General features: G+C 66.6%; 114 protein-coding genes and 1 tRNA gene (2 of these 115 cut by a window edge). 65 read left to right on the plus strand and 50 right to left on the minus strand.

All coding sequences use genetic code 11. The annotated features are described in order from the left end of the window. From ABC347_RS06760 to ABC347_RS06775, 4 genes are all read left to right on the plus strand, one after another. Positions 1-330: the 3' end of a GMC family oxidoreductase gene (locus tag ABC347_RS06760; protein ID WP_413244968.1), read on the plus strand. It extends 1293 nt beyond the left edge of the window; 330 of the gene's 1623 nt are visible here — the last part of the coding sequence; the start codon falls outside the window, past its left edge; its stop codon occupies positions 328-330. A gap of 11 nt (positions 331-341) precedes the next feature. Next, positions 342-1088, plus strand: coding sequence for an SDR family NAD(P)-dependent oxidoreductase (locus ABC347_RS06765; RefSeq protein WP_413244969.1), 747 nt, complete (start codon positions 342-344; stop codon positions 1086-1088). 94 nt (positions 1089-1182) lie between these two features. Beyond that, entirely contained in the window at positions 1183-2586 is a 1404-nt protein-coding gene (locus ABC347_RS06770; protein WP_413244970.1) for an aromatic ring-hydroxylating oxygenase subunit alpha, read from the plus strand. 98 nt (positions 2587-2684) lie between these two features. Further along, the gene (locus tag ABC347_RS06775; RefSeq protein ID WP_413244971.1) at positions 2685-3503 is read left to right on the plus strand and encodes a hypothetical protein; all 819 of its coding nucleotides are present in this window, start codon (positions 2685-2687) and stop codon (positions 3501-3503) included. A 4-nt stretch (positions 3504-3507) separates the two neighbouring features. Here the strand turns inward: ABC347_RS06775 and ABC347_RS06780 are convergent, their stop codons facing one another. Then, positions 3508-3924 (minus strand): nuclear transport factor 2 family protein, encoded by a 417-nt coding sequence (locus ABC347_RS06780; protein WP_413244972.1) that lies wholly within the window; start codon positions 3922-3924, stop codon positions 3508-3510. Then, a complete protein-coding gene (locus ABC347_RS06785) occupies positions 3924-4454 on the minus strand; it encodes a VOC family protein (RefSeq protein ID WP_413244973.1) in 531 nt (176 codons plus the stop codon). The genes ABC347_RS06780 and ABC347_RS06785 overlap by 1 nt, the downstream gene beginning before the upstream one ends. 160 nt (positions 4455-4614) lie before the next feature. On the opposite strand from ABC347_RS06785, the gene ABC347_RS06790 reads away from it, so the two are divergent. The 12 genes from ABC347_RS06790 (at position 4615) to ABC347_RS06845 (ending at position 16565) form a co-directional block, all read left to right on the plus strand. After that, positions 4615-6945 carry a TonB-dependent receptor gene (locus tag ABC347_RS06790; protein WP_413244974.1) on the plus strand — a complete coding sequence of 777 codons (2331 nt, stop codon included), beginning with the start codon at positions 4615-4617 and terminating at the stop codon, positions 6943-6945. An 8-nt stretch (positions 6946-6953) separates the two neighbouring features. Then, positions 6954-7745 (plus strand): SDR family NAD(P)-dependent oxidoreductase, encoded by a 792-nt coding sequence (locus ABC347_RS06795; protein WP_413244975.1) that lies wholly within the window; start codon positions 6954-6956, stop codon positions 7743-7745. Beyond that, positions 7742-8806: a zinc-binding dehydrogenase gene (locus ABC347_RS06800; protein ID WP_413244976.1), complete on the plus strand. Its 1065-nt coding sequence runs from the start codon at positions 7742-7744 to the stop codon at positions 8804-8806. The genes ABC347_RS06795 and ABC347_RS06800 overlap by 4 nt, the downstream gene beginning before the upstream one ends. Further along, positions 8803-9381, plus strand: a complete 579-nt coding sequence (locus ABC347_RS06805) for a VOC family protein (RefSeq protein WP_413244977.1) — start codon at positions 8803-8805, stop codon at positions 9379-9381. Before ABC347_RS06800 ends, ABC347_RS06805 begins: the two co-directional genes overlap by 4 nt. A gap of 31 nt (positions 9382-9412) precedes the next feature. Next, positions 9413-10825, plus strand: coding sequence for an aromatic ring-hydroxylating oxygenase subunit alpha (locus tag ABC347_RS06810; protein ID WP_413244978.1), 1413 nt, complete (start codon positions 9413-9415; stop codon positions 10823-10825). Beyond that, the gene (locus ABC347_RS06815; RefSeq protein WP_413244979.1) at positions 10822-12033 is read left to right on the plus strand and encodes a cytochrome P450; all 1212 of its coding nucleotides are present in this window, start codon (positions 10822-10824) and stop codon (positions 12031-12033) included. Before ABC347_RS06810 ends, ABC347_RS06815 begins: the two co-directional genes overlap by 4 nt. Positions 12034-12038: 5 nt before the next feature. After that, positions 12039-12758 carry an alpha/beta fold hydrolase gene (locus tag ABC347_RS06820; RefSeq protein WP_413244980.1) on the plus strand — a complete coding sequence of 240 codons (720 nt, stop codon included), beginning with the start codon at positions 12039-12041 and terminating at the stop codon, positions 12756-12758. Then, a complete protein-coding gene (locus tag ABC347_RS06825; RefSeq protein ID WP_413244981.1) occupies positions 12755-13609 on the plus strand; it encodes a sugar phosphate isomerase/epimerase family protein in 855 nt (284 codons plus the stop codon). Before ABC347_RS06820 ends, ABC347_RS06825 begins: the two co-directional genes overlap by 4 nt. Continuing rightward, positions 13606-14481 carry a crotonase/enoyl-CoA hydratase family protein gene (locus ABC347_RS06830; RefSeq protein ID WP_413244982.1) on the plus strand — a complete coding sequence of 292 codons (876 nt, stop codon included), beginning with the start codon at positions 13606-13608 and terminating at the stop codon, positions 14479-14481. Before ABC347_RS06825 ends, ABC347_RS06830 begins: the two co-directional genes overlap by 4 nt. 90 nt (positions 14482-14571) lie before the next feature. Continuing rightward, entirely contained in the window at positions 14572-14934 is a 363-nt protein-coding gene (locus ABC347_RS06835) for a hypothetical protein (protein WP_413244983.1), read from the plus strand. Further along, positions 14931-16016: an alpha/beta fold hydrolase gene (locus tag ABC347_RS06840; protein WP_413244984.1), complete on the plus strand. Its 1086-nt coding sequence runs from the start codon at positions 14931-14933 to the stop codon at positions 16014-16016. The genes ABC347_RS06835 and ABC347_RS06840 overlap by 4 nt, the downstream gene beginning before the upstream one ends. Next, the gene (locus ABC347_RS06845; protein ID WP_413244985.1) at positions 16017-16565 is read left to right on the plus strand and encodes a GNAT family N-acetyltransferase; all 549 of its coding nucleotides are present in this window, start codon (positions 16017-16019) and stop codon (positions 16563-16565) included. Positions 16566-16568: 3 nt separating this feature from the next. On the opposite strand, the gene ABC347_RS06850 is transcribed toward ABC347_RS06845, so the two are convergent. After that, positions 16569-17378: an alpha/beta fold hydrolase gene (locus ABC347_RS06850; RefSeq protein ID WP_413244986.1), complete on the minus strand. Its 810-nt coding sequence runs from the start codon at positions 17376-17378 to the stop codon at positions 16569-16571. Between the two features lie 133 nt (positions 17379-17511). Between ABC347_RS06850 and ABC347_RS06855 the strand changes: the two genes are divergently transcribed. The 6 genes from ABC347_RS06855 to ABC347_RS06880 are packed head-to-tail and all read left to right on the plus strand — an operon-like array spanning position 17512 to position 22120. After that, positions 17512-18894 (plus strand): aromatic ring-hydroxylating oxygenase subunit alpha, encoded by a 1383-nt coding sequence (locus ABC347_RS06855; protein ID WP_413244987.1) that lies wholly within the window; start codon positions 17512-17514, stop codon positions 18892-18894. Further along, positions 18891-19379 (plus strand): VOC family protein, encoded by a 489-nt coding sequence (locus ABC347_RS06860; RefSeq protein WP_413244988.1) that lies wholly within the window; start codon positions 18891-18893, stop codon positions 19377-19379. Before ABC347_RS06855 ends, ABC347_RS06860 begins: the two co-directional genes overlap by 4 nt. Then, positions 19376-20230: an SMP-30/gluconolactonase/LRE family protein gene (locus ABC347_RS06865; protein WP_413244989.1), complete on the plus strand. Its 855-nt coding sequence runs from the start codon at positions 19376-19378 to the stop codon at positions 20228-20230. The genes ABC347_RS06860 and ABC347_RS06865 overlap by 4 nt, the downstream gene beginning before the upstream one ends. A 3-nt stretch (positions 20231-20233) precedes the next feature. After that, positions 20234-21064: an SDR family NAD(P)-dependent oxidoreductase gene (locus tag ABC347_RS06870; protein WP_413244990.1), complete on the plus strand. Its 831-nt coding sequence runs from the start codon at positions 20234-20236 to the stop codon at positions 21062-21064. After that, entirely contained in the window at positions 21061-21507 is a 447-nt protein-coding gene (locus ABC347_RS06875; protein ID WP_413244991.1) for a nuclear transport factor 2 family protein, read from the plus strand. The genes ABC347_RS06870 and ABC347_RS06875 overlap by 4 nt, the downstream gene beginning before the upstream one ends. A gap of 34 nt (positions 21508-21541) precedes the next feature. Then, positions 21542-22120, plus strand: coding sequence for a carboxymuconolactone decarboxylase family protein (locus tag ABC347_RS06880; RefSeq protein WP_413244992.1), 579 nt, complete (start codon positions 21542-21544; stop codon positions 22118-22120). Between the two features lie 69 nt (positions 22121-22189). On the opposite strand, the gene ABC347_RS06885 is transcribed toward ABC347_RS06880, so the two are convergent. After that, positions 22190-22714 (minus strand): VOC family protein, encoded by a 525-nt coding sequence (locus ABC347_RS06885; protein ID WP_413244993.1) that lies wholly within the window; start codon positions 22712-22714, stop codon positions 22190-22192. A gap of 119 nt (positions 22715-22833) precedes the next feature. Between ABC347_RS06885 and ABC347_RS06890 the strand changes: the two genes are divergently transcribed. From ABC347_RS06890 to ABC347_RS06900, 3 genes are read left to right on the plus strand one after another with little or no spacing between them, the layout of a single operon-like run. Beyond that, positions 22834-23649: a sugar phosphate isomerase/epimerase family protein gene (locus ABC347_RS06890; protein ID WP_413244994.1), complete on the plus strand. Its 816-nt coding sequence runs from the start codon at positions 22834-22836 to the stop codon at positions 23647-23649. A gap of 52 nt (positions 23650-23701) precedes the next feature. Next, on the plus strand, positions 23702-25045 hold the full coding sequence (locus ABC347_RS06895; RefSeq protein ID WP_413244995.1) for an aromatic ring-hydroxylating oxygenase subunit alpha: 1344 nt from the start codon (positions 23702-23704) through the stop codon (positions 25043-25045). Beyond that, positions 25042-25635, plus strand: coding sequence for a carboxymuconolactone decarboxylase family protein (locus ABC347_RS06900; protein ID WP_413244996.1), 594 nt, complete (start codon positions 25042-25044; stop codon positions 25633-25635). Before ABC347_RS06895 ends, ABC347_RS06900 begins: the two co-directional genes overlap by 4 nt. 25 nt (positions 25636-25660) lie before the next feature. Here ABC347_RS06900 and ABC347_RS06905 read toward each other — a convergent pair whose 3' ends face one another. The 3 genes from ABC347_RS06905 to ABC347_RS06915 are packed head-to-tail and all read right to left on the minus strand — an operon-like array spanning position 25661 to position 27961. After that, positions 25661-26371 carry a ribonuclease T2 gene (locus ABC347_RS06905; protein ID WP_413244997.1) on the minus strand — a complete coding sequence of 237 codons (711 nt, stop codon included), beginning with the start codon at positions 26369-26371 and terminating at the stop codon, positions 25661-25663. After that, positions 26368-27213, minus strand: a complete 846-nt coding sequence (gene nadC / locus ABC347_RS06910; protein ID WP_413244998.1) for a carboxylating nicotinate-nucleotide diphosphorylase — start codon at positions 27211-27213, stop codon at positions 26368-26370. The genes ABC347_RS06905 and nadC overlap by 4 nt, the downstream gene beginning before the upstream one ends. 31 nt (positions 27214-27244) lie before the next feature. Beyond that, complete coding sequence (locus ABC347_RS06915) at positions 27245-27961, minus strand: 2OG-Fe(II) oxygenase (protein WP_413244999.1); 717 nt, start codon at positions 27959-27961, stop codon at positions 27245-27247. A gap of 471 nt (positions 27962-28432) precedes the next feature. Between ABC347_RS06915 and ABC347_RS06920 the strand changes: the two genes are divergently transcribed. Further along, positions 28433-30742 (plus strand): M10 family metallopeptidase, encoded by a 2310-nt coding sequence (locus tag ABC347_RS06920; RefSeq protein WP_413245000.1) that lies wholly within the window; start codon positions 28433-28435, stop codon positions 30740-30742. A gap of 111 nt (positions 30743-30853) precedes the next feature. Here the strand turns inward: ABC347_RS06920 and nadA are convergent, their stop codons facing one another. Then, positions 30854-31852 carry a quinolinate synthase NadA gene (gene nadA, locus ABC347_RS06925; RefSeq protein ID WP_413245001.1) on the minus strand — a complete coding sequence of 333 codons (999 nt, stop codon included), beginning with the start codon at positions 31850-31852 and terminating at the stop codon, positions 30854-30856. A gap of 197 nt (positions 31853-32049) precedes the next feature. Between nadA and ABC347_RS06930 the strand changes: the two genes are divergently transcribed. Next, positions 32050-32307, plus strand: coding sequence for a nuclear transport factor 2 family protein (locus ABC347_RS06930; RefSeq protein ID WP_413245002.1), 258 nt, complete (start codon positions 32050-32052; stop codon positions 32305-32307). After that, the gene (locus ABC347_RS06935; protein WP_413245003.1) at positions 32307-32474 is read left to right on the plus strand and encodes a hypothetical protein; all 168 of its coding nucleotides are present in this window, start codon (positions 32307-32309) and stop codon (positions 32472-32474) included. The genes ABC347_RS06930 and ABC347_RS06935 overlap by 1 nt, the downstream gene beginning before the upstream one ends. On the opposite strand, the gene ABC347_RS06940 is transcribed toward ABC347_RS06935, so the two are convergent. The 15 genes from ABC347_RS06940 to ABC347_RS07010 form a co-directional block, all read right to left on the minus strand. After that, positions 32453-33142 (minus strand): DUF4230 domain-containing protein, encoded by a 690-nt coding sequence (locus ABC347_RS06940; protein ID WP_413245004.1) that lies wholly within the window; start codon positions 33140-33142, stop codon positions 32453-32455. The genes ABC347_RS06935 and ABC347_RS06940 overlap by 22 nt on opposite strands. Continuing rightward, positions 33139-33996, minus strand: coding sequence for an MBL fold metallo-hydrolase (locus ABC347_RS06945; RefSeq protein ID WP_413245005.1), 858 nt, complete (start codon positions 33994-33996; stop codon positions 33139-33141). The genes ABC347_RS06940 and ABC347_RS06945 overlap by 4 nt, the downstream gene beginning before the upstream one ends. 566 nt (positions 33997-34562) lie before the next feature. Beyond that, positions 34563-34895: a Grx4 family monothiol glutaredoxin gene (gene grxD, locus ABC347_RS06950; protein WP_413245006.1), complete on the minus strand. Its 333-nt coding sequence runs from the start codon at positions 34893-34895 to the stop codon at positions 34563-34565. A 5-nt stretch (positions 34896-34900) separates the two neighbouring features. After that, positions 34901-35140 (minus strand): BolA/IbaG family iron-sulfur metabolism protein, encoded by a 240-nt coding sequence (locus tag ABC347_RS06955; protein WP_413245007.1) that lies wholly within the window; start codon positions 35138-35140, stop codon positions 34901-34903. 3 nt (positions 35141-35143) lie between these two features. Then, complete coding sequence (locus ABC347_RS06960) at positions 35144-35467, minus strand: DUF1476 domain-containing protein (RefSeq protein WP_413245008.1); 324 nt, start codon at positions 35465-35467, stop codon at positions 35144-35146. Between the two features lie 68 nt (positions 35468-35535). Then, on the minus strand, positions 35536-36534 hold the full coding sequence (locus ABC347_RS06965) for an NADPH:quinone oxidoreductase family protein (protein ID WP_413245009.1): 999 nt from the start codon (positions 36532-36534) through the stop codon (positions 35536-35538). Positions 36535-36579: 45 nt separating this feature from the next. Continuing rightward, positions 36580-37158, minus strand: a complete 579-nt coding sequence (gene leuD / locus ABC347_RS06970) for a 3-isopropylmalate dehydratase small subunit (protein ID WP_413245010.1) — start codon at positions 37156-37158, stop codon at positions 36580-36582. Then, positions 37158-37970: an N-acyl homoserine lactonase family protein gene (locus tag ABC347_RS06975; protein ID WP_413245011.1), complete on the minus strand. Its 813-nt coding sequence runs from the start codon at positions 37968-37970 to the stop codon at positions 37158-37160. Before ABC347_RS06975 ends, leuD begins: the two co-directional genes overlap by 1 nt. Next, positions 37967-38098 carry a hypothetical protein gene (locus ABC347_RS06980; RefSeq protein ID WP_413245012.1) on the minus strand — a complete coding sequence of 44 codons (132 nt, stop codon included), beginning with the start codon at positions 38096-38098 and terminating at the stop codon, positions 37967-37969. Before ABC347_RS06980 ends, ABC347_RS06975 begins: the two co-directional genes overlap by 4 nt. A gap of 4 nt (positions 38099-38102) precedes the next feature. Next, on the minus strand, positions 38103-39539 hold the full coding sequence (gene leuC, locus ABC347_RS06985) for a 3-isopropylmalate dehydratase large subunit (protein ID WP_413245013.1): 1437 nt from the start codon (positions 39537-39539) through the stop codon (positions 38103-38105). A gap of 37 nt (positions 39540-39576) precedes the next feature. Continuing rightward, the gene (locus ABC347_RS06990) at positions 39577-40851 is read right to left on the minus strand and encodes a serine hydrolase domain-containing protein (RefSeq protein ID WP_413245014.1); all 1275 of its coding nucleotides are present in this window, start codon (positions 40849-40851) and stop codon (positions 39577-39579) included. Positions 40852-40971: 120 nt separating this feature from the next. Further along, positions 40972-41907, minus strand: coding sequence for a cupin-like domain-containing protein (locus tag ABC347_RS06995; RefSeq protein ID WP_413245015.1), 936 nt, complete (start codon positions 41905-41907; stop codon positions 40972-40974). A 98-nt stretch (positions 41908-42005) separates the two neighbouring features. Then, positions 42006-44783, minus strand: coding sequence for a TonB-dependent receptor domain-containing protein (locus ABC347_RS07000; protein WP_413245016.1), 2778 nt, complete (start codon positions 44781-44783; stop codon positions 42006-42008). Between the two features lie 75 nt (positions 44784-44858). Continuing rightward, positions 44859-46385 carry a hypothetical protein gene (locus tag ABC347_RS07005; protein WP_413245017.1) on the minus strand — a complete coding sequence of 509 codons (1527 nt, stop codon included), beginning with the start codon at positions 46383-46385 and terminating at the stop codon, positions 44859-44861. Positions 46386-46578: 193 nt separating this feature from the next. After that, positions 46579-47382, minus strand: a complete 804-nt coding sequence (locus ABC347_RS07010) for a PDZ domain-containing protein (protein ID WP_413245018.1) — start codon at positions 47380-47382, stop codon at positions 46579-46581. A gap of 130 nt (positions 47383-47512) precedes the next feature. Between ABC347_RS07010 and ABC347_RS07015 the strand changes: the two genes are divergently transcribed. The 4 genes from ABC347_RS07015 (at position 47513) to rsmA (ending at position 53083) form a co-directional block, all read left to right on the plus strand. Continuing rightward, positions 47513-49780 (plus strand): LPS-assembly protein LptD, encoded by a 2268-nt coding sequence (locus ABC347_RS07015; protein ID WP_413245019.1) that lies wholly within the window; start codon positions 47513-47515, stop codon positions 49778-49780. A gap of 124 nt (positions 49781-49904) precedes the next feature. Continuing rightward, positions 49905-51248 carry a peptidylprolyl isomerase gene (locus tag ABC347_RS07020; protein WP_413245020.1) on the plus strand — a complete coding sequence of 448 codons (1344 nt, stop codon included), beginning with the start codon at positions 49905-49907 and terminating at the stop codon, positions 51246-51248. Then, on the plus strand, positions 51226-52254 hold the full coding sequence (gene pdxA, locus ABC347_RS07025; RefSeq protein WP_413245021.1) for a 4-hydroxythreonine-4-phosphate dehydrogenase PdxA: 1029 nt from the start codon (positions 51226-51228) through the stop codon (positions 52252-52254). The genes ABC347_RS07020 and pdxA overlap by 23 nt, the downstream gene beginning before the upstream one ends. Position 52255: 1 nt before the next feature. Then, a complete protein-coding gene (gene rsmA / locus ABC347_RS07030) occupies positions 52256-53083 on the plus strand; it encodes a 16S rRNA (adenine(1518)-N(6)/adenine(1519)-N(6))-dimethyltransferase RsmA (RefSeq protein ID WP_413245022.1) in 828 nt (275 codons plus the stop codon). Between the two features lie 119 nt (positions 53084-53202). Here the strand turns inward: rsmA and ABC347_RS07035 are convergent, their stop codons facing one another. From ABC347_RS07035 to ABC347_RS07055, 5 genes are all read right to left on the minus strand, one after another. After that, on the minus strand, positions 53203-53730 hold the full coding sequence (locus ABC347_RS07035) for a hypothetical protein (RefSeq protein ID WP_413245023.1): 528 nt from the start codon (positions 53728-53730) through the stop codon (positions 53203-53205). A 32-nt stretch (positions 53731-53762) separates the two neighbouring features. Then, on the minus strand, positions 53763-54938 hold the full coding sequence (locus tag ABC347_RS07040) for an RsmB/NOP family class I SAM-dependent RNA methyltransferase (protein WP_413245024.1): 1176 nt from the start codon (positions 54936-54938) through the stop codon (positions 53763-53765). A gap of 3 nt (positions 54939-54941) precedes the next feature. Further along, positions 54942-56402, minus strand: coding sequence for an IMP dehydrogenase (gene guaB / locus ABC347_RS07045; protein WP_413245025.1), 1461 nt, complete (start codon positions 56400-56402; stop codon positions 54942-54944). 82 nt (positions 56403-56484) lie between these two features. Further along, positions 56485-57948, minus strand: a complete 1464-nt coding sequence (locus ABC347_RS07050; protein ID WP_413245026.1) for a M28 family peptidase — start codon at positions 57946-57948, stop codon at positions 56485-56487. Positions 57949-57957: 9 nt separating this feature from the next. Next, positions 57958-58788 (minus strand): HpcH/HpaI aldolase/citrate lyase family protein, encoded by an 831-nt coding sequence (locus ABC347_RS07055; protein WP_413245027.1) that lies wholly within the window; start codon positions 58786-58788, stop codon positions 57958-57960. 77 nt (positions 58789-58865) lie between these two features. On the opposite strand from ABC347_RS07055, the gene ABC347_RS07060 reads away from it, so the two are divergent. Both ABC347_RS07060 and ABC347_RS07065 read left to right on the plus strand, forming a co-directional pair. After that, complete coding sequence (locus tag ABC347_RS07060; RefSeq protein WP_413245028.1) at positions 58866-59852, plus strand: SPFH domain-containing protein; 987 nt, start codon at positions 58866-58868, stop codon at positions 59850-59852. Next, a complete protein-coding gene (locus tag ABC347_RS07065; protein ID WP_413245029.1) occupies positions 59849-60307 on the plus strand; it encodes an NfeD family protein in 459 nt (152 codons plus the stop codon). Before ABC347_RS07060 ends, ABC347_RS07065 begins: the two co-directional genes overlap by 4 nt. A gap of 59 nt (positions 60308-60366) precedes the next feature. Here the strand turns inward: ABC347_RS07065 and ABC347_RS07070 are convergent, their stop codons facing one another. Then, complete coding sequence (locus ABC347_RS07070) at positions 60367-61074, minus strand: SAM-dependent methyltransferase (protein WP_413245030.1); 708 nt, start codon at positions 61072-61074, stop codon at positions 60367-60369. 72 nt (positions 61075-61146) lie between these two features. After that, the gene (locus ABC347_RS07075; protein WP_413245031.1) at positions 61147-62745 is read right to left on the minus strand and encodes a phosphoenolpyruvate carboxykinase; all 1599 of its coding nucleotides are present in this window, start codon (positions 62743-62745) and stop codon (positions 61147-61149) included. Positions 62746-62945: 200 nt separating this feature from the next. On the opposite strand from ABC347_RS07075, the gene ABC347_RS07080 reads away from it, so the two are divergent. The 8 genes from ABC347_RS07080 to ABC347_RS07115 are packed head-to-tail and all read left to right on the plus strand — an operon-like array spanning position 62946 to position 68335. After that, positions 62946-63653 carry a response regulator transcription factor gene (locus tag ABC347_RS07080; protein WP_413245032.1) on the plus strand — a complete coding sequence of 236 codons (708 nt, stop codon included), beginning with the start codon at positions 62946-62948 and terminating at the stop codon, positions 63651-63653. Positions 63654-63655: 2 nt separating this feature from the next. After that, positions 63656-65209, plus strand: coding sequence for a sensor histidine kinase (locus ABC347_RS07085; RefSeq protein WP_413245033.1), 1554 nt, complete (start codon positions 63656-63658; stop codon positions 65207-65209). Next, entirely contained in the window at positions 65206-65661 is a 456-nt protein-coding gene (locus tag ABC347_RS07090; protein ID WP_413245034.1) for an HPr kinase/phosphorylase, read from the plus strand. Before ABC347_RS07085 ends, ABC347_RS07090 begins: the two co-directional genes overlap by 4 nt. After that, positions 65658-66602, plus strand: a complete 945-nt coding sequence (rapZ, locus tag ABC347_RS07095; protein ID WP_413245035.1) for an RNase adapter RapZ — start codon at positions 65658-65660, stop codon at positions 66600-66602. The genes ABC347_RS07090 and rapZ overlap by 4 nt, the downstream gene beginning before the upstream one ends. Continuing rightward, positions 66599-67006, plus strand: a complete 408-nt coding sequence (locus ABC347_RS07100) for a PTS sugar transporter subunit IIA (protein ID WP_413245036.1) — start codon at positions 66599-66601, stop codon at positions 67004-67006. The genes rapZ and ABC347_RS07100 overlap by 4 nt, the downstream gene beginning before the upstream one ends. Then, positions 67003-67278, plus strand: coding sequence for an HPr family phosphocarrier protein (locus tag ABC347_RS07105; RefSeq protein ID WP_413245037.1), 276 nt, complete (start codon positions 67003-67005; stop codon positions 67276-67278). The genes ABC347_RS07100 and ABC347_RS07105 overlap by 4 nt, the downstream gene beginning before the upstream one ends. 32 nt (positions 67279-67310) lie before the next feature. After that, positions 67311-68111 carry a TrmH family RNA methyltransferase gene (locus tag ABC347_RS07110; protein WP_413245038.1) on the plus strand — a complete coding sequence of 267 codons (801 nt, stop codon included), beginning with the start codon at positions 67311-67313 and terminating at the stop codon, positions 68109-68111. Between the two features lie 2 nt (positions 68112-68113). After that, a complete protein-coding gene (locus tag ABC347_RS07115; RefSeq protein WP_413245039.1) occupies positions 68114-68335 on the plus strand; it encodes a DUF5818 domain-containing protein in 222 nt (73 codons plus the stop codon). Here the strand turns inward: ABC347_RS07115 and ABC347_RS07120 are convergent. The 4 genes from ABC347_RS07120 to ABC347_RS07135 form a co-directional block, all read right to left on the minus strand. Next, entirely contained in the window at positions 68319-68678 is a 360-nt protein-coding gene (locus tag ABC347_RS07120) for a c-type cytochrome (RefSeq protein ID WP_413245040.1), read from the minus strand. The genes ABC347_RS07115 and ABC347_RS07120 overlap by 17 nt on opposite strands. Before the next feature lie 106 nt (positions 68679-68784). After that, the gene (locus tag ABC347_RS07125) at positions 68785-70134 is read right to left on the minus strand and encodes an SPOR domain-containing protein (RefSeq protein WP_413245041.1); all 1350 of its coding nucleotides are present in this window, start codon (positions 70132-70134) and stop codon (positions 68785-68787) included. Between the two features lie 19 nt (positions 70135-70153). Beyond that, positions 70154-70672 carry a hypothetical protein gene (locus ABC347_RS07130; RefSeq protein ID WP_413245042.1) on the minus strand — a complete coding sequence of 173 codons (519 nt, stop codon included), beginning with the start codon at positions 70670-70672 and terminating at the stop codon, positions 70154-70156. A gap of 11 nt (positions 70673-70683) precedes the next feature. Beyond that, positions 70684-71403: an AAA family ATPase gene (locus ABC347_RS07135; protein ID WP_413245043.1), complete on the minus strand. Its 720-nt coding sequence runs from the start codon at positions 71401-71403 to the stop codon at positions 70684-70686. Positions 71404-71618: 215 nt separating this feature from the next. Here ABC347_RS07135 and ABC347_RS07140 point away from each other — a divergent pair, with 215 nt between their 5' ends. Together ABC347_RS07140 and ABC347_RS07145 are read left to right on the plus strand one after the other, a co-directional pair. Next, a complete protein-coding gene (locus tag ABC347_RS07140) occupies positions 71619-72641 on the plus strand; it encodes an SPOR domain-containing protein (protein WP_413245044.1) in 1023 nt (340 codons plus the stop codon). A gap of 109 nt (positions 72642-72750) precedes the next feature. Then, entirely contained in the window at positions 72751-73032 is a 282-nt protein-coding gene (locus ABC347_RS07145; protein WP_413245045.1) for a hypothetical protein, read from the plus strand. Between the two features lie 18 nt (positions 73033-73050). On the opposite strand, the gene ABC347_RS07150 is transcribed toward ABC347_RS07145, so the two are convergent. After that, positions 73051-74454 (minus strand): NAD(P)H-dependent flavin oxidoreductase, encoded by a 1404-nt coding sequence (locus ABC347_RS07150; protein ID WP_413245046.1) that lies wholly within the window; start codon positions 74452-74454, stop codon positions 73051-73053. A gap of 45 nt (positions 74455-74499) precedes the next feature. Next, positions 74500-75618, minus strand: a complete 1119-nt coding sequence (locus ABC347_RS07155) for a glycosyltransferase family 4 protein (RefSeq protein WP_413245047.1) — start codon at positions 75616-75618, stop codon at positions 74500-74502. A gap of 112 nt (positions 75619-75730) precedes the next feature. Between ABC347_RS07155 and ABC347_RS07160 the strand changes: the two genes are divergently transcribed. Then, positions 75731-77620 (plus strand): M1 family metallopeptidase, encoded by a 1890-nt coding sequence (locus ABC347_RS07160; protein WP_413245048.1) that lies wholly within the window; start codon positions 75731-75733, stop codon positions 77618-77620. Positions 77621-77630: 10 nt separating this feature from the next. On the opposite strand, the gene ABC347_RS07165 is transcribed toward ABC347_RS07160, so the two are convergent. From ABC347_RS07165 to ABC347_RS07175, 3 genes are all read right to left on the minus strand, one after another. Then, complete coding sequence (locus ABC347_RS07165; protein ID WP_413245049.1) at positions 77631-78599, minus strand: magnesium and cobalt transport protein CorA; 969 nt, start codon at positions 78597-78599, stop codon at positions 77631-77633. Between the two features lie 83 nt (positions 78600-78682). Further along, positions 78683-78758: transfer RNA gene (locus tag ABC347_RS07170), tRNA-Ala, on the minus strand. A gap of 73 nt (positions 78759-78831) precedes the next feature. Then, complete coding sequence (locus ABC347_RS07175) at positions 78832-79149, minus strand: TIGR02300 family protein (RefSeq protein WP_413245050.1); 318 nt, start codon at positions 79147-79149, stop codon at positions 78832-78834. Positions 79150-79256: 107 nt separating this feature from the next. Here ABC347_RS07175 and aroA point away from each other — a divergent pair, with 107 nt between their 5' ends. The 6 genes from aroA to rplI all read left to right on the plus strand — a co-directional run bounded on the left by aroA (position 79257) and on the right by rplI (position 83677). Continuing rightward, on the plus strand, positions 79257-80591 hold the full coding sequence (gene aroA / locus ABC347_RS07180) for a 3-phosphoshikimate 1-carboxyvinyltransferase (RefSeq protein WP_413245051.1): 1335 nt from the start codon (positions 79257-79259) through the stop codon (positions 80589-80591). 5 nt (positions 80592-80596) lie between these two features. Next, positions 80597-81589 (plus strand): proline iminopeptidase-family hydrolase, encoded by a 993-nt coding sequence (locus ABC347_RS07185; protein WP_413245052.1) that lies wholly within the window; start codon positions 80597-80599, stop codon positions 81587-81589. Then, positions 81586-82233: a (d)CMP kinase gene (locus ABC347_RS07190; RefSeq protein ID WP_413245053.1), complete on the plus strand. Its 648-nt coding sequence runs from the start codon at positions 81586-81588 to the stop codon at positions 82231-82233. The genes ABC347_RS07185 and ABC347_RS07190 overlap by 4 nt, the downstream gene beginning before the upstream one ends. A 179-nt stretch (positions 82234-82412) precedes the next feature. Further along, a complete protein-coding gene (rpsF, locus tag ABC347_RS07195; RefSeq protein WP_413245054.1) occupies positions 82413-82835 on the plus strand; it encodes a 30S ribosomal protein S6 in 423 nt (140 codons plus the stop codon). Positions 82836-82849: 14 nt separating this feature from the next. Continuing rightward, positions 82850-83074 (plus strand): 30S ribosomal protein S18, encoded by a 225-nt coding sequence (gene rpsR, locus ABC347_RS07200; RefSeq protein WP_025292255.1) that lies wholly within the window; start codon positions 82850-82852, stop codon positions 83072-83074. 12 nt (positions 83075-83086) lie between these two features. After that, positions 83087-83677 (plus strand): 50S ribosomal protein L9, encoded by a 591-nt coding sequence (gene rplI, locus ABC347_RS07205; RefSeq protein WP_413245055.1) that lies wholly within the window; start codon positions 83087-83089, stop codon positions 83675-83677. Between the two features lie 353 nt (positions 83678-84030). On the opposite strand, the gene ABC347_RS07210 is transcribed toward rplI, so the two are convergent. Further along, positions 84031-84306, minus strand: coding sequence for a UvrB/UvrC motif-containing protein (locus ABC347_RS07210; RefSeq protein ID WP_413245056.1), 276 nt, complete (start codon positions 84304-84306; stop codon positions 84031-84033). Between the two features lie 74 nt (positions 84307-84380). On the opposite strand from ABC347_RS07210, the gene ABC347_RS07215 reads away from it, so the two are divergent. From ABC347_RS07215 to ABC347_RS07235, 5 genes are all read left to right on the plus strand, one after another. Further along, positions 84381-86552 (plus strand): primosomal protein N', encoded by a 2172-nt coding sequence (locus ABC347_RS07215; RefSeq protein ID WP_413245057.1) that lies wholly within the window; start codon positions 84381-84383, stop codon positions 86550-86552. A gap of 259 nt (positions 86553-86811) precedes the next feature. After that, entirely contained in the window at positions 86812-88374 is a 1563-nt protein-coding gene (locus ABC347_RS07220) for a tetratricopeptide repeat protein (RefSeq protein WP_413245058.1), read from the plus strand. 44 nt (positions 88375-88418) lie between these two features. Further along, positions 88419-89951: a peptide ABC transporter substrate-binding protein gene (locus ABC347_RS07225; RefSeq protein ID WP_413245059.1), complete on the plus strand. Its 1533-nt coding sequence runs from the start codon at positions 88419-88421 to the stop codon at positions 89949-89951. Further along, positions 89948-91402, plus strand: a complete 1455-nt coding sequence (locus tag ABC347_RS07230; RefSeq protein WP_413245060.1) for an ABC transporter substrate-binding protein — start codon at positions 89948-89950, stop codon at positions 91400-91402. Before ABC347_RS07225 ends, ABC347_RS07230 begins: the two co-directional genes overlap by 4 nt. A gap of 200 nt (positions 91403-91602) precedes the next feature. Next, the gene (locus tag ABC347_RS07235) at positions 91603-92037 is read left to right on the plus strand and encodes a DUF4112 domain-containing protein (RefSeq protein ID WP_413245061.1); all 435 of its coding nucleotides are present in this window, start codon (positions 91603-91605) and stop codon (positions 92035-92037) included. Positions 92038-92061: 24 nt separating this feature from the next. Here ABC347_RS07235 and ABC347_RS07240 read toward each other — a convergent pair whose 3' ends face one another. Next, positions 92062-94350 (minus strand): FdhF/YdeP family oxidoreductase, encoded by a 2289-nt coding sequence (locus tag ABC347_RS07240; RefSeq protein ID WP_413247015.1) that lies wholly within the window; start codon positions 94348-94350, stop codon positions 92062-92064. Positions 94351-94455: 105 nt separating this feature from the next. Here ABC347_RS07240 and ABC347_RS07245 point away from each other — a divergent pair, with 105 nt between their 5' ends. Beyond that, complete coding sequence (locus ABC347_RS07245) at positions 94456-95535, plus strand: catalase family protein (protein WP_413247016.1); 1080 nt, start codon at positions 94456-94458, stop codon at positions 95533-95535. Positions 95536-95552: 17 nt separating this feature from the next. Here the strand turns inward: ABC347_RS07245 and ABC347_RS07250 are convergent, their stop codons facing one another. Genes ABC347_RS07250 through ABC347_RS07260 form a run of 3 tightly spaced genes read right to left on the minus strand, consistent with a single transcriptional unit; the run spans position 95553 to position 100058 of the window. Then, positions 95553-96062 (minus strand): nuclear transport factor 2 family protein, encoded by a 510-nt coding sequence (locus tag ABC347_RS07250; RefSeq protein ID WP_413245062.1) that lies wholly within the window; start codon positions 96060-96062, stop codon positions 95553-95555. A 13-nt stretch (positions 96063-96075) separates the two neighbouring features. After that, entirely contained in the window at positions 96076-97548 is a 1473-nt protein-coding gene (locus ABC347_RS07255; protein ID WP_413245063.1) for a hypothetical protein, read from the minus strand. 11 nt (positions 97549-97559) lie between these two features. Beyond that, positions 97560-100058: a TonB-dependent receptor gene (locus tag ABC347_RS07260; RefSeq protein ID WP_413245064.1), complete on the minus strand. Its 2499-nt coding sequence runs from the start codon at positions 100056-100058 to the stop codon at positions 97560-97562. Between the two features lie 148 nt (positions 100059-100206). On the opposite strand from ABC347_RS07260, the gene ABC347_RS07265 reads away from it, so the two are divergent. Then, positions 100207-100638, plus strand: a complete 432-nt coding sequence (locus tag ABC347_RS07265; protein ID WP_413245065.1) for a nuclear transport factor 2 family protein — start codon at positions 100207-100209, stop codon at positions 100636-100638. Positions 100639-100660: 22 nt separating this feature from the next. Beyond that, the gene (locus tag ABC347_RS07270) at positions 100661-101416 is read left to right on the plus strand and encodes an SDR family NAD(P)-dependent oxidoreductase (RefSeq protein WP_413245066.1); all 756 of its coding nucleotides are present in this window, start codon (positions 100661-100663) and stop codon (positions 101414-101416) included. A 61-nt stretch (positions 101417-101477) separates the two neighbouring features. Here the strand turns inward: ABC347_RS07270 and ABC347_RS07275 are convergent, their stop codons facing one another. Beyond that, complete coding sequence (locus ABC347_RS07275; protein ID WP_413245067.1) at positions 101478-103955, minus strand: TonB-dependent receptor; 2478 nt, start codon at positions 103953-103955, stop codon at positions 101478-101480. A 141-nt stretch (positions 103956-104096) separates the two neighbouring features. Here ABC347_RS07275 and ABC347_RS07280 point away from each other — a divergent pair, with 141 nt between their 5' ends. Next, on the plus strand, positions 104097-104924 hold the full coding sequence (locus tag ABC347_RS07280; RefSeq protein ID WP_413245068.1) for an SDR family oxidoreductase: 828 nt from the start codon (positions 104097-104099) through the stop codon (positions 104922-104924). Continuing rightward, a complete protein-coding gene (locus ABC347_RS07285; protein ID WP_413245069.1) occupies positions 104921-106231 on the plus strand; it encodes an MFS transporter in 1311 nt (436 codons plus the stop codon). The genes ABC347_RS07280 and ABC347_RS07285 overlap by 4 nt, the downstream gene beginning before the upstream one ends. A gap of 118 nt (positions 106232-106349) precedes the next feature. On the opposite strand, the gene ABC347_RS07290 is transcribed toward ABC347_RS07285, so the two are convergent. Next, positions 106350-106835 (minus strand): nuclear transport factor 2 family protein, encoded by a 486-nt coding sequence (locus ABC347_RS07290; RefSeq protein ID WP_413245070.1) that lies wholly within the window; start codon positions 106833-106835, stop codon positions 106350-106352. Between the two features lie 95 nt (positions 106836-106930). On the opposite strand from ABC347_RS07290, the gene ABC347_RS07295 reads away from it, so the two are divergent. The 4 genes from ABC347_RS07295 to ABC347_RS07310 are packed head-to-tail and all read left to right on the plus strand — an operon-like array spanning position 106931 to position 109322. After that, on the plus strand, positions 106931-108145 hold the full coding sequence (locus tag ABC347_RS07295) for a cytochrome P450 (RefSeq protein WP_413245071.1): 1215 nt from the start codon (positions 106931-106933) through the stop codon (positions 108143-108145). A 16-nt stretch (positions 108146-108161) separates the two neighbouring features. Then, positions 108162-108356, plus strand: coding sequence for a ferredoxin (locus tag ABC347_RS07300; RefSeq protein ID WP_413245072.1), 195 nt, complete (start codon positions 108162-108164; stop codon positions 108354-108356). Position 108357: 1 nt separating this feature from the next. Beyond that, positions 108358-108681, plus strand: coding sequence for a 2Fe-2S iron-sulfur cluster-binding protein (locus ABC347_RS07305; protein WP_413245073.1), 324 nt, complete (start codon positions 108358-108360; stop codon positions 108679-108681). 17 nt (positions 108682-108698) lie between these two features. After that, the gene (locus tag ABC347_RS07310) at positions 108699-109322 is read left to right on the plus strand and encodes a TetR/AcrR family transcriptional regulator (RefSeq protein ID WP_413245074.1); all 624 of its coding nucleotides are present in this window, start codon (positions 108699-108701) and stop codon (positions 109320-109322) included. Here ABC347_RS07310 and ABC347_RS07315 read toward each other — a convergent pair. The 4 genes in view from ABC347_RS07315 to ABC347_RS07330 are tightly spaced (at most 4 nt apart) and all read right to left on the minus strand, a layout consistent with a single transcriptional unit that may run on beyond the window. Then, positions 109295-110632, minus strand: coding sequence for an MFS transporter (locus tag ABC347_RS07315; protein ID WP_413245075.1), 1338 nt, complete (start codon positions 110630-110632; stop codon positions 109295-109297). The two genes, ABC347_RS07310 and ABC347_RS07315, sit on opposite strands and share 28 nt — an antisense overlap. Further along, positions 110625-111161 (minus strand): nuclear transport factor 2 family protein, encoded by a 537-nt coding sequence (locus ABC347_RS07320; protein ID WP_413245076.1) that lies wholly within the window; start codon positions 111159-111161, stop codon positions 110625-110627. The genes ABC347_RS07315 and ABC347_RS07320 overlap by 8 nt, the downstream gene beginning before the upstream one ends. After that, entirely contained in the window at positions 111158-112054 is an 897-nt protein-coding gene (locus tag ABC347_RS07325) for an alpha/beta fold hydrolase (RefSeq protein ID WP_413245077.1), read from the minus strand. The genes ABC347_RS07320 and ABC347_RS07325 overlap by 4 nt, the downstream gene beginning before the upstream one ends. A 4-nt stretch (positions 112055-112058) precedes the next feature. Then, positions 112059-112716, minus strand: partial view of an acyl-CoA dehydrogenase family protein gene (locus ABC347_RS07330; protein ID WP_413245078.1) — the 3' portion only. It continues 521 nt past the right edge of the window; the window shows 658 of its 1179 coding nt (coding positions 522-1179); its start codon lies beyond the right edge, outside the window; its stop codon occupies positions 112059-112061.

The raw sequence follows: 112716 nt of genomic DNA on the forward strand, positions 1-112716 counted from the left end.
GATATGATCCGCTACATGCGCCGCTACATGGCCCAGCCCGCGATCGCTCCCTATGTCGAGGCGGAGGCCTTCCCCGGCGCCGAGCATGACAGCGACGAGGCGCTGTGGGAGCTATTCCGCCGCCTTTCGACCTGCGGCACCCATGCGGTGGCGACCTGCCGGATGGGATCGGACAATCGCGCGGTGCTCGATCCCGATCTGCGCGTGAACGGCGTCAGCGGGCTGCGCGTCATCGACTGTTCGGCGATGCCCGCGCCGGTATCGGGCAACACCAATGGCCCCGCGATGGCACTTGGCTGGGCCGCCGCCGATCGCATCCTGGCAAAGTGAAGGACATGGCAATGACGGGACGGGTCGAAGGCAAGGTCGCGCTGGTCACCGGCGCAGGATCCGAAGGCGGACTGGGCGATGCGATCGCGCGGCGGCTGGCCGAGGAAGGCGCTACCGTGTGGCTGACCGACATCGACGAGGCGGGCGTCACGGTTCGTGCCGGCGAGATCGGTCGTGGCGCGCGCGGGTTGCGCCAGGACGTGACCCAGGAAGCGGACTGGGACCGAGCACTGGGCGAAACCGGGCCGATCGACATCCTCGTCAACAATGCCGGCATCGCCATCCTGCGCATGATCGAGGATCTGCCGCCGGCGGACTATATCCGGCAGATGGATGTGAACATGACGAGCGGCTATCTCGGCATGCGGGCGGGCGTCGCCAACATGCGCGCGCACGGGCGCGGCGGATCGATCATCAACATGTCGTCGGTCGCGGGGCTGATCGGTATTCCCGGCGTGACGGCCTATGCAGCCAGCAAGGCCGGGCTGCGGCTGTTCGGCAAGGCGCTGGCGATGGAAACCGCCAAGGAGAAGATCCGCGTCAACTCAGTCCATCCCGGCATGATCATGACCGGCATGCAGAAAGTCGCGCTGAAGGACAATCCCGAGCAGTATGACATCCTGACTGCGGGCATCCCGATGGGCTATATGGGCGAGCCGATCGAGATCGCGAACATGGTGCTGTTCCTGGCATCGGAAGAAGCGCGCTACATCACTGGCGCCGAATTCGTTGTCGATGGCGGAATGACCGCACAATAGCCGACAAGGCTGTTATAAGCGCGAGGTCCCAACCGCCCTTCCCGCCCGGTAGACTGGCGCGGCAGGGCCAGTAAGAGCGGAACCAGGAGCGGATATGGCAGAGCGTGATCCCACCATCGATGCAGCCGGCGCGGCGCGCTGCCCCGGCGCCACCTGGACCGACATTCTGGCGTTGGATGCTCGGCCGGTGCCTGCCTTTCTGGAACAGGAGAATTACGAATATCGCGGATCGGATCCGATCCCCGCGATGATCTACACCAGCCCGGAATTCCAGGCGCTGGAAAATGAGAAGATGTGGCCCAACGTGTGGCAGTTCGCCGCGCGGGACGAGGACATGCCCGAGCCCGGCGATTACATCGTCTACGAGAATGCCGGCCGGTCCTATCTGGTGGTCCGCCAGGAAGACGGCAGCGTCAAGGCGATGCACAATGTGTGCCTCCACCGCGGCCGCAAGCTGCGCACCGAGGACGGCACCGCCGACAAGTTTCAGTGCCCGTTCCACGGCTTCACCTGGAACAAGGACGGCAGCCTGCACGAGATCCCCTGCCGCTGGGATTTCAAGCACCTGACCGACGAGAAGATGCAGCTGCCCGAGGCCGAAGTGGCGCGCTGGCAGGGTTATATCTTCGTTCGCGAAAATCCCGGTGGCCCGACGATCGAGGAATATCTCGCCCCGCTGCCCGAATTCTTCAAGCGCTGGCGGCACGATCAGTGCACCACCGCGATCTGGGTGGCCAAGGAAGTCCCGGCCAACTGGAAGATCACGATGGAGGCCTTCATGGAGGCCTGGCACACGATCGTGACGCATCCGCAGCTGCTGCCGTTCACCGGGGACGCGAACACCAGCTACAATATCTATGGCGACAATGTGAACGTGGCCTACACCCCGTTCGGCGTGATGAGCCCGCATGTTGACCCCGAAGGCAAGGAACAGCAGTGGATCGTCGACGAGTTCATCAAGTATAACGGTCGGTCCGCCGACAATTACGAAGAGAGCCCCTATGCGGTAACGGTGCCGGAGGGCATTTCGGCTCGGCGCGCGCTGGGCGAGGCGATGCGCGAGAATTTCTCGAAGACGTTCGGCCATCCCGAGCTTCACGACGCCGCCACTGATGTCGAGCTGCTCGACGGCCTTGTCTACAATGTCTTCCCGCACTTCGCGCCGTGGGGCGGGTACATGCCCAACATCGTCTATCGCTGGAAGCCGGGGCCGACGCCCGATACCTGCCTGATGGAAGTGCGGATCCTCGTCCGCATCCCCGAAGGCCAGCCGATCCCGCATGGCCAGCCGATGAAGATGCTGACCCGCGAACAGAAGTGGACGGATGCACCGGAACTTGGCGTGCTCGGCCATGTATTCGAGCAGGACATGGACAATTTGCCATTCGTTCAGGATGGCCTGAAGGTTTCCAAGAACGGCCGTGTCGAGCTCGGAGACTATCAGGAAATCCGCATCCGCCAGTTCCATCAGACGCTGATGAAGTATCTGGACGCCTGACCGGAAGACTTCCCCGCTGGCCGGTTTGACTTGCACGGCCCGTCGCGCCATCTTGCGGTGGCACGGCGAGCCGTCGTGCGCTGACCGGGGGGTCTGCCATGCCGTTTCGTCGCGCGCCCTATGCGATCGCGCTGCTGTTCGCGGTCACGATCCTGGCGTTCTGGCCCGGCTATTTCGGCAGACTCGCGGCATCTCCCCTCGCCTTCCACTTCCACGGCATCACCGCATCGCTGTGGCTGGTGATGCTAGCCGCGCAAAGCGCCACCATCCACGGCGGCCGGCGCGATCTGCATCGCGCCATCGGCCTTTCAAGCCTGGCGCTTTTCCCGCTGCTGCTGGGGGGATCGGCCGCGGTTCTGCACAGCATGGCCGTGGCTACGGCTAGCGGCACCGATCCGTTCTACAACATCTATGGCGCACGCCTGGCGATCATCGACGCCAGCTCCATCCCGCTCCTCGGCTGGCTTTATTTCAACGCGATCCGCGATCGCCGTTCCGTCCAGCGCCACGCGCGCTTCCTGATGGCGACGCCGCTGCCCCTGCTGATGCCGATTGTCGGCCGGCTGCTCAATCATCATGTGCCCGGTCTGATCATCATGGGTCCGCAGGATTTCGGCCTGTTCGCGATCGGGCTCAGGCTTTCGAGCCTCTTTGCGATCGCGGTTGCGGGGTGGCTCTATGCCAGCGATCCCCGCCATGGGCGGCCCTTCCTGGTCGCCGGTATCGTGATTGCCGGGCAGACGATCGCGTTCGACACGATCGGTCATGTGGCGGGCTGGCAGCAACTGGTCGTGGCGCTCGGCCGCCTGCCCTCGCTTCCCATCATCCTGGCTGTCGTCGGCATCGGTATCGCGATCAGCTGGCTGGCCTGGGTCGCTGGTGGCTCCACCATGCAGCGCAGGGCTGCGCGGACCTGATGCGTCAGACGATGCTGTCCATCCCGTGCAGCGGGGTGAACGCCTTGCGCGCATACAGCCAGCGGCCATCGCGGCGGACATAGTCGTCGTCATAGCGGCCGGTGACGCGGCCTTCCTGGCCGTTCACGTTGATGACGAGTTCCGATGTCCAGACGCGGCCACGCGCGCGATCGCCGTCGACCTCGATCGCGCCCATGTAGAAGCTGAAATTATGGAACGGATAGTTCGCCATCTGCTCCAGCCAGAGCGAAACGATCACGTCGCGGCCCTGCACCGGATCGAGCCAGGGCAGATGCCACACTGCGTCCTCCGCCCACGTCGCGGCGAAATCGGCAGCGTCGCGCCGCGACACGGCATCGCCATAGGCCGCGTTCAGCTCCTGGATCAGCTGCCGGTCGATCGCGGGGCCGGTGAACGCCATCAGCCCAGATTCCGCACGGGATCGCTGCCGTCCCAGGTCTTGTGCGTGTCGCGCATCATCGCGCACAGATCGTTGAAGCCCGGCATCGCTTCCAGCACCTCGACCATCGTGCCGGGGCCACCGCCGGTATCTATGTAGATCGCCTCGCCGCCGTCCAGGAAAATCTCCTGCTCGATGGCGAGCCCGGCGTCCGCCGCCGCCTGCCGCGCCTCGGCGATGTCGTCGACGACCAGGCAGACATGGTGGAGCCCCTCGCGGCCCTCGTCCAGCCAGCTCTTGTAGATCGACGGGCTGTCGCAATGCTGCTCGATCAGCTCGATCTGCATGTCGCCCCAATAGCCGATCAACACCGAGAAATCGACGTTGCTCTCTTCGCCCCGATAGCGCGCGGCCTTGTAAGCGATATGGGCCATGCGGAAGAACGGCCCCGCCCCCATCACCTGCGTCCAGAAGGTCAGCGCCGCGTCGATATCGCCCGGCACATAGGCCAGCTGCATGATCGGCCCAAGCCTGGCGATCGCGCCGTTCATGTCGGTCTCTCCCCACGTATTTCGTTGCATCCTTGCAATAGTTGCTAGGCCATCGCGGTGCGGCTCGCATTATGTGCAGGTGACGCTTCCCGACCCTTCGCGTCTTTAGCGAGCGGATCGGCGCGCCAGGTGCCGGCCGTTTTCTTTTGGGGGAGGAACGATGCGGATTTCCTATCAGGCACTGGCGCTCGCGCTTGCAGCCGCCGTGGCGACCGATGGCGCATTTGCGCAGGACGTGACCAGCACGACCAGCTCGGCCGGCCAGGCCGCACTGCCCGATACCGCGGCGGGGCCCGCCCCGTCGACCGAAGCGGTACCGCCCGAGCAAGTGGACGATGGGTCGCTGAACGAGATCATCGTCACCGCCCGCCGCCGCAATGAATCCATCCAGACCACCCCGATCGCGGTGACGGCGATCGCCCCGTCTCAGCTTGAGGCCTCGGTCGCCACCAAGATCTCCGATCTGCAGGGCCTGGCCCCGAACGTGCTGATCACCCAGCAGTCGACCGGTGCCGCCACTGCCAATATCTCGATCCGCGGCATTGCCTTTGCCGACGTGGAAAAGAGCTTCGATCCCGCGGTCGGCGTCAATGTCGACGGTGTCTATATCGGCACCTCGACCGGCCAGCTGCTCGACTTCTTCGACATCGGCTCGATCGAAATCCTGCGCGGCCCCCAGGGCACGCTGTTCGGCCGCAACACGATCGCGGGCGTGATCAACGTCCGCCGCACCCGGCCGACCGGCGAATGGGGCGGCAAGTTCGAAGCGAGCATCGGCCGGTTCGGCGCGATCGGCCTGCGCGGCGTGCTGAACGTGCCGGTGATCGAGGATGTGCTGGCCGCGAAGTTCTTTGAGTTCCACCAGCAGGAAGACGGCTTCCTGAAGGCGGCGGGCACTGGCGAGACACTGGGCCGCAGCAATGCCGAGAATTTCGGCGTATCGCTGCTGTTCACGCCTTCTTCCGCCTTCGACGCGCTGCTGACGCTCGAGCAGCAGGAGCAGAGCTTCGAGACGTTCAACGGATCGCTGAGCCGCACTGGCGACGTATTCTGCGATTTCGGCCTGCTGCCCACCGGCGCCTGCAATCGCAACAACACTGACGACATCTACACCATCTTCAAGAACCAGGAGAATCCGGGCAATTACCGCGCCCGCGCCGCCACGCTGGAGATGAACCTCGATCTCGACGCGATCAAGCTCGCTTCCGTCAGTTCCTACCGCGAGAGCGACGAGCGCCAAATCGCCGACTATTCGACCGCCGGGAACTATATCGGCGATCGTGCTCAGGATTATTATCAGTTCAGCCAGGAGCTGCGCGCGAGCGGCAATCTGTTCCAGGGCTTCGACTATGTCGCCGGCCTCTATTATTTCGAGAGCAAGTACAACCTGATCCAGCTCACCTCGATCCCTGCCTTCGGCGTGATCAATCAGCTGCAGGATACCAGCCAGAAGTCGCGCTCGATGGCGGCATTCTTCGACTTCAACTGGGAAGTCCTGCCGCGGGTGCGCCTGTCGGGCGGCGGTCGCTACACCAAGGATCGCAAGATCAACATCAACCCGCTGCTGGCCGATCCCGCCGGCAACGTGGGCCTGCGGGCGCGCGAGAGCTGGAGCAAGTTCACGCCGAAGGTGACGATCGACTATCGCCCGACCGACGAGCTGATGGTCTATGCCACCTGGTCGCGCGGCTATCGTTCGGGCGGCTTCAATGGCCGCGGCCAGACGTTCAATACCGCGACGATCCCGTATAATCCTGAGACCGTCGACAGCTACGAAGTGGGCGTGAAGAGCGAGTTCCTCGATCGTCGCGTGTCGCTGAACCTCGCCGGCTTCTACACCGACTACAAGGACATCCAGCAGTCTACGACTGTGCCGCTGGCGGTGGCGCCGTTCAACGAGACGCTGGTGACCAACGCGGCTGGCGCGAAGATCAAGGGCCTGGAAGCCGACCTGACCGTGCGTGCGACCAGCAACCTCACGATCCGCGGCGCGGCTGGCTATACCGACTCCAAGTTCCAGGACTTCATCATCGGCCAACTCGTCGCAGGGGGCGTGCGGCAGTTCGACTTCTCCGATGTGGGCCTGATCTATGCGCCGAAGCTGACGGCGGCGATTAGCGGCGAATATAAGATCGATGTCGGCACCAGCCAGCTGCGCCTGAACGCGGGCTATCGTTACGTCAGCCGCTATGACCAGCAGATCGCGACCGATCCGGCCACGCCGATCCCGGCCACCGGGGTGATCCCGGTCGCGCAGAATGATCCGCGGCTGCGTTCGGACAAGCAGAACCTGCTCGATGCCAGCGCCTCGATCATCTTCGACATGAACGGCCAGGGTGCCAAGGCAAGGCTGACCGCCTACGCCCGCAACATCCTGAACGATCGTGGCACGCAGACTGCGTTCAACGTCGCTGCCTATCCGATCCTGTGGTCGTTCGCAGCGGCGCGCGAGCCGCGCACCTACGGTCTGCAGCTCGGCTTCGAATTCTAGGAGGTAGCATGGCGGGTCAGCTCGACGGCAAGGTCGCTATCGTCACGGGTGCGGGGCGCGGCATCGGCCGGGCCATCGCGCTGGCCTATGGACGCGAGGGAGCGAAGGTGGTCGTTGCCTCGCGCACGCCCGCAACGGTCGAGGCGGTCGCCGCCGAGATCGTCGCGGCCGGCGGCGAAGCGATCGGCGTCGCCTGCGATGTCGGCAAGTCGGCGGATATCCAGGCCTGCGTCGACAGGGCCGTCGAGGCGTTCGGCGGTCTCCACATCGTTGTGAACAACGCGCAGGGCTTCGGCACCGAAGCGAGCCCGCAACCGTCGACCGTGTTCGTTGCGTGCGAGGACACCGACGAGGACGAGTGGGAGTATACGCTGCGCACCGGGCCGACCGCTTCGTTGCGCTTCATGAAGGCCGCCTTCCCGCACATGAAGCAGGCCGGATGGGGGCGAATCATCAATTTCGCCTCGTCGTCTGGCCAGATCGGGTTCGAGGGCAATACCTGCTACAATGCCGCGAAGGAGGCGATCCGCGGGATCAGCCGCACGGCGGCGCGCGAGTGGGGCCAGCACGGGATCACCGTGAACATCATCAATCCGGCGCTCGAAACGCGGGCGTTCGATGCATGGAAATCCGCCCGGCCGGATTTCGTCGAGGCTCTGAAGGAGAAGATTCCGGTCCGCCGGCTGGGGGATCCGGAGCAGGACGGCGCGCCGCTGGCAGTGTTCATCGCCAGTGAGGGATCGGGTTACATGACGGGACAAACATTCATGCTCGAAGGAGGCATGCACACGCTGCCATGATCCCGAACGTCAACCGCTGCTGGCAAGTCGCGCACGCATCGCACGCGGGCGGGCTGGCGCACGAAGGCGGGTTGGCGTTGCCGATCGATATGTTCGCAGCCGGCGAGGCCGCGATCCCCGAGCCTGCGGACGGCGAGTTCCTGATCCGTGCGACCCATTTCTCACCAGATCCGATGAACCATGCCTGGGTGCGCGGCATTCCCGGCAAGTTCGACCCGATCGCGCCGGGGGCTGCGATGAAGGGCGGGGTTGCCGGGCGCATCATCGCATCACGGCACGATGGCTGGCCGGTCGGCACCGGAGTGACCGGCTTTTTGGAATGGCAGGACGTTTCCGTCAGCGACGGCACCGATCGGATGGGAGCGCCGATCCAGCGGCTGCCCACCGGTGCGTCGCTTGCCAGCGGGCTCGCCACGCTGGGGATGACGGGGTTGTGCGCGTGGTTCGGGATGACCGAGATCGGCCGTCCCCGTCCCGGCGATACCGTGCTCGTCTCGGGCGCATCGGGCGCGATCGGATCGATCGCCGGGCAGATCGCGCGGGCCGCCGGCGCGCGCGTGATCGGCATCGCGCGCGGGCCGGAGAAGGCCAAGTTCGTGGCGACGCTGGGCTTCGACGACGTGATCGATGCACAGGCGGGCGATCTTTCCGCTGCCATCGCCGCCGCTGCGCCGGGCGGGGTGAACATCTTCTTCGACAATGTCGGCGGATCCCAGCTCGATGCCGCACTCGCCAATCTGGCGCATGGCGCGCGGATCGTGATCTGCGGCGCCACCGCCCATTATGGCGGGCCGACGCCGATCACCAATCACCTGATGCTGGCCATGTCCGGGGCGACGATGGCTGGTTTCTTCTATTTCGATCATGTCGCGCGCTGGGCGGAAAGCCGCGCGCGGCTGGCGGCGATGCTGGCCGATGGCCGCATCCGCGAAGCGCTGGACATCGCGGAAGGCTTCGAGGCGGTGCCCGCCGCCGCCCGCGCCCAGTTCGAAGGCGGCGTGATGGGGCGCAAGCTCGTCCGCATCGCCGATGACCCCTATGAAGAGGATGCCAGCCGATGACCGTCGATCGCACGCTTTTCCAACAGGCCTATTTCGTCAACAGCATCGACGAGGCGGCGCAGCGCTGGTCCGATGCGTTCGGCGCAGGGCCTTTCTACATGGTGCGCCATCACAAGACCGACGAGTTCAGCTATCGCGGGCAGGAGGTGGAGGCCGACGTGTCCTATGCGTTCGGCTATCTCGGCGACACGATGATCCAGTTCATCCAGCAGCATGACGACCAGCCCTCGATCTACCGCGACATGTATGCCGCCGGGGAAGAAGGCTTCCACCACATCGCCTACCTCGTCTCGGACTTCGCAAGCGAGCGGCAGCGCTGGATCGACATGGGGTATCCGCTGGCGACCGAGCTCTACGCCGATGGCGTGAACGCCGCCTATTTCGATACCCGCACGCTGAACGGGGGATTCACCGAGATCCACGGCGATCCGATGCACATCATGGGGCTCTTCGCGCTCTGGAAGCGCGCGCATGTGGCACGCGACGCCGACACGCCGGCAATGATCGAGCTGGACGGTATCGTCGATTACCAGCGGGCGCCGATGATGCCGCTGCACGAGGACGTGACGGCCTGATCCTTCGCAAGGGCCGAGAAAGGAACGTGCGATGAACGACCAGTCGAACCGGCCCGGCCTGGCCGCGCGGGCGCCAAGCGCGTCAACCCAGGCGATCATCCATCGTGACGGGCGCCCGGTACCCGAAAGCTACGCGCGCGACTATCAGAGCTTCCTCGGCGACGAGGATATCGCGTTCAGCCGCTATTTCGATCGCGCCTTCTTCGATCGCGAGATGCGCGACATGTGGAGCCGCACCTGGCAGTGGGCGTGCCGCGAGGAGCATATTGCCGAACCGGGCGACTGGACCGTCTACGACATCGGCGAAAATTCGGTGATCGTGGTGCGCACCCGCGACGGATCGGTGAAGGCGCACATCAACAGCTGCACGCATCGCGGCACCAAGATCGGCGAGTCCGGCACCTCCGGCCACTCGAGCGAGTTGCGCTGCCGCTTCCACGGCTGGGCATGGGAACTGGATGGCACGCTCAAGCGCGTACCCAGTGCATGGGATGTGCCGCACGCGTGCGCCGCCAGCCACAGCCTGGTACCGGTGCGCACCGCGCTGTGGGGCGGGTTCGTGTTCGTCAATCTCGACGACGGTGCACCGCCGCTGGAAGAGTATCTCGCGCCACTGATCGAGCATTGCGATCATTTCCGGCTCGAGAACCGCTACATCGAGATGCATGTCGAGAAGGAATTGTTCTGCAACTGGAAGGCCGCACTCGAAGCGTTCCTAGAGAATTACCACACTCAGGAAACGCACCCGCAGCTGCTGGCTGCCAACGCCGATGAGGCGACGCAATATGACATCCTTTCCCCGATCGTTTCGCGCTTCCTGACCGCGAACGGTGTTTCGAGCCCCCATCTGGCCGAAGCGCTGGACGAGACTGCGCTGATCGAGACATCGCTGGTCGGCGCACGATCGATGGTCGATCCCGAGCTGCTGAAGGTCGGCGAAGGCGAGACCGCGCGGGTCGTGCTGGCGCGGGTGATGCGCGATCTGCTCGGCAGGATCTACGATACCGATCTCGACAGGTTCACCGATACCGAGATCATCGACGTCAATCACTTCTTCGCCTTCCCCAACATGATGCTGTTGCCTGGGCTGACGCTGCCTGCGCTGTACCGGATCAGGCCGCACGGGCAGGACCCCGATCGATCGATCTTCGAACTGCTGGTGCTGCGCGAATGCCCGGCGGGGCGCCCCCGGCCGGAGCCCGCGGAGATCGTGCGGCTGAAGGAAGCCGATTCCTATTCGAACGTGCCCGGCTTCGACGCCTTCCTGGCCGAAATCTACGACCAGGATACCGGCAACCTGCGCGCCCAGCAGGAAGGCTTCCGGGCATCGCGCAAGCCCGGTCAGACACTACTCAACTATCAGGAGGTACGTGTGCGACACCTGCATCAGACCCTCGACGCCTACCTCGCCGGCCGCGATCCCGTGGCGGAGGCCGTGTCGTGAGCGGGGCCGCCACGCTCGACTGGCCGGCGCATGTGCCGGCGGACCATGTCGTCGACTTCGACATGTATCATCCACCCGCGGTGGAGGCCGGCTTCCACGATTCCTGGGCATCGCTGCAGGCCGATGGCGTGCCGGACATGGTGTGGACGCCGCACAACGGCGGGCATTGGATCGCCACCCGCGCGCCGCTGATCGCCGAGGTGCTGGGTGATCCGAGCCGCTTTTCCAGCCGGATCATCATGGTGCCGAAGGCCGATGGCGAGCATCACAAGATGATCCCCACCACGATCGACCCGCCCGAACATCGGCCGTGGCGGATGCTGCTGAACGATCAACTGGATCCACGCGCGATCCGCCGGGTCGAGGACCAGATCCGCAGCATCGCAGTCGACCTGATCGAGGCGGTCCGTGCCGACGGGCGGTGCGACTTCATCGCCGCCTTCGCCAGCCAGCTGCCGATCCTGATCTTCCTGAAGCTGGTCGATCTACCCGCCGAGGATGCGCCGCGCCTGAAATGGCTGACCGACCAGATCACCCGGCCGGATGGCAGCATCTCGTTTCAGGATACGGTTGCCGAATTCCATGCCTATCTCGATGGCGTGGTGAGCGAGCGTCGGGGCACCGACCGCGACGACATGTTCTCGCGCATCATCAACGGCCGGGTCGAGGGGCGCGCGCTGGACCAGCACGAAGCGCTGCAGCTGTGCAGCCAGGTGCTGATCGCGGGGCTGGACACGGTGGTCAATTTCCTCGGCTTCATGATGCATCACCTGGCCACGCATCCGGCCGAGCGCGACCGGCTGGCAGCGGATTTCTCGCTGATCCCCGCGGCGATGAACGAGCTGCTTCGCCGATACCCGATCGTGAGCATCGGGCGGGAGGCGCGGACCGATCTGGAGTTTGGCGGCGTGACCGTGAAGGCAGGCGACATGGTGATCGCGCCGACCGTGCTGGCCGGCCTGGACGAGCGCAACGATCCCGCGGCGCGCACCACCGATTTCGATCGCCGCCCGCCCCAGCATCTGACGTTCGGCATCAATCATCATCGGTGCCCGGGCGCACATCTTGCGCGGACCGAGCTTGTCGTGAGCCTGGAGGAATGCCTGTCGCGGATGCCGAACGTGCGGCTCGCGCCCGGCACCGAGGTACGCTATTCGGGCGGGATCGTCGGCTGCCTGGAATCGCTGCCGATCGAGTGGGATGCCTGACGCCCGTGGCGCGGATTATCCTCGTCCACGGCGCGATGCACGGCGGCTGGTGCTGGCAGCCGATCCTGCCACTGCTCGCCACGCGCGGCCATGATGCGGTGGCGATCGACCTGCCTGGCGCGCAGGGCGAGCTGCCGCCGGCCGATATCTCGCTCAGCCGCTATACCGATGAAGTGATCGCCGCGCTGGATGCCGCGCCGGCACCCGCGTTGCTAATCGGGCACTCGCTAGGCGGCATGGCGATTTCCGCTGCGGCCGAGGCGCGCGCCGACCGGGTTTCGCGGCTCGTCTATCTCTGCGCGCTGCTGCCGATCGATGGCGAAAGCACGATGGATCTGCTCTCCGTCAATCCCGACCAGTCGGTGATCGGCGATTTCGAGTTCGCCGCGGACGGTCTGTCCTACAGCCTGCCGCCCGCCCGGCGGCGCGCGATCCTCTATCACGATTGTCCGGATGATCTCGCGGTCCCGGCGCTCGATCGGCTCGTGCCGCAAGCGCTTCGGATGACACAGGATCCGGTCGACCTGACTGAAGACCGCTTCGGCCGGGTGCACAAGACCTATGTCGAGACGCTCGACGATGCCGCCGTCCACCTGCCGTTCCAGCGCGCGATGATCGCCCGCTATCCCGACATTGCGGTCGAGAGCCTGGATTGCGCGCACTCGCCCTTCTTCGCATGCCCGGAGAAGCTGGCGGATCTGATCGACGCGGAGACACGACGATGACCGCCCACCCCGAGATCGTCGCCAGCTTCTTCACGATTGCCGGCGATCTTCTGCCGCACGATCCCCCGCTCGTCGCACGCTTCCCGATCCGGGAGCGGATCACTGCGGCATCGCAGGCCGGCTTTACCGGCATGGGTTTCAACTTCGACGATGTCGCCGATTTCCGCGACCACTACGACGACGCCACGCTGCGCGCCATGTTCGCCGATGCCGGCATCCGCTGGATCGAGCTGGAAGCCCTGATCGACTGGTTCGCCGATGGCGAGCGTGGCGCGGCTGCCGAAATCCAGCGCAGACAGGCGCTTGACCAGGCGGCTGCCCTGGGCGTCTTCCAGATCAAGGTCGCGGGCGATCTGGCTGGGGATTGGCCGATCGATCGGATGACGGAAGCCTTTGCCGGGCTCTGCCGCGAGGCCGCCGAAGCCGGCACCCGCATCACGATCGAGCTGCTTCCCTTTTCCAACCTCGATACCGTCGCGCGCGGCCGCGCGGTTGTCGAGCAGGCGGGCGAACCCAATGGCGGGCTGATGTTCGATGCCTGGCATGTCCAGCGTGGCGGCATGGCGCTGGCGGAAATCGCGGCGCTGCCGGCAGGCATGGTCGCAGGGATCGAGTTCGATGACGGGCCCCTGGCGGCGGAAGACGCGGATTTCTACAGCGACTGCGTCTACAACCGGCGCCTGCCCGGCGAGGGCGCGTTCGACCTGGCCGGGCTTGTCGCCGCGGCGCGCCAGACCGGCTTCGATGGACCATGGGGGATCGAGATATTGAGCAACGCCTATCGCGCACTTCCGCTGCAGGACGCCGCGACCCGTGCCTTCCAGGCTGCCCGGAGGATCCTCGATCGATGAGCTACACGACCCTCGGCTGGGACAATGACGACGGCATCCTGCGCCTGACGCTGAACCGCCCCGATCGCATGAACGCCTTCTCGCTCGAGATGTGCGCTGAGCTGATCGACGCCTATCGCCGCGCATCAGCCGACGATGCGGTGCGCGCGATCGTCGTGACCGGTGCCGGCAAGGCGTTCTGCGCGGGCATGGATCTGGCGGCGGAGGGCAATGTCTTCGGGCTGGACGAAAGCCAGGATGTACCGACCGTGGAAGCGCTGCGCGCCCGGCTTGGCGAGCCGGCGATCGAGCATGGCCTGCGCGATACCGGCGGCACCGTCGCGCTGGCGATGATGGATTGCCTGAAGCCGATCGTGGGGGCGGTGAACGGTGCGGCGGTCGGCATCGGCGCGACGATGCTGCTGCCGATGGACTTCCGCTTCGCATCGACCGCGGCGCGCTTTGGCTTCGTGTTCGGGCGGATCGGGATCACGCCCGAAGCCTGCTCGACCTGGTTCCTGCCACGCATCGTCGGTATCGAGCAGGCGCTGCTCTGGTGTTATCGCGCCGACATCTTCCCGGCCGAGGACGCACTGGCTGCAGGCCTGGTGCGCGCCGTGCTGCCGCCCGAGACACTGGTCGACGAGGCGGTGTCGTTCGCCCGCTCGCTGGTCAAGGACCGCTCGGCGGTCGGGATCGCGCTGACTCGCCAGATGATGTTGCGCAATCCGGCGGGATCGCCGCTCGATGCGCATCTGGTCGAATCGCTGGCGATCCTGTCGGCGCAGTCGCGCGACGGCGGCGAAGGCGTGCGCGCCTTTCAGGAGAAGCGACCGGCGACATTCGCGTCGCGCGCATCGGAGATGCCATCCTTCTACCCATGGACGCGGTGATCGAGGCCAACCGGCTCAGCGGTCCGCCAAAAGATCAGCTTGCCGCGGCTGGGCGCGGGTTCCATCCTGATGACGAGGGGAGTTCGTGACTTGGCCGACAATCATCTCGATCCGGTGGCGCTTTGGCAGGAGATGCTTGGTCGCTGGGAACGCCAAATTAACGATTTCTCCGCCCAGATCAGTGGGAACGAGATGTTCGCCGGCCCGATGAACCAGGTCAGCAAGGCATCGATGGGCGCGCGCAAGTCGTTCGACGATGCCATGGAGCAGTTGGCGACCACGATGATGGTCGCCACCCAGCCGCAGATGCAGGATGTGATCGAACGGCTCGACCGGATCGAGGAGCAGATCGCGGCAATCGCGGCCGCGATTGCGCCTCAGGATCGGCCGGGAACCGCCGCCGCCCAGCCCGCCCCGCGCCGCACGCGCAAGCCGCCGACCGGGCCTGCATGAGCGACGTCGTCGATCCGCTGGATGCCGATGCGATCGCCGAGCGGGTTCGCCGCGAGCTCGACCGTACCATCCAGCGCAACCTGAAGGGCCTCGATTTCCTCACCGCGCCCAAGCAGCCGGTTGGGGCCTGCCCGCGCGATCAGATCGTCCGCCGCGGCACGATGACGCTCTACCGCTATCGGCCGGTCACCGACGAAGTCTATCGGCTGCCGCTGCTGCTCGTCGCTCCGCCCAGCAACAAGGGCTATATCTTCGATCTCGCCGCGGGGCAGAGCTTCGTCGAATATATGCTCCAGCGCGGCTACGATGTGTTCCTGCTGGATTGGATGCCGCCGCGCAGCGACGAAGCCGGGCTTAGCCTCGCCGATTATGTGTTGGACTTCATCGCCGATGCCATCGCGCGCGTTCTTACCCTAAGCGGCGAGGATGAGCTGACGCTGGCAGGCTATTGCATGAGCGGCACGCTGGCGACGATGTATGCGGCGCTGCATCCGGGCGGGCCGGTCGCCAACCTGCTATGCTTCACCACCCCGATCGATTTCACGCACATGAAGCTGTTTCGGGTGTGGGCCGACCGCAGCCATTTCGACGTCGACCGGCTCGTGGCGTCGATCGGCAACATCCCGCCCGAGTTCACGCTCGGCGCGTTCGATCTGATGCGGCCCGCCAACCGCACCGCGGGCCTGCTGAACCTCTGGACCAACATGTGGAACGACGATTACGTGAAGTCGTATCGCATGTTCGATCGCTGGGCGGCGGAGACGCTGCCGATGCCGGGCGAATATTTTCGCGGCATCATCAAGGATCTGCTCTGGGACAACCGCCTCGTGGAAGGCGGGATGACGCTGTCGGGCCGGCCGGTCGACCTGAAGGCGATCGACGTGCCCATCCTGAGCATCGTCGCCGAGCATGATCATGTCGTCGCGCGCGAGGCCGCCGCGCCGCTGATCACGGCAACGGGTTCGCCCGATGCCGAGGAGATCCTGACCAAGGGTGGCCATGTCAGCGTGGTGGCGGGGCCGAGCGCCGTGCGCCGGCTGTGGCCGTCGATCGATGCCTGGCTTGCAAGGAGATCCATCTGAATGCCCGCCCCCGCCGAACAGACGATCATCGTGCGCCCGATGATTGCCGACGATGCCGAAGCCGTGCTGCGTTTCGCGCGGGCGTTGCCCGTGCATGATCAGCTTTTCCTGCGTCGCGATATCCGCAACGCGCGGGTTGTGGAGGCGTGGGCCGACAAGAATGCGCAGGGGCTGATCCGTACGCTGGTAGCGGTGGACGGGGATCGGATCGTGGGCTGCGTAGCACTCGTGCGCGATGCACTCAGCTGGTCGCCGCATGTGGTCGAACTACGCGTGCTGGTCGCGCCCGAGATTCGCGGTGCCGGGTTCGGGCGCAAGCTGGCCGAGGAAGGGTTCGCGCTGGCGCTGGCCGACGGCGCCGAGAAGGTGGTGGTCCACCTCGTGCCCGATCAGCAGGCAGCGGTCGCGCTGTTCGAGGAAATGGGCTTTCGGGCGGAAGCGATGCTGCGCGATCATGTTCGCGATGCCGCGGGCGAAACGCACGACCTGGCGATCCTGAGCCTCGATGTGTTGCGTCAGGGCGGCCAGCATTCGGCCTATGGGCTGTAGCGGCTAGCGCGGATACATCAGGCTGAACGGCGCATGGCCCTCGAACGGGGCCCACTCGCCTTCCGGCTGCGCCAGACGATCGGCGACGGCGTGGAACACCGCCGGGTTGCCGACCATGCCGAAATGGCTGGAATGCACCTCGATATTCTCGCTGATCGCATCCGCGGTGCCATGGCAGTTCTGCCAGGGCGCGATGCCGTCCGACCGGCTGAAGATCGAGGTCGACGGCACCGGCAGCGGCGCGCAGCCGGCGGCGAAGCGCTTGAGCGCGGCGGGCGAATCCACCTGGTTGCCGCTCAGCATCTCATACACGCTGCGCACCGCGTTAGCGGTCGGATCGCCGGTGAACGGGCTGGCGAGCGTAATCACCTGACGCACATGTTCGGGCACGACCCGCGCTGCCTCGCGTGCCAGCACGCCGCCCAGGCTCCAGCCGACCAGGCTGACGGTGCCGCCGCTGGCGCGGTGGATTGCCGCGATCCGCGCGAGCAGCTTTTCGCCACCCAGGCCGACGGTACGGTGATCGAGATTGTAACCGAGATCCCAGCTGTGGACCTTGTAGCCACGCGAGATCAGGAAGGTGCGCAGCAGCAGCGTCGCCTGATCGTCGGTCGCGAAGCCCGGCAGCACGAGCACCGAATGACCGTCGCCGATCGGCGATGCGGCCAGCAGCGGGGCTGCCAGGAACAGGCCAGCCAGCTCGAAACTGGATCGGATCACTTCGGAATAAGTGAGATATTTGGCCGGTGGCAGGATCGCCGATACGGCCTGGGCCGATGCCGGCGCGAACGCCGCGGTCGTCATGTCGTTCATGCAATCCCCTGTAAGCCCAACCCCTGTCATACGAGTAAACGCCCGATCCCCATAGTCGGGCCAACCTAGCGGAAGTGGCAATTGCTCCGCGAGGCCCTGCGATCATGCTGCCGACCAAAATCGGGAGAGGATAATGGACGATCTCGCACAGGCTGTTCGCGATCATTATCCAGGGCAGACCTATCAGGATATCGCGCGCGCGGACGGCGATGACCTGCCCGCCCAGCTGCGCCGGCAGAGCAACCCGGCGCAATCGACCGCGGACATCGCGTTCGATCGCTATACCAGCCGCGCCTTCTACGATGCCGAGATGCGCAACGTCTGGCGCAAGGTATGGCAATTCGCCTGCCGCGAGGAACATGTGCGCGAGGTGGGCGACAACTATGTGTACGATATCGGCCGCCACTCGATCCTGATCGTCCGCGCCGAGGACGGGCTGCACGCCTTCCACAATAGCTGCATCCACCGCGGCACCAAGCTGAAGCCATCGGGATCGACCGGCTGGTCGCCCTCGATCGCCTGCCCCTTCCATGGCTGGGAATGGTCGCTCGACGGTGCGATCGAAAAGATCCCCTGCCGCTGGGAATTCCCGCAGCTGACCGACGAGGCCGCCGCACTGCGCAGCGTGCGGGTCGAGAGCTGGAACGGCTTCGTGTTCATCAACATGGATCGGGAAGCCGCCCCGCTGGCCGACTATCTCGAAGTGGTGCCGGAGCATTTCGCGCACTGGGACCTGTCGGGCTGGTACGTCCACACCCATGTTCGCAAGCGGCTGTCGGGCAACTGGAAGCTCGCGCAGGAAGCGTTCATGGAGGCGTATCACACGCCGGTCGCCCACCCGGAGATGACGCACGTCGTCTCCGATCACAACATGCAGCACGACATCCTGTCACGGCACGTCAGCCGCGATCTGTGCGCGATGGCCAGCCCCTCGCCCACGTCCACCCGCCAGCAGACGCAGCAGCAGTTGCTCGACAGCATGTTGATGGGCGACGGATCGACTGTCGCCAAGCCCACCGTGCCCGAAGGCGGCACCGCGCGCGGCGTGATGGCCGATCAGCTGCGCCGGCAGATGGCGGAAGAGTTCGGGCTCGATTTCTCGAACCGGTCGGTGCCCGAGATGATTGATAGCCTGAAGTACAACATCTTCCCCAATCTGTTCGTCTATCCGTCGGTCGGGCTGCCGCTGCTGCAGCTGTTTCGCCCCGATGGCGACAGCCACGATCATGCGATCTTCGATCAGATGGTGTTCCGCCCGAAGCCGATCGACGGATCCGACTGGGAACCGGCCGAGCCGGTGATCATCGAGGAGCATCAATCCTTCACCGAGGTGGAGGGGATGGATCCGTTCCTGGCCAGCGTGCTCGATCAGGATACTGATATCATGCGCTGGCAGCGCGAAGGCATGTACGCCAGCGACAAGGGGGCCGAGACGCTGTCGATCTACCAGGAATCGCGCATCCGCCACCTGCACGATACGATCGACCACTATCTGGCGAAGGGGGACGCGCGATGAGCCACGTGCAGGGCGTCCACCATATCGCCGTATCGGTGCCCGATCTTGATGTCGCGCGCCGCTTCTATGTCGATCTGCTGGGAGCGACCGAAGTGTCGGCCGTCGATTGGGAGCGCGGCAACGCCGCGATCAACGAGATACTCGGCCTGCCAGACAGCGCGGCGCGCCAGTTCATCGTGCGGCTGGGCAACACCTATATCGAGGCGTTCGAATATCTCGAGCCGCGCAGCCCCCCGCAGGATCCAGACCGCCCGGTCAACCTGTGCGGCTATACCCATTTCGCGATCCAGGTGGACGATATCGATGCGGTGCACGAACGCATGGTGGCGGCCGGGATCCGTTTCCACGTGCCGCCGCCGCCGGGCGGGCCCGACGATACCGACGGCGCCAAGACGGGCATGCGCGCGACCTATGGCCGCGATTTCTTCGGCAATGTGTTCGAGCTGATCGAGATGAACCGTGACAGCGCGATCGCGCCGCTGTGAGCGAGCCGTTCGAAGTCATCGCGAGCGGCTACCAGTTTTGTGAAGCGCCGCGGACCACGCCGGATGGCGGCATCTGGTTTAGCGATCTGACCGGCGGCGGTTATCATCATGTCGCGGCCGACGGCAGCAAGCGCACTGTCGTGCCAGACCGGATCTGGATCGGCGGGGCGACGCTGGACAGGCAGGATGCGCTGCTGATCGGCGGCAAGGGCGGCCTCGTTCTCGCCGAACGAGGCGAGGCACGCCCGATCCTGACCGAGATCGACGGCCGCCCGATCGTCGCAGTCAACGACTTCGAAGCTTGCCCGGACGGCTCCATCTACGGCGGCACGCTCGATCTGGCGGCCGTGTTCGAGCGCAACGAAGCCCCCACCCCCGGCCATTTCTTCCACCTCGCCCCCGGTGGCGAACCGACGCTGCTGCGCGACGACGTGATAGCGACTAACGGCATCGGCTTCAGCCCCGATGGCGGAACGCTCTACCATGCCGAGTCGACGGTCGGCATCTGGGCCTGGCGGATGGCAGAGGGACGGGTCGCCGGGCAGCCCGACCTGTTCGCCAAGGCGGACGATTGCGATGGCCTGGTCGTCGATGCCGAAGGCCGCGTGTGGGTCGCCTACTGGCGTGACGCGGTGATCCGCCGATACCGGCCGGATGGCCTGATCGATCGCGAGATCGCGTTGCCCTTCCCCCACCTCGTCAGCCTGTGCTTCGGTGGGCCTGACCTCACCGACCTCTATGTAACGACCGGCGCCAGCGAGAGCCGGCCCGATGCGGGCGGCGTCATTCGCATACGCAGCGACGTGCCGGGGCTTCCCACGCATCGCAGCGCCTTTTCAAGCGGAGCCTGATCGATGGACCTGGGACTTGCTGGCAAGAAGGTGATCGTAAGCGCGGCGACGCGCGGTGTCGGCCGTGCGATCGCTGAGAAATTCCTCGACGAAGGTGCGACGGTCGCCATCTGCGGCCGCCGCGCGCGATCGAGCGAGCCGAGCGCGGCCGACCCCACCATCCACGCGAACCCGCTGGGCGGCGACGGCGTCGAGGAAGCGGTGGCGGCGCTGTCCGAACGCGGCACGGTCCACGGCGCTGTCGTGGATTGCGGCGATTATGATGCGGTGATGCGCTGGGTGGGCGATGCCGCCGACCAGATGGGCGGCATCGATATCGTCGTCTCCAGCGCCAGCGCGCTCGGCGGCATCCCCCGCTCCCGTCACGGATGGGACATCAACTATAATATCGATCTGATGTCGTCTGTGGCGATGTGGGATGCCGCTTATCCGCACCTGAAGGCAGCTGCGCCGGCCGCCTTCGTGCAGATCAGCACCATCACTGCGTTCGAGAACCACACCTTCGTAGGATCGGGCTTCAGCTATGGCGCTATGAAGGCGGCGCTGATCAACTATGTCCACCAGCTGGCGCTCGAATATATGCACGAGGGGATACGCTGCAATTGCGTCTGCCCCGGGCCGATCTACCTGAAGGGCGGATCGTGGGACTATGTCGAACAGGCGCTGCCCGACTATTACGCCGCCAACCTGGCGCGCCAGCCCGCAGGGCGCTTCGGCAGGCCGGAGGAGGTCGCGAATACGGTCGCGTTCATCGCGTCCGAGCGCGCTTCGTGGATTACCGGCGTCAACCTGACCGTCGATGGCGGCTTCACCCGTAACGTGAAATACGGATGAGCTTCACCGGCCCATGGCGCGATCGGCTGGCGATCCGCGAGCTGATCGATGCCTATTCGGATGCGGTGATGGTGCGCGATGCCGATGCCTGGGGCGCCTGTTGGGCCGAAGACGCCTATTGGAGCCTGCCCGAATTTGCCGACCATGAGGAATTTGTCGGGCGCGAGGCGATCGTTGCCGGCTGGGTGATGTCGATGACACGCTATGCATCGATGACCGACTATGCCAAGCCGATGATCTATGTTTCGACGCCAGGCGCGATCGCGGTCGAAGGTGATCGGGCGAGCGCGCGGGTCTACACGTCGGAACTCTATGCCGATCCGGCGACCGGAATCGAATATCGCGTACGCGGACTTTACGACGATGAAATCGGGAGGATCGGTGGCGACTGGCTGTTCACCCGCCGAATTTACCGCGTGCTTGCATCGCACCGCGCTTCATGACCTGATGATGGAAAAGATCGCAAGGAGAGAGAGCATGGCTGGAATCCGCCGCTACGGCCGCAACGAGCTGCCCGAAAATCTTATCGACACCTGGGATTGGCTGCAGGCACTGACCGGCCAGGCCGCCTATGTCGAGGCATTTGCGGGGGCCCCCGAACTGCTCGATTTCACGATGAAGGATTTCTACGAGAAGATCTTCTTCGGCGGCCGGGTTGAACCGCGCTACAAGCAGCTGGCCCGCCTGCGGATGAGCCTGGGCCATGGCTGCCGCAGCTGCAATCTTGGCAATACCGAGGGCGCCAAGGAAGCCGGCTATTCGGTCGAGCAGCTCGAAGCGATCGAAGGCGATCGCAGCATCTTCACCGATGCGGAGCGCGCGGTGTTGAAGCTTGCCGACGAGTTCCTGATGACCAACCAGCAGGGCCATCTGGAGCCCGAGCTCTATGCGGAACTGAAGCGTCATTTCGACGACGCGCAGATCCTGGAACTGGGCACGGTTATGAGCTTCCTGGGCGGCCTCGCCAAACTGCTGTTCGTGTTCGACCTGGCGGAAAAGGAGGAGACCTGCCCCTTCGTCCCGCGGGCACGACCGGAACTGGTCGCCGCGGAATAAAGGGCGGCGTGCCGCCGGTCGTCGGTCGCGGCAGACTTGCCAGTCTGCCGTGGGCGGCCGGCGGCCGCGCTACAGCGCCCAGGGAATGATCAGTTCGCGCCGATCCCAGTCATGCGCGGCATCGCTGGCCTGCGCATACATGGCGCGGATCCGCGCATCCTCGGGATAGAGTTCGATCATGTGGCCGAGACTGTCGCGCGCATCCAGGTAGCAGATCTCCGGTCCCCAGGCGACGGTGAAGGCGCTGGCCACCGGGCAACCCTGCGCGACGATCCGGTCGCGAGTGGCTTCATAATCGTCGCAGAACATCGCAACATGGTGGAAGCCTTCCGCCCCGGCCGGATACATGTCGTGGAAGGCGTCCGGACCCTGCGACAGGATCTGGACCAATTCGATATTGAGATCGCCCGATTGGACGAAGACGCCGCGCAGACGGATCGGCGCCGCCGGCATGCCCCGATATCGATGATCGTCGAGCACCGATTCGCTGCCGCCCAGGAACGGCCCGATGTTGTACATGGCGTGCATCCGCGCGCATGCCGCTTCAAGATCGCGCACGACATAGCAGTTCTGCACGATCGCCTCGGCCGGCATGGCGCTCTCCCCTATCTCAAGGCGGTGATGATGCGCGCGGCGAAGGATCGCATTCGCCTGTCCTATGTGGCAGTTCTCGATCGGCCGCACCCCGCCAAGGTGGCGACAAGGAGAGCGATATGAGCCGCGATCACCCGATCTCGATGGCCGCCGGCATCATGCCCGAAGCCACGCCCGTCCAGCTGGTCGAAGCGGCGGCCGCCGCCGGCTTCGATTATGGCGGCATGTGGATGGAGCCTGCGGACTGGACGGCGGAAACCACCCGCGCCGTCACCCGCGCGCTGCGCGATACGGGCTTGCGTCTGCTCGACATCGAAGTGGTCTGGATCCAGCCCGGGCCGCCCAATCCTGATCACCTGCGCATCGTCGAAATCGGTGCCGAGTTGGGCGCGCGCAACGTGCTGTGCGTATCGAGCGATCCCGACCCTGCCGCGACAGCCGACAAGCTGGGCCTGGTGATGGCGCGCGGGGCGGAGCTGGGAATTCGCGTCAACCTTGAATTCGGCATCTGGTCAGAGATCCGCACGATCCATGATGCCGGCGCGATGCTGAAGCGGATCGACAGCCCGGCCGCCGGCATCCTGCTCGATACGCTGCACTGGACGCGGTCCGGCGGCACGCCCGCCGATATCGATGCGCTGCCACCGCGCTGGCTTGGCTATGCGCAGATTTGCGATGCGCCGCGCATCGGGCCGTCCGTGGACGATCCCCAGGCGATCCTGGTCGAGGCGATCGACGATCGGGTGCCGACCGGGCATGGCGGGCTCCCGTTGCGCGAGTTCATCTCGCGGCTGCCCGACGGGCTGCCTTTCGCGGTGGAGGAGCGATCGAAGGCGCTGCGCGACGCATGGCCCGACCTGAAGGATCGCGCCCGCGCCGTCGCCGGGACGACTCGTGCCTTCCTGGCAAGTCTCGACGAAACACCAGTTGGTTGACAGGCCGGTGATACGGCATGGCATTATAAGACCAGAATAACGGAGAGAGATCGTGACCGAGATCATCCGGCATCCGCTGACCCTCGACGGGCGCGATTCGCGGAACCTGCGCGGCGACCCGATCACCGGCGACCGCTACACCTCGCCCGAATTCGCCAAGCGCGAATGGGACCATATGTGGACGCGGATCTGGCACGTCGCCGGACGCGTGGCCGAAGTGCCGGAGCCGGGCGACTATGTCGTCCATGACTTCATGAACGAAAGCGTCTTCTGCGTCCGCCAGGAAGACGGCTCGATCAAGGCGTTCTACAATGCCTGCGGGCATCGCGGCCAACGGCTGGTTTGGAATTCGGCCAGCGTCGCCAGCGGCTTCCAATGCCCCTATCATGGCTGGCTGTGGGGCAAGGACGGGGTGCTGCGTAACGCGCAGGACCAGCACGACTTCCCCGAGGGCAATCCCTGCGGCAAGCTGAAGCTGCGCGAGCTGCGCTGCGATACCTGGGGCGGGTTCATCTGGTATTCGATGGCCGATGACGGCCAGTCGCTGATGGAATTCCTCGACCCGATCCCCGAGGTCTACAAGAACTATCCGATGGAGACCGCCGTCCGCGTGGTCTGGATGAAGATCGATCTCAACACGAACTGGAAATTCTCGACCGACAATTTCTCGGAAAGCTATCACACCCGCACCGCGCACCCGCAGGTGCCGCCGTGGATCGACCAGGACGTCGATACCTCGCGCCACGAGATGTATCCGCAGGGCCATGGCCGCACCGTACAGCCGATGCGCCCGTCGCTGTCGGATCGCCTGCCGGAAGGCATGCCGCACCCGTTCGACTATATTCTGCAGCAGTGGGACGTCGACCCGGCGGCCTATCCCGATTTCGAGACCAAGACGATGCAGGGCTGGCTCGACCTGAAGGCCGCCAAGCGCCGGCTGTGGAAGGAGCGCGGCTATGTTCACTACGAGCATATGAACGACGAGGAGCTGACCGACAGCCCGCATACCGTGCTGTTCCCCAACGTCACGCTGTCGTTTCTGCCGGACAATCTGATCTTGTTCCGGACCGAACCGCACCCCACCGATCCGGGCAAATGCACCTTCGATCTGTGGTGCATGGCTTATCCGGTCGAAGGGCAGACCGAAGTCCACTCGATCATGAACGGCATGAAGCCGCTGGCCGAGGCCGAATTCGACCACCGAAGCTTCGACAACGGCGCCGGCATCCCGGACCTGGAAGGCGAGATCGTCTATCAGGATATGATGCTGGCGGAGGGGCAGCAGCGCGGCATGCATTCGCGCGGCTATCGCGACGCCTATCTGACCAATCAGGAAACGCGCGTGCGCTTCTTCCACGAAGTGCTGAACGATTATCTGGAAGGACGCCGCCGATGACCCGGATCTCCAAGCTGCCGGTCGATCAGTGGGATCCCGATTTGCGGGCCCAGTTCGCGGCGGACGAGGCGACTGCGCTCGAACAGGGCGCGATGCGGATCTATGCGCATCGCCCGGCAATCGCGAAGGGGCTGATTGCACTCGGCGGCGGCATCAAGCGTGGCGGCACGCTGCCCCCGCGGCTGATCGAGCTCGTGCGGCTGCGGGTGGCGTTCCACAACCAGTGCCGGAGCTGCCTCGCGATCCGCTACCGGGATGCGGTCGAGGACGGCGTCGATGAAAATCTGGTCTGCTCGCTGGAAAAGCCGTCAGAAGCACCGGACCTGACCGAAGCCGAGCGCGCAGCGCTGGCTTATGCCGATCGCTTCGCGACCGATCATCTGTCGATCGACGATGCCATGATCGATCGGCTGCGCGGGCATTTCGACGAAGGCGAGATTGTCGAGCTCGCAAGCTGGATCGCCTTCTGCGTCGGCTTCGGCCGGCTGGGCGCGGTTCTTCACATGGTCGAGGAGATTCCGGAGGAATTCGCGTCCGACAGCGCTGGCCCGATCACGCCCTGGGCCGGAACGCCGGTCCTGGTGCGCTGATCCGGCGCTTCGATCCGCGCCAAGCTCAATTGATCGGGCGGATCTTCAACACTGTCTGATCGGCAGCCCCGGTTTGATGTGCAGGACAGCGCACCGGCCGCTGGCGCACATCCATGCAGAGCCATAGTTCGTCAAGCCAACCCTGCCGGTTGGTGCGCACGCGAACCATATCCGCCCGCCAGCCCGGGTTGATCCGCACGAACGCATCGACGAGCGCGCCCGCGGTCGTGCGTCCGCGCGCGAGCGCCGCCATCTCGGGAAAGCGCAGCCGCTGGTAGTGGCGCCTCGCCTGCGTGAAATAGCGCGCCGGCTGGCGCGTCATGCAGGTGCCGTGCTTCGCCCATTCATGCTGCAGCAGCTGCGGAGACGGCGTCATGCAGAGATTGGCGCGCAGTTCGGCAGGCGTCAGCAACCGGGTCGGGCGGCAATATTGGGGCCATTCGCTGCCGCGCCCATCCGGCCACAGGCCATGCAGCACCCAGCCGAAGCGATTGCCGCTGCCGCACTGGATCCGCTCGCGCGGATCGCGCTCGCGACCATGGCACTGTTCGGGCGACCAGCTCAGCGCCAGCGTATAGCTGCCGATCGGCAGCACCCGCCGCGGCTGTTTGGCATCGGGCAGGTCGGGTTCGATCCGCGGCATGGTGGCTGGGAGCCGGCAGAGCTCGGCCTGTGCCAGCGCAGTGCCGGGGACCGCGGAGACCATGGCGGCCAGCAGGATCGAACACTTGATCATGCCGCCACGAAATCCAGCCCGATATCCGCCGCAGGCGCGGACTGGGTCAGCCGGCCGACCGAGATATAGGTGACCCCCGTTTCCGCGATGGCGCGGATCGTGTCCAGCCGCACGCCGCCCGATGCTTCGGTCGGCACCCGTCCGCCGACCAGCGTCACTGCGCCGCGCAGCGTGGCCGGGTCCATATTGTCGAGCAAAAGATGCGTGGCACCCGCTGCCAGCGCAGGTTCGATCTGGTCGATCCGATCCACTTCGACGATGATGCGATCGATGCCGGCGGCTACCGCGCGGCGCACCGCTTCGCCCACGTCGCCGGCCACCGCGACATGATTGTCCTTGATCATCGCCGCATCCCACAGGCCCATGCGATGGTTGGTCGCCCCACCCATCCGCGTCGCATATTTTTCGATCGCGCGCAGCCCCGGGATGGTCTTGCGGGTATCCAGCAGGATCGCGCCGGTGCCGCGGATCGTATCAACATAGGCGTGCGTCAGCGTGGCGATGCCGGAAAGATGCTGGAGCGTATTCAGCGCCGATCGCTCAGCCGTCAGCAGCGCGCGCGCATTGCCGGTCACGCGCATCAGATCGGTGCCGGCCGCGACCGCATCCCCATCGTCCACGAGCGGCTCGATCAAGGCGTCGCCGTCGAGCGCGGTGAAGAACGCCGCGGCGATCCCCAATCCTGCGACGCTGATGGCATCGCGCGAATCGATCGTGCCACAGAAACGGAGATCGGCCGGGATTACCGCATCGGAGGTGATGTCCCCGCCAGTGCCGAGATCCTCGGCCAGCGTGGCAGCCACGAAACGGTCGAGATCGAAGCCGGATAGCTGGAAGGTCATGGCCGGCGCTTATCGGCCGGGAACGGCGATGTCACCCGTCGTCGGTGCCCAGCAGCCATCCCGTTACCGCGATTCGCGGGATCGGCGCGAGCGGCGTCACCCAGGTCACTGCATGGGGCTGCGGTACCGCGAACAGGCTCAGCCGGTTCCAGCCCGGAACGAAGCCACGCGCGACCTGCCCTTGGGCATCGTAGAAGGCGAGCAGGCCACCCCAATCCGGGTGCCATTTCGGATTGAGGTTCAGCACATAGGCGGCGCGCCGCCCCCGACCGGCGATGCGATCGTCATGCATCGACAGGAAATGGCCCGGCAGATAGCGGCTGGCATGGCCGTCTGCCGAACGGATATCGGGCATGTCTGTCACATGGCGAAGCAGGTCGAGCGTCGCCGGCGCGTTCATCAGCGCCACGACGCGGGCCAGCGGATGATCCGCGGGCATGTCGGACGATCCGCGGATCGTGTCGTAGCGGAACTGGAAGCCGCGCCGGCCGCGTTCGATCACGTCGCGCGACAGGGCTGCCTGGCCGGTTTCGCCAAGCTTCGCATAGGCCTCTGGCGAGAAGTCGATCACTCTCTCGCCCTGGTTGATCGCAAGCTTCCAGTCGCGCCGCGACGCGAAGTCCTCGAGCAGGGCACGGGCGTCCGACTCGTCCAGCAGGTTGACGATCTGGATGCGACCGGACCGACGATAGACGTCGCGCAGGGCATCGCCGTCGAGCGCCGGATTGAGCTTCAAGGGGTTAGGCATGGGAACTTTCTTCGACCTTCGCGAAAGCCCCGCATAGCCGTTTGCGACGGTGTTGGCAGCGACCGTCCCGAAACGGAACGGACACGTAGCCAAATTATTGAATTAACTGATCATTCATCTACCGTTGACTTACCATGCGAAAGGTCAAATAACTCAACGCAGGACGCATTACCGGCTTGGCCGGGCAAGTATCGGCCGGTCCTTTGCGGGATCGGGCTTTGCGAGCGTTTGGGGTGATAGGGCGGAACGGCGCTTGGGTGCCGGCACTGGGGACATTATCGCTTTGCGACCTACTGTATTCGGTCTTCGGGACAGGTGTAGCTGATGCCGATCGCGCCTGCGATCGACACTTTCTGCGCCGCGTCTCCCGGCCGCTTCCGGGTCGTCTGCGATCGATATCGCCTTCCAACCATCGCTGCGCAGCAGGGTGCGGCCACGCGGCCCATTCAATCGAATGTTAGGGAGTAAACCATGGCGAAGTATCGGTCTCTTGACGAAGGTTACCACGGCGATCTCGGCCTAGGCCGGGCCTACATCGACGACCTCGTCTATCTCGAAGCCAATGTCGACGGCCAGGGCGGCACCATCCGTGGCAAGCCGGTGTTCACCCTCGATCAGGTGATCTTCCAGCTGAACCGCGGCGATGGCCTCATCACCGAAAATGGCGTGACCTATGAGTCGGGCGCTGCCTGGGAAGGTGCGGTCGGCATCACCGAGGAGCGTTATTACACGCTCGCTCAAGCCAAGAGCCATGTCGAAGGCACCCCGCTGACCGAACTCGCGTTCGGCTTCTACGAGACCCGTGCCACCCTGCCCGAGCCTTACCAGATCCAGCTTGCCAACGGCTCGACCATCTCGGCCTTCTCGTCGCTGATCCAGGGCTTCTCCGCGCTCAACGCCGCGCAGCGCGACAATGTCCGCGACGCGATCAAGCAGTGGGACGACCTGATCTCGGTCTCGTTCGTGGAAAAGAACTTCCGCGACGCCGACATCAACTTCATGAACACCACGACCGGCCCGGCGCAGGCCTCGGCCTATCTGCCGTACAGCTATGGTCCGGTGACCTACAGCAACGGCCAGCCGGTCATCAACTCGCAGGGCCAGGTCGTCACCTATGACGAAATCGCGGGCGACGTCTTCATCGCCACCCCGTCGATCAACTCGTCGAACGGCCTGTTCGACGAAGGCCAGTACGGCCTGACCACCGTGATCCACGAGCTGGGCCACTCGCTTGGTCTCGAGCATCCGGGCGCCTACAATTTCGGCCCCGGCTTCGACGTGACCTACGAGAACGGCGCCGAATATTACCAGGACTCGAACCAGTACTCGATCATGTCCTACTGGGACTCGGAAGAGACCGGCGCGAACCACATCGACTGGGAACTGCTGACCTACCGTTACCCGTCGACCCCGATGATCCATGACATCGCCACGATCCAGGATCTCTACGGCGCGGATCTCACCACCCGCACCGGCAACACGGTCTATGGCTTCAACGGCAACTCGGGCAACGAGTCGTTCGATTTCGTGAAGACCCCGATGCCGGTCGCCGCGATCTGGGATGCCGGTGGCATCGACACGATCGACGTGTCGGGCTTCTCGACCCCGTCGATCATCGACCTCAACCCGGGTCAGTTCTCGAGCGTGGGCGGCTATTTCTCGGAAGATTTCCCGACACTCGCGGAAATCAACGCCCGTCGCGCCGCCGCCGGCCTCGCGCCGCGGACCCAGGCCACCTACGACCTCTACATCGAGATCGCGGGTGACAGCTTCCGCAACGGCCTGATGACCGACAATCTGGGCATTGCCTATGGCGCCATCGTCGAGAACGCGATCGGCGGCTCGGGCGACGACCTGATCTATGCCAACGCGGTTGCCAACGTCATCAACGGCAATGGCGGCGTCGATACCGTCAATTACGACTACGCCCTCTCGGGCGTGACCGTGAACCTGGCGACCGGGGTGAATGCCGGTGGGGCGCTCGGCGATCTGCTGTCGAACATCGAGAACGTCGTCGGCTCGGCCTTCGCCGACACGATCACCGGCAACAGTGGCAACAACCTGATCGATGCCGGCACCGGTGGCCTGGATCGCCTGGCTGGCGGCACGGGCATCGATACGCTGAGCTATGCCAACGCGTCCGACGCCGTGTCGGTCAACCTCCAGACCAATGTCACCGGCCTGGATGCGACTGGCGACACCATCTCGGGCTTCGAGAATGTCATCGGTTCGGCCTTTGCCGATCAGCTGACCGGCACGTCGAGCGACAACATCCTGAACGGCCTTGCCGGTGCGGATCGTCTTGACGGTGGCGCGGGCAACGACACGATCGACGGCGGCGACGATGCCGATCTGATCTATGGCGGCCTGGGCAACGATAGCCTGCTGGGTGGCGCAGGTGCCGATCGTGTCAACGGCGATGCCGGTGACGATCGTCTCGACGGCGGCCTGGGTGCCGATATCCTGACCGGCGGTGCCGGGCGCGATATCTTCGCCTTCACCGATGCCGACGGCGCGACCGACGTGATCGCCGACTTCCGTCGTGGTCAGGACCAGATCGATCTCAGCGATCTGGACGCCAACGAAGGCACCGCCGCTGTCGACGCCTTCACCTTCATCGGTTCGGCCGCGTTCAGCGGAACGGCTGGTGAATTGCAGGCCACCCGCGTGGGCGGCGTGCTGACCGTCGCCGGCGATACCGACGGCAACGGCGCGGCCGACTTCTTCATCCAGGTGTCCGGTCAGACGGTGCTCGCACCGGCGGACTTCATCTTCGTGTGATCAGGACGGCCCGGCCTTCGCGCCGGGCCGCCCAAAGAAAGAGGGCCCGCTTCCGATCCGGAAGCGGGCCCTTTTCACTGTGTCAGTTGGTTTGCCCGACCGGCCTTATACTCAGTCTCCGGTCACACGCGTGCCGACATCGCCCTGCCCGACTGCGCCGGACGCCATCGCCAGCATCCGATCGAGCGGCTTCTTCGCCGCAAGCCGCGTCGCTTCGTCCAGTTCGATCCGAGGCTCCAGATCGCGTAGCGCGACATAGAGCTTCTCGATCGTGTTCAGCGCCATGTACGGGCACATGTTGCAGTTGCAGTTGCCGTCCGCCCCCGGCGCGCCAATGAAGCGCTTGTGCGGGGCCGCCTTTTCCATCTGGTGGATGATGTGCGGCTCGGTGGCGACGATGATCGTGTGCGCGGGCGAGGACAGCGCAAATTCCAGGATGGCCCGCGTCGACCCCACCTGATCGGCATGATCGAGGATATAGGCCGGGCATTCGGGGTGCGCAGCAACCGGCGCATCGGGATGCAGCGCCTTGAGCTTGAGCAGCTCGGTTTCCGAAAAGGCCTCGTGCACGATGCATGCGCCCGGCCACAACAGCATGTCGCGCCCGGTCTTGCGGTTGAAGTAGGCGCCCAGATTCTTGTCGGGCGCGAAGATGATCTTCTGATCCATTGGCAGCTGCGACAGGATCTTCTCGGCCGACGACGAGGTGACGATGATGTCCGAGTGCGCCTTCACCGCGGCCGAACAATTGATGTAGGTCAGCGCGATATGATCCGGATGCGCCGCCCGGAACGCTGCGAAATCCTCGGGCGGGCAGCTGTCTTCAAGGCTGCAGCCGGCATCCATGTCAGGCAGGATCACCGTCTTGTCGGGGGACAGGATCTTGGCGACTTCGGCCATGAAACGCACGCCGCAGAAGGCGATCACATCGGCATCGGTTTCGGCGGCCTTGCGGCTCAGGTCCAGGCTGTCGCCAACGAAGTCGGCAAGATCCTGCAGCGCCGGCTCCTGGTAATAATGCGCCAGGATCACCGCGTTGCGCTCCTTGCGCAGCCGGTCGATCTCGGCGCGGATGTCGACACCCCGCAAACTCTGATGCTGCACGCTCATTCCGGTCTCCCTCGCCCGCTAGATAGCGATGGCGTGCCCGATTGCCAGCGGCCCGCTTCAAAGCGCGCATTGCAGATGATGGACTGTCGCCGACCACGATCGGAGACGGATCGATTCGTGCACCCGGATTGATGCTGCTCGTCGTCGCGGCTGTTCCCGCGCCATCCCACGCCGCCTGATCGACAGCCAATGCTGCCGTGGCAGAGGCCGCCAAGGACCCGCGGATCGCCGCCGCGCTGGCTGCGACCGAGCGGATGGACCCTGCGATCTTGGCGCACGACGAGGCCGGTTTCTCAGCCGTGTTCACCGATGATGCGGTGGTCAACAATCCGTTCAACCGGATCGCCCGCAAGAAGGACGCGATCCACAATCTCAAGACCGGGCTGATCGATTATGCCACGCTTGATCGCAGGATCGAATATGCCGCTGCTCGCGGCCCGCACGATGGGTGCTGATGGGCGAGGCAGTCCTGAAACCGGTCGGCAAGGCCAGGTTCGCCGACAAATCGGTCCGCCGCCGCACGACGAAAATCTGGACGGATGTCGACGGGACGTGGAAGCTGGCGGAGCGCCAGGCGGACGATCTACGCCGCCGAATAGGTCAGCGCACGGCGTTGCCGTAAATTTCCTCCAGCGAGCGCGATCGATCCAACGTCTCGCCGCTGCGCGGGCCGGCCTCGTCCGCGAACCGCACTTCGACTGCAGCATCCAGCCCCGCCGCCTGCAACGGCATCGCGAAACTGCGCTCGACTGCGCGCCGCGCCGCATCGCGCGCCATTCGCATCGGCATGGCGCCGCGGGCTTGCCGGAGCAATTCGGCCTGCCCGGCGCGACGGTTAGCGGTATCGAGGCGCGCTTCGGCATCGCTGATCCGCATCAGCACGCCGCCCGCATCATATTCGCGCATCGCATCGAGATCCACGGCCGGCCGCGACACCTCGACTGGCGGCAGCACGACGCTTAGCCGCCGCGCGTTCGCATCCCAGCGCACATCGTCACGGCCAAGTTTCGCCAGGTCGATCTCATAGCGCACGTCGCCAGGCATGATCAGCGTCTTCTGCGCGGACAGGCCGAACCGGCGCTGGGTGGCAGTGGTGACGGATACGTAGCGGGCCGACAATACCGTCAGCCGGTTCTGCTCCCGCATCGATTCGAGGCTGGCGCTGGCGACCGCGACCGGATCGGGGTCGAGCGTGCGGACGATCTCGCGCCGCGCGAACCAGCCGATCGCAAGCGCGATCACGGCCACCACTGCAAGCGCGACGATCCATTTCACCACCGGGCGGATCATGCTGCCCGCGCCCAGGCCTCGCCGGTGCGCACCACCTGCCCGCGCGCTTCGAGATCGATCAGATGGGCGAGAACCGATCGCCCGGCCGCGCCATGCAGGCGCGGATCGATGCCGGCATACATCTTCTCCACCATCGCCGGGATCGGTCGCGGTGCAGCGTCCAGCAGGCGCAGGATCTGGCCCTCGCGCTGGCGGCGGTGCCCCATCAGGCTCCGCACGAAACGCTGCGGCCGATCGACCGGATCGCCATGCGCCGGATAATAGACCTGGTCCTCGCGTGCGATCAGCCGATCGAGGCTCGCCATATAATCGGCCATGTCGCCATCGGGCGGCGAGATCACCGTGGTGGACCAGCCCATCACATGATCGCCGGTGAACAGCGCCTCTGCCTCGGGCAGCGCGAAGCACAGATGGTTGGACGTATGGCCCGGCGTCGCGACGGCTTCCAGCGTCCAGCCCGGCCCGTTCAGCCGCTCACCATCCGCCAGGATCCGGTCAGGGCGATAGAGACTGTCGAACGCGGCATCGGCGCGTGGCCCGTCATCGTCGATCGCGAGCGGGGCGCAGCCGATGATCGGGGCGCCGGTCGCAGCCTTCAGCGGGCGCGTGGCAGGGCTGTGGTCGCGATGGGTATGCGTACAGCAGATCGCGACGATCCGTTCGCCGGCAGTGGCGGCCAGGATCGCGTCGACATGCTCGGGCAGGTCGGGCCCGGGATCGATCACCGCGACCTCGCCGCGCCCGACCAGATAGGTCTGCGTGCCGGTATAGGTGAAGGCCGACGGATTGGCGGCAAGGACGCGGCGCACCAGCGGGTGCAGCGTGACCACCGTATCGGGGGCGGGATCGGTCATACCGGTCGATGTGGCATCCGCGGCCGGGAATGTGAAGGGCAGCGTCTGGTGTCGGAAATCCTGACAGACGCGCGACCGGTTAATATCGCAGACACCATCGAGAGCTGCGGATCGCCGTCTATCGCGCCGATTGGCACGCCGGGTGCAAAGCTAGTTATGTTCCAACGTTCCGCTTCAGACAGGCGGGCCGGCGCAAGCTTCCCCCCAAGCGCCGGCCCGCCGCCCCCCTCGAATTCGCGCAGCTCTGACGCCCTGCAAGGGACCACTGGCAGGACCGGACATCGCTGACCGCCAATCGTACGGCGCCTGCCAACCCGCGACCGCAAACCCGCCTGCCGACGGCCCATTGCCCGCGAACTACAGACTGGCTAAACGACCTGTGAGATGCGTGTGACACGGTGAGCCTTGCGGCCGTAGCTGTTCCTAACCGGATCGTGGCGCATGTGGGAAATGCAAGCACCCACCGCGCGTCTCACCTCATCCCAAAACGCAGCCATACCGCGCGGCGCAGTCTCGTCGGCGCCTGGGCATCATTCGCTGTGTCGCGGTTTGAGGCTCAGGCGCCATCACGCGGCGCGCGCGACACCCTTCTCATCGAGCAGTTCGGCCAGTTCGCCCGCCTCGTACATCTCCATCATGATGTCCGATCCGCCGATGAACTCGCCCTTCACATAGAGCTGCGGGATCGTCGGCCAGTCCGAGAATTGCTTGATGCCCTGACGGATGCCCTGATCCTGCAGCACATCGATGCTGGCATATTCGACGCCGAGATGATCGAGGATCGCGACCGCACGGCTGGAAAAGCCGCACTGCGGGAACAATGGCGTCCCCTTCATGAACAGCAGCACATCGGCGGCATTCACGGCCTGCGCGATCCGGGCCTGGGCGTCGTCGGTCATCATCGTCACTCCTGATCGGGCAGCGCGGTTGTCAGTTGCAGCGCGTGAAGCGCGCCGCCCATCCGCCCGCCCAGGGCATCATAGACGCGGCGAGTGCGCTCGATGCGCGATACGCCGCGGAAACTCTCGGCCACCACGCGGGCGGCATAATGATCGCCGTCACCGGCCAGATCGGTAATCTCGATGCGGGCATCGGGGATGGCGCCCCGGATCAGCGCCTCGATCTCGTCCGCCGCCATCGGCATCGCTTACTTCGCTTCCAGCAGCTGGCGTCGCGCCTCGATCAGCTTGGCGGCCAGTTCGTCGCGCACACGGGCATCGTCCATATCGACGCCTGCCGATGTGAGGTCGCCCAGCAGCTTGCGGATCACGTCCTCGTCGCCGGCTTCCTCGAAATCGGCCTGTACGACAGCCTTGGCATAGGCGTCCGTTTCCTCGGCGGTCAGCCCCATCAGCTCGGCAGCCCAGACGGCGACCAAGCGGTTGCGCCGGGCAACGATCCGGAACGCCATCTCCTGGTCGTGCGCGAACTGGTTTTCGAAAGCGCGCTCGCGATCGTCGAAAGTCGTCATGCCGGCCCCTCTATGCTGTGAGTTCGAGATAGGGCCGGCGGGCGGCAGGCGCAACGCCTGCGGCCCACTCAGTCCATCGTGACGACCAGTTTGCCGATCGCGCCGCGCGCCGCCATCTTCGCAATGGCATCGCCACCGCGTTCCAACGGGAAGGTCTCGGTCACGCGCGGATGGATCTGGCCGGCTTCCCACAGCCGGAACAGATGCGCGACATGCGCGGCATTGGCGGCCGGATCGCGCGCGGCGAACGCGCCCCAGAACACGCCGCAGACATCGCAGCTCTTCAACAGCGTCAGGTTGAGCGGCAGGTGCGGGATGCCGGCCGGAAAGCCGACAACGAGATAACGTCCCTCCCAGGCGATCGCACGCAGAGCGGGTTCTGCATAGGCGCCACCGACCGGATCGTAGATCATGTGCGCGCCGTCCTTGCCGACAGCCTGCTTGAACTGTTCGGTCAGCGCGCGCGCCTGATTGGGCTCGAACGGCCCGCGCGGATAGACGATCACCTGATCGGCTCCCGCTTCGCGCACGACGGCTGCCTTTTCCTCGGAGGAGACCGCCGCCACCACGCGCGCACCGAACGCGCGACCGAGCTCGACCGCGGCCAGCCCCACGCCGCCCGCCGCACCCAGCACCAGCAGCGTTTCACCCGCACGCAGGCGCCCGCGGTCGAGCAGTGCATGGATGGTGGTGGCATAGGTCATCAGCAACGCGGACCCTTCGGCGAAGCTGCGCCCCTCGGGCAGCCGCAGCGCGCCGGCGGCGGGCACCACCGCCTTTTCTGCAAGGCCGCCATGGCCCAGCATCGCGATCACCCGGTCGCCGGGTGCCCAGCCCTCGACGCCCTCGCCCACCGCCGCCACGATGCCGGCGATCTCGTTGCCGGGTGCGAACGGGCGCTTCGGTTTGAACTGATATTTGTCCTCGATCACCAGCACGTCGGGGAAATTGATCGCGCAGGCCTTCACGTCGACCAGCAATTCGCCGGAGCTTGCCACGGGATCGGGCACGTCGAAGATCTTCAGCGTTTCCGGGCCGCCGGGGCGGGTCGAAAGCAGAGCATGCATGAAACGCCTATCCTCTCACATGGGCGGCCTGGCTCGGCCGTCGCTTTACAGCCAGGGCCGTTCCGCCGCCGCCTTCGCCTCATAGGCCGCGATTTGGGCTCCGCGCTGCATTGTGAGCCCGACCTCGTCGAGCCCTTCCAGCAGGCACTGGCGGCGGAACGGATCGAGCGTGAAGCTGAAGCGGTCCTGGAAACGGGTCGTGACGGTCCCCGCCTCGAGATCGACATGGATCGGATCGGTCTTGGCGACTTCCATCAGCCGATCGATCGCATCCTGCGGCAGCACCACCGTCACGATGCCGTTCTTGAATGCATTGCCCGAGAAGATGTCGGAAAAGCTGGGGGCGATCACCGCCTTCACACCCATGTCGTCGAGCGCCCAGGCGGCGTGCTCGCGGCTCGAACCGCAGCCGAAATTATCGCCGGCGATCAGGATCGGCGCGCCGGCATATTCGGGATCGTCGAACACGTTGCCAGGCTCGGCCCGGATCGTCTCGAAGGCACCGCGGCCCAGGCCCTGCCGGCTGATCGTCTTTAGATATTCGGCCGGGATGATCACGTCGGTATCGACATTCTTCCGCCCCAGCGGATAGGCGCGCCCTTCGACCTGGCGGACGGGCTGCATCAGTCGAGCGCCTTCGGGAAGGCGGGCAGCTCCGCCATGTCGCGCGGATCATGCTGAATCACGACGCGCGCCTTCAGCAGCTTGGCGATCTCCTCGAAGCGATCATGGGAAGCCAGCGTATCGGCGCGGTTGGCGTTGAAGGTGGGCACGCCGCGCACTGCGCGATTCTCGCGGAAATGATATTCGTCGCCGGTCAGCAGCACCGCGCCCGATTTCGGCAGCCGCACCAGCAGCGCGCTGTGACCGGGGGTGTGGCCGGGCATCGCCAGCATGGTCACGCTGCCATCGCCGAACACGTCCTTGTCGCCCGAAATCGCGGTCAGCTTGCCGCCGCCCGTCAGCCAGTGCGTCAACTGGCGGACATCGCGCTCGTCTGCCGGCTTCGCCTTCAGCGCATCGACATCGCCCTTGCCGATCAGCAGCTCGGCATTGGGAAAGTCCGCCGCGCCGCCGCTATGATCTGCGTGATGGTGGCTGATGCCAACATGGGTGATCTGGGCCGCGGTGAGCCCGAGCGCCTTCAGCCGATCGGTGATCCGCGTCGTCACGCTCATGCCGCCCTGCGGCGCGCCGATCATCGCGGGATCGAGCCCGGTATCCCACAGCAGAACGCCCTTTGGGTGGCGGATGATGTAGCAGCCCGCCACCAGCTCACGTTGCTCGCCCTTGAAGCGCAACGTATCGGAGAACCAGCCCAGATCCTCCTGCACCAGCCGCCCGCATTCGAATGCAGTCAGCGTCACGCTGGTCGGCGATTGCACCGCCGCCGGTGCCGCCAGCGCTGCGGCGAGCAGGGCAAATGCGGGTGTCACCGCCGTGCTTCGGGCTCGGGAACCACTTCGCCCGGCTGCGCCTTGGCGCGGCTCGGCAGCGGCGCGGCATAGGCGGCCAGCCCGGCGCCGATCGCGCCCAGTGCCAGCAGATAGATGATCTTACGCATGATGTTACGCCCCCATCAGTTCGCGCACGTCGGTCAGCCGCCCCGTCACTGCGGCGGCTGCCGCCATTGCGGGCGAAAGCAGGTGCGTGCGCGACCCCGGCCCCTGCCGCCCGACGAAATTACAATTCGAGGTGGACGCACAGCGTTCCCCCGCCGGCACCTTGTCCGGATTCATGCCCAGACACATCGAACAGCCGGGCTCGCGCCATTCGAAGCCGGCATCCGTAAAGATCCGGTCCAGCCCCTCGGCTTCAGCCTGGCGCTTCACGAGACCGGATCCCGGAACCACCAGCGCCTGCCGGATGCCGCCTGCGACCCGTCGACCCCGAACCACCGCGGCGGCGGCGCGCAGATCCTCGATCCGGCTGTTGGTGCAGCTGCCGATGAAGATGTTGTCGACCGCCACGTCCTGCATCCGCGTGCCCGGGACCAGCCCCATATAGGCCAGCGACTTGCGCGCGGCCTCCTGCTTGGATGGATCGGCGAAGCTCTCGGGATCGGGCACCGATCCGGTGATCGGCACCACGTCTTCGGGGCTGGTACCCCAGGTCAGGCTCGGCGCGATTTCCGCTGCGTCGATGTGGATCGCCTTATCGTAGACGGCACCAGGATCGCTCGGCAGCGTACGCCACCAGGCGACGGCCTTGTCCCATGCGTCGCCGGTCGGCGCCATCGGCCGACCCTTTAGCCAGTCGAACACCATATCGTCGGCAGCGATCAGCCCGGCGCGCGCGCCTGCCTCGATCGACATGTTGGCGACCGTCAGCCGTCCCTCGACCGACATCCCGCGGAACACGTTGCCGGTATATTCGATCACATGGCCGGTGCCGCCGGCCGCACCGATCCGCCCGATGATGTGCAGGATCACGTCCTTGGGGGTGACCGCAAAGCCCAGCGCACCCTCGACCCGGATCTCCATCGTCCTGGATGGCGACAACAGCAGTGTCTGCGTGGCCAGCACATGCTCGACTTCGGACGTGCCGATGCCGAACGCCAGCGCGCCAAGGCCGCCATGCGCCGATGTATGGCTGTCGCCACAGACGATCGTCGTGCCAGGCAGCGAGAAGCCCTGTTCCGGCCCCACGACATGGACGATGCCCTGCTCTGCGGCGGTGTCCTCGATATAGCGGATGCCGAACTCGGGCGCGTTGCGCGCAAGCGCGGCCAGCTGCTCGGCCGATGCCGGATCGGCGATGGGGATGCGGTTGCCGCTGGTATCGCGCCGCGCGGTGGTCGGCAGGTTGTGATCGGGCACCGCCAGCGTGAGATCGGGCCGCCGCACGCCGCGTCCGCTGACCCGCAGCCCCTCGAACGCCTGTGGGCTCGTCACTTCGTGGACGAGGTGCCGATCGATATAGATCAGGCACGTGCCGTCGTCGCGGCGCTCGACGACATGGGCGTCCCAGATCTTTTCGTACAAGGTGCGCGGGCGTGACGTCATGACGAGTGACCTATAGCGCGCGCGACTCGGGTTGCAATCAATCGTCCAGCCGCACCCAGTCCTTTGCCGGGCGCTTGTACAGCATGTCGAGGATCTCCAGCGGCAGACCGGTGGGCCGGTTGCTGTTCGAATTCCACAACATCGCCACGCCCGTCTTGCGGGCCGGATCGAACAGGATCAGCGATCGATAGCCATCGACCGCGCCGCGATGACCGATCAGCCGGTGGCCGGCATATTCATGCTCGCGCCAGCCCAGGCCATAGCCATTGCGCTCCATCGCGCGATCATAATCGGCGCGGCCGCGACGCGCCGGGGTCAAAACGCGCGACTGGTGGATCTCGCCGAGGACCTTCTTCGGGATCGCCCCGCCCTCGCCCATCTGCGCGCGCATCCACAAGCCGAGATCGAAGACCGAGCTGTTGACGCCGCCGGCGGCAGGCACTCGGTAATAGGCATCCTCCACCTTGCGGACGGTGCGACCGCGATGCGGTCGCGCCCAGCTGGCCGATCGTTCAAGCCCCTCGCGCGTCGTGCTCGCGCTGCTCATCCCGATCGGCTTGAAGAGCATCGATCGCGCGACTGCGGCGTAAGGCTGGCCGGTTACCCGCTCCACGACCTCGCTGGCGGCATCGAACGCGACATTCTGGTAGGTGAAGCAACTGCCCGGCGCGCAATAGCGATCGAGGGTGCCGAGCAGCCGGCGGATGCTGCGGGGATCCTCGTTATCTTCCAGCCGATCGTCATAGGCATTCTTCACGATGCCGGTGCGGTGGGACAGCAGCTCGGCCACCGTCACTCGCTTCTCGCCGCCGTCGGGCAGCTTCAGCGATCGCGAATAGCGCGAGACGGGATCGTCGAGCGACAACTTGCCCTTGGCGGCCAGCTCGGCGACCAGCGTTCCCGCGACCCCCTTCGACAGCGATGCCCAGCGAAATACCGTCGCGGGCGTCACCGGCTCGGGCCGGTCGGCGCTGACCAGGCCATAGCCTTTCACGAAGCTCAGCCGGCCATCCTCGACGACTGCGATGCCGAGCCCCACCATATCGCGGCGTGCCATGATCTGGCCGAGCCGGGCATCGATCCGCGCATAGTCGATCGCATGCCGGCCGGCCGGCGGCCGCACGTCCCGCGCGATCGGCGCCGTCACGATGACCGGTTTCGCCGCGGCGACTTCGGCCGCGCGCTGCCGCGCGATACCGGCATTCACCAGCAGCAGCGCGCCTGCCAGCACTGCGGCGAACAGGCCGAGGAACAGGAGCGAGCGTACCGGCAGGCGGCGATGGATGCGGGGTGGAACGGTTCGGCGGGCCATGGACGATCTGGTGATGCCCGCACGCGGAACGCGCCGGGTGCGCCGTCTTAACCTGCGTTCAAATCACGTCAATTCAGCCGGACGCACCAGCCATAGTGTTCGGCGCATCACCGTCGCAGGTCAGAGAGCGCCGAAGCTGCGATAGTCCGAATAATGGTCGTTCGGCCGGGCGAACCCTGTGAAGCTCATTCCGATCGTCGGCTCCAGCGCCTCGACATGATGCCACCAGCCGACCGGAATGAAGAGCGTATCGCCGGGCCCGAGATCACAGTGGATGATGGCCGGGCGGTCGGCCTCCGGCGCGGCGGCGATCGCGGCGGGGCCATCCCACTGCGAATAGCAGTGGATATGGTTGCGCATCCGCGGCGTCTCCCAGATCGGCGCCAGCGTCACGCGCTTCGTACCGACGAACTGTACCAGCAGATTGTTGGTGAGATCATGGTGGAACGGGGTGATCGTACCCTGCGGCCCCATCCAGAAATAGCCGGCAGCGGGGCCATCTTCGGCAAGGATGCCAGGGATCGGGCCGGTATCGTGCCACAGATCGGCCAGCGCAGCGCGGTTATGGCCGCCATTGTTCGCGGTCACATAGAAATCGTTGCTCGCCCCCCCGCGCTCGATCCGCGCGACGACATCGCCGAACCGGCGGCGCACGCGCAGCTGCGCCATGTTAATCTCATAGGCGGGATCGCGCTCACGTCCTTCCTGCACCTCGGTCTCGACGTCGGCGAACCGCGCCGCGAGGCCGGCGAAACTCCATTCGCGCGCCGCCCAACCGTCGACCAACCCGTCGAGCAGCACGGGCCGGTTCGCGGCATAGAAATCGGCGAAGAAGCGATCGGCAGGCAGATCGCGATGGCGCGGCACCATGGCCAGCCCGCCGTCCATCGTCGCCAGCCGGGATAGGCTGCGCAGCACCCAGTCGCGCTTCTCGAGCCGCGCCTGCGCGAGCCCCGCCCCCTGAAGATAGGGGCTGGCCTGCGCCTCGGCTATCTCGGCATCGGCCAGCGCGACTGGGCAGCCCTGCAGGACGAGCGCGCCGCGGATCTGCGCCACGTCCGCGCCCTGCAGCAGATTCTCGGCGATCCACCGCCGCCACTGATCGTCCAGCCGGGCGGCGGTGGGCTGTGCCTTGGGTTTCAGCTTCAGCTTGGTCAGAACTTCACCCCCACGCCCAGCGACAGGCTGGTGCCGACCTTGTAGCTGTTGGTCTCGATCCGTGTCGAACCCGACTGCTGATATTCCTGATAGTCGGTACCGGTCAGGTTGCGGGCCTCGAACTTGATCTCGACCGTGCGCCCCAGAAAATCGGCTTCCTCACGCGCGACGAAATCCAGTCGGATACCAGGCTTCTCGACGATGTCGGGCTGACGCAGCAGGCCCTGGATCGGGCCGCGATTGGTGACGCGGGTGCTGCCATAGGTGAACAGGATCGTCTGCTGCGACAGCCGGTCCGACGATTCCAGACCGATCTGCGCGTTGACGAGATGATCCGACTGACCAGTCAGCGGCGCGCCGTCGCGGAACAGCACATTGGCCGCCACCGGCTGCTGATCCGGCCCGATCACCGTCTCGGCACCGACCTTCAGCTTGGACTTGCTGTAGGTGTAGTTGCCGACCAGCAGCAGTCGCCGTGCCGCCCAGAAATCACCGCCGAAGCTGTCGAGCGGGATATATTTCTGCAGTTCGAACTCGGCACCGTACAGCTGGGCCTCGGGCGCGTTGGCGAAGCCGGTGCGCAGCGCGCCGCCGCCAGAGAAGAAGGCGACCGCCTCGATCGGATTGTCGATCTTCTTGTAAAAGCCGGCCAGGCTCACGCGCTGGTCACGCCCGAAATACCATTCGTAGCGCGCCTCGGCATTGGTCAGCTTGCTGTCGGTCAGGAACGGGTTGCCGGTGAACTGGCGATCGCTTTCGAAATCCTGGTAGATCTGCGCCGCCAGCTCGCGGAACTGCGGGCGGGCGATCGTCTTCGATGCCGCGATCCGCAGCTGCATATTCTCGACGAAGTTCCAGGTCAGCGTGCCGCCCGGCAGCCAGTAATCATTGTTGATCCGGGTCGCGACCAGCCCCGCGCCGATTGGCTGCACGCTCTGCTTGGCATCCTCGTACCGGACGCCGAGCGTCGCACGCAGGCCATCGGCCAGTTCGGCTTCGACCTGCCCGTAGCCGGCGTGGATGCCCAGCCGCGCGTCATAGGCGGCAGCGCCCTCGCTCGACGAAACGTCGCGCAGCTCGATGCCGTAAGTGTAGATATTATAGTCGGAGACCAGGAAGTCGGGCCGCTGCTGCGCCACCGCCAGCGGCAGCGCGCCGTTGGGCCGGAAATACTGGAACTGGTAGCGCGACGACGTACGATCGGTCTTGGTATAGGCATAACCGGCCGTGATGCTCACCGGCCGCGCGGTCGGCAGCTTGTAGGTGGCATCGACTGCGCCCGAATAGACATTCTCGCTGAGATCGCTGAACGCCACGTCCGCGCTCTGCCCGCCGGAAGTAAGGTTGTTCGTGTAATCACCGACGGCCGGGTTGTAATTGTAGCTGAAGCCGCGCTCATACGGGCTTTCGCGCTGCGAATTGGCATAGGCACCGCGCGCATCGACGCTAAAATCACCGAACTTGAATTCGCCGACCAGCTGAGTGTTGATCAGCTGCCGTTCGAACCAATAGGTATTCTGCCTGATCAGCGAGGCAGGCTGCCCCGCAATCTGATCCTCGACATTGCGGTCGAATCCCGCGGCCAGCCGGCCCTGTTTCACCGTGTCGCGGATATAGAGGTTGGTCCAACGCAGCTTCTGGTCGCCGAATTCGAGGCCCAAGCCCAGCAGCCCGTTCACGACAATCCGGTTGTCGGTGATGACCGCCTGGAAATCGCTCTGCGGGATGCCCGCTAGATCGGGATCGAGCGAGCGCTGCTGACGCGCGCTGCGGGTGCGCCAGCTGTTGTTGTAGCCGGCCGCCGCGATGAAACCCATCCGGCCATCGCTGCCGATATCCCACGAGCTGCCCGCGCTCAGATCCGCGGCGAAGTTGGCGGGAATGTCGCGATTGCGCTGCAACACCGTGGTCGGCGCGTTGACGAGACTGGCGGCGAAGCCCTGCACTTGATCGGTGGTGAAATTGGGGCCGGCGGTCACCGGGTTGCCGCTGTTGATCGCGTTGGCCAGCCCGCGCGGCACGTCGCGCGTGCCATCGTCGAAGCCCAGCACGTCGAGATCGCTGCCATAATAGGTATAGCCGAGATTGCCGGTCGTCTCGCTGTCGCCCGAAATGCTGGTGCCGAAGTTGAAGAAGGTCTCTTCCGGTACCGCACGCGTGGTCAGGTTGATCACGCCGCCGCCGAATTCGCCGGGATAGTTGGCCGAATAGCTCTTTTGCACGAGCGAGGAGGCGAGGACGCTGGTCGGGAAGATGTCGAGCGGCACCACGCGGCGCAGCGGCTCCGGGCTCGGCAGCGGCGATCCGTTGAGCAGCGCCAGCGAATAGCGGTCACCAAGACCGCGAACATAGACGAAGCCCGCGCCGACCACCGACAGGCCGGTCACGCGCTGCAGCGCGCCTGCGATATCGCCTTCGCCGGTGCGGGCGATGTCGGCCGACGACAGGACCGAGACGATCTCCGGCGTCGCACGGGTCGGCTCGGGGATGTAGCGGCCGACGACCACGATATCCTCTTCCGCACCGCCGCCGCCGGGGATCGAGACGTCCACGGATTCGCCGCTATCACTCGGCTGGCCCGTGGCAGGCGCAGTGGTATCGGCCGCGACGGCAGATCCGGCCGGTGCCGAAGTGGGCGATCCTGGCGCGGTCGGTGCCGCCGGTGCGCTCGATTCGGCGGCGCCCGCGGTCGGCGCGGTGCCCTGCGCGAACGCAGGTGCCGTCAGCGCGGTGGTCATCAGGAGCGCGGCGGCGCGACCCAGCGGCTTCAACATCTCTTCATCCCCCGGAATAAGCACATCGGGGGCGGCGACCGCCGGCCGCCGCCCCCTTGGGTCAAGGCGCGGCGATCAGTTGCGGATCGCGGTGCAGGCCGCATTGCTGCCGAACGAGACATAGCTGGCGTCGCAGCTCCAGCCCCGGAACCAGGTGTCGTTGGCATCGCGCACCGCGCCGATATAGGCGGTGTTAACGAAGAAGCTGCCGAGCGTGGAGGCGTTGAACGGCGCCACCGCAGTCTCGTTGGCGCCGTTCACATACACGTTCGACAGCGTCGAGGTGCCGGCCGTGTTGTTGTTGGTGCCGTTGGTGAACAGCGTGCGGATCGCATCGACCGTGACGTTGCCATCGTCGCGGAACGGCGTCTGGCACGCGAGGAAGACCGAGTTGAAGACCGGCGGGCCGACATCGTCGAGCGCCGAGTCCGCCGCGCGGACGGTGGTGCCGTTGGTGGCATCGATGTCGAGGCAGGCCGACGGGCCGGTGACGACACCGTTGACCATCGTGTAATCGGTACCGCCGCGCAGCAGCATCGCGTTGCCGCCCTGCACCGTGGACCGCTGCACGAAGGTGAAGTTGGCGAGCCGCGTATTCTGGCGCGGCAGCGCATCCTCGTTGCCGTTCGAGTCCGCTTCGATCATCGAGTTGCCGTTGCTGGCGTCACGCTGCACCGCGATCACGAACTGGATGAAGCCCTTATAGCCGAGATCGGTATCGAGCCCGTCGTCGTCAGCGCCGGTGACCAGCAGATATTTCAGGTTCGGGCGGCCGCCGAAGATCTCGATGCCGTCGTCCGAGCTGTTGTGGATCTGGATATGATCCAGCGTCGTGCCGCTGCCGACGCCGCCCAGCGTCAGGCCCTGCAGCTCATTGCCCGGCGCGATCGCGAAGCCGGAATAGCGGATCTGGACGTATTGCAGCGTACCCGAATTGTCGTCCGCCGTGGCGCCGCCATAGAGCGAGCCGGTGGTGCCTTCGATCACCTGCTGGCAGCCAGCGGTGCCGCCGGCGACCGCGGTATTGCAGTCCGAGATCGGCGCGCGGCCGAGCAGGATGATGCCGCCCCACAGCCCCTGGCTGGCGTCGGTTGCCGAACCCTCGACGTTGGCGCGGGCAGTGAACACGATCGGATTGGCCGCCGTGCCGATCGCCTGCAGGCGCGAGCCGCGATTGACGACCAGATAGTCGTTGCCGGACGAAGCGAAGATGGTGACGCCGGGCTGCACCGTCAGCGTGACGCGCTGGCCGCCCGCGGCCGCGCCGTCGCCGCCGATGTCGGTGCCAACATTGACCGGGCCCGACAGCGAATAGATCACGCCCGGCAGCTTCTGCACGGTTGTGTCAGCGCTGATGCGGCCGGAAAGTTCGCAATTGCGGAAGTTGGTGGCGATCACGCCACGATCGACGGTGCCGGTGGGGCAGGATGCGGCCGGGCCGGTCGGCGTCGGGGTGGGGGTCGGCGTCGGGGTGGGGGTCGGTGTCGGCGTGGGCGTCGGGGTGACAATCACACCCTCGCCGGGCGATGCCACATCGTCCGCGCCGCAGCCGGCCAGCGCCAGAGCCGCCGTGCCCAGCAGGAAGAGATTCCGCTTCAACATCTTGATCGCCCCTTATTTCAAGTCCGGGAACCGACCTGCCCGCATTCGCAGGACTCGATCGGCTCGACGGGGCGGGACTAGATCGGCTCGGTGATGGATTTGTTACAGGTTCGGCAGGAGTTTGGATTGCAAACCAATTATTATCTATGCAACCGAACCTTCACAAAAGCTTGGCCGACTTGTAATAATATTGTCATGCAATTGGAACGGCAGTGCGGCCTTCGCGCATTGCACCCGCGCGTTCATAGCCGAAGCGCATCTCCGGCGACACGGCCACTTCCCGGGCGAGGCCGGCGACATCCTGTGCGCTCAGGATCGCTCGGCCATTGACCGATACCAGCACGTCACCCGGCTTGAGCCCCGCCGCAGTCAGGATCGGCGCAGGCGCTCCAGACTTGACCAGATATCCCGTAATCCGGCCATCCTGTTCGCGCGGCGCCAGCGCGAGCTGGAACTCGATCCCGCGATTGCGTTCCGACTGGCTGGGTGTTCGATCCTGGCCGTTTGCAGCCGCCACGAGCAGAGTGCGCGCACCGGATTCGATGCCGCTGATCCGGCTGGTTCCGCTGGCGTCGACCAGCGCCAGAGTCACATCGCGGCCATGATCGGACAGCCGCACCGAATCAACGCTGACCGACTTCAGTATGATGCCGGGGGCAGCTTGCCAGCCCGGCCGCACCAGCATCTGCGCGCCGCCGCGCCGCGCGATGACCGCGGCTTGGCCGGTCACGCCGTGCAGCACGAGATCGGCGATCGATGCCGTGGCCGGAGCCGATTGGGCAGCCGGGGCAATCACGGGCGGCCCGGCGGGCACCGGCGCTTCGGCTACCGGCAAAACCGCATCCGCCGGGATAGCCGCATCATCCGGGTCAGGCAGTGCGATCGCGAGCAGCGCCGCCAGCCCCGCTCCGCCCAGCGCGAGCCAAACGGCACGCGGCAAGCTCTGCGCCGGGGCGGCGGCGGCGGTGGCCGGCAGCTGGTCGATCGCGATGCGCATCGCCGGCGGCTAGCCTGCGGAGATGACGGAACGATGACGCTCACCGCCTGCCGCAGCCTCGCTTGCAGGCCGCCGCGCGCGATGCGATAGGCAGGCGCGGCCGCGTCGGCCGCTGCGGGGCACCCAGTTTTTGAAGCGTATCGCATCCCTTTGCGTCACCGGCCTGTGCATCACCGGATCGCCGCTTGCGCTTGCATGGTCGGCCGCGGCGGCGGCGCAGGATCTGATGCAGCGCACGGTGGCGCCGCCGCCCCAGGCCGGCACGCCTGTTCCCGCGAACGAGGAGGAGATCACCTTCAGCGCCGACGAGCTCGGCTATGACGATGCCAGCCAGGTCGTCACGGCAAAGGGGGATGTGCGGCTGGTGCGCGCCGGCAACCGGCTGCGTGCGGATAATGTGTCGTGGAACCAGCAGACCGGCGAGGTCACCGCGACCGGCAATGTCGCGGTCGTCAATCCAGGTGGCGACACCGCCTATGGCGATTCGGTGCAGCTGAAGGACACGTTGCGCGACGGCATCATCGAGAATCTTCTGCTTGTGCTGGAAGATGGCGGCCGCCTGGCCGCGGTGCGCGCAACTCGTGTCGATGGCGTCTCCACGCTGGAGACGGCGGCCTACACACCCTGCGACGTCACCTGTGCCGACGGCAAGCCCAAGGAACCGTCGTGGAAGGTGACGGCGGTTCGCGTGATCCACGATCCGGTGCAGCACCGCATCTCTTACGTCGATGCGCGGCTGTCGCTGTTCGGTCTGCCGATCCTGTGGCTGCCGCGTTTTTCGCACCCCGATGGCGCCGAGGGTGGCGGGCCGGGCGCGCTGATCCCGCAGGTCCGGTTCAGCCGCTCGAACGGCGCCGAGTTCGCGCTACCTTATTACATCCAACTGGCGCCGAACCGCGACCTGACGGTGACGCCGCATGTCTATTCGGACGTGCTGCCCGCGCTCGGCGCGCAGTATCGCGAACTGAACAGCCGGGGCGCCTACCAGATCGGCGGCATGATCACTTATGGCTCGCGGCTGCCGGCCAGCGTCGGGCCGCTGCCGCCGGGTGCGGATCGCAACCGCGGGCTGCGCGGCTATATCGATGCCAATGGCCGCTTCCAGCTCGATGACTACTGGACGGTCACCGGGTCGACCCGGCTGGCATCGGACCGCACCTTCCTGCGCCGTTACGATATCAGCCGAGACGATCGGCTGCGCACGATCGTCAACGCGGAGCGGATCGACCGCGACAGCTATCTATCGATCGCCGGCTACGCGGTGCAGACGCTGCGTGCGGGCGCGTCGCAGGGCCAGCAGCCGATCGCGTTGCCCGCGATCGATTATCGTCGCCGTCTCGAAGGCCCGGTGGTCGGCGGCGTGGTAGAAGTCCGCGCGAACAGCCTGGCGCTGCTGCGCACGGCTGGTCAGGATACGCAGCGTGCCTTCACCGGCGTACGCTGGGATCTGCGCCGCTACACCCCGCTTGGCCAGGAAGTCACCTTTACCGCCTATGCGCGCGGCGACGTCTATCACACCTCCGATACGCTGAGCACGCCGACCGTCAGCTATCGCGGCGATCCGGGCTGGACGACGCGCGGCATCGCGGCGCTGGCCGCAGACATGCGCTGGCCGTTCGTGGGCGAATTTCTCGGCGGGTCGCAGATCCTGACCCCCCGGCTCCAGCTGGTCGCGACCCCGCCGACCAAGAACCTCGCCGTGCCGAACGAGGATGCCCGCGCGATCGAGCTCGAGGATTCCAACCTTTTCGCGCTGAACCGCTTCTCCGGCTATGATCGCTGGGAGGATGGCAGCCGTGTCACCTACGGCTTCGAGTGGAATTACGATCGGCCGCGCCTGTCCGTGCGCACCGTGATCGGCCAGAGTTACCGGCTGACCGCCAAACCCAGCATCTTCCCGCCGGGCACCGGTCTCGACGCGCGCTTCTCCGATATCGTCGGGCGCACCCGCGTGAAGTTCGATCGCCTGGTCGACATCACCCACCGTTTCCGGCTGGACAAGGACAATGGCGCGATCCGCCGCAACGAGATCGACGTCACGGTCGGTGGCCGCCGCACCTATGCGACTGCCGGCTATCTGCGCCTGAACCGTGACATCACGCCGGGGATCGAGGATCTCCGCGACCGCGAGGAGATCCGTGTCGGCGGGCGTCTGCAGGTGACCAGCACCGTCTCCGTCTTCGGATCGACCGTGGTCGATCTGACCGGGCGAGGCGAGGATCCCTTCTCGGTGGCCGATGGCTACGAACCCGTCCGCCACCGGCTGGGCGTGTTGTATGACGACGAATGCCTGGAGCTGGGCGTAACCTGGCGCCGCGATTATGCGGTGATCGGCGATGCTCGGCGCGGCAACACCTTCCTGTTGCAGGTGGCGCTGAAGAATATCGGCGGGCGCTGAGCCGACCGGCACGGCGATCCTTGTCGCGGCGGGCAATGAACCCTACAGCGCAGGTTAAGCTATGCTGGCGCAGAGGCTGGCGGGCCAGGTGGGGCGCGACGAAGCGAGGACGAGCTTGAAGGTCATGAAGATGGGACGCTGGACGGCGCTTGCCGCCGCGTGGGCAGCTGCGATCGGGGCGGCCGCGGCGATCGCGCAGACAGTGGACGATGGCGTGGGCCCGACCGCGGCCGGGCTCAACCTGCCGGCGGAACTCACTGTGTTCGGCAAGGCCGATCCCAAGGTCCGCAAGGCAACAGCGATCGTCAACGGCACGATCATCACCGACACCGATATCGATCAGCGGCTGGCGCTGGTGGCGGCGGCCAATGGCGGCAACATTCCGGCCGAGGAACGCGAGCGGCTGCGCCTGCAGATCCTGCGCAACCTCATCGACGAGGCGCTGCAGATCCAGGAGGCCCGCGGCCACGACATCACGATCAGCCCGGAAGAGATCAACCAGACCTTCAACCGCGTCGCTGGCAACTTCAAGCGCGAACCCAGGGCGTTCGGTGCCTATCTGAAGGAGATCGGGTCGTCCGAGGCTTCGATGAAGCGGCAGATCGAAGGCGAACTGGCGTGGCGCCGGCTGCTGAGCCGCCGGGTCGAGCCGTTCATCAACGTCGGCCAGGAAGAAGTCGAAGGCGTCATGGCCCGCCTCAACGCTGCCAAGGGCGCACAGGAATACCGCATCGGCGAGATCTTCCTGTCGGCGACGCCCGCTAATGACGGTGAAGTTCGCGCCAATGCCGATCGCATCGTCGATCAGGTCCGCAAGGGCGCCTCGTTCGTCGCCTATGCGCGCCAATTCTCGGAAGCGTCCACTGCGGCCGTCGGTGGTGAGCTCGGTTGGGTCCGTGCCGAACAGCTCCCCTCCCAGTTGGCCGAAGTCGCGCAGTCGATGCAGCCCGGCACGATCAGTCAGCCGGTGCCGCTGCCCGGCGGCTATTCAATCATCGCGGTAATCGACAAGCGCCAGGTCCTGACTGCCGATCCACGGGATGCCGCGCTGAACCTGAAGCAGGTCGGCATCGAATTCCCGAAGGGCACGACTCAGGCTCAGGCAGGGCCGCGCGTCGAGGCCTTCGCCAAGGCGATGTCGGAGATCCAGGGCTGCGGCAAGGCGGACGAAGTCGCCAAGTCGATCGGCGCCGAGGTTGTCGACAATGCCGAGGTTCGGGTCCGCGATCTGCCCGCTCCGCTGCAGGCGATGATGCTCGAGCTCAATGTCGGTCAGGCCACCCGCCCGTTCGGGTCGCTCGACGATGGCGTGCGATCATTGATCCTTTGCGGGCGCGATGATCCGCAGGCGGCGAATGGCCCGTCGTTCGACCAGATCCTGGCCCGCATGGAAGAAGAGCGCGTCAATCGCCGCGCCCAGCGCTACATGCGCGACCTGCGACGCGATGCGGTGGTCGATTATCGCTGACGGCAGCCCCGTGGTCGCACCGCTGGCGATTGCGCTGGGCGATCCGGCCGGGATCGGTCCGGAAATCGTCGGCAAGGCATGGGATCGCCGGATCGCAGAGGATCTGCCGCCCTTTTTCGCGGTCGGCGATCAGCGCGCGCTGGAAGCGGTCTGGCCCGGCCCGATCGAACGGATCGCCGGCCCCGAGACCGCCCGCGCTTGTTTCCATCACGCGCTGCCGCTGATCCAGGTCAACGATGCCGGCGAGATCGAGCCCGGCAGCCCCAACGTGCCCGGTGCGCGCTGCTCGCTCGATTCGCTGGAAATGGCGGTTGGCGTCACCCGTTCGGGGGCGGCGGGCGCGCTCGTCACCGGGCCGGTCAGCAAGGCCCAGCTCTACGGCATCGGCTTCAGCCATCCCGGGCAGACCGAGTTCATCGCGGAACGCTGCGGCGTGGCGGCCGCCAACGCGGTCATGATGCTGGTCGGCCCGACGCTGCGCACGGTGCCGGCGACCACGCACCTGCCGCTGGCCGCGGTTTCGCCGATGCTGTCGATCGATCTGATCGTCTCCAAGGCGCGTGCCACCGAGCGCGGGCTGATCCGCAATTTCGGGATCGAACGGCCCCGACTCGCCATCGCCGGCTTCAATCCCCATGCCGGGGAATCGGGCGCGTTGGGGCAGGAGGAGATCGAGTTCATCCTTCCGGCGGTCGAACTGTTGCAGGCCGAGGGCATGGATATCGTCGGCCCGCTGGCCGCGGACACCATGTTCCACGCCCGCGCCCGCGCGCGTTATGATGCCGCGATCTGCCTCTATCATGATCAGGCGCTGATCCCGCTGAAGACGCTTCATTTCGACGAAGGCGTCAACATGACGCTGGGCTTGCCGATCGTGCGGACCGCGCCGGACCATGGCACCGCTTTCGAGATTGCCGGCCAGGGCGTGGCGGAGCCGGGCGCGATGATCGCCGCAATCCGGCTGGCCGCGCAATGTGCGGAGCATCGCGCCCGCGCCTGCTGCTGACATGGGCCTCGATACACTGCCGCCGTTGCGCGATGTGATCGCACGCCACGGCCTGTCGGCATCCAAGGCGCTGGGCCAGAATTTCCTGCTCGATGGACAGCTGCTCGACCGGATCGCGCGCGTGCCCGGGCCGCTGGCCGGGGAGACCGTCTATGAAGTCGGCCCCGGCCCGGGCGGGCTCACGCGCGCTCTGCTGAAGGCCGGCGCGAATGTGATCGCGGTCGAGCGCGACCGGCGCTGCCTGCCCGCGCTGGCGGAACTGGATGCCGCATCCGGCGGCCGGCTGCGCGTGATCGAACAGGATGCGCTGGCGATCGACGAGCCGGCGCTGGGCGCGCGCCATGTCGCGTCAAACCTGCCCTATAATGTCGGCACCGCGCTGTTCGTGCGCTGGCTGACAGCCGATCCATGGCCGCCCTGGTGGCAGTCGCTGACGCTGATGTTCCAGAAGGAGGTCGCCGAACGGATCGCGGCCGCGCCGGGCAGTGCGGCCTATGGCCGGTTGTCTGTCCTGGCGCAGTGGCGCGCGACGCCCCGGATCGCGCTGCCCGTCCACCGCTCCGCTTTCGTGCCGCCACCCAAGGTGATGTCGGCGGTGGTCCATGTCGTGCCGGCTCCACAGCCGACCGGCGTATCGATGCGCACGCTGGAGATGCTGACCGCCGCCGCCTTCGGCCAGCGCCGCAAGATGCTGCGCCAGAGCGTGAGAGGTGTCGCGGGCGCTCTGGACGCGCTCGATCAGGTCGGCATCGATCCGCAGCGCCGTGCCGAGACGCTGACGGTGGCGGAGTTCGTGGCGGTCGCGCGGGCGATGGAAAGTCGAGACTGACCGCGACACAAGATCGTCACATACGATGGAGCCGTGCGTTGCGAGCGAGGTCTAGCCACGCCCATCGCCGTCGCTCGAAAAACGCGAACGCGTGGAACCCGGGCTAGCGCCTCGACCGATCAATTCTTCGGTGCGACGGCTTCCTTGCCCTTCGGCGGCACCACGGTCGTCGCCTGCGCGGTCACCACCGCCGGCGGCGGGCCCTTGGCGATCGCGGCGGCCAGCGATGTCGCCGGCGCGCAATCGACTTTGCACAGCCCCTTGATGCGGACGAGATTTGCCTTCGCCCGCTCGATCGCGCCGCGCTGGACCATCGCCTCGCCCTGCCCGCCGAGGGCATTGGTATCGTTGGGCTCGATCTTCAGCGCCTCGCGATACAGGCGGATCGCCTTGCCGGGCAGCTGCTGCGCCTGCGCGACCCGGGCCAGCGACACGAACGCTGCCCGGTTGCGCGGATCGATCGCCAGCGCGCTTTCCAGCGCGTCGTTGGCGGCGGTCAGATTGCCGGCACGGCGCGCCGCTTCCCCCTGCTGCGCGAGCGCCACCGATGCCACGTTGATCTGATCGTCTGGACGTTGGCTCAGGCTGACGCTGGACACCGCGGCAAGCGACAGCGAAAGGGCCAGGGCGATCGGGGAAAAGCGCATGAACAGCTCCGTGACGGTCGGTTGCGGCGTTTCTAGCATGGCCGCTCCAGCCTCGCGACGAAAAAGCCGTCGGTGCCGTCCCGCGCGGGCGTCAGCACCCGGCCAGACCCGCGCGCCGTGCCGAAATCGGGATGGATGGCGCCGCCCCGCCAGCCCGGATGGCGATCGAGGAAGCCCGCCGCCTGATCGGCGCCTTCGGCATCCAGCAGCGAACAGACGATATAAACGAGCACGCCGCCCGGCATGACGAGTTCGGCGCCGAGATCGAGCAATCGCGCCTGCAATGCCACGAGCTGTTCCAGCCGCTTCGGCGTCAGCCGCCAGCGCGCTTCCGGATTGCGCCGCCAGGTGCCCGTGCCCGAGCACGGGGCATCGACCAGCACGACATCAGCCGCGCCGATCAGCGCGACCAGCGCATCGCCCTCGCGACCGGGATCCAGCAGCTGAGTCTCGACCGATACCCCCGCCCGCTCCGCACGCGGGGCCAGCCGCGACAGCCGGCCGCGATCGGTATCGGTCGCGATCAGCCGCCCCTGCCCCGCCATCATCGCCGCCAGCGCCAGCGTCTTGCCGCCGCCGCCCGCACACAGGTCGATCACCGTCATCCCAGGCTGCGCGCCTGCGGCCAGGCTGACGAGCTGGCTGCCTTCGTCCTGCACCTCGATCAGCCCGTCGTGCCAGGCCTCCAGCGTCTCGACATCTGTGCCTTCGGGCAGGCGCAGCCCGTCCGGGGCGTGGGGCGTGGGCATTGCCCCTGCAATCGCGATGCCGGCACGATCGGCGCGCAGCCGGTTGACCCGCACGTCGAGCGGCGCGCGATCGAGCAGCGCAGCCATGCCACCCGGCCCGACCACCGCTTCGATCTGCGGCGCGAGCCAGCCAGGGGCGACACCGGCGCCGGCCGGCTTCTCACTTGCCGCGATCGCATCGGGGGCGTGCGTGCCGCCGTCGAACAGCGCCGCCACCGCCGGATCGCCAGCCGCTACTCCCAGCAGCGCCGCGCGGCCGCTGACGGGCCGCTCGCCCGATCGCCGGATCGCGGCATAGACCAGGTCGCGCACCGCGCGGCGATCCTTCGAGCCCGCATAGCGCCGGGTTTTGAAATAGCGCGCGATCAGCGTGTCGGCCGCCGCACCGCCATCGCGTGCGGCGAGGATGATCTGGTCCAGCAGCTCGATCGCCGCCTGCGCGCGCGCGCCCGGCGTCACCGCCTAGCCCTGCGTCGGATAGTTGGGGGCTTCGCGCGTGATCGTGACATCATGGACATGGCTTTCGCGCAGGCCGGCATTGGTGATCCGCACGAACCGCGCCTTCGCGCGCAGCTCCGCCAGCGTCGCCGACCCGGTATAGCCCATCGCCGCCTTCACCCCGCCGACCAACTGGTGGATCACGTCGCGCGCCGCGCCCTTGTAAGCCACCTGCCCCTCGATCCCTTCGGGCACCAGCTTCAGCTGATCCTTGATGTCCTGTTGGAAATAGCGGTCGGCGGATCCACGCGCCATCGCGCCCACGCTTCCCATGCCGCGATAAGATTTATACGCACGTCCCTGATACAGAAAGGTTTCCCCCGGCGCCTCGGCGGTGCCGGCCAGCAGCGATCCGACCATCACGCACGATGCGCCCGCCGCCAGCGCCTTGGCGACATCGCCCGAGGTACGCAGGCCGCCATCGGCGATCACCGGCACGTCATGCTCGGCCGCGGCCTCGGCGGATTCCATGATCGCGGTCAGCTGTGGGACGCCGACGCCGGCCACCACCCGCGTCGTGCAGATCGATCCAGGGCCGATCCCGACTTTCACCGCATCCGCGCCGGCCGCGATCAGCGCGCGCGTCGCCTCCGCGGTCGCCACATTGCCCGCCACGATCTGAACCTTGTTACTGAGCGCGCGGACCCGCTCCACCGCGCGTGCGACATCGCGATTATGGCCATGCGCGGTGTCGATCACGATCAGGTCGCATTCGGCGTCGATCAGCGCGCGGGTCCGCTCGAACCCGGTCTCGCCCACCGTCGTCGCCGCTGCCACGCGCAGCCGGCCGGTGCCGTCCTTGGTGGCGTTCGGATACGTGACGGCCTTCTCGATATCCTTGACCGTGATCAGGCCCACGCAACGATAGGCCTCGTCGACGACCAGCAGCTTCTCGATCCGGCGCTGGTGCAGCAGCCGGCGCGCCTCCTCCTGGCTCACGCCCTCGCGCACCGTCGCCAGGTTCTGGCTCGTCATCAGTTCCGATACGGGCTGGCGCGCATTCTCGGCGAAGCGCACGTCGCGGTTGGTGAGGATGCCGACAAGGCGGCCCGAAGCCTCGGTTACCGGGATGCCGCTGATCCGGTTGCCCGCCATCAACTCGCGCGCATCGGCAAGCGTGGCATCAGGACGGATCGTGATCGGGTTCACCACCATGCCGCTTTCGAACCGCTTCACCGCGCGGACCGCGGCGGCCTGCTCGTCGACGGTGAGGTTGCGGTGGAGCACGCCGATGCCGCCCAGCTGCGCCATCACGATCGCCATGTCGGCTTCGGTGACGGTATCCATCGCCGCCGACAGGATCGGGATGTTGAGCGCGATATCACGCGTGACGCGGGTGCGCGTGTCCGCTCCGCTTGGCAAAACATCGGATTCGCCGGGGCGGAGGAGAACGTCGTCGAAGGTAAGGCCGAGGGAGATGTCCATGGCGGCCGATAGACGGTCACCCCGATTCGGGTCCACCCCTAGTTGCAGCCGAGCCGCCCGCCCTGCCCGGCAGGGACGACGGCTATCGGCTCGCGATCGGCCAGGCCTTGCGATCGCCGAACCGGCGGCCGAGAGCGATGTTCAGCGTCACATCCTCCGCCGCGCCGCCCAGTACAAGTGGCTGCGTCATATCGTCGCCCGGCCCGTGATAGGGTCCGCGGATATAAGTCATCAGCCGATCCATGTCGCTGAACGAACCACCCACCATCACGGCGTTCACGCCGCGCTTGTGCAGCGCCCAGCCGTCCTGTCGCGGCAGAAAATCCTTTTCTTCCTGATCGTTGTCGATCTTTCTTCCCAGCTTCCGAACGACCTGATCGATGGCCGGATCGAGCGGGGTCAATCCACGCCCCATGATCGCGACCGGCGTACCCTTCGGCGCGATCGCGACCGTATCAAGGTTGAACGATGCGATGATATCCGTCAGCGGCACGCTCGGATCGGCGGCATAAGCCTCGGCCCCCAGCAGACCCATCTCCTCGGCGGTGGTCGCCACCATCACCATGTCGCGATCGGGGCGCCGGCCCTTGCCCAGCCCGCGCGCGATCTCGATCATCATCGCAAGGCCGCTGGCATTGTCGACCGCGCCGTTGCAGATCCGGTCGGGGGCGCCTTCGGGCCGGCAGAGCCCGAGATGATCCCAGTGCCCCATGAACAGCACCGCGCGGCCATCCGATGCACGGCCCGGCAACCTGCCGATGACATTGTAACTGTCATAGCTGCGCACCACCGTATCGGCGAGCACGGTCAGCGGAAAGTCGGTCGCCACAGCGTGGAAGCCGGCGCCGTCGCTGCGCCGCGCCAGATCGGCCGGATCGGCCTTGGCAGCGGCCAGCAGACGATCCGCCGCGGCCTGCGAGATATAGCCGGTCAGCGGTGGCTGTTCCACCGCGCCCAACGTCGCCGCGCCCGATCGCACACTGTCGCGCAGTTTCTCGAATGGAGTCGTCGAATCATAGATCAGGATGGTCGCGGCGGCGCGGCGCGCATGCATCAGCCTAGCACGCTCCGCGGCCGACGGCGCCTTCACGCCCTTGGGCGCGGAGGCCCGGATCAGCACCACCGCGCCTTCCAGATCGAGCCCGGCAAGATCGTCGCGCTCGGCAGTGACGACGCCGTGACCGGCATAGACCAGCCGCGCGGTGGATAGCTTGACCAGCGGCTCGCGGCCGAACAGTACCAGCTCGTCATTGCCGATCGATCCGCCCGCCCAGCTGACCGACGCGTTGCGTGGCGCCCGTTTCGCCAGGGTCACGCGCTGATACCAGCTGCCATCCTTCGCGCCCGGCACGAAACCGGCCTTCGCGAACTGCTGGGTCAGATAGGCGAGCGCCTTCGTCTCGCCTTCGGTACCCGGCTTGCGGCCCTGCATGGCGTCGTCGGCCAGCACTGCCATATGGGCGCGCAGCTTGGTTTCCACCCCGCTGGCGGCGATGGCGGGATGGGCGGTGGCGGCGATGAGCGCGCCGATCAGGATGGATCGCATGGCCCGCGGTTAGCGCGGCGCTGCCGGCGTCGGCAAGCGATCTTCATCGCCGCCCGCATCCGCCATCGCCAGCAGCCGGCGCGCAGCGGCCACATGCATCCCTTCGATCATCCGGTCGCCATATCGCTCGGCCCCGCCGGTGAAGGCAGCGATCAGAGCCCGCGCCTCCTCGATCTCGGCAGCACTGGGGCCGAATGCGCGATTGGCGACAGCGATCTGATCGGGATGGATCAGGGTCTTGCCATCGAATCCCAGTGCCCGCCCGTCCGCACATTCCAGCGCCAGCCCGGTTTCGTCCTTGAACGCATTGTAGACGCCGTCGAGCGCCAGGATGCCCGCGGCACGCGCGGCCAGCACGATCGTCTGCAGCGACAGCGCGAGGCTGGTCCGCGGCGCGCCCGGCGGCAACCGCAGTTCGGCCGCCAGATCGTTGGTGCCGGCGATCAGCCCGGCCACCGGCGCGGCAGCGGCAATGCCATGCGCCGCGAAGATCGCCGTCGGCGTCTCGATCATCGCCAGCACCGGCATCGGCAGGTCCAGCATGGCCTGGCCGGGATGCTCCACCTTGGGTAGCACCACATAGTCTACAGCGGCCTTGCGGACGGCTGCCAGATCGGCCTGGTGCCAGGCAGTCCCGGCCCCGTTCACGCGGATCGCGACCGGGCGGCCGAACCCCGCCGCCGCCTCCACCGCGGCCGCGCGCGCCCGATCCTTGTCCTCGGCCTTCACGGCATCCTCGAGATCCAGGATCACCAGATCCGCGGCCGAAGTGCGTGCCTTTTCGATCGCGCGCGGGTTGGACGCGGGCAGGTAGAGCGCCGATCGCACCCGATCCAACATCGATGATCCTTTCCGATTCCTGTGGCCTTGCGCCCCTATCATGGGGCAGCATCCCCCCGACAAGCGAGAGGAACGAAATGGGCGTCTTCTTCATCGTGCTGGCTGTGCTGGCCATCGTGTTCATCTTCGCGGGCGTCACGGTGGTCCGGCAGGGCTTCCAGTACACGATCGAACGGTTCGGCCGGTTCACCCATGTCGCGCGGCCGGGGTTCAACTTCATCATGCCGTTCGTCGACAGGGTCGGCCGCAAGATCAACATGATGGAACAGGTCCTGGACATACCAGGACAGGAAATCATCACCCGCGACAATGCGATGATCGCGGTCGATGGCGTCGTGTTCTTCCAGGTGCTGGATGCCGCCAAGGCCGCCTATGAAGTCTCCGAAATCTATGTCGCGATCATGCAGCTGACGACCACCAACCTGCGCACCGTGATGGGATCGATGGATCTGGACGAGACGCTGTCCAAGCGTGACGAGATCAACGCGCGGCTGCTCTCGGTGGTCGATCATGCCACCACGGCCTGGGGCGTGAAGATCACCCGTGTCGAGGTGAAGGACATCCGCCCGCCTGCCGACATCGTCAACGCGATGGGCCGCCAGATGAAGGCGGAGCGCGAGAAGCGCGCCGTGATCCTCGAATCGGAAGGCAGCCGCGCCTCCGCAATCCTGCGTGCAGAAGGCGAGAAGCAATCGCAGATTCTTGAAGCCGAAGGTCGCCGCGAAGCCGCGTTCCGCGATGCCGAAGCCCGCGAGCGCGAAGCCGAGGCCGAGGCCAAGGCGACGCAGATGGTGTCCGATGCGATCGCGGGCGGCGATGCCCAGGCGATCAATTATTTCATCGCGCAGAAATATGTCGATGCGGTCGGCAAGTTCGCGACCTCGCCCAATGCCAAGACGATCCTGTTCCCGGTCGAAGCGACGCAGTTGATCGGCACACTGGGCGGCATCGGTGCGCTCGCCAAGGCGGCGCTGGGCGAGGATGGCATGCCCGTGCCGCCTGCGCCGCCCGCCCCGCGTGCGCGCCCGGTCCGCCCCGGGCCGTTCGAGCAGCCCGGATCATGATCGACGGCAGCCTGCCCATTGCCGCCCACTGGCTGTGGCTGATTCTGGCGCTTGCGCTGGGCATCGCCGAAATGGTGGTGCCGGGCGTCTTCCTGATCTGGCTCGCGGTTGCCGCCGCGGTCACCGGGCTCGCCGCGCTGGCAATTGGGATCGCGGCGCCACTGCAGTTCGGGTTGTTCGCGCTGACAGGGATCGCCGCAGTCTATGCCGGCCGCCGCTGGTTCGCCGCCAACCCGATCCGATCGGAAGATCCGCTGCTCAACGAACGCACCATTCGCCTGCTGGGGGAGCGGGTGGTGGTGACAGCCGCGATCGCCGGCGGACAAGGCCGGGTGCGCCTGGGCGACAGCGAATGGACCGCCGAAGGCCCCGACGCTCCGATCGGCACGCGGATGGTGATCGCAGGCGTACGCGGCAACGCCCTGCACGTCGTGCCGGATGCCGACTTGATCTGATCCATCCTGCCAGTCGCGGCGATCGGTAGCGCGGAGCTTGGGTTCGAGTTGCCGATCGATCAGCCCAGCCGATAGATACGGTATCCGTCGTCCGCCTCCACGAGCGTCCAGTGACCGCTCGCCTCGAACGCCTCCGGGAACAGCGGCTCGAGATAGAGCGCCCAGATCGGGCGCGGAGCGGCGGCGTGGGTGGCCTCGAGCTTCGCCACCATCGGCCGCAATATCTCGCCGTGGCACGGGTTGTAGAAATAGGTGACGAGCGGACCGGCGGGCGGATCGAAGGCGCGCGCATCGCAGCAGAGCGACCGCACCGGGCCGGACGCGACGGGCGCCTTCCCGCTGAACAGTGCGATATTGGCCTCGGCGATCGCATGCATCGCGGGCGCGATTTCGATCCCGGTCACATGGGCGAACGGCCGGAGCGCGGCCAGCAGCAGGATTCGGCCCTTGCCGCTGCCATAATCGACGAAGCCATATCCCGCCGGATCGATGTCGATCGCGGAAAGCAGCCGATCGAACATCGCATCCTGTGCGGCCTGATAGCCATGCAGCCGGTGCGAATCGACGCTGTCGATGCCGAGGCTGCCGACCGTGCGGACCCCGCCGGTATCGGTGCCCCAGAGCCGGTCGAACGCATCATCGGCGTCGCGGCGGGCGCGCTCGGCGGCGGTGAACCGGCGGGCGGCGTGGCGCATGTTGAGCAGCAGCAGCTCGCCGATCTCGGCGGGGCTGCGCTGTCGCGCGAAGTGGGTCAGGCGGGCCAGCATCCCTGCGGGCTAACCCGCGATGCTGAACAAAAACTTGCGTTTCCGGGGCGCGGACGCCCCGGAAACAATTTGTCATGCCGCCTTGGGTGCGGCCTGGCGGACGCCTTCGTCCACGGCGTCCTCGAACTGGGCGAAATTCTCGATGAACTGACCGACCAGCTTGCGCGCGGTGGCATCATACGCCGCCGGATCGGGCCAGGTCGACCGCGGGTCGAGAATCTTGCTGTCGACGCCCGGCACCGCCACCGGCACCTGGAAGCCGAAGTTCGGATCGGTCCGGAACTCGGCATCGTTCAGGCTGCCGTCGAGTGCCGCGTTGAGCAGCGCGCGCGTCGCCTTGATCGGCATGCGGTGGCCGACGCCATAGCTGCCGCCGGTCCAGCCGGTGTTGACCAGCCAGCAATCGACCCCGCCCTTGGCGATCCGCGACTTCAGCAGATTGCCGTAGACCGACGGATGGCGCGGCATGAACGGCGCACCGAAGCAGGTGGAGAAAGTGGCATCCGGCTCGGTGACGCCGATCTCGGTACCCGCCACGCGCGCGGTATAGCCCGACAGGAAGTGATACATCGCCTGATCCGGCGTCAGCTTCGCGATCGGCGGCAGTACGCCATAGGCGTCCGCGGTCAGGAAGATCATGTTCTTCGGGACCGGCCCGAGGTTCTTCTCAGACGCGTTCGGGATGAAATCGATCGGATAGGAACCACGGCTGTTCTCGGCCAGCGAGTTGTCGTTGAAGTCCAGCTCGCGCGTTTCCGGATCCATCACGACATTCTCGAGCACGGTGCCGAACCGCTTGGAGGTCGCGAAGATCTCCGGCTCCGCCTCGGGCGAGAGGTTGATCATCTTGGCGTAGCAGCCGCCTTCGAAGTTGAAGACCGCAGTGTCGGACCAGCCATGCTCGTCATCGCCGATCAGCGTGCGGCTGGCGTCGGCGGACAGCGTGGTCTTGCCCGTGCCCGACAGGCCGAAGAAGATCGCGGTATCGCCGTTCGCGCCGATGTTTGCCGAGCAGTGCATCGGCATCACGCCGTCGGCCGGCAACAGATAGTTGAGGATGCCGAACACCGACTTCTTCATCTCGCCGGCATATTTGGTGCCGCCGATCAGGATCAGCTTCTCTGTGAAATTGACCGCGATCACGGTCTCGCTGCGGCAGCCGTGGCGCGCAGGGTCCGCCTGGAAGCTCGGCAGATCGATGATCGTGTAATCGGGCGTGAAGCCGGTGAGATCATCGGCGGTCGGCCGCACCAGCAGCGTGCGGATGAACAGGTTGTGCCACGCCAATTCGTTGATCACGCGCACGTTGACGCGGTGCTCCGGCTGCGATCCGCCGAACAGATCCTGCACGAACAGCGTGTCGCGGCTGCCGAGGGCGGTCAGGAAGTCGGCCTTCAACGCTGCGAAATGCTCAGGGCTCATGCCCTTGTTGGTCTTGCCCCACCAGACCGTCGATTCGGTCTCGGCATCGCGCACGATGAACTTGTCGTTGGCGGAGCGGCCGGTGTGCTTACCGGTCTTCACGACCAGCGGGCCGTCCTTGGCCAGCTGGCCCTCGCCCCGCAGCACCGCCTGTTCCACCAGCGGCGCAGTGCCAAGGTTCCAGTGCACGGTCGCGCCGGTTCTGATTCCCTGGGCGTCCAGCCCGAAGCTCGGCGTCCGATCGCCCATCCCACTGTCTCCTGTCAACTTTCCGGCCCGTCATCGCACGGAATCCGCGAACATGCTGCGCGCATATCCGAGCGATGCCGGTCGGTCAAAGTGGTGTTTGCGCCCGAACATAGCGCAGATGCCCCGCAAAGGCACGATGGTTGTCGCGACACCGGCGTTCGGCTACCGCTGCGGGCCGAATGCCAGGAGCCGTCGCACCGATGCAGCCCACGATCGCGCTCGTCGATGACGACCGCAACATTCTCACCTCGGTCTCGATCGCGCTGCAGTCCGAAGGGTTCGCGGTGCGCGTCTATGCCGAGGGCGAAGCGGCGCTGAAGGCGCTGGTCGAAACCCCGCCAGACCTTGCCGTGCTGGATATCAAGATGCCGCGCATGGACGGGATGGAGCTGCTGCGACGCCTGCGCGAGAAGAGCGCGATCCCGGTGATCTTTCTGACGTCGAAGGACGACGAGCTGGACGAGGCACTCGGCCTCGCGATGGGGGCCGACGACTATATCACCAAGCCGTTCTCGCAGCGGCTGCTGATCGCCCGCATCCGCGCGATCCTGCGGCGTACCGAGGTGCGTGCCGGAGACATCCCCGGCGACGAGGCACCGCCCCCCGAACGGATCGAGCGCGGCCGGCTGACGATGGATCCGGCCCGCCACCGCGTGCAGTGGGATGGGCGCGAAGTGGTGCTGACCGTGACCGAATTCCTGATCCTGGAAGCGCTGGCGCAGCGCCCTGGTTTCGTCAAATCACGCGATCAGCTGATGGACACGGCCTATCAGGACGATGTCTATGTCGACGATCGTACGATCGACAGCCACATCAAGCGGCTGCGCCGCAAGTTCCGCGCGGTGGACGGCGAATTCAAGGCGATCGAGACGCTTTACGGCGTCGGCTATCGCTTCTCCGAGGAATAGAAGTGGCGCCGCCGGACGATCTGGCGCTCGGCTGGTCGCGTCACTGGTCGCTCGGCAACCGCATCCTGGCGGTCAACATCTTCGCGCTCGCGCTGCTGGCAGGCGGCTTCTTCTATCTCGACAGCTATCGTGCACGGTTGATCGATCAGCGGCTGCACGAAAGCGAGATTCAGGTCGGCCTTATCGCCACCGCGATCGATGCCGCCACGCCGGCGGATCGTCCGCGCGTGCTGGCCAGACTGGGGCGGACCAGCCAGCTGCGGCTGCGGATCTATGCGAACGATGGCCGCAAGATCGCCGACAGCTGGGCTGGCAGCGTACCAACCTATGATCTGCGCGATCCGCGTACCGAGCCCTGGAAGCGCCAGGTGGCGCGCTTCCTCGATCGGGTGATCGATGGCGTCGCGGGTGCCTATCGCCCGCAGGAATTCGTCGAGCCTGTTCCCGACCGGATCGACGCGTGGCGCGAGGCGATTGCCGCCCGCGACACGCGCGCGACGACCAGCGTCGAGCGGCGGGCGCCCGATCGCACCACCATGATCTCCGCGGCCACCGCGCTGCCGGCACCGGGGCGCGGCGTGTTGCATGCCAGCGCCAATGCGCGCGATATCACCCGGATCGTGCGTGCGGAACGGCTGCGGCTGGGCATCGTCCTTGCGGTCGTGGTGCTGCTGTCGGTACTGCTGTCGCTGTTTCTGGCACGCACCATCGTGCGCCCGCTGCGACGGCTGGCGATCGCGGCGCAGCGTGTCCGGCTCGGCCGTTCGCGCGAGGTGCAGGTGCCACGGCTGCCTTCCCGGCACGACGAGATCGGCGTGCTGGCCCGCGCGCTCAGCGACATGACCCAGGCCCTGCGGCAGCGGATGGACGCCACCGAGGCGTTTGCCGCCGACGTGACCCACGAGCTGAAGAACCCGCTGGCCTCGCTGCGATCCGCGGTCGACACGCTCGACCGGGTCAGCGATCCTGATCTGCTGGCGCAACTGGTGGCGGTCATCAAAGACGATATCCGTCGGCTCGATCGGCTAATCACCGACATTTCCGAAGCCTCGCGGCTGGACGCCGAATTGTCGCGCGCCCGGTTCGAGCCGGTCGATGTAGGCCGGATGATCGAGCAGCTGGTGGCCGCCCGCGAGGCGCGCGGGCGCAACGGCACGGTCAGCGTCGCCTTCGCCCGCCCGCATCTGGGCATCGCCACGGTGCTTGGCGATGGTGCGCGGCTGTCGCGCGTCGTCGAGAATCTGGTCGACAATGCCGTCTCCTTCTCGCCCCCGGGCGGGCTGGTCCGGATCTCCGCCACCCGCGACGGCGATGATGTACTGCTGTTCGTCGACGATGAAGGGCCCGGCGTGCCGCCCGCCGCGCGCGAGGCGATCTTCAACCGCTTCCACTCGCTGCGGCCCGAAGGCGAGGAATTCGGCCGGCACAGCGGGCTCGGCCTCGCCATCGCCAAGGCGATCGTCGATGGGCATAATGGCACGATCGCGGTCGAGGATCGCGACGATGCGCCCTCGGGCGCTCGATTCATGGTAAGGTTGCAGGCGGCCGGGGCATGACGATGCGTCCACTCAGTTCCGAGACGATCCATGCGTCGTGCGTGGCGCTGTCAATCGCGGGCACGCGCCACGCTGTGCTGCTGGGGGGGCGATCGGGGGCGGGCAAATCCGATCTCGCGCTCAGGCTGATCGATCGCGGCGCGGTTCTCGTCAGCGATGATTACACGTTGCTCAGGCGCACCGATGCCGGCCTGATCGCATCCGCGCCTGCCACCATCGTCGGGCGGATGGAGGTGCGCGGCATCGGCATCGTCACGATGGAGACGCTGGCCGAATGCCGGGTAAGGCTGCTCGTTGCGCTGGACGAGCCGGTCGATCGGATGCCCGAAGGAAGCACGAGCCGGATCATCGCGGGGATCCCGGTACCGACCATCCGCCTTCCCTCGCTCGAGCCTTCGGCTGCCATCAAGATCGAACTCGCCTTGCGGGAGATCGGGCTGAAGGCGCCGTGACCGCGGCGGGCGACGGCGCGGAACGCCGCATCCTGATCATCACCGGCCTGTCGGGCGCGGGAAAGTCCACTGCGCTGCGTACCTTCGAGGATCTCGGCTGGGAAACGGTCGACAATCTGCCGCTCTCGCTGCTCGATCGCCTGCTGGCCGCGCCCGGCGGCGAACGCGAGGATGGTGATCGGCCCCTGGCGATCGGCATCGACAGCCGCACCCGCGGTTTCGATCCGAAAGCGATCGTGCGCCGGATCGCGCGTCGGCGCGAGGGCGGCGCGATCGAACTGCTGTTCCTGGATTGCGGCGGCCCCGAACTGGCGCGCCGCTTTTCGGAAACGCGGCGGCGGCATCCGCTTGCGCTGGACTGGCCCGCCGCCGACGGCATCGCCCGCGAACGCGCGCTGATGGAGCCGCTGCATCGCGCCGCGGATCATCTGTTCGACACGACCGAGCAGAGCAGCAACGGCCTGCAGCAGGAATTGCGCGATCGCTTCGGCGGCGCCCGCGCCGAAGCGCCGACCTTGACGGTGATGTCGTTCGGCTTCTCGCGCGGGCTGCCGCGCAACGCCGATCTGGTGTTCGACATGCGCTTCCTGCGCAATCCGCACTGGGACGAAGCGCTGCGTCCCGGGACCGGGTTCGACTCCGGCGTAGCGGCCTATATCGCCGCCGACCCTGCCTATGCCGAAGCGGTGGAGCGGATCGAAGCGCTGCTGCTGCTGTTGCTGCCTCGCTACGCCGCCGAAGGAAAATCCTACGTCACGGTCGCGTTCGGCTGTACCGGCGGGAGACACCGCTCGGTTCACGTCGCCGAACGGGTCGCGGCACGGTTGCGCGCCGAATTGTTTTCGCCCACGGTGGTCCATCGTGACCTACCCGCCACCCCGCCCGCCGAACCCGGCCCGCGGAGCGCGGGAAGCGAGGCAGAGTTTCAGGTGGATCGATGATCGGACTGGTGTTGGTGACGCATGGCCGCCTCGCGGCGGAATTCGTGACCGCGATGGAGCATGTAGTTGGCCCGCAGGATGCGGTGGCGGCGATCTGCATCGGCCCGGACGACGACATGGAGGCGCGCCGCGCCGACATCGCGACCGCGATTGCGGAAGTCGATCGTGGCGCGGGCGTGATCCTGCTGACCGATCTGTTCGGCGGCACGCCGTCCAACCTGGCCATTTCGCTGATGGAACCCGGGCGGTTCGAGGTGATCGCCGGGGTCAACCTGCCGATGCTGATCCGGCTTGAAGGGGCACGCAAGATGATGAAGGTGCAGGCAGCCGTCGCCGCTGCGCGCGATGCCGGCCGCAAATATATCTCGGTCGCCTCCGAAGTGCTGGGCGAGGCCGCGGCGTGAGCGCACTCGAGCGCACCGTCCTCATCACCAACAAGCGTGGCCTCCACGCCCGGGCAAGCGCCAAGTTCGTGACGCTCGCCGCCGCCCAGCCGGCCCAGATCGAGGTCGAGAAGGGCGGCGCCGGCGCGGTATCCGGCACCTCGATCATGGGGCTGATGATGCTGGGCGCCGCCAAGGGCGACAGCGTGACCATCCGCTGTTCGGGTGACGGCGCGGACAAGGCGCTGGCGCTGCTCTGCGAGCTGGTCGAGGATCGCTTCGGGGAGGAGTGATCCCCGCGATCGCCCCCTGCCCGCCGCCCGCCATGCCCCGCACCATAACCGCCTTTTCCAATCCGCTGATCAAGCGGGTCCGATCGCTGCGCGAGAAGAAGGGCCGCCGCCTGGAACGCCAGTTCCTGGCCGAAGGCCTGCGCATCCTGACCGAGGCGCGCGAGGCCGGGCGCGTGCCGCGCCTGATCTTCTACGCCGCCGACAGCGCCCGCCATCCGCTGGTGCTGGCGCTGGTCCACGCAGTCGAAGCTGCCGGCGGCGAGGCGATCGAGACCGACCGTGACATATTGAGCAAGCTCAGCGGCAAGGATAATCCGCAGGCCGTGGTCGGCGTGTTCGACGAATGGGGTACCGGCCTTTCTACCATCGACCGCGCGACCGCGCCGATCTGGCTGGTGGCGCAGGCGCTGCGCGATCCCGGCAATCTCGGCACGATCCTGCGCACCGGCGATGCAGTCGGGGCCGGCGGGCTGATCCTGCTCGACGACTGCGCCGATCCCTTCTCGGTGGAGGCGGTGCGCGCCAGCATGGGGGCAAGCTTCACCCAGGCGATCGCGCAGGCGCGCTGGCCGGAGTTCATCGCATGGCTGCGCGCCGGACCCGGGCAGCTTGTCGGCACCAGCCTCAACGTATCGGTCGATTATCGCACGGCGCCTTATGCCGCGCCTTGCTTCATCCTGATCGGCAACGAGGCGCAAGGGCTGCCGGCCGACTATGAAGCGGCGTGCGATCTAAGAGTCAAAATCCCGATGCTGGGCAAGGCCGACAGCCTGAACGCCGCAGTTGCCTGCGCGGTGGTGGCGTATGAAGCGCTACACCGGTTGCGAGGCTGACGATGGCAGCAGCGGGCGAGGCGTTCGATGCCCAGGGCACGCTGGTGCGCGACGGTGGCGGCTTCGCGCTGCGCATGGGCGGCGGCGCGCTGGTGCGGCTTGTGCTGTCGCGGACACCAGTCGATCTGGTCGAAAAGCAGGTCCGCGTGATCGGCAGCGTCGACGGCGATGGCGCGATCGATGTCGACGGGATCGCGCCGGCCGGTTCTACTTCAACGTCTTGAGATAGGCGATCAGGTCGGCGCGCTTCTTGGCGTCGGTCACACCCGGATAGGCCATTTTGTTGCCGGGAACCACCGTCTTCGGCGCGGCCACGAACGCATCCAGCGCGGCGGGCGTCCATACGCCGCCCTTGGCTTTCAACGCAGGCGAATAGGCGAATTTCGGATCCGATCCCACCTTGCGGCCGACCACGCCGAAAAGGCTTGGCCCGAGCTTGGCCTTGCCCGGCTCGACCGCGTGGCAGATCGAGCAGGGCACGAACGCCGCCTTGCCGGCGGCGGCATCCTGCGCCTGGGCCGGAGCCGCGAACGCCAACAGGGTAAGCCCGGACAGGATGAATCGCATGAAGCCGCTCCGTAACTGTGCCGGCGCAGCGCTAGGCGGGGAAACCGCGGCCGACAAGTCCGCGCAATGCGGTTGCCGGGTTGAACCGCGGCTTAACCCAGCCGGATCAGCGCGATGCCAGCCGCACGGGGCGCGTCGCAGGGCGGGCCGGCTTCGCGGAGGCGAAGCGCATCGGCGCGTCGCCTGCCACCCCGCGCACGAAACAATCGCCGCCGGCGGAGCGCAGCCGCTGGCACAGCTGCACCGCCTCGTCGCGGGTGGCGAAGCCGGCCAGCGACAGCCGGTGATAGGTGCCGGTCGCCAGCTTGATGGTGGTATGCGACGGCGTCAGCCCCGCGAACCGCGCGAACCGGTGCTGGGACTTGCCCCACGCCGCCTCGGCCAGCGTGGCCGAGGAGAAGGCGCCGACCTGCACCGCGAAGCTGCCGCGCGCCTGCTGGCGGAAGGAAACCTGTCGCGGCTGCTGCTCGATGATGCGGCGGTAGACGGCGGGCACCGCGGCGACCTTGACCGGGCCGGCGGCGGCGCGAATCAACGGCGCAGCGCTCGGCTGCGCATAAGGCAGCGGCAGCGCTTCGGCAGCCGGCTCGGCGGCGACCGGCCCGGCGTCAGCGAAAACAGCCGGTGCTTCGATTCCGGCCGTCGGCTCGGCCGGGGCGGCTGGCACGGGTTCGGCTGCGGCGACCGCGACGGGCTCGGCCGTGACCGGTGCCAACGCCAGGCGCTCGGGCCGTCCGGTATCGGCGGCTGGCGTCACGCCCAGCAGCGTCGCCACCTGATCCCAATTGTCACGCGGCTGCGCGAACTGCGCCCACTGCATGATCCGGTTGGTCACTTCGAGCGGGCTGACGTCATAGCTGGCCATCAGCTGCGCCTCGCGCCAGCGACCGGCCAGTGCGTAGGACAGCGCCAGATTCTGGCGGGCCTTGGCGTCGGCGTCGGGCGCGCGCACCGCGGCTTCGAGGATCTCGATCGCGCGGGTGGGTTCACCGGCCAGCGCCAGGCCCAGCCCACGGTCCGTCTCTCCCACCACGCCGCGCGCGGCATCCAGCCCGCCGATTGCGTCGCGCTTGCGGCCAAGCGCGATCTGGGCGAGCGCACGGCTCAGCATCGCACGCGGTTCGGATGGCGAAAGTTCGAGCACTTCGCCGAAGCTGGTCTCTGCGGATTGGAAACGGCCGGCGGCGAGATAGGCCTGGCCCAGCACGATCCGCGGTTCGATGCCGCGCGGCTCCAGCGCGACGGCCTGCTCGGCAAACGCGACGGCCTCGTTCCCGCGCTTCGCAGCGATCGCGGACTTCGCCTTTGCGGTCAGCCGATCGACTTGGGCGTCGAGCTTGGGCGCGGACGACGACAGCCCGAGCGGGCGCGCCTGCCCGGCTGGCTTGCACCCGACTGTTACGGTGCCCAGCACCAGCGCGGAAGCGGCGAATTTCAGGACGATCTGCTTTTTCATGGCGTATTCCTGTCGATGGCTAGCGCTGCGCGGCCTTGGCCGGCAGCTTGCCCGCGATCGCAGTCAGTTCGGGCATGGTGGCGAGAAAGGCGTCGAGCGCTTCGGTCACGATCATCTGCGCGGAGCGGTGATCGACCGCGCAGGCGAGCCGAAGCTTCAAATGGCGTTCGGGGTCGAGCCGCAGCGTGAAGGCGGAACGCGCCTTGGCACCGCGGACCCGCGATACCGGCACCACGGCCTCGGCGGTCAGCGGCGGGGTGATCGGTGCAGGCGGCACGGTGACGGCCGCCGGTTCCACGGTCGCGACCGGCGCTGCGATCTCGCGCGCCAATTCCTCCTGCTGGCGCACGACCGCGGGCGGCGCCTGCGGCGGGATCACCGGATTGGCGGACGCCGCCACCGAATGGCCCATGTCGTTCCAGCCAAGATCCTCGAGCGGAGCGTGCGGGTTGAACACCTGCGGGCGCATCGCCGGCTTGGCCTGGCCCTTGCGAGCGAGCAGCCCGGATGAGAGCGACGCAAAGGATTTGCTGTCCATGGCCGCGCCTCTCACTGGTTCACCACGCGGCGGCCGAAGCCGCCAGCCGGTCGCGCCTGCGCGCCGAGCGCCGGGGTCGATCCCGGGGCCGCAAACACGGTGCGGCGGAAATTCTTCTCGAGCCGATCGGAGATGTAGGACCACAGCCCGATCACCTCCTGCGAGGAACGGCTCTTCTCGTCGACTTCCATCACCGTGCGGCCGTCGATCATCGAGGCGGCGAAATCGGTGCGGTGATGCAGCGTGACCGGGGCCACGGTGCCGTGCTGCGATAGTGCGATCGCGGCTTCGAAGGTGATCTTCGCCTTGGGGGTGGCGGCGTTGACGACGAACAGCAGCGGCTTGCCCGCGCGCTCGCACAGATCGACGGTGGCTCCCACGGCGCGCAGGTCGTGCGGGCTCGGGCGGGTCGGGATCACGATCAGCTCGGCCACCTGGATCACGCTCTGGATCGCCATGGTGATGGCCGGCGGCGTATCGATCACCGCCAGGCGGAAGCCCTGCTGGCGCAGCATCTCAAGATCGGCGGCCAGCCGCGCGACGGTGGTCTGCGCAAAGGCCGGCATCTCGGCCTGGCGTTCGTTCCACCAGTCGGCCAGCGACCCCTGCGGATCGATGTCGATCAGGACCACGGGGCCCGCGCCGGCGCGTTGCGCCTGCACCGCGAGATGCCCGGACAAGGTGGTCTTGCCCGATCCGCCTTTCTGTGATGCCAGTGCCAGTACCCGCATGGTGCCCCTCGAGGATCGCAATCGTCGCGAGCTGACTGCCATGTCTCCACCTAAGGATTGGTTAATGCACGCCGGCCCTCGCGCGCGTTCGGGAAGGTGCGGGATGACGAGCAAGGCTCCGCAACTTGCGCGAACCCACGCTTTTCTTTGTCAACATCCCCTTAACCACCCTAGTCTAGGGATGCTCCGGTAATTTCCTCGAAAGGGTTGAGGCGATGAAGATTGCGGCCGCAGTTCTGCTTGGTGTTGCTTCGCTGATGGCAAGCTCGCCTGCGCTGGCGAGCGTCAAGGACGGAGTCGATCTATGGCAGGCGGGCGATTACACGCGCGCCGTCGCCGAGTGGAAGGCCCCTGCAACCGCCGGCGACGCCGATGCCCAGTTCAATCTCGCGCAGGCCTATAAGCTGGGTCGCGGCGTGCCGACCGATCTGCGCGCCGCCGAAGGCTGGTACAAGAAGGCGGCCGCGCAGGGCCACGAACAGGCGCAGGCCACGCTCGGCCTGATCATGTTCCAGAATGGCGATCGCGCCGGCGCCCTGCCCTGGCTGAAGCAGGCGGCCGAACGCGGCGAGCCACGCGCGCAATATGTCTATGGCACCGCACTGTTCAACGGCGACCTGGTCGCACGCGATTGGCCCCGCGCCTATGCGATGATGACGCGCGCCGCTGCCTCCGGCCTGCCCCAGGCCACTGCCAGTCTGCAGCAGATGGATCAGTTCGTGCCGACGCCCGAACGGCAGAAGGGCATCGAGATTGCCAAGACGATCACCCGCCAGAATCCCGCGCCGGCCGGCGTGACCGCACCCGCCGAGCGGCCGGTGCGCGTCGCAGGCGTCGCCGTCAAGGCTGCCAACGAGTTGAAGCCCGCCCCCGTGCGTGCCGCCCGGACGAAGCCGGCCCCGGTCGAACCCAAGCCCGTCCCCGCCCCCGTTTCCGCCAGGCCGAAGCCGGAACCGGCCGCCGCACCGGTGGCGATGTCTGCCCGGCCGGTCGCAGTCACGCCCAAGGGCAAGTGGCGCGTACAGCTCGGTGCGTTCGGTGCGCAATCGGGTGCGCAGGCAGCCTGGACCGGGCTCGCCGCGAAGGCGCCCGCGCTGCGCGGTCTGCAGCCGCAATATGTGAAGGCCGGGACTGTCACCCGCCTGCAGGCCGCCGGCCTGGCCGATCGTGCCGCTGCCGATCGGGCCTGCAGCGCAGCGAAGGCGGCGGGCAGCGCCTGCTTTACCGTCGCGCCCTAATCTCCGCGGTAACGAATTGTTCGCGCCCGCCGGCATAAGCTGGCGGGACACGAACGATCAGGGGTCGCAGCCGATGGGTTCCCGTCACCGTATCAAGCCAGAACCGGCGATGGCATCGCCCTGGCGCCGCCGCCCGCTCTGCACGCTGGTGGGTGACAGCGCCGATCCCGGTGCGCTGCGCGAGATATCCGGCATCGGCGCGTTCCTGGAAACCAGCGCCCGCCCCCCGCTCGGCACCCGGGTCGAGCTGCGCCATCCCGAAGCCGGTGCGATCAGCGCCGCGGTTTCGGCCACATCTGCGGATGGTGTGCGGCTGTCGTTCGATCCCGGCATCGCCGCGATGGCGTTCGCGCTGACCGCGATTGCCTGCGACATGAGCCTGCCGAACTGAACCTTCGCTCGGGGCCGATCAGTCCCCGGTCAGGATCCGGTCGACGAGCTGCTTCACGGTCGGCACGAACCCGTTCGAATAGAATGGATCCTGCTTGAACTTGTAGGCCGCATGGCCCGCGAACATCAGGTTCTGCTCGACATCGCCGCCATGTGCGATGTCCTGCAGCGTCTTCTGGATGCAGAAGCTGCGCGGATCGGCCAGCCGCCCGGTCGAATTGCCCTCGGTATCCGCCCAAGAGGAAAAGGCGCATTGGCTGAGGCAGCCCATGCAATCCGCCTGATCCTTGCGAATGATCTTCATGTCCTCGGGCGTCACGAACACCAGCGTGTTATCTGGCGTCTTCAGAGCGGAGGTGAAGCCGGCGCCATACCATTCGCGCGCGCGCTGCAGATCGCCGAGCGTCACCCAGAAGCTCTTGCCTTTCACGCCGACGTCCAGCTGATACTGGTGATCACCCGCCGCCTCGCCGGAAAAGGCGATCTGCCGTTCGGAGCGGGCCTCGAGATGGCGCAGGAACGGGTTGCGCACCGCCGACGAATAGAAGCCGGTCGGCGAGAAGCGGTGCAGCAGCACATCGCCCTCGTCCAGCGTCATCAGCCGGTCCTTCCAACCGTCGGGAATCGGGCTCTCGCGGGTCAGCAGCGGCCGGGTGCCGAACTGGAACGCGATCTGGCCCAACTCCGGATTGTCGATCCAGTCGTTCCAGTCGCGCAGGAACCAGACCCCGCCCGCCATCACGATCGGCACGCTGTCGGGGATGCCGCCCTCGCGCATCGTCTCACGCAGCGCCTTCACGCGCGGATAGGGATCCTCGGGGCGAAGCGGGTCTTCCGCATTGGACAGGCCATTATGCCCGCCGGCCAGCCAGGGATCTTCATAGACCACCGCCGCCAGCCATTCCGACGCCTTGGAATAAGCGCGCTTCCACAGCGCGCGGAAGGCGCGGGCGGACGAAATGATCGGCAGGTAATGGACACCGTAGGAAGCGGTGATCTCGCTCAGCTTGTACGGCATGCCCGCGCCGCAGGTGACGCCCGCCACCAGCCCGCGAGTGCGTTCCAGCACGCCATGCAGGATGCGCTGGGCACCGCCCATTTCCCACAGCACGTTGATGTTGATCGCACCCTTGCCGCCGGCCATGTCGAATGCGCGCTTCACCTGCTCGACCGCGCCGTCGATGGCATAAGCAATCAGTTCCTCGTGGCGTTCGCGCCGCGTGAGCGCGCTGTAGACCTGAGGGATGATCTTGCCGTCCGGATCATAGCTGTCGGCGTTCACCGCCGAAACCGTGCCGATGCCGCCGGCCGCGGCCCAGGCGCCCGAACTCATGTGATTGGTCGCAGAGACGCCCTTGCCGCCCTCGATCAGCGGCCAGACTTCACGCCCGCCATAGACGATCGGACGAATACCCTTGAACAATCCCGGCCTCCCGAAACGCCCCACATCGGGCGTGCGGGCCCGCGTTTAGGCCATTTCGCGAAAAAAGCCAGCCGCGCCTGCCGCCGCCCCGTAAAGCCGGCGATAGGCGTCGATCATCGCGTCCTCGCCATAATCGGCCAGCGCCTTCTCCCGATTGGCGGCGCCGATCGCCACGCGCAGCGCGCGGTCGCCCGCCAATCGGGCCATGGCGACGGCATAGGCCGCCTCGTCTTCCACCGGCACCACCAGCCGGCGATTGGCCAGGCTCACCATCGTGCAGACGTCTCCGACATCGGTGGAAACGATCGGCAGCCCCGCCGCCATCGCCTCGATCAGCGAGATCGGGAATTGTTCGCTATCGGATGACAGCGCGAAGATGTCGAACAGGCCGACATAATGTTCGGGTTCGGGTAGGAAGCCCGCCAGATGGACGCGATCGGCCACTCCCAGCCGCGCCGCCTCCGCCAGGATCGCGCCGCGCTCCGGCCCTTCGCCCACGATCACCAGGCGGACGTGCGGCAGCGGTGCCACCGCGCGCACCAGCCGCGGCAGGTTCTTCACCGCGCGCAGACCGGCCAGCGTGCCGACCACCACTTCGCCATTGCCGCGCCGAAGACCCGGGATCGTCCCAGGCACCGGACGCGCATAACGCTCGACCTCGATCCCGTTGGCGATCCTTAGCGGGACCTGCCACCAGCTTTCGCGCGCGATCCGCTCGAGCCGCTCGGACGGCACCACCACCGCGTGCGCGGCGGGCAGCGTCACCCGCCGGAACCAGACGCGCGCCGGCTTCTGCCGCGCCGCTTCGTCCTGGTTGAAGCCGTCCTCGTGGTGGATCAGCGGCGTGCCGCCGAACAGCCGCCGCGCGCCGACCGCATCCATTGCCCCCCAATTATAGGTCAGCACCAGATCGAAGCGACGCATGTAGCGCGCCAGATCACGATACCGCCCCGGCGCGGGCTTGCCCACGATCGGCGGATGATCGTGCGGGAAATTGGCGGCGATGCCGGGCGCGATCGCATCGCGCGCGTCCAGCGCATCGGGCACGGCGGACAGGATGGTGTGGTGCGCATGATCGCCGAACGCGTTCATCAGCCGCACCGCGCGCGCTTCCTTGCCGCCGAGCGCGAAAGTGGAATGGACGTGGAGGATATCGAGCGCCATCGCCCCCGCCCTATCCGGCCCATGGTAAAGATTGCGGCAACGCCCGCGGTTGCGACCGCGCCGCGCTTCCCATAGCCACCGGCGCAGGTTCCGAAGCGAAAGTGCGTCCGTAATGCGTATCCCCGTCCTGCTGATCTCCCTCGCCGCCACGCTGGCCGGTGGCGCGCTGGTCGCGCAGCGGCAGACGGCCCCTGCCCCCGCCCCAATCCTGACCTCGCCGGAGGCACGCGACCTGTGGACGCATGCGCAGCCCGAACAGGCGCGTGTCACTCATGTCGCGCTGGATCTGACCGCCGATTTCGATCGCAAGGTGATGCGCGGCACCGCCACGCTCGACATTCTGGCGAAACCCGATGCGCAGTCCATCATCCTCGATGGCGACGATCTGGTCATCGCCGCCGTCACCGATGCGGGCGGTCGGCCGCTCGCCTACACTGTCGGCAAGGACGATCCGACGCTGGGATCGCCGATCACCGTGCAGATCGGTGCCGCCCGCCGCATCGTCATTCGGTACGAATCCGCACCCAATGCCGGCGCGCTGCAGTGGCTGCCCCCCGCGCTGACCGCCGGCAAGACCAAGCCCTACCTGTTCAGCCAGGGCCAGCCGATCTCGAACCGCAGCTGGATCCCAACGCAGGACAGCCCCGGCATCCGCCAGACCTGGGATGCCACGCTGACCGTACCGCACGGCCTCGTCGCGGTGATGAGCGCGGAAAAGCTGAGCGGAGACGGCGGCGAGCCCGCACCCGGCGGCATGCGCCGCTTCCGCTTCCGCATGGACAAGCCGGTGCCGCCCTATCTGATCGCGTTCGCGGTCGGCGATCTGAAGTTCCGCGCGATCGGCCCCCGCTCCGGCGTCTGGACCGAAGCCGTGATGCTGGACGATGCCGCGCGCGAGGTCGCCGATGTCGAGAAGATGATCGATGCGGCCGAGAAGCTTTATGGCCCATATCGCTGGGGCCGCTACGACATGCTGGTGCTGCCGCCGTCCTTCCCGTTCGGGGGGATGGAAAATCCGATGCTCACCTTCCTCACGCCGACGATCCTGACCGGCGACCGATCGAACACCGATGTCGTGGCGCACGAGTTGGCGCACAGCTGGTCGGGCAATCTCGTCACCAACGCCACCTGGTCCGACAGCTGGCTCAACGAGGGCTTCACCACCTATTTCGAGAATCGCATCATGGAAGCGCTCTACGGGCGCGAGCGCGCGGCCATGTATCTCGATCTCGATTGGGACGGGATGATGCGCGACATCGATCGCAACGGCGGGATGACGGGTGCCGCCACTCGGCTGCACGGCGACCCCGGTGGCACCGCCGGCCAGCTCGATTACTTCAAGGGCTCCGCCTTCCTGCGCACGATCGAAGCCGCGGTCGGCCGCAAGCGCTGGGATACCTATCTGCGCGGCTATTTCGATCGCCACGCCTTCCAGCCGCAGACGACGGCCGGCTTCCTGGCCGATCTGCGCCGCAACCTGATCCGCGGCGATGCGAGGCTCGAACTGAAGCTGCAGCTCGATCGCTGGGCCTATGCCGCCGGCCTGCCTGACAACGCCGTCCGCACCCGCAGCGCCACTCTGGCCGCGGTCGATGCCCAGCTCGATGCGGTCAAGCGCGGCGGCCCGGTTTCCGCTGTCGAGACCAAGGGCTGGGCCACGCAGCAGTGGCTGCGCTTCCTGAACGGCCTGCCCCGCCAGCAGACGCCCGCGCGTCTGAAGGAACTCGATGAAACGCTCGGCCTGTCGCGCTCCGCCAATGCCTATGTCCGCTCGGCCTGGCTGGAGCTGGCGGTCGCCAATCGCTACGAACCGGCGCTGCCCGCGCTGCGCCAGTTCACCGGCAGCGTCGGCCGCACGCTGCTTGTGCGCCCGGTCTATGTCGCGCTGATGGCACAGGGCGATTGGGGGACACGGATCGCGCGCGACGCCTTCCGCGCCGCCCGCCAGACCTATCACCCGGCGACGGCGGCAGCGATCGAAGCGGTGCTGGCGAAGAAGTGACGCGGGGGCGCTACAGCCAGCCGACCCGCTTGAACCGGATGTAGAGCGCCACGCACAGCGCGCTGATCACGCCCAGCACCACGAAATAGCCGTAGCGCGTCGAAAGCTCGGGCATATGCTCGAAATTCATGCCGTAGATGCCGGCGATCGCGGTCGGCACCGCCAGGATCGCCGCCCACGCCGCCAGCTGGCGGGTGATCGCGCCGGTGCGCTGCTGTTCGAGCAGGTTGCTGAACTCGAACACCGATGTCAGCACCATCAGCAGCCCTTCGACCATCGTCTGCACGCGGCGCACATGATCCAGCACGTCGCTGAAATAGGGGCGCGCATCGGCATCGATGCAGGGCAGCTCCATCTTCACCAGCTTGTGCGCGACTTCGGCCATCGGCCCCAGCACGCGCTGGAAGCGGATCAGCTCCCGGCGTAGCGCGAAGATCCGGGTGATCTCGTCGCGACCGAGGAAATGGTCGAGCGTGCGCTGCTCCATCGCCAGCACCTCATCCTCGATCGTCTCGACCAGCGGCAGATAGCCGTCGACGATGAAATCGAGGATCGCGTGCAGCACGTAATCGACACCGTGCACTAACAGGTCCGGTGCGGCTTCCAGCTGCGCGCGGAGTGCGGTGTGGGCGCGCGCCGAACCGTGGCGCACGCTGATGATGTGGCTATGGCCCACGAAGATCGCCGTCTCGCCATAGGAGATGCGGTCGCCATCCAGATGCGCGGTTCGCGCCACCACGAACAGCTGGCCGTTGTAGATGTCGACCTTGGGCAGCTGATCCGCCTTGATCGCATCCTCCACCGCCAGCGGATGCAACCGATACTGCTCCTGCAGCGTGCGCATTTCCTGCGGCGTCGGATCGGCGATCCCGATCCACACGAACTCGGACTTGTCCTCGGGGCAATGGATCCGCTCGTCGATCGATACGGCGCGTTCCCGCCGGCCGTGTCGATAGAGATTGGCCGCCATCACCGTCATGCGCGCGCTCCGCCAGGCAGCATGCACGAAGCAGCCTTAAGCCGCATCGGCCGTGCTGATCAGGATGATCGATGCTGAGAGGTTGGTGGAGCCGTGGGGGATCGAACCCCAGACCTTCGCAATGCCATCGCGACGCTCTCCCAGCTGAGCTACGGCCCCGAACCTTCTTCGCCGGACTGGGATCCGGCGGCGGAGCGGGCCGTTTATTTCAGCCCGCCCCGCCGTGCAACACCTAATTCTCGTCGTCGTCGTCGCTGGTATCGACACCGATATCGTCGTCGCCGCCCAGGTCGACATCGTCGTCGGGGCTGGGCTCGGCATCTTCGTCGATGTCCAGATCCTCGGCCAGATCGCCGTCTTCCGCCTTCTCCTTGACGACTTCCTTCTTGGGCGCGTCATAGGGCAGCGGCTGCTTGGACTTCAGGACGGGATCGGGCTCGAACGCCTGACCACATTCGACGCAGACGACAGGGTCGTCCTTGCCGAGATCGTAGAAGCGCTCGCCGCACTTCGGACAGGTGCGCTTGGTGCCCCATTCAGGCTTGATCATGGGCTTGGAAGCCTCCGGAAAAGGATAAGGGCGCGACGAGCCGGAGGCGCGCCGCGAAACGTCGCGCGCCTTGCCACAGCGCTTGCCCCCTGTCAAAGCCGCGCCCGATGTCGCCCACCCCCGCTCCGCTGCGCTTTTCGGCGCCCGGCCCGCTTGCCGGCACAGTGGCGGTACCGGGTGACAAGTCGATTTCCCACCGCGCGCTGATGCTGTCCGCGCTCGCCATCGGCGAAAGCGAGGTCGATGGCCTGCTGGAGGGTGAGGACGTGTTCGCCACCGCCGCAGCGATGCGCGCGATGGGGGCGGACATCGCGCGGGACGATGCCGGCCGCTGGCGTATCCACGGCGTTGGCGTCGGTGGTCTGCTGCAGCCGCAGGTCGCGTTCGACATGGGTAATTCGGGGACCTCCACCCGGTTGCTGATGGGCCTGCTCGCCAGCCACCCGGTCACCGCCACCTTCACCGGCGATGCCTCGCTCTCGCGCCGGCCGATGGGCCGCGTGATCGATCCGCTGGCGCTGATGGGGGCGGACATCACCGCCTCCCCCGGCGGCCGGCTGCCGCTGATGCTGCGCGGCCTCTCCCCCGCGGTGCCGATCACCTATCGGCTGCCGGTCGCGTCGGCGCAGGTGAAGTCGGCGGTGCTGCTGGCCGGGCTGAACGCGCCCGGCATCACCCGCGTGATCGAACCGATCCCGACCCGCGACCATAGCGAGCGGATGCTGCGCGGCTTCGGTGCAGATCTTTCGGTCGATATCGATGTCGACGGAACCCGCCACATCGCGATTCGCGGCGAGGCGGATCTGCGACCGCAGCGCATCGTCGTGCCCGGCGATCCATCTTCCGCCGCCTTCCCGGTGGTGGCCGCACTGCTGGTGCCGGGGTCGCGCATCACCGTGCGCAACGTCGGCATCAACCCCACACGCGCGGGGCTGTTCGCGGTGCTGCGCCGGATGGGCGCGTCGATCGTCGAGCAGGATGCGCGTGAGGTGGGGGGCGAGCCCGTCGCCGATCTCGTCGTCACCGCCTCGGCGCTGACCGGCATCGAAGTCGATCCCGCGATCGCGCCCAGCATGATCGACGAATATCCCGTCCTCTTCGTGGCATGCGCGCTCGCATCGGGCCGCTCGGTCTTGCGTGGGTTGGACGAGCTGCGCGTCAAGGAATCGGATCGGATCGCGGTGATGGCCGAAGGGCTGCGCGCGATCGGCGCTCGCGTCGAGGAACTGGAAGACGGGCTGGCGATCGATGGCACCGGCGGTGATCCGCTGCCCGGCGGGGCGACGATCGCCGCGAAACTGGACCATCGTATCGCAATGAGCTTCGCAGTGGCTGGACTCGTGTCGCGCGCGCCCGTCACCATCGACGACATGGCCCCCGTTGCGACCAGCTTCCCCACCTTCACCGCGCTGATGACCGGCCTCGGAGCCGAGGCGTGCTGAATGCGATGAGCCGGCGCACCTTCGTCGCCGCCACCGGCGCCGCGCTCGCCGCGCCGACCCTGGCCGACGCCGCCCCGCCGGTCGGCCCGCTTGTGCCCGGCCTGCGGATCACGCCCGCGCGTGAGGAGATGGTGCCCGTGCCCGGCGGCCGGGTCTATGTGCGGATCGACGGCGACCTCGCCGGCCCGCGCCCGCCGATCGTGCTGCTGCATGGCGGCCCCGGCAGCTCGCACTGGTATTTCCTGGCCGCGACGGCACTCGCCGGTGATCGCGCGGTGATTCTCTACGATCAGCTCGACAGCGGCCGATCCGAAAAGCCGGGCGATCCCGCCAACTGGGTGGTGCCGCGCTTCGTGGCGGAACTGGAGGCGATCCGCGCTCATCTCGGCATCGCACGCTGGCATGTGCTGGGGGCCAGCTGGGGCGGCACGGTGGCGCAGAACTATGGCACCGCCCGCCCCGCCGCGCTGGCCGGGCTGGTGCTGCAATCGCCGCTGGTGTCGACCCCGCTCTGGCTGCGCGATGCGCGTGCGCTGAAGGATGCGATGCCGGCCGAGACCCGCCGCCTGCTCGATCGCTGCGACGTGCCCGGCGCCGAGCCGGCCGCCGCCTGCGATGCCGCCACCGCGGCCTTCTATCGCGCGCACGTCACGCTCAGCGATCCGCCGGCCGCGATTGCCGCCTACAAGGCATCGCTGCCGCGCGCATTCAGCGCGGAGATCTACAATCACATGTGGGGCCGCGCCGAATTCACGGCGAGCGGCACGCTGAAGGATTATGACGGCACCGCACTGCTGCCGCGGCTGAACGGCCGCCGCACCTTGTTCGTGACCGGCGCCGAGGATGAAGCACGCCCGGCTACCGTGCGCGAATTCGCAAAGGCAGCGAGGGCCGATTTCCGCGAGATCCCCCGCGCCGCCCATTCCATCTTCATCGATAATCCCGCCGCCTATCTCGCCGTGTTGCGGCCCTGGCTGGCCCGACAGGACAAGGCATGAATTCCAATCTCGTCATCGCGGTCGATGGGCCGGCGGCATCGGGCAAGGGCACGATCGCCCGCGCGCTCGCCGCGCATTACGGCCTGCCGCATCTCGATACCGGGCTGCTCTACCGGGCGGTCGGGCTGAACGTGCTGCGCGGCGGCGGCGATCCGGCAGATCCCGATGCCGCGCTGGCCGGCTGCCGGTTCGATGATCTGCTGCTGACCGATCCCAAGCTGCGCTCCGAACAGGCGGGCGGTGCGGCCAGCATCGTCTCCGCCCATCCCGCCGTGCGCACGGCACTGATCGAACGGCAACGCGATTTCGCCGCCCGCCCCGGGGGCGCAGTGCTCGATGGACGTGACATTGGCACCGTGATCGCGCCGGATGCCACCGCCAAGCTCTATGTCCGCGCCACGCCGTCGATCCGCGCCAAGCGCCGTCAGGCCGAGCTGCGCGCCGCCGGCATCGAATGCTCTATCGACAAACTGACTGCCGAGATCCGCGCCCGTGATTTTCGTGATCAGTCGCGCGAGGTGGCACCACTCCGCCCCGCCCCCGACGCGCTGGAACTCGATACCAGCTTCCTGAGCATCGACGCTGCGGTCGAGAAGGCGATCGCCCTCGTCGAAAGCCGCCGCACGCTGCGGGGCGCGGCCTGATCCACCCTTGCCTTTCCGGGCGCGATGCGCCATGGGCGGGGCGATCGGGGCGGTGGGCTTGGCCTTCCGCTCCTTTCTTATTGCCGCCGCATCGCCCCCGGGCAAGCGGCAGACGACAGCCGGAGGGGCGACGCGATGGGCGCGGCGTCAGCGATCGGCCAATGTAAGGACGTGAAAGCATGGCTCTGTACGAGCATGTGTTTCTCGCGCGTCAGGATCTGGCTCAGGCCCAGGTCGATGCGCTTGCCGAAGCCGCGACGAAGATCGTCGAGGAGCATCAGGGCAAGGTCGTGAAGACCGAGACGTGGGGCCTGCGCGGCCTCGCCTACCGCATCAAGAAGAACCGCAAGGCGCATTATGTGATGCTCGAGATCGATGCCCCCGCGGGCGTCGTGGCCGAGCTCGAGCGCCAGACCGCGATCAACGAAGATGTGATTCGCTACATGACCATCCGTGTCGATGGGCATGAGCAGGGCCCGTCGGCGATGATGCGCCGCAACGAGCGCAGCGAGCGTGATCGCGGCGATCGTGGTGACCGCGGCCCGCGCCGTGATCGTGAAGACCGTCCTCGTCGCGACCGCGACGATCGTGACGCGGCCTGAGGGAGACATAGACCATGGCCCGCCCCTTTTTCCGCCGCCGCAAGAGCTGCCCCTTCTCCGCGAAGGACGCGCCCCGGATCGACTATAAGGACGTCCGGCTGCTGCAGGGCTTCGTGTCCGAGCGTGGCAAGATCGTGCCGAGCCGCATCACTGCGGTATCCGCCAAGAAGCAGCGCGAGCTCGCCCAGGCGATCAAGCGTGCCCGTCATATCGGGCTCCTCCCCTATATCGTGAAGTAAGGAGCGCCGAAGATGGACGTCATCCTGCTCGAACGCGTCGAGAAGCTCGGCCAGATCGGCGACGTGGTCACCGTGAAGAACGGTTTCGCGCGCAACTATCTGCTGCCGAACAAGAAGGCGCTGCGCGCCAACGCCGCCAACAAGAAGGTCTTCGAGGCCAACCGCGCCCAGATCGAGGCCGATAACGCCAAGCGCCGCGAAACTGCCCAGACCGATGCCAAGGGTGTCGACGGCAAGACGTTGACGCTGATCCGCCAGGCATCGAATACCGGCCAGCTCTACGGCTCGGTCTCGGCGCGCGATCTGGTCGAGGCGCTCGAAGCCGACGGCACGAAGCTGGCCAAGAGCCAGATCGTGCTCGACAAGCCGATCAAGACCATCGGCCTGACCGAGGTGCGCGTCGCGCTCCATCCTGAAGTCGCGGTGACCATCAAGGTCAACGTGGCCCGCTCGCCGGAAGAGGCCGAGCTGCAGTCGCAGGGCGTGGACGTGATGGCCCAGATGTTCGAACGTGACGAGGCGGGCTTTACCGAAGCCTATGACCCGAACGCCGAACCGGGCGAGATCGCAGTCGACGACGCCGAGGACCGGGCCGAGGCCTGATCCGCAAGCGCCCGTTGCGGAACGAAGCGAAACGCCGTCCGGAGCGATCCTGGCGGCGTTTTCGTAACGGCGGTGGTTGCGACACCGGCCCGTCGCTGAAAAAAAGCCTGTCCTACAGAGTGCCGGATCGGTTAAGAGATTTTCGGCTCATTCTTAGATTTGGATAGCATTCGCGTGCCGTATCGCAGGCAAGCGTTGGCCCGTGCGCGGCGATCCAGATAGAAATCTGGCCGGCACGGCGGGCCGGACCCTCACACAATCGCTGCTTTCGCTGCTTTCGCCGGCCGGGATCAAGTTCACGGGAATGATCGGCGTTCTCAGCCTAGGTCGAACCCGCTTCACATCCTCAGCAATCAGCTGCGGCGACCGCGCCCCTTCGTCTTCAGATCGGGTTTTGGGGGCGGCTTCCAGTCGGGTGGCGGGGTGACGCGCTGGCGGCTAGTGCCAAGCCCCATCGCGCCCGGCTGCTGTCGCGCCAGCCCCTCGGTGTCGGCCACGCGCGCGGCCTGCGGATCCGCGCCGCCTCGGATCAGGTTGATCTTGTCACGCAGCGCACGCGCTTCCTCGAAGTCCAGTCGTGCGGCGGCGGCCTCCATCTGCGCAGTCAGTTCGGGCAGATCGTCGTCCACCCCGAATGAACGTCCCGGCGTCCGGATCGGGTGCGGCAATTCCCTTTCGCGGGTGGCATCCCTAATTGGACGCCATGAATCCCCGCGCCCGCGTCCTGCTGCTCAATGCCGCGCTCGGCCCACTCGATTACCGGGTTGATCCGGGCCAGTCGGTCGAGCCCGGATCGATCGTGCTTGCCCCGCTCGGCCCTCGCCAATTGGCCGGCGTGGTCTGGGAAGCCGATCGGATGCCGTCCGATGCCGAGGTGGGAGACAACCGGCTGCGTCCGCTGGCCGCCGTCTACGATCTGCCGCCGATCGCGGCTCCGCTGCGCCGGCTGATCGAATGGACTGCGGATTATTATCTGAGCCCGCCGGCCGCCGTGCTGCGGATGGCGCTGGCATCCGCATCGGCACTCGATGGCGGACGCACAATCGTCGAATATCGCGCGACCGGCCACGTGCCGCCACGGATGACGACGCAGCGCGCCCAGGCGCTGGAGCGGATCGGCGAGCGCCAGGGGCTGGTGCGCGAACTGGCAACGATCGCCGGCGTATCGGACGGCGTGATCCGCGGCCTCGTGAAGGCGGGTGCGATCGAGGCGGTGGAGGTTGCGATCGACGATCCGTTCGCGGTGCCCGACCCCGATCACCACCAGCCCGAACTTTCGCCCGATCAGCGCGCGGCGGCGGACCGCCTGGCCGGCGCGGTAGCAGACGGCGAGAATCGGACCATCCTGCTCGACGGCGTCACCGGATCGGGCAAGACCGAGGTCTATTTCGAGGCGATCGCCGAAGCACTGCGTGCCGGCCGCCAGACGCTGGTGCTGCTGCCGGAGATCGCGCTGACCGAGCCGTTCCTCAAGCGCTTCGCCGCGCGGTTCGGGCACCAGCCGGTGGCGTGGCATTCGGATCTGCGTCAGTCCCAGCGCCGCCGCGCCTGGCGCGCGATCGCCAGTGGTGAAGCGCTGGTCACGGTCGGCGCCCGCTCCGCGCTGTTCCTGCCGTATCGCGATCTCGGCCTGATCGTCGTCGACGAGGCGCACGAGACCAGCTTCAAGCAGGAAGACGGCGTCCAGTATCATGCCCGCGACGTAGCGGTGATGCGCGGCCGGTTCGAAAGTGTGCCGGTGGTGCTGGCGTCGGCGACGCCCGCGATCGAAACGCGCCAGCAGGTCGCGCTTGGCCACTATGAGGAATTGAAACTGCCCGGTCGCTATGGCGCCGCCGAACTGCCCGATATCGAGGCGATCGACATGCTGGCCGATCCGCCGCCGCGCGGCCGCTGGCTGGCACCGACGCTGGTCACCGCGATCACCGAGACGCTTGCACGCGGCGAGCAGGCTCTGCTGTTCCTTAATCGCCGGGGCTATGCCCCGCTCACGCTCTGCCGCCACTGCGGGCACCGCTTCCAATGCCCGAACTGCACCGCCTGGATGGTCGAGCACCGATTGTCCGCGCGGCTGGCATGCCATCATTGCGGCCATGTGATGCCGCCCCCGCGCGCCTGCCCAGAGTGTCATGAGGAAGACGCGCTTGTGGCGTGCGGACCGGGTGTGGAGCGGATCGCGGACGAGGTCGCCGCGCTGTTCCCCGATGCGCGCGCCGCCGTGGTGACGTCCGATACGCTGTGGTCCCCGGCCAAGGCGGCCGAGTTCGTGAACCGGATGGAAGCGGGCGAGATCGACATCGTGATCGGCACGCAGCTGGTGACGAAGGGCTATCATTTCCCGAACCTGACGCTCGTCGGCGTGGTCGATGCCGATCTCGGGCTGTCGGGCGGTGATCTGCGCGCAGCCGAACGCAGCTTCCAGCAGATCGCGCAGGTGGCCGGGCGCGCGGGTCGCGGCGAGAAGCCGGGCCATGTCTATGTGCAGACGCGCGAGACTGCCGCGCCCGTGATCCGCGCGCTGGTTTCGGGCGATGCCGAAGGCTTCTACGCCGCCGAAACCGAAAGCCGGCGCGCGGCTGGCGCGCCGCCGTTCGGCCGCTATGCCGCGATCATCGTCTCGTCCGAGGATCAGGCCGAGGCCGCGGAGACCGCCCGTGCGATTGGGAAGGCCGCGCCGCGGGTCGAAGGGATGGCGGTCTATGGCCCCGCCCCCGCCCCGCTGGCGATGCTGCGCGGACGCCACCGCCAGCGGCTGCTGGTCCACGCGCAGCGCAGCCTTGACGTGCAGGACGTTATCCGCGGCTGGCTCGGCACACTTGAATGGCCGCGCGCAGTGCGCGTGCAGGTGGATGTGGACCCCTACAGCTTTGTTTGAAGCGTAGGCGGAACTGGTCCGTCACTCCTGCCCATGTGGGAAGGCAGGAGCCGTGGGACGCAGGGCGGAAAGCCCGACGACCACGATCGCCAAAGGGTCGACGACGACGGTCGAACTGCATGTGGGCAATGGCGGTGACTGCCGCATGTCGCTCGCCTGTTCTTTTGTTGCTCGTACGGATTCGAGCTGTGCCCTACGGCAATTCCCTTTTGATCGGAGCGTGCTAGTCTCGCTGCGACCTTGGGGAGGGTTGCGAAATATGCGTTGGTTGCTGGCCCTGCTGTTGGCCCTGTCGGCATCCGAGCCGTCGAAGGCGGCCTGGATGGAAGCGAGCAGCGACCATTTCCTGATCTACGCGAACGCGAGCGAGGATTGGCTGCGCAGCTTCTCCGACCGGCTGGAGCGGTTCGACGGCAGCCTGCGCGCGATCCGCACGCTGAAGAGCGATCCTGGACTCAAATCGAACCGCCTCACCATCTTTGTGGTCGATAGCGTGGACGATGTCTCACGGCTCTGCGGGCGCGCGCGCTCATGCGCGCAGGTCGCCGGCTTTTACGTGCCGCGCGTCGGCGGGTCGCTCGCCTACACGCCGCGACGATCAGGCTTCAGCAGCAAGTGGGATCTGGCCGCCCAAACCGTGCTGCTGCACGAATATACCCACCACTTCATGTTCCAGCATTTTGCCGGCGCCTACCCGGCCTGGTTCGCGGAAGGATTCGCCGAGTTCAACGGCACCGCCCGCTTCGAAAAGGATGGCGGCGTCACGTTCGGCGCTCCGCCGCTGTATCGCGCCTATGGTCTGCTGGCGCAGGGCAACCCGATGCCGGCCAAGCGGCTGCTGGTGCCGACCCAGGATCGGCTGAACGGCCTGGAAGTGGAAGCGATCTACGGCCGCGGCTGGCTGCTGACCCATTATCTGCTGACAGACAGTGCGCGGACCAGTCAGCTTGACCGCTACCTGCGTGCCTTGTCGGCCGGCACCGCGCCGCTGGCCGCAGCTACGACTGCGTTCGGCGATCTCGATGCGCTCGACAAGACGCTCGATCGTTACAAGATGGGCAAGTTCGCCGGATGGACGATCCGCGCTTCCGCGCTGAAGCCAGGGCCGATCGCGATCCGTTCGCTGAGCGAGGGTGAAGCCGCGCTGATGCCGGTGCGGATGCGATCCCAGCGCGGGGTGAACGAAAAATCCGCCGAAACTGTCGTGCGCGAGGCCCGCCGCCGCGCCGCGCCCTTCCCGGCCGATGCCGCCCCGCAGACCGCGCTGGCCGAGGCCGAATATGATGCCGACCAGCTCGATGCCGCCCTGGCCGCGGCCGAGCGCGCGATCGCCGCCAGCCCGACCGCCCTGCGCGCGCATCTCTACAAGGGACGCGTTCTCGTCGATCGGGCAGCCAAGCTGAAGACGACCGATCCGGCAGCCTGGAAGGAGGCGCGCAGCTGGTATCTCAAAGCCAACAAGATCGATCCGAACAATGCCGAACCGCTGCTGCTCTTCTACCAGAGCTTCGCCGCCGCCGGGCAGAAGCCGACCGTGAATGCGGTCCGCGGGCTCGAGCGCGCCTTCACGCTATCGCCCGAGGATCGCGATCTGCGCTGGCTGGTCGCTCGTCAATTCCTGGTCGATGCGCGGCCGGACATGGCGCGGATGGCATTGGTGCCGCTGGCCTATGATCCCCATCTGTCGGCAGAGAGCAATCCGGCCGCGATCCTGGTCTCCAAGCTCGCCGCCGGCAAGACCGGCCCGGCCGCGCTGGCGGAGCTCGACGCGGCCGAGCAGGCTGAGGCCGCCAAAAAGAAGGCCGAAACGCCAGCCGAATAGATCGCTGCTGGGCCATGCCGGGCCGGGGCGCTACATAGGCGGTGATGCGGTTCGCGTACCTTCTTCCCCTTCTCGCCGTTGCCGGTTGCGGCGGTGATCATCGTGAGCGGGCCCGGCCAGCCGGCGTGCTGGTGCGGATCGCCGACGACGAAGTGAAGGGGCTCGATCCGCAGACCGTATCCGACCTGGCATCGCTGCGCATCGCGACCGACCAGTTTGAAGGGCTCACCCGGTTCGACGGGGGCGGAAGGATCGAGCCTGGGCTGGCGCGCGGCTGGCAGGCCTCCGCCGACGGCCTGAGCTGGCGGTTTCCGCTGCGGTCCGGCCTGCGCTTTTCGGATGGCGCGCCGATCCGGCCCGCGCTGTTCCCGGCACTGCTGGCGCGGCTGCGTGATCCGGCGACGGGATCGCCCACCGCATCGCTGTTCGAGGCGATCCGCGCGATCGAGGTGGACGGGGATGTCGTCGTCGTGCAGCTGCTGCATCCATTCCCGCAATTGCCCGAGTTGATGGCGCACCCTGCGATGTCGGCAATCCCGCTCCACCGGATCGCAGCCGCCGGCGCGGGCTGGACCGCCGAGCGCCCGCTGGTGACGTCGGGCGCCTATCGGCTGACACGCTGGACGCTGAACGATGCGATCCGGCTGGCGGCCAATCCGCGCTGGCACGGCGGATTACCGGCAGCGCGAAGCGTGGAGTGGCGGCCCGTGACGGATCGGCTGACGGGCCTGCGCATCTTCGCCGGCGGCGCGGCCGACATCGGTGGAGAATATCCGGCGACACGTACCCGCTGGATCGCCGAACGGATGCCCGGTGCAGCCCGTACCGCGCCCTATCGCGGGGCATATTATTTCGCGTTCAATACCCGCCGGCCGCCGTTCGACGATGCCCGCGTCCGCCGCGCGCTGAGCCTAGCGGTCGACCGGCGCTGGATCGCCGGCCCGCTGATGGAGATCGGCACGCCGCCGGCCTGGGGCGTGCTGCCGCCGGGGATTGCCGGCCTGCCCGACTTTCGACCGGCCTGGGCGAACTGGCCGGCGGACCGTCGGCTGCGCGCGGCCCGCGTATTGCTTACCGAGGCAGGTTATGGTCCGGACCGGCCGCTGGACTTCGAGATCCGGTTCAACAGCGATACCGATCATCGCCGGGTGGCGATCGCGCTGGCCGCGATGTGGAAGCCGCTGGGTGTGACGGCCCGCTTGCTGAACAGCGAGGCATCACTCCATTTCGCCAGCCTGCGCCGCCACGATTTCGCGCTGGCGCGATCTGGCTGGATCGCCGATTTGTCCGCACCGGAAAATTTCCTGGCCGTCCACCGATCCGATGCCGGCGCGATAAATTATTCGGGCTTCGCCGACCCGGTCTATGATGCGGCGCTGGACCGCGCATCGGCAGAGGCGGATCCGGTGCGCCGCGCAAGACTGATGCGCGCGGCGGAAGCGCGCCTGCTGGCTGAGGCCCCGATCCTGCCGATCTATTATTACGTCAGCCGGGCGCTGGTGGCGCCACGCGTGCGCGGCTGGCAGGACAATGCCGCGAACATTCATCCGAGCCGGACGTTGGCGATCCCATCATGATCCGCCGGACCTGCCTGACCGCGCTGCTGCTGCTGCTGACCGCCTGTGATGCCAAGATCGATCCCGACGAGCCGGTGACGGTGAGCGTGATTGGACGACCGCCGGCGATCATCGATCCAAGCCAGAAGCCCTATGACCGCCCCACCGCGGTCCTGCTGGCGACGGTGGCACAGGGGCTGGTGCGGCTGGATGGAGCCGGCCAGGTGGAGCCCGGGCTGGCGATCCGCTGGGACGTGTCGGACGATGGCCTGTTTTACACCTTCCGGCTGGCGGATGGGCTGCCGATCGATGCCGAGGTGGCCGCGCGCCGGCTGCGCGCCGCGATCGGGCCGACCAGCCGCAATCCGCTGAAGCCGGTGCTGGGCGCGATTGCCGAGGTGGTGGCCGTCACCCCGGAGATTCTCGAGATCCGCCTGAGCGCGCCGCGGCCCGAACTGCTGCAACTGCTGGCCCAGCCGGCGCTGGCGCTGATCGGACCCGATGGCGGATCGGGGCCGCTCACCATCGCCGAGCGGGGCCGCGATCTGCTGCGCCTGACGCCGCTGCTACCGGACAAAGCCGAGCCGATCGACGAGGATGCGCGGCGCCGGCAGGAGATCGTCTTGCGCGGCGAGAAGGCCGCGCTGGCGGTTGCGCGGTTCCGGGACGGCGGCGGCGGGGTCGTGACCGGCGGCACCTTTGCTGATCTCGCGATCGCGCGGGCGGCCGGGCCGCGGCCGCGCCAGCTGCATTTCGATCCGGCGGTGGGGCTGTTCGGGCTGGAGGTGGTGGCCACACCACCGTTCCTGCAGGCGGCCGAGAACCGCGCGGCGCTGGCGATGGCGATCGATCGGCAGCGCATTGCCACGCTGTTCGGTGCGCGCGAATGGCGGATCGAGACCGCGCTGGTGCCGGCCGGCACCGCCGAGATCGCAACGCCGACCCAGCCGGGCTGGCTGCCGCTGGACCTGGTTGCGCGCGCCGATCGCGCCAAGGCGCAGGTCGCGGTCTGGCGGGCGGCGGCGGCGGAGCCGCCCGCACCGCTGCGCGTGGCGATGCCGGCGGGACCCGGCGCCCGGCTGCTGTTCGCGCTGATCCGGCAGGACTGGTCGCGGATCGGCGTGGAGGCAGTGGCGGTGCCTACCGGCGCGCGGGCCGACTTGCGGTTGATCGACAGCGTCGCCCCCGGCGACGGCGCAAGCTGGTGGCTGAGTCGGTTTCGCTGCGGCGACAGCCCGATCTGCAGCGAGCAGAGCGACCTTGCGCTGGACGCCGCGCATGCCGCGCCGACGCTGGAGGAGCGTGCGCGTTGGCTGCGCGAGGCAGAGGCGCGGCTTTCCGATCTGGTGCCGTTCATCGCGCTGGCCCAGCCGCTGCGCTGGTCGCTGGTGGCACCGGGCCTGGATGGCTGGCGCGACAATCCACGCGCCGCGCATCCGCTGATCCATCTGCGCGAGAATGGCGGCCGCTAAGCCGCCAAAAGCAGCGAAAGCAGTGCTTGTGCGCGCCTGTGGTTCCATCGCACGACAGCCGAGCCATGGAGGATTCGCGATGAGAAAGAGCCTGTCGGGATCATAACCGATCCGCCATGCTGTAGGACAGGACCGATTGACGAGCCCGATGCGCGGCGGCGCCAGGCATCCTATATCGGGCGCGAGGAGACCCGACCGAGATGCGCATCAGCCAGGAACAGATCGATCGAATGACCGCCGCCATGCCCAAGGTCGGCCGCGACCCGGCAGCGGTGCGCAAGCGGATCGAGGCGATGGAAACGCTGCTCGAGCGGCTGTTCGTGGTGCCGGGCATCAACCGCCCGGTCGGGCTGGACTCGCTGATGGGGCTGGTGCCCGTCGCCGGCGACATCGCATCGGCTGCGATGGGCGCATGGCTGATCTGGGAAGCCCGCAATCTGGGCATGTCCAAGGTTCAGCTGGCGCGGATGGCCGGCAATGTCGGCTTCGACGCGGCGATCGGCGCGATCCCGCTGGTCGGCGACATCTTCGATTTCGCGTTCCGATCGAACACCCGCAACATGCGGATCATCCGCAAGCATCTCGACCGCCACCATCCCGCGACGGCGACGATCGAGGGGCTGGTGAAGCGATAACGCGAACGCCCGCGCCCACCCCGATCAGGCGACGATCCGCACCGGCACCGACTTCGCCGCGGGGACGTGGCTCTCTTCGGCATGATGCTCGACCGGCATCAGCACATTGGCTTCCGGATAATAGGCGCCGAGGCAGCCGCGCGGCACTGAATAGGGCGTGACGATCAGTCCTTCGCGGCGCCGGACGATACCATCGCCGGCGTCGCTCTCGAGTGCGACCAGCTGGCCTTCGGCAAATCCGCCGGCGGCAATATCCGCCTTGTTCATGAACAGGATGTCGCGCGTTCCCTTCACACCGCGGAAGCGATCATGATAGCCGTAGACGGTCGTGTTGAACTGATCGTTCGAGCGCATCGTCATCAGCCGGAAGCGCCCGTCAGCATCCGAGAATCCGGTCGCGGACAGGCCGCTCGGAACCAGAAACTCGGCCTTGCCGCTCTCCGTCAGCCAGATCCGCTCAGCGGCCTTGTTGCCTTTCCAGAAGCCGCCGGGGGTGAACAGCCGTCGGTTGAAATCCTTGAAGATCTCCGGATAGGTCTGCTCGATTGCATCGCGGACCAGCGCATAATCGCCCGCCCACGCATCCCAATCGATCCGCTCGTTCGCGGGCAGGATACGCTTGGCGATCGCCGCCACGATCGCGGGTTCGGACAGAAGGTGCGGGCTCGCCGGCGTCGCCTTGCCGCGCGATCCGTGGATGCAGCTCGTCGAATCCTCGACCGACACCGCCTGTTCACCGCTTGCCTGCACGTCGCGCTCGATCCGGCCCAGACAGGGCAGCAGATAGGTATGGCGCGCCGCGAACAGATGGTTGCGGTTGAGCTTGGTGGCGATCTGGACCGATAGATCGAGGTTGGGCCACGCCGCCTCCATCGCGCCCGTTTCGGGCACAGCGCGCAGGAAATTGCCGCCCAGGCCAATGAAGGCGCGCACCGATCCGTCGATGATGCCGCGGCAGCTTTCGACCGTATCGAGCCCCTTCTCGCGCGGGGCGGTGAAGCCATATTGCGCTTCCAGCCGATCCACCGGCACAAGCTCGGTCTTCTCGGTGATGCCCACCGTCCGCTGGCCCTGTACGTTGGAATGGCCGCGGACCGGATTGGGCCCCGCCCCCGGCTTGCCGATATTCCCGCGCAGCAGCAGCAGGTTCACCAGCATCCGGACATTTTCGACGCCCTTCACATGCTGGGTCAGCCCCATGCCGTAGATCGCCATCACCGCCTTGGCGCGCGCATAGATGCGCGCGGTGGGCTCGAGATCGGCGCGGCTCAGCCCCGTCTCCGTTTCGATCGCGGCCCAGTCTGCCGCACGGACGGCTGCCAGGAAAGGCTCGATACCGTGCGTGTGGGTGGCGATGAATTCGGTATCCAGCACCGGCGGCTCGCCAGCCGCCACGGCTTTGTCATGCCATTCGACCAGCAGCTTCGCGATCCCCATGATCGCTGCGATATCGCTGCCCGCGCGTAGCTGGTGATAGCGCGACGAGATCCGCGTTTCGGCCAGCGTCGCCATCTCGATCGGGTTCTGTGGATCCGTAAAGCGTTCGAGCCCGCGTTCGCGCAGCGGATTGAAGCTGACGATGGGCACGCCGCGTTTCGCGCAGGCGCGCAGGTTGTGCAGCATGCGCGGGGCATTGGATCCCGCATTCTGGCCGAAGATCAGGATCGCGTCGCACCGTTCGAAATCCTGCAGGCGGGTGGTGCCGACCGGCACGCCGATCGCCGCCTTCAACCCGACCGAGGTGGATTCATGGCACATGTTGGAACTGTCGGGCAGGTTCTGGTTGCCGAACATGCGCGCCATCAGCGCATACATATACGACGTCTCCAGGCTGGCCCGGCCCGAGGCGTAGAACACCACCGATTTCGGATCGTGCGGCTTCAGCGCAGCGGCAATGCCGTCGAACGCCTCATCCCAGGAACAGGCGGCATAGCGATCGGTAGCGGCATCGTACCGCAGCGGATGCGTCAGCCGGCCATGTTCCTCCAGCGCGTAGTCGGTCCAGCCGCGCAGTTCGGTCAGGCTGTGGCGCTGAAAGAACTCGGGCGTGGTGCGGTGGCTGGTCAGTTCCCAGGCCGTTGCCTTGGCGCCTTCCTCGCAGAATTCGGCCGGGTGATGATCGGCGGGCTTCGGCCAGGCGCAGCTGGTGCAGGCGAACCCATCCGGCTTGTTCTGACGGGTCAGTTCGCGCAGCGTTTCCGGACCGCCGGCTTCGCGTGGGATGATATCCGCCAGCGAACGCACCGAGCCCCAGCCGCCGGCCGGGCCCTTGAACGGGCGAACCTCAGGCTCGTTTGATTTCTGTCGCGCCATGCTGCCCTCGTCTGCCTCTACGCCGTCCGAACCATCGCCGGTCATAATGCCGGAACGGCGGCGCAAGTCATTGGTTCAGAACGTCCAATGGACGAAAGGACCGACATGGCACCGATGCGCTATTCCCCAACCGTCGAGAGCCCGGCACCCGACGAGGCGGAAACCGTGGCGGCATTGGAGGAACAGTTCAAGCATATCCTCGACACGACGTCGCAGGACTATGGACATGCCGTGCGGTCGGTGCACGCCAAGGGCCATGGCCTGGCGCGCGGGACGCTGACGGTGGCGGACGATCTGCCGACGGAACTGGCCCAGGGGTTGTTCGCCCGGCCCGGTCGCTACGAGGCGATCCTGCGAATTTCGACGAATGCGGGCGACATATTGGACGATTCGATCTCGTTGCCGCGTGGCATGGCGATCAAGGTGATTGGCGTGGAGGGTGAGCGCCTGCCGGGCGCCGACGGCAGCACGCAAGATTTCGTGATGGCCAACGCGCCAGCCTTCGCCGCGCCCGACCCTAAAGCGTTCCTGGGCAATCTGAAACAGCTGGCAGCAACGACCGACAAGGCGGAAGGCGCCAAGAAGCTGTTGTCCACCGTGCTGCGCGGGGCGGAGGCGGCGCTCGAAGCCGTTGGCGCTGAATCGACGCTGTTCAAGACGCTGGGCGGCGCCAAGCCGGTCCACCCGCTCGGTGCGACCTATTTCAGCCAGACCGCATATCGCTATGGCGATTTCATCGCCAAATTCTCGCTGGTGCCGGTATCGGCGATCCGCGATTTCGCCGACGAGACGATCAACGCGACCGGTCGGCCGGATGCGATCCGCGAAGCAGTGAACGAGTTGCTGGCCGAACAGGGTGGTACCTGGGAACTGCGCGTACAGCTGTGCACCGATCTGGAGGCGATGCCGATCGAGGATGCCAGCGTCGTATGGGACGAGGCGGCAAGCCCGTTCCGCACCGTCGCCACGCTGGAAGTTCCGCCACAGACCGGCTGGACGCCGGGCACGAGCGAGCAGACCGAGGATCGGCTGTCGTTCAGCCCATGGCATGGGTTGGCCGCGCACCAGCCGCTGGGCGGGGTGAACCGGGTCCGCCAGCCAACCTACAAATTCTCGGCCGATTACCGCGCCGATTTCAACCGCTGTCCGATCCACGAGCCCGCCGCGCTGGCCGAACTGAACTGATCGCCGCGTCCGCGCGATCAGGCCAGCGACAGGAGATGGGAGACGCGCTCGGGCGTCATATACACACGCGTCTCCCCGTTCAGGCCGTCGTGCGGTTGCAGCCAGGGAACCATGTAATTCACCTGGTCATAGCGCCGCGTGAACAGCCAGCGGCCGTCGATCCGTGCGAATTCGTCGAAATAGGTGCAGGACGCAGTCCATGGCGTGCCCGCGCGATCGGATCCGGTGATGAAGGCGAAACTGGTCGCCGATGCAGCGTCGCCATCGGGGCCGTCGATCACGATGTTCATCGTGTGATGATACATGTAGGGGAACAGCCGCTGGAAGGCGTCCCAGGCGGCGCCGATCGCTTCCACGCCGACCGTCTCTCCGAACGGATCATCCACCTTGTAGATGGCATCGGGCGCCCACACGGAGACGAACGTCGCACGATCCGGCAGGTCTAGCCCATGCGCATAAAGTGCGATCAGCGCACGGATCTGATCGCGGTCCTCGATCCGGGCGATGCGATCCTCGATCGTCAGCATGGATATGCCTGCCTCATGCGATCGTCCGCTTCTCACGCCCGACCTGCGCATAGAAGCGCTCCGGCCAGGCGGCGGGATCCTTGTAATGATAGTGGACCGTCTCGCCGTCGGGATCGTCGAGCGCATGGACCTCGACCCAGAGTGGGCGACCGATCCGATCGATCGGGAAGATTTCGTGCAGCATCGTGCAGTGCGCGGAATAGACCGGGAAGCCGGGGGTGTAGTGGTTCACCGGATGCGGATCGCGCAGCAGATGCGCGCACATCGGCGCCTGCGTCGATCCGAAGGTGGGATAACGGACCCGGCTCGGGGAAATCCGTTCGACGCGCGGCTGATAGCGCGAGGCCGACATGCGCGCGCAGGCGCCGAGGGGCCGACCACGGAACACGAACCGGTCCGCTTCCTCCTCGATCCACATCGTCGATCCGTGCGCGCGCCAGACCATCGCCCACATCGGAATGGCGTCGACTGGCGAGACGCCCGCAACCCATTCAAGGTAGGGCGACATCACATAATCCGCCGTTTTCTCCAGCGCGGCGACCGCGGCCGCCTCGCCCAGATGACGCGCGATCCAGCTGAGCAGACCGTTGATCAGGATGCCGAGCGGATCCTTGGCGATCACCAGTTCCTCGTCCATGCCGGCAGCGATCACAGTCAGCCGGTTCCAATCGCCCGCTACCGTGGCCTCGCGGACCTGGATGGAGAGCGGGGTCGCCAGCCGATCGCGTGCGGCATCGTCGAAGATCGCGCCATGCGCGATCGGGGCCAGCGGATCGGCAGGGGCGGCGAAGCCGAGCCGGGTGTAGAGCGTGTCGGGATAGCGGCCCGACTTCGGCATTTCGAGCAGGATGGTGCCATCTGGGCCGTCGGGCATCACGATCGATGCGATCGACGCGCCCAGCATGTCGATCGCCAGGGCTTCCAGGAACAGATGCTCGGTCGCCAGGAAGCATGGCAGATCGGCAGTACCGCCGGTCAATGACCGCTCCGCGCCCAGCCGGGCGAAATCGATTGGCGGAGCGTAGGCGCCGTAGCTGGCGACATCGATCCGGCGGCCATCGGTGCGGCGCGGCGCGGCCGGCAGGTTCAGCCGAGCGGCGCCCCAGCGCGGCAGCACGAAGCGCAGAGCATCGTCATCCTCCTCGACCTCGAACCGGCTGCCGGACGCGCGCAGCCGCTGCGCCAGCTTCTCGGCTCGCGCGCGGAAGTCGAGCCCGCGATACTGTTCGACGAATTCGCGGAAGGCGAAGCTGCCCTGCTCGCGCAGCGCCTCGTCGTGCGCGGCCAGCCCGGCCTGCGCTACGATGAAGCTCTGCAAGAGCGCGGTCCACTGCAGATAGCTGTCGTAGATGACGGTGCATTCCTGCTCCATCTGGTCGGCGATCCAGTCGATCGGGCCGCGGTCCCGTGCTGCCGCGGCCCTTTCGAGATGGATCGACAGCGGCGTCGCGAAGCCATCGAGCTGCTCGTCGCTGTAATGGCGCATGCGCCCTCCGATCAGAACTTGAAGCCGGCCTCGATCGCCCAGGTGCGCGGCGGGCCATAGTTGGAGAAGGTCCAGAGGCCGCCGACTACCAGCTGACTGACGCGGTAGCGCTTGTCGGACAGGTTGCGGCCGATCAGGCGCAGCGAATAGCGATCATCCGCGGACACGAAGCCGACCGACGCGTTGAACAGCGTGCGAGCCTCCAGATAGGCATTCTCGTCCGGCGACGTGATCGACTGCGAGAACAGGTTGCGGCCGGTGTAGGACGCGTTGCCGTTGATCTGGAACCGGCCGGTGTCGCTGAGCGGCAGTTCATAGGTCGCATCGGTCGCCCACTGCCATTTCGGTGCACGATCGAGCGGCGCTGTGGCCAGATCATAACCGGCCGGGATCGGCGTCACATATTCGTTGTACTTCGCATCCTGGTAACCGAGGTTCGCACGGATCGTGAGCCCTTCGATCGGCAACGCGGTCAATTCCGCCTCGATGCCCTTCACTTCCGCCGAGGCGGCATTGAAGAAGCGCGTGACCTGGAAGGTCTGGCCGTTCACCGTCAGCGGCGTCACGATCTGCTTCTGCAGGTCGTCATACTTCACGTAGAAGCCTGTGAGGTTGAAACGCAGCTTGCGATCCAGCAGCTCGGTCTTGACGCCGGCTTCATAGCTGTCGGCGGTTTCCGGCCGGGTGGGGTCGGCGGCCGAATTGAACGCCGCGAGATTGTTGCCGAACGGCGCGAACGACCCGATCTGGTCGTTATAGCCGCCACCCTTGAAGCCGCGCGAATAAGTGGCGTAGCCGAAGATGTCGTCGGTGAACTCGTAGCTCAGGCTGATCCGCCAGGTTGGCTCCTTGAAACTGGCCGAATTCGTGACGACGCCGGTCGGGAAGCGGTTGAAGTCGCCGAGCTCGAGCAGCGGCACATCGCGCCACGTGGTGTTCGGGTTGCCCGCGATATCCTGCACGAAGCTCTGCTGGCGTCCGCGCCAGCGCTTGTCTTCCCAGCTGTAGCGCCCGCCCGCCGTCAGCGTCAGCCGATCGCTGATCTTGAACGTGCCTTCCGCGAACACAGCGGTCGAATCCGCACGCTGGTCGGAACACAGCACATAGGGGTTCTGGTTGAACGAACCATAAGGGGTGGTGCCCCCGGTCAGATCGAGGAAGCCCAGCACCTGCGCCACGCAGAAATTGACTTCCTCATGCTGGTAGAAGACGCCGCCGACGAAATCGAACGGACCGTCGAAATCGGAGGCGTAGCGCATTTCCTGCTGGAAGGTCTTGCGATCGTCCGACCGGTTGATGTCGAACAGCGAGAGGATCTCGCCATCCGGCGCGGTGATCGCACCCTGCCCCGTCGTGGACTGCGCGAGACGCGAGCGCTGGTCGCGATAGCCGGTCACGCTGGTGAAGGTGCCGGGCCCGACCTCGAAATTGGCGTTCAGATAGAGACCGTCGACATCGACGCGCGAGCGGCTGCCACGCTGGTAGACATCCTCGCGGAAGGTAAGGCCGTGGCGGTCGAGCGGATCGCCGGTGTTGGTGCGCTGCCCGCCGATGTTGAGCAGGTTGAACAGGAAACCAGGCGTGGTCGGCGTATCCTCGATCGCGGCGGCGGGGCCGGAGCGGTCGCGGATGATCTCGTACTGCGCCAGGATGGAAGCACCGTCGGTCGGCTCCCACAGCAGCTTGGCGCGGCCGGAGAATACATCCTGCCCGGCGATCCGGCGGCCATCGCCGCAGCCGGCGAGGCCGTTCCACTTCGTCCCCGCGAAATCGGTGATCGGGCCATAGCAATAGCCATTGCGCGCGAAGCCGTCGGACTTCTGGTAACTGCCGACCAACCGCAGGCCGAGCTCGCCGGCGATGATCGGCAGATCGACCGCACCCTGCGCCTGATAGGTGTTGAAGCGGCCATAGGTGCCGCGCCCTTCCAGGCTGAAATCGTTCAGATCGGGCAGCTTGGTGCGCACGGTGACGGCGCCGCCGGTGGTGTTCTTGCCGAACAGCGTGCCCTGTGGCCCGCGCAGCACTTCGACCTGTGCGATATCGAACGTATCGAGCAGCTGTGTCTGCACGGAAGAGACGACGAAATCATCGACGAGCACGCCGACAGGCGCCTCGAAATAGACGATGATGTTGTTGACGCTCACGCCGCGCAGCGCGAACGACGCGGCGTTGAAGCCAGTGATCTTGGCGGCCGAGAAGTTCGGCACGAAGGTGGATAGATCGCCCAGGTCGCGCGGCGCGGCCTGCCGGATCAGCGAACTATCGACCGCGGAGACCGCGACCGGGGTGGTCTGCAGATTGGTATCGCGCCGGGTGGCAGTGACCACGATTTCCGCCAGGCCGCCTTCGCTGGCCGCTTCCGGCGCGGTCGAAGCCAGCGCATCGTTGGTGGCGGAAGGGCTCTGCTGCGGCACATCGGCCGGCGGCGTCTGGCCCCAAGCCGCGCTCGCCATCGCCCAGGCCAGCGTCAGCCCGCCGACGCGCGCCGAGCCAATCAATTTCCTCATCACCCTCTCCCCCAAAAGGCGGCACCCGATCATTCGGATTACCGATCGGCCCAGGATAAAAGCCCCCAACAAAAAAGCAATCGTGCATGTATATTTTTGTACGCCGCAGGGCGTAATATCGTTCGAAAATTGTGAGTGGAGAGGCCTCATGAACGAAGATATTGCGCGGATCGTGTATGGTTATGCCGAAGCGGTCGACGAAGGCCGGTTCGAGGCGCTTGGAACGCTTTTCGTAGACGGCAGCTTTCGAGTTTTCGATAAGGGCGGCGCTTTGGCGGCGGAGGCAACTGGGCGGGAGGCGGTGGCCGGCTTCTTCGACGGTGCCGTGATCCGCTATGACGGGGTGAGCCGGGTGCGCCATATCGCGACCAACCTGATCACCGATATCGACGGGAATATGGCGACCGCGCGCTGCACTTTCCTGGTGGTGCAGGCGCTCGACGATTTCCCGCTACAGCCGATCACCGCGGGCCGCTATCACTGGCAATTCGCGCGGCGTGAAGAGGGGTGGGCGGTCAAGTCGCTGGAAATCCGGATCGAGTTCACCGGCGACAACAGTCGCCACGCACGCAGCGCATGATCCGCGCCCGAGGAGCGATCCGATGAAAAGCGCAATCGTGACCGGCGCGGCCGGCGGCATCGGGATCGCGACCTGTGCGGCGCTGGCCGCAGCGGGCTACCGGGTTGGACTGCTCGACCGCGAGGCGGAGGCAACCGAGGCGGCGGCGCGCGGGATCGCCGGATCGGTGCCGCTGGTTGCCGACATCACTGACGAAGCAGCCGTCGCATCCGCGATCGCGGCATTCGGTGACGCGCCCGACCTGCTGGTCAACAATGCCGGAATCGTGCGCAAGGGCAGCCTGCTGGATCAGCCGGTGGCGGATTTCCGCGCGGTGATGGAGATCAACCTGATCGGCGCACTGATCGTGTCGCGCGCGGTCGTCCCCGGCATGATCCGGCGCGGCGGCGGCGCGGTCGTCAATGTCAGCTCGATCGCCGCGGTGCAGGCCAATGTCGGCGGCGGCGCCTATGGCCCATCGAAAGCGGCACTGTTCAATCTTACCCAGGTGATGGCGCTGGAATGGGCGGCCCATGGCATCCGCGTGAACGCGGTCGCGCCCGGCATGATCGATGGTGGCATGGCGACCGCCGGTGCGGCGCATCCCGAAGTGGTCGACGCACGGCGGCGGATGGTGCCGCTGGCTACGCTGGGCACGCCGGCCGAGATCGCCGACGTGGTCCTGTTCCTGGGTTCGGATGCCGCGCGCTATGTGACCGGGCAGCAGTTGCTGGTCGATGGCGGGCTCGGGCGATCGGTGCTGGCTTCGCTGCCGATGCCGCCCGCCGACGGCGGATAAAAAACCGGGCTCCGGCCGGTTAAGCCGGAGCCCGCAGGGAGGCTCGGGAAGCTGGAATAGATCAGAAGCGGTAGGTCAACTGCGCCTGCACCGTCCGCGGCGGGCTCACATAGCCGCGCTGATCGGCGACGACACCGGCGGCGGTGCCGGTACCGCTACCGGTCGATGGGGCATCGACCGCGCCGGTGAAGATATATTTGTTGGTGAGGTTCTTGCCGATCAGCGCCAGTTCGAACCGCTCGTCATCGAACAGCAACCGCGCGGTTGCATCGAGCGTCACATAGGATGGCTGGCGGGTGAACGGATTGCCGAGCGGGCTGCCCAGATAATCGTCAGAATAGCGCGCATCGATCGAGGCGCCGAACGACATGCCACCGCTGACCGGCGCCAGATAGGATGCGCCCAGCGCCCCCGTCCAGCGCGGCGCGACCGAGGTTTCGACGCCGCTGAGATCCTGGCCGACGCCGCCCAGGAAGATGGTGTTGCAGCCCGCGGTCGGGGTCTGCCCGGCATAGCAGGGCGCGATGAAGGTCAGGTAGCGCGCCTTGTTGTAGTTGATCGAGCCACGCATCGTGAGCCCATCCAGCCCCCGCGGCGCGAATTCGGCCTGCAGCTCGACACCGGTCGTGCGCGCACTGCCGGCATTGGTCGAGATCTGCGCGAAGGTGGCGGCGTTGAAGAATTCGACCTGGAGGTTGGTGAACTTGTAATTGTAGACTGTGAGGTCGAAGCGCAGCTGGCGATCGAGGACCGTGCCCTTGATACCGCCTTCGAACCCGCGCGCCTTCTCCGGCGCGAACGCCAGATCGCTGTCACGTGCGCCGTTGGTGAGCGTCGTGCTGTTCGAGAAGCCACCGGACTTATAGGCCGTCTTGTAGGCCGCGTAGACCGTCAGATTATCGGTCGGGCGATAGGTGATGGTGGCTTCGGGGGACCAGTTTTCGAACGTCTGATCGGCCGTCACCACCCGCCCGGCGGGATAGAGCGCAGCCAGGTTCGGATGGACATAGGGCTGGACGAAGGCGCTGTCCTTGGTCTCATGAATATAGCGCACACCGCCGGTAACCTCGACCTGCGGCACCACTTTCCAGATCAGCTGGCCATAGGCGGACAGGGTCTCGCCATCGGTCGTCGACAGTTTCGAGAAGCCGACGAAGCGGTTGCCTTCGGGCGCCGCGCTATTCTCGACATTGCCCGTCGGCACCAGCTGATTGAACCAGCGATGCGTATCCTGGTAATATCCGCCGAGCAGGAAGTTTACCGGACCATCGAAGTCCGAAAGAATCCGGGTCTCGTTCGATATCGCGCGGAAGGTGGACCGTTCGGTCGCGGTCGTCTGGGTCTGGCCGGCCTGATAATCGCCATCCAGCAGGAATTTCAGCCGCGAGCGATTATAGTTGGAAACCGACGTGATCGTGATCGCCCCGAGATCATAGTTCACGGTGCCGGTCAGATTGTCCGACTTGTAGTTCATGAACAGCGCGCCATCGTCCGAATAGGGCAGGCTCGCGCCCACATCGTCGGGCAGGTCGTTCTGATAGGTCACAAACGTCTTGCGGCAGGGAATGCTCTGGTTGAGCGCGCTGTTGCCGCCGCGCGGGCAATAGAAGATCAGGTTGTTCCAGCCCGGCCCCTTGGTGTCGTTGCGCGTGATGCTGCCCTTGACCGTCACGCTCAGCCGGTCGGTCGGTTCCCAGGCCAGCGTGACGCGGCCGAGATATTCGCGTTCTCCGGGCAGATCGTTGGTGGTGCGCGGCGCGACCCGGGTGGTGACGATGCCGGTCGCCACGTCGCGCGTGGTGTAAGTGATATCGGGCGCGCGGCTCTCGACATAGCCGCCATACATCTTGGATGCGCGGAAGGCGACGCGCAGGCCCAGCGTCTCTGTCAGCGGCGACGAGGCGATCGCCTCGCCATAGATGCGCTGCGCATTGAATTCATATCCGGCGCGGGCAAGATATTCGGGTCGCGATCCGGGGTTGGCCGTCGTCAGCGAGACAACGCCGGCCGTGGCGTTCTTGCCATAGAACAACGCCTGCGGGCCCTTCAGGATCTCCAGTCCGGCGAGGTCGAAGAAGCCTTCGTTGATGACCCGGCCCTGGCCATAATAGACGCCGTCCACGATTACCGCGACCGACTGTTCCAGGCCGATCGAGCGCGCGTCCGACCCAATGCCGCGCAGGCTGATCTGCGCGCCCGAGCCGGTGGTGGAACGTGCGATCGTGAAGGACGGCGTGACGGCGCTGACCTTTTCGAGACTGGTGAGATCGGATTGCTGGATCTGCTGCGGCGTGAACGCCGTGACCGCGACAGGAACGTTCTGCGCGCTTTCGACGCGCTTGCGCGCTGTGACAACGATCTCTTCTAGCCCGCCTTCGCGCACCGCGGCCGCCGGCGCCTGCTCGACCTGCGCGACGCCGGTCGGGGTCGCACTCGGATCGACGCCCGACGATGGCCCCGGCGTGCTCTGCGCGATCGCTGCTGTCGCCGACGATGCAAGAAGCAGGCCGCCAAAGATCGTTCTGCCAAATCCGCCCATCGTTCCTCTCCCTGACGTCACGTTAGCCGTGATTCATGCCGATACGGGTATGTCCGCATAATTAGCATGTCAAATCGATATTATGACAGCATTGGGATTAAACTTGCCGATGGAGGCTGCCCGACGCTAACGAATGATGCGATGACAAGGCTGGAACAGGCCGTGCGACCGGAGGAGAAGGCGATGTCGGGACTGGCGGGCAAAGTCGTGGTCATCACTGGCGCGGCTGGCGGTCTGGGGGCGGCGACTGCGCGCAGGCTGGCCGAAAGCGATGCGCGGCTGATGCTGGCGGACATCCAAGATGAGGCCGGTCACGCGCTGGCAGCCGAACTGGGCGGCGATTATGTCCATGCCGACGTGACGCGCGAGGCGGATATCGAAGCGTTGGTCGACGCCGCCTGCGCCCGCCACGGACGGATCGACGTGATGATCAACAATGCCGGCGTCGTCGGCGTGAAATCGGGCGTGCGCGAGGTCAGCGCCGCGGAATGGGACGCGACGATCGCGATCCTGCTCGGATCCGTCTTCCATGGGATCAAGCATGCCGCGCGCCGCATGGTGCCGCAGCGCGATGGCGTGATCCTGTCCACCACCAGCATCGCCGGGCTCGGCCCGTTCGGCCCGCTCGTCTACAGCACCGCCAAGCATGGCGTGGTCGGCCTCACCCGATCGGCCGCGTCGGAGCTGGCCCCGCACAATATCCGCGTCAACGCGATCGCGCCCGGCACCGTGCCGACCGCGATGACTGGCAGCGTGTTCGGCAGCCTGGACGAGGTCCGCCGCACCGCCGCCGAACGCACGCCGCTCGGCACCGTGGTCGAGGCCGAGGATATCGCGGAAGGCTTCGCCTATCTCGCCGGGCGCGGCGGCCGTGCGATCACCGGCCAGGTGCTGACCATCGATGGCGGCATCACCGGCTGCCCGATCGGCAGCACCGCATTCGGCACCCGGCTCGGGCTGGCGCAATGAGCGTCGGCCTGCCCTACCCGCCCCGCACCACCGCCTGGTCCACAGTCGGCATCCTGCTGCTGTTCTACATGATCGCCTTCCTGGATCGGCAGATCCTGTCGCTGATGGCGATCCCGATCCAGACCGATCTGCAGCTCGACGATGTCCAGATCGGCCTGCTGAACGGTTTCTCGTTCGTGCTGCTCTATGCCTTTGCCGGCTTCTTCATGGGCTGGCTGATCGATCGTTATCGCCGCCGCATCATCGTGGTCGCGGGCGTCGTGATCTGGTCGCTCAGCTGCGTCGCGTGCGGGCTGGCGGAGAGCTTCGAGGCGTTGTTCATCGCGCGCGTAGGCGTGGGCACTGCGGAGGCGGCGCTGGTGCCTGCCGTCTATTCGATGCTGCGCGATCTGTTCCCGCCGTCGCGGCTGTCGCTTGCAAACGGCGTGTTCACGGTCGGCGGGTCGCTGGGCATCGGCCTGTCGTTCGCGCTCGGCGGATTGCTGATCCAATTCCTGGCGAGCGCTCCGACGACGCTACCTCTGCTGGGCACATTGCGTCCGTGGCAGGTGGCGTTCGTGCTGGCCGGCCTTCCCGGTATTGTGCTGGCCTGGCTGATGTTCGCGGTGCCCGAACCCGTGCGACGCGGAGCGCCGAATCCGGACAAGGGGCTGATCGCTCCGCTGCTGCGCTTCGTTGCCAGCCGCCCGCGCGCGGTGCTGTCGCATCTGGTCGGCACCTCGCTGTCTGCGTTGTGCGCCTATTCGGTGTTCGCGTGGGCGCCGTTGTTCCTGGGCCGCCGGTTCGAGCTCGATACGCTTTCGATCGGGCTGATGCTGGGGTTCGCGGTGGGCCCGTGCGCGATGGCGGGATCGCTGGTGGCCGGCGGCGTCGCCGATCGCTTCATGCGCCGCGGCGTGACCGATATCGCGTTCCGCATGATGGCGATTGCGCTCACCTTCGGCGCCTGCGCCTGCGCGCTGGCCTTCCAGATGACGTCGCTGCCGCTGTTCCTGCTGCTCGTCTCGATCAACGGATTCGTGCAGGGCATGAACGGCGCGATCACGCCGGCGGCGATGCAGCTGCTGGGCCCGGCGGGGCTGCGCGGCCAGCTCGGCGCCTGCTACCTGCTATTCTCCAGCCTGATCGGTGCCGGCCTGGGGCCGCTGCTGATCGGCGCGCTGACCGAACATGGCTTCGCCGATCGCGCGCGGGTCGGCGACTCGGTGTCGCTCGTGGTGCTGGGCGGCGGGCTTACCGGCGCGGTCCTGCTGTGGACCGCCCGTCACGCCTATCGCGCAGCGGTGGTCGCCAACGACGCGGGGTAGCGCGCCCTTCCCGCCCGCTTGTGTCGAGCGCAGTCGAGACACGCCGCGCACCGTTTGACGCGCGTCCCTCGACTGCGCTCGGGACGAACGGATCGATGGCCGTCGCGCGCGTGCGGGATCAGTCGAACAGTTCGAGATCGACGCGCAGCCGCGTCAGCAGCGATCGCTGAATCCGCCACTGCCCGTCGGCCTTGGTGTATTCCTCATGATAATGGCCCCAGCCGTGCAGCCGGCTCGTCATCCGGCCGTGGGCATCGAAATAGCGGTTCTGGTCCTCCATCGCGATGATGCCGCGCGCATTCGTGTCGTCGATGATCTCGATCTCGGGCATATGGCCGTGGTGCACGGTGGAGGCGGTGCCGGTGCGATCGCGGATGAAGGCGATGATGTTGGCGCGCCCCTCATTATACCATTCGGCGCTGAAGCGCTGGGCGGTTTCGGGATCGGTCGTCACGTTCGACATCGCTTGGCGCGCATCGAACACCGCATCCTCGGCGAACACCTGGGCCAGTTCGTCCCACTGCTTGGTATCCAGCGTGCGATAATAGCGCGCCTTGAGCTGTTTGATTGCCTCGATCGCCAGCAGCGTTTCCACTTCGGTCATGCGCCCTCTCCTGCTCCGCATCGAACTTGCGGTTTGACGGCCGAACAATAACAGCGTTATTAAAAGGCGCAACAATGTGATCAGGAGAGTGAGCGATGAGCCTGGCCAGCCCGGTGCCGCCGCATGTGCCCGCCGACCGGATATATGATTTCGACTTCCTGGCCGCGCCCGAGCTGTTGGCGGAACCGCATCGCCAGGTGCTGAAGCTCCACCGCGAGGCGCCCGAAATCTTCTGGACTCCGCGCAATGGCGGGCATTGGCTCGTGCCGCGCGCCGCCCCCGCGCTCGAAATGCTGCGCCGTTACGAGGATTTCTCGGCGCAGCCGCGGTTCAACCGATCGAAGGACCGGTGGCCGCGCACCGTGCCCAACCAATATGATCCGCCCGAACATACCGAGTTCCGCCGGATCCTGAACCCGTGGTTCTCGCCCGCTGCGGTCAACCGGCGCGAGGAGGAGATCCGCCAACTATCGGCCGAGTTGATCGATGCCGTGCTGGATCGCGGCGAATGCGAATTCGTCCACGACATCGCCGAGCATTTTTCGGTCACGATCTTCATGCAGATGGTCGAGGCGCCGATGGCGGATCGCCGGCGGTTGATCACCATGGCCGAACGCTACACCCACAGCCCTGACCAGCAGGAGCGCGAGGCCGGGCTGAAGGAACTGGCGACCTACCTGACCGATATCGTCGAGGAACGCCGCCGGAACCCCGGCACCGATCTCGTCAGCGATATCGTGCGTGCGCAGTTCAAAGGCCGCCCGCTCGATCATGACGAGCTGATCGGCATGGCGACCCTCGTATTCCTGGGTGGGCTCGACACGGTCACCGCGATGCTGTCGTTCGTGATGGCGTTCCTCGGCCGCAACCCGGATCATTATGCGCGGCTGACTGCCGATCCCGCCTTCATCGGCACCGCATCCGAGGAGCTGATGCGCGTCCACGGCGTGGCGATGATGGAGCGCGGTGCCACCCACGCCTTCGAGTTCCGCGGCGTTCATTTCGAGCCGGGCGACCGGATCGTGTTCATGCCGCAGATCTACGGGCTGGATGATCAGCAGATGAGCGACCCCGAGCGTGTCGATTTCGATCGCGAGCTGAGCGGGCATCTGGTGTTCGGATCGGGCGCGCATCGCTGCATCGGATCGCATCTCGCGCGGATCGAGCTGCGCCTGTTCCTTGAGGAATGGGTAAAGCGCGTGCCGCGTTTCACGCTCGAGCAGGATGCGCCGCTGCGTACCTCGGGCGGGCTGGTGTGGCAGCCGCTTGAAGTGCCGCTGCGCTGGGACGCGCCGGCGCAAGCGGCCTGATCGGGAGGATAGACGCATGCGGATCAAGGTGGATCGCACGATCTGCGCCGGGCACGCGCTCTGCGCGATCAAGGCGCCCGATCTCTACGAGCTCGACGATGATGGCTTCTGCATCTCGGATGGCGCGGTGGTGCCGCCGGGCCAGGAGGAGCAGGCCGAACTCGGTGCGCAATCCTGTCCTGAAAAGGCGATCACACTGGTGGAGGGTTGAGATGCCGACGCTGACGGTGATCCAGAAGGACGGCACGCGTGTTCCACTGTCCGCCGACGCCGGTCAGACCGTGATGGAAGCGGCTCTGAACGCCGACATTCGCGGCATCGCGGCCGAATGCGGCGGCGCGGCGGCGTGCGCCACCTGCCATATCTATGTCGAAGACGGGCCGATCGATCGGCTGCCGGCGATGGCGGAGGTTGAGGACGAACTGCTGGAGGGCGTGGCGGCGGAGCGGCGCGCTGAGAGCCGGCTGAGCTGCCAGATCCCGATCGACGATGCGATCGACGGACTTGTCATCCGGATACCCGAACGCCAATTCTGACGCCGGGGGAGACGGATGTGCCGCGGATCATCGACCATGATGCCAAACGCCGCGAGGTGGCGGCGCTCACCCGGAAGCTGATCGCCAGATCGGGCATCAACAATGTCTCGATGCGCAGCATCGCCGAAGCGGCAGGATCGAGCACTGCGGTCGTCTCCTATTATTTCTCCGACAAGAATGCGCTGCTGCTGCACATCTATCGCGAGAATATCGAGCGGGCGCGGGCGCGACGGAAGGCCATCCCGCGCGGCGGCATCGATCGGCTGCTGGAGTTTTGCGACGAGCTTCTGGTCACCACCGACGAGCAGGCGGAGGGGTGGGCGATCGCACTGGTCTTCACGGCGATGGCGACCAGCGACGAGCGCTTCGCCGAAGAATATCGCACCAATGTGATCCTGGCGCGCGAGCAGTTCCGCGTCCGCTTCAGCGATTGCGTGGCGCAGGGCGACGCCGATCCGGCGCTGGATTGCGAAGCCGCCGCGCGCCGGCTGCTGGCGCTGATCCAGGGTCTTTCGACAGAAGCCGCGATCGATCGCACGGACTGGTCGGCGGAGCGGCAACGCAAGTTGATCCGCGCGGAGATCGAAAGCCTGACCGGCCGGCCGATCCCCGATCAGAGCCTCGCCAGCGCCGACCGATAGGCCACCAACGCGCGCCACAACACGAAGGCCGCTGCAGCGGCCGATGCGCAGCAGACGATCGCCAGCGATGTGCCCAGCGCCGCGGGATCGCGAAACACATGGTCGGTCAGCAGCGCGATCAGCGTCGGCGGGATCGCGACGCCGATCAGCGAGACGACCAGCATGTAGAGCGACGTCGCGACACCGCGCATCCGGTTGGGCGTCACCGTCTGCAATGCGGATCCCGCCATCGGCATCGGCACGCTGCAGGTAAAGGTAACAAGCGCGCAGACGGAGAGCGCCGCGCCATAGCTTTGAAGGAAGGGCAACAGCGCGCACAGCGGCACCAGCAGGATGCAGGCGATCATGCCGATCCGCAGATTATAGTCGGGGTAGCCGCGAGCCGCGAGCCAGCGGCCCATCAGCGGCGCGCACAGCACGCCGAAACAGCCGGCCAGCAGCATCACCGCGCCATATTGCAGCCCGATCGCGCCCAGCGACACATCGAACTTGCGTACCAGCAGCGTGGGGATCCAGGCCGGAAACGCATAGAAGGTGATCGTCTGAAGCGAGATACCACCATAGAAGCCGCCGTAGAAACGGCGCTCGCGGAGAAAGAAGGCTGCCACCTCGCGCAGCGGCGGGGCGGCACCGGGGGCGGCACTCGCGCCATCCTGTGCGCGGGCCGGTTCGCGTACGACGAGCAGGATCGTGAGCAGCGGCACGAGGCCAACCAGGCCCGCCACGATGAACGTGACCCGCCAGGGCGCCAGCCCGCCGGCGATCGCGGGCGCATCCACCGCCAGCGCGTTGATCACGGTGCCGCCCAGCATCAGCGCGAGCCCGCCGCCCAGATAGGGGCCGAGCAGGAACAGGCTCATCGCACGCGGCAGCCGCTCGCGGCTGAAATAATCGGCGATCAGCGACCAGGCGGACGGCATCAGGCAGGCTTCCGCCGCGCCGACGCCGACGCGCGCGAGGAAGAGCAGCCAGAAGCTGCCCGCCAATCCGCAGCCGATGGTGAACAGGCTCCATAGCCCGATCACGAGAACGCACAGGTTGCGCCGGTGCCAGGTATCGGCCAACCGCCCGCCGATCGGCGCGAACAGCGCGAACGGGATCACGAATGCGACCCCGATCAGCAGGCTGACGCGCGTATCGTCGAGCGCGAACGCCGCGCGGATCGGCTCCACCAGCAGGTTCAGCACCTGCCGATCGATGAAGGCGAAGGTATAGCCCAGCAGCAGCGCGGCAGTGACGAACCAGGCATAGCGATCATCACGGACGTGGGTCGCGGTCGGCACGGCGCCCGCGTTCGGCAGATCAGCCACCTGCATAGAAATCGCGCCAGCTCTCCAACCGCTCGGGCCAGTCCGCATCGATTGCTTGGCCACCGATCCGGAACCGGCCGATATCGCCGGTCAGCGCGCCATAATCGCTGGCCGCGACATAATAGAGGAAACCCAGGGCGCGCTCCGCGAACTGCCAGCGCCCGTCGCTGCGCACATAGTGATCATGATAGCGGATCGCGGTCAGGTGTAGCCGTTTCTCGCGCCATACCTCGGCATGGGCTGTCGTAATTCCGGTGGCGCGATCGCCATTGCCCGGATCGAAGTCGATCACCTGATCGTGGACGACATGGAAGCTGGGACCGAGCCCGCCCAATTGGCGACGGAACTCCCCCTCGATCGCATCCCGGCCCTCCGCGCGAAAGCTGCCGTTCTGGGATCGGAATACGGCTTCGCTCGCGAACAGGCCAGACAGCGTGTCGATCGCACGACTATCGACCGCGAGCGCATAGCGCGAGACGAGATCACGCAGCGCGATCCGGTCCGCCGCCGTCTGCAACTCCGCGCTCATGCCGCCTTCTCCACCGACGTGAAGAACTCCGCCAGGATCGCGGCGGTCGCTGCCGGCTGCTGGTCGAGGAAGAAATGCCCGCCCGGCACGGTGGCGCTGCGCACGTCGCTGCAGCGCTCGCGCCATTCCGCCTCGATATCGAACAAAGTCGTCATGATCCCGTCCGCCGCCCACAGCGCCAGCACCGGGCATTCCACCTTCACGTCAAGTTCGGCGCGGTCATGATCGAGATCGGTCGACCGCCCCGCCCGGTAATCCGAACAGGAGGCGTGGATCATGGCCGGATCGTTCCAGCAGCGGCGATATTCGGCCAGCATCTCTGGATCGAACGCGGCCAGCGTGGTGCCCCCGTTACTGCCCAGGCAATGGCCGAAATAATAGTCCGGGTCTGCCCCGATCAGCGTTTCGGGATAGGGGGCCGGCTGCGGCAGAAAATACCATTGCCAATAGACATGGGCGAGCGTGCGATCCGCCTTCATGTACATCGCATAGGTGGGCACCATATCGAGCATGCCTGCCGATCTCACACGATCCGGCCAATCCAGTGCCAGCCGGTGCGTCACCCGGCCACCGCGATCATGGCCGGCGACGTGAAAGGCGGGGAAGCCCAGCGCCTCCATCATCAGCGCCTGATCGCGCGCCATCGCGCGGAAGGAATATAACGTGTTGGCGGCGTCGTTGGCGGGCTTCGCGCTATCGCCATAGCCGCGCAGATCAGCGCAGACGACGGTGAAGTGGTCCGCCAGCAGCGGCGCGACCTTTGCCCACATAAAGCGGTTCTGCGGATAGCCGTGCAGCAGCAACACGGGCGGACCGCTGCCGCCGATCGCATAGGCGATCTCGGTACCCTCGACCGTGCAGCGATCCTGGCGGAAGCCTTCGAACAGCGCCATCCGGTCAGCCCCGTGCCCTGCCGGCGATCAGCGCGCGGGCGATGATCAGCTTCTGCACTTCGGATGCGCCCTCGTAGATGCGCATCGGCCGCGCCTCGCGGTAGAGCTTTTCGATCAGGCTTCCGCGATGGACGCCGGCGCCGCCGCTCAGCTGCACCGCCTTGTCCACGATCCGGCCCGCCGCCTCGGCCGCCGCCAGCTTCGCCATCGAGGGGCCATAGCTGCTGCGATCGCCGCGCACGTCGTGCGCCCAGGCGGCGCGATAGACGGAAAGCGCGGCGGTATCGAGATCGGTCGCCATGTCGGCCAGCGTCATCTGCACGCCCTGCAGTTCGGCCATCGGCTTGCCGAACAGCTGGCGGGTGCGCACGCGCGCCAGCGTCTCCCCCATCGCGCGACGCGCAAGGCCGATCGCGGCGGCACCGACCGAGGGGCGGAAGATGTCGAACGCGCCCATCGCCACCTTGAAGCCCTGCCCCGCCTCGCCGATCAGCGCGTCTGCGCCGACGCGGCAGCCGTCGAACGTCATGCTGGCGGCGGGATGGTCGGCAATGAAGTCCATCTGTTCGCCCACGCTCAGACCCGGCGTGTCGGCATCGACGATGAAGGCGGAAAGGCCGCGCGAGCCCTGTGCCTCGCCGGTGCGGGCGATCACCACATAA

Origin of the sequence: Sphingomonas canaveralia (assembly GCF_047238125.1) — a bacterium.
Classification (GTDB): Bacteria; Pseudomonadota; Alphaproteobacteria; order Sphingomonadales; family Sphingomonadaceae; genus JBDFMH01.

Bases quoted from the DNA above. Each gene is read 5' to 3' on its own strand.
- ABC347_RS06765 (WP_413244969.1), top strand. From the start codon at position 342: ATGACGGGACGGGTCGAAGGCAAGGTCGCGCTGGTCACCGGCGCAGGA.
- ABC347_RS06770 (WP_413244970.1), top strand. From the start codon at position 1,183: ATGGCAGAGCGTGATCCCACCATCGATGCAGCCGGCGCGGCGCGCTGC.
- ABC347_RS06775 (WP_413244971.1), top strand. From the start codon at position 2,685: ATGCCGTTTCGTCGCGCGCCCTATGCGATCGCGCTGCTGTTCGCGGTC.
- ABC347_RS06780 (WP_413244972.1), bottom strand. From the start codon at position 3,924: ATGGCGTTCACCGGCCCCGCGATCGACCGGCAGCTGATCCAGGAGCTG.
- ABC347_RS06785 (WP_413244973.1), bottom strand. From the start codon at position 4,454: ATGAACGGCGCGATCGCCAGGCTTGGGCCGATCATGCAGCTGGCCTAT.
- ABC347_RS06790 (WP_413244974.1), top strand. From the start codon at position 4,615: ATGCGGATTTCCTATCAGGCACTGGCGCTCGCGCTTGCAGCCGCCGTG.
- ABC347_RS06795 (WP_413244975.1), top strand. From the start codon at position 6,954: ATGGCGGGTCAGCTCGACGGCAAGGTCGCTATCGTCACGGGTGCGGGG.
- ABC347_RS06800 (WP_413244976.1), top strand. From the start codon at position 7,742: ATGATCCCGAACGTCAACCGCTGCTGGCAAGTCGCGCACGCATCGCAC.
- ABC347_RS06805 (WP_413244977.1), top strand. From the start codon at position 8,803: ATGACCGTCGATCGCACGCTTTTCCAACAGGCCTATTTCGTCAACAGC.
- ABC347_RS06810 (WP_413244978.1), top strand. From the start codon at position 9,413: ATGAACGACCAGTCGAACCGGCCCGGCCTGGCCGCGCGGGCGCCAAGC.
- ABC347_RS06825 (WP_413244981.1), top strand. From the start codon at position 12,755: ATGACCGCCCACCCCGAGATCGTCGCCAGCTTCTTCACGATTGCCGGC.
- ABC347_RS06830 (WP_413244982.1), top strand. From the start codon at position 13,606: ATGAGCTACACGACCCTCGGCTGGGACAATGACGACGGCATCCTGCGC.
- ABC347_RS06840 (WP_413244984.1), top strand. From the start codon at position 14,931: ATGAGCGACGTCGTCGATCCGCTGGATGCCGATGCGATCGCCGAGCGG.
- ABC347_RS06845 (WP_413244985.1), top strand. From the start codon at position 16,017: ATGCCCGCCCCCGCCGAACAGACGATCATCGTGCGCCCGATGATTGCC.
- ABC347_RS06850 (WP_413244986.1), bottom strand. From the start codon at position 17,378: ATGAACGACATGACGACCGCGGCGTTCGCGCCGGCATCGGCCCAGGCC.
- ABC347_RS06855 (WP_413244987.1), top strand. From the start codon at position 17,512: ATGGACGATCTCGCACAGGCTGTTCGCGATCATTATCCAGGGCAGACC.
- ABC347_RS06860 (WP_413244988.1), top strand. From the start codon at position 18,891: ATGAGCCACGTGCAGGGCGTCCACCATATCGCCGTATCGGTGCCCGAT.
- ABC347_RS06870 (WP_413244990.1), top strand. From the start codon at position 20,234: ATGGACCTGGGACTTGCTGGCAAGAAGGTGATCGTAAGCGCGGCGACG.
- ABC347_RS06875 (WP_413244991.1), top strand. From the start codon at position 21,061: ATGAGCTTCACCGGCCCATGGCGCGATCGGCTGGCGATCCGCGAGCTG.
- ABC347_RS06880 (WP_413244992.1), top strand. From the start codon at position 21,542: ATGGCTGGAATCCGCCGCTACGGCCGCAACGAGCTGCCCGAAAATCTT.
- ABC347_RS06885 (WP_413244993.1), bottom strand. From the start codon at position 22,714: ATGCCGGCCGAGGCGATCGTGCAGAACTGCTATGTCGTGCGCGATCTT.
- ABC347_RS06890 (WP_413244994.1), top strand. From the start codon at position 22,834: ATGAGCCGCGATCACCCGATCTCGATGGCCGCCGGCATCATGCCCGAA.
- ABC347_RS06900 (WP_413244996.1), top strand. From the start codon at position 25,042: ATGACCCGGATCTCCAAGCTGCCGGTCGATCAGTGGGATCCCGATTTG.
- ABC347_RS06905 (WP_413244997.1), bottom strand. From the start codon at position 26,371: ATGATCAAGTGTTCGATCCTGCTGGCCGCCATGGTCTCCGCGGTCCCC.
- nadC (WP_413244998.1), bottom strand. From the start codon at position 27,213: ATGACCTTCCAGCTATCCGGCTTCGATCTCGACCGTTTCGTGGCTGCC.
- ABC347_RS06915 (WP_413244999.1), bottom strand. From the start codon at position 27,961: ATGCCTAACCCCTTGAAGCTCAATCCGGCGCTCGACGGCGATGCCCTG.
- ABC347_RS06920 (WP_413245000.1), top strand. From the start codon at position 28,433: ATGGCGAAGTATCGGTCTCTTGACGAAGGTTACCACGGCGATCTCGGC.
- nadA (WP_413245001.1), bottom strand. From the start codon at position 31,852: ATGAGCGTGCAGCATCAGAGTTTGCGGGGTGTCGACATCCGCGCCGAG.
- ABC347_RS06935 (WP_413245003.1), top strand. From the start codon at position 32,307: ATGGGCGAGGCAGTCCTGAAACCGGTCGGCAAGGCCAGGTTCGCCGAC.
- ABC347_RS06940 (WP_413245004.1), bottom strand. From the start codon at position 33,142: ATGATCCGCCCGGTGGTGAAATGGATCGTCGCGCTTGCAGTGGTGGCC.
- ABC347_RS06945 (WP_413245005.1), bottom strand. From the start codon at position 33,996: ATGACCGATCCCGCCCCCGATACGGTGGTCACGCTGCACCCGCTGGTG.
- grxD (WP_413245006.1), bottom strand. From the start codon at position 34,895: ATGACCGACGACGCCCAGGCCCGGATCGCGCAGGCCGTGAATGCCGCC.
- ABC347_RS06955 (WP_413245007.1), bottom strand. From the start codon at position 35,140: ATGCCGATGGCGGCGGACGAGATCGAGGCGCTGATCCGGGGCGCCATC.
- ABC347_RS06960 (WP_413245008.1), bottom strand. From the start codon at position 35,467: ATGACGACTTTCGACGATCGCGAGCGCGCTTTCGAAAACCAGTTCGCG.
- ABC347_RS06965 (WP_413245009.1), bottom strand. From the start codon at position 36,534: ATGCATGCTCTGCTTTCGACCCGCCCCGGCGGCCCGGAAACGCTGAAG.
- leuD (WP_413245010.1), bottom strand. From the start codon at position 37,158: ATGCAGCCCGTCCGCCAGGTCGAAGGGCGCGCCTATCCGCTGGGGCGG.
- ABC347_RS06980 (WP_413245012.1), bottom strand. From the start codon at position 38,098: ATGCGTAAGATCATCTATCTGCTGGCACTGGGCGCGATCGGCGCCGGG.
- leuC (WP_413245013.1), bottom strand. From the start codon at position 39,539: ATGACGTCACGCCCGCGCACCTTGTACGAAAAGATCTGGGACGCCCAT.
- ABC347_RS06990 (WP_413245014.1), bottom strand. From the start codon at position 40,851: ATGGCCCGCCGAACCGTTCCACCCCGCATCCATCGCCGCCTGCCGGTA.
- ABC347_RS07000 (WP_413245016.1), bottom strand. From the start codon at position 44,783: ATGTTGAAGCCGCTGGGTCGCGCCGCCGCGCTCCTGATGACCACCGCG.
- ABC347_RS07005 (WP_413245017.1), bottom strand. From the start codon at position 46,385: ATGTTGAAGCGGAATCTCTTCCTGCTGGGCACGGCGGCTCTGGCGCTG.
- ABC347_RS07010 (WP_413245018.1), bottom strand. From the start codon at position 47,382: ATGCGCATCGCGATCGACCAGCTGCCGGCCACCGCCGCCGCCGCCCCG.
- ABC347_RS07020 (WP_413245020.1), top strand. From the start codon at position 49,905: ATGAAGATGGGACGCTGGACGGCGCTTGCCGCCGCGTGGGCAGCTGCG.
- pdxA (WP_413245021.1), top strand. From the start codon at position 51,226: ATGCGGTGGTCGATTATCGCTGACGGCAGCCCCGTGGTCGCACCGCTG.
- rsmA (WP_413245022.1), top strand. From the start codon at position 52,256: ATGGGCCTCGATACACTGCCGCCGTTGCGCGATGTGATCGCACGCCAC.
- ABC347_RS07035 (WP_413245023.1), bottom strand. From the start codon at position 53,730: ATGCGCTTTTCCCCGATCGCCCTGGCCCTTTCGCTGTCGCTTGCCGCG.
- guaB (WP_413245025.1), bottom strand. From the start codon at position 56,402: ATGGACATCTCCCTCGGCCTTACCTTCGACGACGTTCTCCTCCGCCCC.
- ABC347_RS07050 (WP_413245026.1), bottom strand. From the start codon at position 57,948: ATGCGATCCATCCTGATCGGCGCGCTCATCGCCGCCACCGCCCATCCC.
- ABC347_RS07055 (WP_413245027.1), bottom strand. From the start codon at position 58,788: ATGTTGGATCGGGTGCGATCGGCGCTCTACCTGCCCGCGTCCAACCCG.
- ABC347_RS07060 (WP_413245028.1), top strand. From the start codon at position 58,866: ATGGGCGTCTTCTTCATCGTGCTGGCTGTGCTGGCCATCGTGTTCATC.
- ABC347_RS07065 (WP_413245029.1), top strand. From the start codon at position 59,849: ATGATCGACGGCAGCCTGCCCATTGCCGCCCACTGGCTGTGGCTGATT.
- ABC347_RS07070 (WP_413245030.1), bottom strand. From the start codon at position 61,074: ATGCTGGCCCGCCTGACCCACTTCGCGCGACAGCGCAGCCCCGCCGAG.
- ABC347_RS07075 (WP_413245031.1), bottom strand. From the start codon at position 62,745: ATGGGCGATCGGACGCCGAGCTTCGGGCTGGACGCCCAGGGAATCAGA.
- ABC347_RS07080 (WP_413245032.1), top strand. From the start codon at position 62,946: ATGCAGCCCACGATCGCGCTCGTCGATGACGACCGCAACATTCTCACC.
- ABC347_RS07090 (WP_413245034.1), top strand. From the start codon at position 65,206: ATGACGATGCGTCCACTCAGTTCCGAGACGATCCATGCGTCGTGCGTG.
- ABC347_RS07100 (WP_413245036.1), top strand. From the start codon at position 66,599: ATGATCGGACTGGTGTTGGTGACGCATGGCCGCCTCGCGGCGGAATTC.
- ABC347_RS07110 (WP_413245038.1), top strand. From the start codon at position 67,311: ATGCCCCGCACCATAACCGCCTTTTCCAATCCGCTGATCAAGCGGGTC.
- ABC347_RS07115 (WP_413245039.1), top strand. From the start codon at position 68,114: ATGGCAGCAGCGGGCGAGGCGTTCGATGCCCAGGGCACGCTGGTGCGC.
- ABC347_RS07120 (WP_413245040.1), bottom strand. From the start codon at position 68,678: ATGCGATTCATCCTGTCCGGGCTTACCCTGTTGGCGTTCGCGGCTCCG.
- ABC347_RS07125 (WP_413245041.1), bottom strand. From the start codon at position 70,134: ATGAAAAAGCAGATCGTCCTGAAATTCGCCGCTTCCGCGCTGGTGCTG.
- ABC347_RS07130 (WP_413245042.1), bottom strand. From the start codon at position 70,672: ATGGACAGCAAATCCTTTGCGTCGCTCTCATCCGGGCTGCTCGCTCGC.
- ABC347_RS07135 (WP_413245043.1), bottom strand. From the start codon at position 71,403: ATGCGGGTACTGGCACTGGCATCACAGAAAGGCGGATCGGGCAAGACC.
- ABC347_RS07140 (WP_413245044.1), top strand. From the start codon at position 71,619: ATGAAGATTGCGGCCGCAGTTCTGCTTGGTGTTGCTTCGCTGATGGCA.
- ABC347_RS07145 (WP_413245045.1), top strand. From the start codon at position 72,751: ATGGCATCGCCCTGGCGCCGCCGCCCGCTCTGCACGCTGGTGGGTGAC.
- ABC347_RS07155 (WP_413245047.1), bottom strand. From the start codon at position 75,618: ATGGCGCTCGATATCCTCCACGTCCATTCCACTTTCGCGCTCGGCGGC.
- ABC347_RS07160 (WP_413245048.1), top strand. From the start codon at position 75,731: ATGCGTATCCCCGTCCTGCTGATCTCCCTCGCCGCCACGCTGGCCGGT.
- ABC347_RS07165 (WP_413245049.1), bottom strand. From the start codon at position 78,599: ATGACGGTGATGGCGGCCAATCTCTATCGACACGGCCGGCGGGAACGC.
- ABC347_RS07175 (WP_413245050.1), bottom strand. From the start codon at position 79,149: ATGATCAAGCCTGAATGGGGCACCAAGCGCACCTGTCCGAAGTGCGGC.
- aroA (WP_413245051.1), top strand. From the start codon at position 79,257: ATGTCGCCCACCCCCGCTCCGCTGCGCTTTTCGGCGCCCGGCCCGCTT.
- ABC347_RS07185 (WP_413245052.1), top strand. From the start codon at position 80,597: ATGAGCCGGCGCACCTTCGTCGCCGCCACCGGCGCCGCGCTCGCCGCG.
- ABC347_RS07190 (WP_413245053.1), top strand. From the start codon at position 81,586: ATGAATTCCAATCTCGTCATCGCGGTCGATGGGCCGGCGGCATCGGGC.
- rpsF (WP_413245054.1), top strand. From the start codon at position 82,413: ATGGCTCTGTACGAGCATGTGTTTCTCGCGCGTCAGGATCTGGCTCAG.
- rpsR (WP_025292255.1), top strand. From the start codon at position 82,850: ATGGCCCGCCCCTTTTTCCGCCGCCGCAAGAGCTGCCCCTTCTCCGCG.
- rplI (WP_413245055.1), top strand. From the start codon at position 83,087: ATGGACGTCATCCTGCTCGAACGCGTCGAGAAGCTCGGCCAGATCGGC.
- ABC347_RS07215 (WP_413245057.1), top strand. From the start codon at position 84,381: ATGAATCCCCGCGCCCGCGTCCTGCTGCTCAATGCCGCGCTCGGCCCA.
- ABC347_RS07220 (WP_413245058.1), top strand. From the start codon at position 86,812: ATGCGTTGGTTGCTGGCCCTGCTGTTGGCCCTGTCGGCATCCGAGCCG.
- ABC347_RS07225 (WP_413245059.1), top strand. From the start codon at position 88,419: ATGCGGTTCGCGTACCTTCTTCCCCTTCTCGCCGTTGCCGGTTGCGGC.
- ABC347_RS07230 (WP_413245060.1), top strand. From the start codon at position 89,948: ATGATCCGCCGGACCTGCCTGACCGCGCTGCTGCTGCTGCTGACCGCC.
- ABC347_RS07235 (WP_413245061.1), top strand. From the start codon at position 91,603: ATGCGCATCAGCCAGGAACAGATCGATCGAATGACCGCCGCCATGCCC.
- ABC347_RS07240 (WP_413247015.1), bottom strand. From the start codon at position 94,350: ATGGCGCGACAGAAATCAAACGAGCCTGAGGTTCGCCCGTTCAAGGGC.
- ABC347_RS07245 (WP_413247016.1), top strand. From the start codon at position 94,456: ATGGCACCGATGCGCTATTCCCCAACCGTCGAGAGCCCGGCACCCGAC.
- ABC347_RS07250 (WP_413245062.1), bottom strand. From the start codon at position 96,062: ATGCTGACGATCGAGGATCGCATCGCCCGGATCGAGGACCGCGATCAG.
- ABC347_RS07255 (WP_413245063.1), bottom strand. From the start codon at position 97,548: ATGCGCCATTACAGCGACGAGCAGCTCGATGGCTTCGCGACGCCGCTG.
- ABC347_RS07260 (WP_413245064.1), bottom strand. From the start codon at position 100,058: ATGAGGAAATTGATTGGCTCGGCGCGCGTCGGCGGGCTGACGCTGGCC.
- ABC347_RS07265 (WP_413245065.1), top strand. From the start codon at position 100,207: ATGAACGAAGATATTGCGCGGATCGTGTATGGTTATGCCGAAGCGGTC.
- ABC347_RS07270 (WP_413245066.1), top strand. From the start codon at position 100,661: ATGAAAAGCGCAATCGTGACCGGCGCGGCCGGCGGCATCGGGATCGCG.
- ABC347_RS07275 (WP_413245067.1), bottom strand. From the start codon at position 103,955: ATGGGCGGATTTGGCAGAACGATCTTTGGCGGCCTGCTTCTTGCATCG.
- ABC347_RS07280 (WP_413245068.1), top strand. From the start codon at position 104,097: ATGACAAGGCTGGAACAGGCCGTGCGACCGGAGGAGAAGGCGATGTCG.
- ABC347_RS07285 (WP_413245069.1), top strand. From the start codon at position 104,921: ATGAGCGTCGGCCTGCCCTACCCGCCCCGCACCACCGCCTGGTCCACA.
- ABC347_RS07290 (WP_413245070.1), bottom strand. From the start codon at position 106,835: ATGACCGAAGTGGAAACGCTGCTGGCGATCGAGGCAATCAAACAGCTC.
- ABC347_RS07295 (WP_413245071.1), top strand. From the start codon at position 106,931: ATGAGCCTGGCCAGCCCGGTGCCGCCGCATGTGCCCGCCGACCGGATA.
- ABC347_RS07300 (WP_413245072.1), top strand. From the start codon at position 108,162: ATGCGGATCAAGGTGGATCGCACGATCTGCGCCGGGCACGCGCTCTGC.
- ABC347_RS07305 (WP_413245073.1), top strand. From the start codon at position 108,358: ATGCCGACGCTGACGGTGATCCAGAAGGACGGCACGCGTGTTCCACTG.
- ABC347_RS07320 (WP_413245076.1), bottom strand. From the start codon at position 111,161: ATGAGCGCGGAGTTGCAGACGGCGGCGGACCGGATCGCGCTGCGTGAT.
- ABC347_RS07325 (WP_413245077.1), bottom strand. From the start codon at position 112,054: ATGGCGCTGTTCGAAGGCTTCCGCCAGGATCGCTGCACGGTCGAGGGT.